The 115,343-nt window shown below is 32.5% G+C and carries 92 protein-coding genes (2 of these 92 running past the window's edge); 55 read left to right on the top strand and 37 right to left on the bottom strand.

Going from position 1 to position 115,343, the window contains the following annotated elements:
• Nucleotides 1–321, top strand: the final stretch of a protein-coding gene (locus ACP15M_RS07840) for a carboxypeptidase-like regulatory domain-containing protein (protein WP_425076637.1). 2,316 nt of this gene lie to the left of the window's left edge; only the last 321 of its 2,637 coding nucleotides appear in the window; the start codon falls outside the window, past its left edge; its stop codon occupies nucleotides 319–321.
• Here ACP15M_RS07840 and ACP15M_RS07835 read toward each other — a convergent pair.
• Nucleotides 318–2,558 (bottom strand): patatin-like phospholipase family protein, encoded by a 2,241-nt coding sequence (locus tag ACP15M_RS07835; protein WP_425076636.1) that lies wholly within the window; start codon nucleotides 2,556–2,558, stop codon nucleotides 318–320. The two genes, ACP15M_RS07840 and ACP15M_RS07835, sit on opposite strands and share 4 nt — an antisense overlap.
• Entirely contained in the window at nucleotides 2,555–4,348 is a 1,794-nt protein-coding gene (uvrC, locus tag ACP15M_RS07830) for an excinuclease ABC subunit UvrC (RefSeq protein ID WP_425076635.1), read from the bottom strand. The genes ACP15M_RS07835 and uvrC overlap by 4 nt, the downstream gene beginning before the upstream one ends.
• An 85-nt stretch (nucleotides 4,349–4,433) precedes the next feature.
• Between uvrC and rimK the strand changes: the two genes are divergently transcribed.
• Genes rimK through ACP15M_RS07815 form a run of 3 tightly spaced genes read left to right on the top strand, consistent with a single transcriptional unit; the run spans nucleotide 4,434 to nucleotide 6,837 of the window.
• Nucleotides 4,434–5,309 carry a 30S ribosomal protein S6--L-glutamate ligase gene (gene rimK, locus ACP15M_RS07825; RefSeq protein ID WP_425076634.1) on the top strand — a complete coding sequence of 292 codons (876 nt, stop codon included), beginning with the start codon at nucleotides 4,434–4,436 and terminating at the stop codon, nucleotides 5,307–5,309.
• Nucleotides 5,310–6,281: a succinylglutamate desuccinylase/aspartoacylase family protein gene (locus ACP15M_RS07820; RefSeq protein WP_425076633.1), complete on the top strand. Its 972-nt coding sequence runs from the start codon at nucleotides 5,310–5,312 to the stop codon at nucleotides 6,279–6,281.
• Complete coding sequence (locus tag ACP15M_RS07815) at nucleotides 6,274–6,837, top strand: 5-formyltetrahydrofolate cyclo-ligase (protein ID WP_425076632.1); 564 nt, start codon at nucleotides 6,274–6,276, stop codon at nucleotides 6,835–6,837. Before ACP15M_RS07820 ends, ACP15M_RS07815 begins: the two co-directional genes overlap by 8 nt.
• Here ACP15M_RS07815 and ACP15M_RS07810 read toward each other — a convergent pair.
• The 12 genes from ACP15M_RS07810 to panC all read right to left on the bottom strand — a co-directional run bounded on the left by ACP15M_RS07810 (nucleotide 6,834) and on the right by panC (nucleotide 22,846).
• On the bottom strand, nucleotides 6,834–7,487 hold the full coding sequence (locus ACP15M_RS07810; RefSeq protein WP_425076631.1) for a lipoprotein signal peptidase: 654 nt from the start codon (nucleotides 7,485–7,487) through the stop codon (nucleotides 6,834–6,836). The two genes, ACP15M_RS07815 and ACP15M_RS07810, sit on opposite strands and share 4 nt — an antisense overlap.
• A gap of 218 nt (nucleotides 7,488–7,705) precedes the next feature.
• The gene (locus tag ACP15M_RS07805) at nucleotides 7,706–8,086 is read right to left on the bottom strand and encodes a TraR/DksA family transcriptional regulator (protein ID WP_425076630.1); all 381 of its coding nucleotides are present in this window, start codon (nucleotides 8,084–8,086) and stop codon (nucleotides 7,706–7,708) included.
• A 3-nt stretch (nucleotides 8,087–8,089) separates the two neighbouring features.
• Entirely contained in the window at nucleotides 8,090–11,494 is a 3,405-nt protein-coding gene (ileS, locus tag ACP15M_RS07800; protein WP_425076629.1) for an isoleucine--tRNA ligase, read from the bottom strand.
• Between the two features lie 390 nt (nucleotides 11,495–11,884).
• The gene (locus ACP15M_RS07795) at nucleotides 11,885–12,463 is read right to left on the bottom strand and encodes a Crp/Fnr family transcriptional regulator (protein ID WP_425076628.1); all 579 of its coding nucleotides are present in this window, start codon (nucleotides 12,461–12,463) and stop codon (nucleotides 11,885–11,887) included.
• A 178-nt stretch (nucleotides 12,464–12,641) separates the two neighbouring features.
• On the bottom strand, nucleotides 12,642–16,484 hold the full coding sequence (locus ACP15M_RS07790; protein WP_425076627.1) for a LamG-like jellyroll fold domain-containing protein: 3,843 nt from the start codon (nucleotides 16,482–16,484) through the stop codon (nucleotides 12,642–12,644).
• A gap of 189 nt (nucleotides 16,485–16,673) precedes the next feature.
• Entirely contained in the window at nucleotides 16,674–18,032 is a 1,359-nt protein-coding gene (radA, locus tag ACP15M_RS07785) for a DNA repair protein RadA (RefSeq protein WP_425076626.1), read from the bottom strand.
• A gap of 60 nt (nucleotides 18,033–18,092) precedes the next feature.
• Entirely contained in the window at nucleotides 18,093–18,245 is a 153-nt protein-coding gene (locus ACP15M_RS07780) for a hypothetical protein (RefSeq protein WP_425076625.1), read from the bottom strand.
• Nucleotides 18,232–19,413 (bottom strand): alpha/beta hydrolase, encoded by a 1,182-nt coding sequence (locus tag ACP15M_RS07775; RefSeq protein ID WP_425076624.1) that lies wholly within the window; start codon nucleotides 19,411–19,413, stop codon nucleotides 18,232–18,234. The genes ACP15M_RS07780 and ACP15M_RS07775 overlap by 14 nt, the downstream gene beginning before the upstream one ends.
• Nucleotides 19,414–19,499: 86 nt before the next feature.
• Nucleotides 19,500–20,663, bottom strand: coding sequence for an alpha/beta hydrolase (locus ACP15M_RS07770; RefSeq protein WP_425076623.1), 1,164 nt, complete (start codon nucleotides 20,661–20,663; stop codon nucleotides 19,500–19,502).
• A gap of 9 nt (nucleotides 20,664–20,672) precedes the next feature.
• Complete coding sequence (locus ACP15M_RS07765; RefSeq protein WP_425076622.1) at nucleotides 20,673–21,626, bottom strand: lysylphosphatidylglycerol synthase transmembrane domain-containing protein; 954 nt, start codon at nucleotides 21,624–21,626, stop codon at nucleotides 20,673–20,675.
• 4 nt (nucleotides 21,627–21,630) lie between these two features.
• Nucleotides 21,631–21,981 (bottom strand): aspartate 1-decarboxylase, encoded by a 351-nt coding sequence (panD, locus tag ACP15M_RS07760; protein WP_008270229.1) that lies wholly within the window; start codon nucleotides 21,979–21,981, stop codon nucleotides 21,631–21,633.
• A 13-nt stretch (nucleotides 21,982–21,994) separates the two neighbouring features.
• A complete protein-coding gene (panC, locus tag ACP15M_RS07755; RefSeq protein ID WP_425076621.1) occupies nucleotides 21,995–22,846 on the bottom strand; it encodes a pantoate--beta-alanine ligase in 852 nt (283 codons plus the stop codon).
• Between the two features lie 109 nt (nucleotides 22,847–22,955).
• Here panC and ACP15M_RS07750 point away from each other — a divergent pair, with 109 nt between their 5' ends.
• The 7 genes from ACP15M_RS07750 to ACP15M_RS07720 all read left to right on the top strand — a co-directional run bounded on the left by ACP15M_RS07750 (nucleotide 22,956) and on the right by ACP15M_RS07720 (nucleotide 33,998).
• On the top strand, nucleotides 22,956–23,765 hold the full coding sequence (locus tag ACP15M_RS07750; protein ID WP_425076620.1) for a glycogen/starch synthase: 810 nt from the start codon (nucleotides 22,956–22,958) through the stop codon (nucleotides 23,763–23,765).
• Nucleotides 23,766–23,777: 12 nt separating this feature from the next.
• Nucleotides 23,778–25,406: a DUF4270 domain-containing protein gene (locus ACP15M_RS07745; RefSeq protein ID WP_425076619.1), complete on the top strand. Its 1,629-nt coding sequence runs from the start codon at nucleotides 23,778–23,780 to the stop codon at nucleotides 25,404–25,406.
• Nucleotides 25,407–25,414: 8 nt separating this feature from the next.
• The gene (gene glmS, locus ACP15M_RS07740; protein ID WP_425076618.1) at nucleotides 25,415–27,262 is read left to right on the top strand and encodes a glutamine--fructose-6-phosphate transaminase (isomerizing); all 1,848 of its coding nucleotides are present in this window, start codon (nucleotides 25,415–25,417) and stop codon (nucleotides 27,260–27,262) included.
• A 164-nt stretch (nucleotides 27,263–27,426) separates the two neighbouring features.
• Nucleotides 27,427–30,282 carry a TonB-dependent receptor domain-containing protein gene (locus ACP15M_RS07735; protein ID WP_425076617.1) on the top strand — a complete coding sequence of 952 codons (2,856 nt, stop codon included), beginning with the start codon at nucleotides 27,427–27,429 and terminating at the stop codon, nucleotides 30,280–30,282.
• A 23-nt stretch (nucleotides 30,283–30,305) separates the two neighbouring features.
• Complete coding sequence (locus tag ACP15M_RS07730; RefSeq protein ID WP_425076616.1) at nucleotides 30,306–31,982, top strand: G-D-S-L family lipolytic protein; 1,677 nt, start codon at nucleotides 30,306–30,308, stop codon at nucleotides 31,980–31,982.
• Between the two features lie 190 nt (nucleotides 31,983–32,172).
• Entirely contained in the window at nucleotides 32,173–33,681 is a 1,509-nt protein-coding gene (atpD, locus tag ACP15M_RS07725; RefSeq protein ID WP_425076615.1) for a F0F1 ATP synthase subunit beta, read from the top strand.
• Between the two features lie 41 nt (nucleotides 33,682–33,722).
• Nucleotides 33,723–33,998 (top strand): F0F1 ATP synthase subunit epsilon, encoded by a 276-nt coding sequence (locus ACP15M_RS07720; RefSeq protein ID WP_425076614.1) that lies wholly within the window; start codon nucleotides 33,723–33,725, stop codon nucleotides 33,996–33,998.
• Nucleotides 33,999–34,086: 88 nt separating this feature from the next.
• Here ACP15M_RS07720 and ACP15M_RS07715 read toward each other — a convergent pair whose 3' ends face one another.
• The 3 genes from ACP15M_RS07715 to ACP15M_RS07705 are packed head-to-tail and all read right to left on the bottom strand — an operon-like array spanning nucleotide 34,087 to nucleotide 35,304.
• Nucleotides 34,087–34,296 (bottom strand): helix-turn-helix domain-containing protein, encoded by a 210-nt coding sequence (locus ACP15M_RS07715; protein ID WP_425076613.1) that lies wholly within the window; start codon nucleotides 34,294–34,296, stop codon nucleotides 34,087–34,089.
• 4 nt (nucleotides 34,297–34,300) lie between these two features.
• Nucleotides 34,301–34,780, bottom strand: coding sequence for a DUF2975 domain-containing protein (locus ACP15M_RS07710; RefSeq protein ID WP_425076612.1), 480 nt, complete (start codon nucleotides 34,778–34,780; stop codon nucleotides 34,301–34,303).
• A 2-nt stretch (nucleotides 34,781–34,782) separates the two neighbouring features.
• Nucleotides 34,783–35,304 carry a DUF2975 domain-containing protein gene (locus ACP15M_RS07705; RefSeq protein ID WP_425076611.1) on the bottom strand — a complete coding sequence of 174 codons (522 nt, stop codon included), beginning with the start codon at nucleotides 35,302–35,304 and terminating at the stop codon, nucleotides 34,783–34,785.
• Nucleotides 35,305–35,436: 132 nt separating this feature from the next.
• On the opposite strand from ACP15M_RS07705, the gene ACP15M_RS07700 reads away from it, so the two are divergent.
• From ACP15M_RS07700 to ACP15M_RS07660, 9 genes are all read left to right on the top strand, one after another.
• On the top strand, nucleotides 35,437–36,585 hold the full coding sequence (locus tag ACP15M_RS07700; RefSeq protein WP_425076610.1) for an aminotransferase class I/II-fold pyridoxal phosphate-dependent enzyme: 1,149 nt from the start codon (nucleotides 35,437–35,439) through the stop codon (nucleotides 36,583–36,585).
• A 63-nt stretch (nucleotides 36,586–36,648) separates the two neighbouring features.
• Nucleotides 36,649–37,257 carry a dethiobiotin synthase gene (gene bioD, locus ACP15M_RS07695; protein WP_425076609.1) on the top strand — a complete coding sequence of 203 codons (609 nt, stop codon included), beginning with the start codon at nucleotides 36,649–36,651 and terminating at the stop codon, nucleotides 37,255–37,257.
• A complete protein-coding gene (bioA, locus tag ACP15M_RS07690) occupies nucleotides 37,254–38,519 on the top strand; it encodes an adenosylmethionine--8-amino-7-oxononanoate transaminase (protein WP_425076608.1) in 1,266 nt (421 codons plus the stop codon). The genes bioD and bioA overlap by 4 nt, the downstream gene beginning before the upstream one ends.
• Nucleotides 38,520–38,666: 147 nt before the next feature.
• Nucleotides 38,667–39,455, top strand: coding sequence for a hypothetical protein (locus ACP15M_RS07685; RefSeq protein WP_425076607.1), 789 nt, complete (start codon nucleotides 38,667–38,669; stop codon nucleotides 39,453–39,455).
• A 4-nt stretch (nucleotides 39,456–39,459) separates the two neighbouring features.
• Nucleotides 39,460–42,237, top strand: coding sequence for a hypothetical protein (locus tag ACP15M_RS07680; protein ID WP_425076606.1), 2,778 nt, complete (start codon nucleotides 39,460–39,462; stop codon nucleotides 42,235–42,237).
• A gap of 80 nt (nucleotides 42,238–42,317) precedes the next feature.
• The gene (locus tag ACP15M_RS07675) at nucleotides 42,318–43,466 is read left to right on the top strand and encodes a beta-ketoacyl synthase N-terminal-like domain-containing protein (RefSeq protein ID WP_425076605.1); all 1,149 of its coding nucleotides are present in this window, start codon (nucleotides 42,318–42,320) and stop codon (nucleotides 43,464–43,466) included.
• Nucleotides 43,467–43,539: 73 nt separating this feature from the next.
• Nucleotides 43,540–44,634 carry a biotin synthase BioB gene (bioB, locus tag ACP15M_RS07670; protein WP_425076604.1) on the top strand — a complete coding sequence of 365 codons (1,095 nt, stop codon included), beginning with the start codon at nucleotides 43,540–43,542 and terminating at the stop codon, nucleotides 44,632–44,634.
• 112 nt (nucleotides 44,635–44,746) lie between these two features.
• Nucleotides 44,747–45,610: a cupin-like domain-containing protein gene (locus ACP15M_RS07665; RefSeq protein ID WP_425076603.1), complete on the top strand. Its 864-nt coding sequence runs from the start codon at nucleotides 44,747–44,749 to the stop codon at nucleotides 45,608–45,610.
• Nucleotides 45,611–45,671: 61 nt separating this feature from the next.
• Nucleotides 45,672–46,163 (top strand): DUF6646 family protein, encoded by a 492-nt coding sequence (locus ACP15M_RS07660; RefSeq protein ID WP_425076602.1) that lies wholly within the window; start codon nucleotides 45,672–45,674, stop codon nucleotides 46,161–46,163.
• Between the two features lie 47 nt (nucleotides 46,164–46,210).
• Here the strand turns inward: ACP15M_RS07660 and ACP15M_RS07655 are convergent, their stop codons facing one another.
• Nucleotides 46,211–46,684: a regulatory protein RecX gene (locus ACP15M_RS07655; RefSeq protein ID WP_425076601.1), complete on the bottom strand. Its 474-nt coding sequence runs from the start codon at nucleotides 46,682–46,684 to the stop codon at nucleotides 46,211–46,213.
• Nucleotides 46,685–46,799: 115 nt separating this feature from the next.
• Between ACP15M_RS07655 and ACP15M_RS07650 the strand changes: the two genes are divergently transcribed.
• Nucleotides 46,800–51,452 carry a lamin tail domain-containing protein gene (locus ACP15M_RS07650; RefSeq protein ID WP_425076600.1) on the top strand — a complete coding sequence of 1,551 codons (4,653 nt, stop codon included), beginning with the start codon at nucleotides 46,800–46,802 and terminating at the stop codon, nucleotides 51,450–51,452.
• 60 nt (nucleotides 51,453–51,512) lie between these two features.
• On the opposite strand, the gene ACP15M_RS07645 is transcribed toward ACP15M_RS07650, so the two are convergent.
• From ACP15M_RS07645 to ACP15M_RS07635, 3 genes are read right to left on the bottom strand one after another with little or no spacing between them, the layout of a single operon-like run.
• Nucleotides 51,513–53,927, bottom strand: a complete 2,415-nt coding sequence (locus ACP15M_RS07645) for a TonB-dependent receptor (RefSeq protein ID WP_425076599.1) — start codon at nucleotides 53,925–53,927, stop codon at nucleotides 51,513–51,515.
• Between the two features lie 18 nt (nucleotides 53,928–53,945).
• Nucleotides 53,946–54,665: a DNA repair protein RecO gene (recO, locus tag ACP15M_RS07640; protein ID WP_425076598.1), complete on the bottom strand. Its 720-nt coding sequence runs from the start codon at nucleotides 54,663–54,665 to the stop codon at nucleotides 53,946–53,948.
• Between the two features lie 18 nt (nucleotides 54,666–54,683).
• Nucleotides 54,684–57,080 carry a two-component regulator propeller domain-containing protein gene (locus tag ACP15M_RS07635; RefSeq protein ID WP_425076597.1) on the bottom strand — a complete coding sequence of 799 codons (2,397 nt, stop codon included), beginning with the start codon at nucleotides 57,078–57,080 and terminating at the stop codon, nucleotides 54,684–54,686.
• A 186-nt stretch (nucleotides 57,081–57,266) separates the two neighbouring features.
• Here ACP15M_RS07635 and ACP15M_RS07630 point away from each other — a divergent pair, with 186 nt between their 5' ends.
• The gene (locus ACP15M_RS07630) at nucleotides 57,267–58,586 is read left to right on the top strand and encodes an MBOAT family O-acyltransferase (RefSeq protein ID WP_425076596.1); all 1,320 of its coding nucleotides are present in this window, start codon (nucleotides 57,267–57,269) and stop codon (nucleotides 58,584–58,586) included.
• Entirely contained in the window at nucleotides 58,583–59,647 is a 1,065-nt protein-coding gene (locus ACP15M_RS07625; RefSeq protein WP_425076595.1) for an alginate O-acetyltransferase AlgX-related protein, read from the top strand. The genes ACP15M_RS07630 and ACP15M_RS07625 overlap by 4 nt, the downstream gene beginning before the upstream one ends.
• A 35-nt stretch (nucleotides 59,648–59,682) precedes the next feature.
• Here the strand turns inward: ACP15M_RS07625 and gdhA are convergent, their stop codons facing one another.
• Nucleotides 59,683–61,026 carry an NADP-specific glutamate dehydrogenase gene (gene gdhA / locus ACP15M_RS07620; RefSeq protein WP_425076594.1) on the bottom strand — a complete coding sequence of 448 codons (1,344 nt, stop codon included), beginning with the start codon at nucleotides 61,024–61,026 and terminating at the stop codon, nucleotides 59,683–59,685.
• Nucleotides 61,027–61,240: 214 nt separating this feature from the next.
• Here gdhA and ACP15M_RS07615 point away from each other — a divergent pair, with 214 nt between their 5' ends.
• Nucleotides 61,241–62,056, top strand: coding sequence for a THC0290_0291 family protein (locus tag ACP15M_RS07615; protein WP_425076593.1), 816 nt, complete (start codon nucleotides 61,241–61,243; stop codon nucleotides 62,054–62,056).
• A 59-nt stretch (nucleotides 62,057–62,115) separates the two neighbouring features.
• Here ACP15M_RS07615 and ACP15M_RS07610 read toward each other — a convergent pair whose 3' ends face one another.
• Nucleotides 62,116–63,258: a cystathionine gamma-synthase gene (locus tag ACP15M_RS07610; protein ID WP_425076592.1), complete on the bottom strand. Its 1,143-nt coding sequence runs from the start codon at nucleotides 63,256–63,258 to the stop codon at nucleotides 62,116–62,118.
• Between the two features lie 150 nt (nucleotides 63,259–63,408).
• Here ACP15M_RS07610 and ACP15M_RS07605 point away from each other — a divergent pair, with 150 nt between their 5' ends.
• Entirely contained in the window at nucleotides 63,409–64,092 is a 684-nt protein-coding gene (locus ACP15M_RS07605) for a DUF3298 domain-containing protein (protein WP_425076591.1), read from the top strand.
• Here the strand turns inward: ACP15M_RS07605 and ACP15M_RS07600 are convergent.
• Entirely contained in the window at nucleotides 64,089–65,336 is a 1,248-nt protein-coding gene (locus ACP15M_RS07600) for a cation:proton antiporter (RefSeq protein ID WP_425076590.1), read from the bottom strand. The genes ACP15M_RS07605 and ACP15M_RS07600 overlap by 4 nt on opposite strands.
• 93 nt (nucleotides 65,337–65,429) lie before the next feature.
• Here ACP15M_RS07600 and ACP15M_RS07595 point away from each other — a divergent pair, with 93 nt between their 5' ends.
• Nucleotides 65,430–65,789 (top strand): arsenate reductase family protein, encoded by a 360-nt coding sequence (locus ACP15M_RS07595; protein ID WP_425076589.1) that lies wholly within the window; start codon nucleotides 65,430–65,432, stop codon nucleotides 65,787–65,789.
• Nucleotides 65,782–66,675, top strand: coding sequence for a DMT family transporter (locus tag ACP15M_RS07590; RefSeq protein WP_425076588.1), 894 nt, complete (start codon nucleotides 65,782–65,784; stop codon nucleotides 66,673–66,675). The genes ACP15M_RS07595 and ACP15M_RS07590 overlap by 8 nt, the downstream gene beginning before the upstream one ends.
• Here ACP15M_RS07590 and ACP15M_RS07585 read toward each other — a convergent pair.
• Nucleotides 66,667–67,143: an acyl-CoA thioesterase gene (locus ACP15M_RS07585; RefSeq protein WP_425076587.1), complete on the bottom strand. Its 477-nt coding sequence runs from the start codon at nucleotides 67,141–67,143 to the stop codon at nucleotides 66,667–66,669. The two genes, ACP15M_RS07590 and ACP15M_RS07585, sit on opposite strands and share 9 nt — an antisense overlap.
• Nucleotides 67,144–67,244: 101 nt before the next feature.
• Here ACP15M_RS07585 and ACP15M_RS07580 point away from each other — a divergent pair, with 101 nt between their 5' ends.
• The 4 genes from ACP15M_RS07580 to ACP15M_RS07565 all read left to right on the top strand — a co-directional run bounded on the left by ACP15M_RS07580 (nucleotide 67,245) and on the right by ACP15M_RS07565 (nucleotide 71,264).
• Nucleotides 67,245–68,102 carry a YicC/YloC family endoribonuclease gene (locus ACP15M_RS07580; RefSeq protein ID WP_425076586.1) on the top strand — a complete coding sequence of 286 codons (858 nt, stop codon included), beginning with the start codon at nucleotides 67,245–67,247 and terminating at the stop codon, nucleotides 68,100–68,102.
• A gap of 103 nt (nucleotides 68,103–68,205) precedes the next feature.
• Nucleotides 68,206–68,796, top strand: a complete 591-nt coding sequence (gmk, locus tag ACP15M_RS07575) for a guanylate kinase (RefSeq protein ID WP_425076585.1) — start codon at nucleotides 68,206–68,208, stop codon at nucleotides 68,794–68,796.
• A 3-nt stretch (nucleotides 68,797–68,799) separates the two neighbouring features.
• A complete protein-coding gene (nadD, locus tag ACP15M_RS07570; RefSeq protein ID WP_425076584.1) occupies nucleotides 68,800–69,378 on the top strand; it encodes a nicotinate (nicotinamide) nucleotide adenylyltransferase in 579 nt (192 codons plus the stop codon).
• A 44-nt stretch (nucleotides 69,379–69,422) separates the two neighbouring features.
• A complete protein-coding gene (locus ACP15M_RS07565; RefSeq protein WP_425076583.1) occupies nucleotides 69,423–71,264 on the top strand; it encodes a cystathionine beta-synthase in 1,842 nt (613 codons plus the stop codon).
• Nucleotides 71,265–71,266: 2 nt separating this feature from the next.
• On the opposite strand, the gene ACP15M_RS07560 is transcribed toward ACP15M_RS07565, so the two are convergent.
• The 3 genes from ACP15M_RS07560 to ACP15M_RS07550 form a co-directional block, all read right to left on the bottom strand.
• Complete coding sequence (locus ACP15M_RS07560) at nucleotides 71,267–71,626, bottom strand: YraN family protein (protein ID WP_425076582.1); 360 nt, start codon at nucleotides 71,624–71,626, stop codon at nucleotides 71,267–71,269.
• Nucleotides 71,627–71,638: 12 nt separating this feature from the next.
• Nucleotides 71,639–72,478 carry a winged helix-turn-helix domain-containing protein gene (locus ACP15M_RS07555; protein ID WP_425076581.1) on the bottom strand — a complete coding sequence of 280 codons (840 nt, stop codon included), beginning with the start codon at nucleotides 72,476–72,478 and terminating at the stop codon, nucleotides 71,639–71,641.
• A gap of 126 nt (nucleotides 72,479–72,604) precedes the next feature.
• Nucleotides 72,605–73,615 (bottom strand): S66 peptidase family protein, encoded by a 1,011-nt coding sequence (locus ACP15M_RS07550; protein WP_425076580.1) that lies wholly within the window; start codon nucleotides 73,613–73,615, stop codon nucleotides 72,605–72,607.
• A 205-nt stretch (nucleotides 73,616–73,820) separates the two neighbouring features.
• Here ACP15M_RS07550 and metG point away from each other — a divergent pair, with 205 nt between their 5' ends.
• The 8 genes from metG to ACP15M_RS07510 all read left to right on the top strand — a co-directional run bounded on the left by metG (nucleotide 73,821) and on the right by ACP15M_RS07510 (nucleotide 80,488).
• Nucleotides 73,821–75,929: a methionine--tRNA ligase gene (gene metG, locus ACP15M_RS07545; protein WP_425076579.1), complete on the top strand. Its 2,109-nt coding sequence runs from the start codon at nucleotides 73,821–73,823 to the stop codon at nucleotides 75,927–75,929.
• A 1-nt stretch (nucleotide 75,930) separates the two neighbouring features.
• Nucleotides 75,931–76,833, top strand: a complete 903-nt coding sequence (locus tag ACP15M_RS07540; RefSeq protein ID WP_425076578.1) for a histone deacetylase family protein — start codon at nucleotides 75,931–75,933, stop codon at nucleotides 76,831–76,833.
• A 78-nt stretch (nucleotides 76,834–76,911) separates the two neighbouring features.
• Entirely contained in the window at nucleotides 76,912–77,436 is a 525-nt protein-coding gene (locus tag ACP15M_RS07535; RefSeq protein WP_425076577.1) for a ferritin, read from the top strand.
• Between the two features lie 287 nt (nucleotides 77,437–77,723).
• On the top strand, nucleotides 77,724–78,566 hold the full coding sequence (locus ACP15M_RS07530) for a helix-turn-helix domain-containing protein (RefSeq protein WP_425076576.1): 843 nt from the start codon (nucleotides 77,724–77,726) through the stop codon (nucleotides 78,564–78,566).
• A gap of 91 nt (nucleotides 78,567–78,657) precedes the next feature.
• Nucleotides 78,658–78,816, top strand: coding sequence for a hypothetical protein (locus tag ACP15M_RS07525; protein WP_425076575.1), 159 nt, complete (start codon nucleotides 78,658–78,660; stop codon nucleotides 78,814–78,816).
• A gap of 144 nt (nucleotides 78,817–78,960) precedes the next feature.
• Nucleotides 78,961–79,509, top strand: coding sequence for a carboxymuconolactone decarboxylase family protein (locus ACP15M_RS07520; protein ID WP_425076574.1), 549 nt, complete (start codon nucleotides 78,961–78,963; stop codon nucleotides 79,507–79,509).
• A 26-nt stretch (nucleotides 79,510–79,535) separates the two neighbouring features.
• Complete coding sequence (locus ACP15M_RS07515; protein ID WP_425076573.1) at nucleotides 79,536–79,925, top strand: cupredoxin domain-containing protein; 390 nt, start codon at nucleotides 79,536–79,538, stop codon at nucleotides 79,923–79,925.
• A 128-nt stretch (nucleotides 79,926–80,053) separates the two neighbouring features.
• Nucleotides 80,054–80,488 (top strand): hypothetical protein, encoded by a 435-nt coding sequence (locus tag ACP15M_RS07510; protein ID WP_425076572.1) that lies wholly within the window; start codon nucleotides 80,054–80,056, stop codon nucleotides 80,486–80,488.
• A 63-nt stretch (nucleotides 80,489–80,551) separates the two neighbouring features.
• On the opposite strand, the gene ACP15M_RS07505 is transcribed toward ACP15M_RS07510, so the two are convergent.
• Nucleotides 80,552–81,622, bottom strand: a complete 1,071-nt coding sequence (locus ACP15M_RS07505) for an endonuclease/exonuclease/phosphatase family protein (RefSeq protein ID WP_425076571.1) — start codon at nucleotides 81,620–81,622, stop codon at nucleotides 80,552–80,554.
• A gap of 136 nt (nucleotides 81,623–81,758) precedes the next feature.
• On the opposite strand from ACP15M_RS07505, the gene ACP15M_RS07500 reads away from it, so the two are divergent.
• The 3 genes from ACP15M_RS07500 to ACP15M_RS07490 all read left to right on the top strand — a co-directional run bounded on the left by ACP15M_RS07500 (nucleotide 81,759) and on the right by ACP15M_RS07490 (nucleotide 86,587).
• Entirely contained in the window at nucleotides 81,759–84,533 is a 2,775-nt protein-coding gene (locus ACP15M_RS07500; protein WP_425076570.1) for a carboxypeptidase regulatory-like domain-containing protein, read from the top strand.
• A 31-nt stretch (nucleotides 84,534–84,564) separates the two neighbouring features.
• Nucleotides 84,565–85,989, top strand: a complete 1,425-nt coding sequence (locus ACP15M_RS07495) for a DUF5689 domain-containing protein (RefSeq protein ID WP_425076569.1) — start codon at nucleotides 84,565–84,567, stop codon at nucleotides 85,987–85,989.
• Nucleotides 85,990–86,209: 220 nt separating this feature from the next.
• Nucleotides 86,210–86,587, top strand: coding sequence for a hypothetical protein (locus ACP15M_RS07490; protein ID WP_425076568.1), 378 nt, complete (start codon nucleotides 86,210–86,212; stop codon nucleotides 86,585–86,587).
• A gap of 54 nt (nucleotides 86,588–86,641) precedes the next feature.
• On the opposite strand, the gene ACP15M_RS07485 is transcribed toward ACP15M_RS07490, so the two are convergent.
• The 5 genes from ACP15M_RS07485 to ACP15M_RS07465 all read right to left on the bottom strand — a co-directional run bounded on the left by ACP15M_RS07485 (nucleotide 86,642) and on the right by ACP15M_RS07465 (nucleotide 100,175).
• Nucleotides 86,642–91,213 carry a choice-of-anchor L domain-containing protein gene (locus ACP15M_RS07485; protein ID WP_425076567.1) on the bottom strand — a complete coding sequence of 1,524 codons (4,572 nt, stop codon included), beginning with the start codon at nucleotides 91,211–91,213 and terminating at the stop codon, nucleotides 86,642–86,644.
• A gap of 106 nt (nucleotides 91,214–91,319) precedes the next feature.
• The gene (locus ACP15M_RS07480) at nucleotides 91,320–93,233 is read right to left on the bottom strand and encodes an OmpA family protein (RefSeq protein WP_425076566.1); all 1,914 of its coding nucleotides are present in this window, start codon (nucleotides 93,231–93,233) and stop codon (nucleotides 91,320–91,322) included.
• A gap of 18 nt (nucleotides 93,234–93,251) precedes the next feature.
• Nucleotides 93,252–94,154 (bottom strand): PorP/SprF family type IX secretion system membrane protein, encoded by a 903-nt coding sequence (locus ACP15M_RS07475; RefSeq protein ID WP_425076565.1) that lies wholly within the window; start codon nucleotides 94,152–94,154, stop codon nucleotides 93,252–93,254.
• 94 nt (nucleotides 94,155–94,248) lie between these two features.
• A complete protein-coding gene (locus ACP15M_RS07470; protein ID WP_425076564.1) occupies nucleotides 94,249–99,006 on the bottom strand; it encodes a gliding motility-associated C-terminal domain-containing protein in 4,758 nt (1,585 codons plus the stop codon).
• A 206-nt stretch (nucleotides 99,007–99,212) separates the two neighbouring features.
• Nucleotides 99,213–100,175, bottom strand: a complete 963-nt coding sequence (locus tag ACP15M_RS07465) for an endonuclease (protein WP_425076563.1) — start codon at nucleotides 100,173–100,175, stop codon at nucleotides 99,213–99,215.
• Nucleotides 100,176–100,247: 72 nt separating this feature from the next.
• Between ACP15M_RS07465 and hflX the strand changes: the two genes are divergently transcribed.
• Nucleotides 100,248–101,456, top strand: coding sequence for a GTPase HflX (hflX, locus tag ACP15M_RS07460; protein WP_425076562.1), 1,209 nt, complete (start codon nucleotides 100,248–100,250; stop codon nucleotides 101,454–101,456).
• A 70-nt stretch (nucleotides 101,457–101,526) separates the two neighbouring features.
• Here the strand turns inward: hflX and ACP15M_RS07455 are convergent, their stop codons facing one another.
• Together ACP15M_RS07455 and ACP15M_RS07450 are read right to left on the bottom strand one after the other, a co-directional pair.
• A complete protein-coding gene (locus ACP15M_RS07455) occupies nucleotides 101,527–103,590 on the bottom strand; it encodes a M13 family metallopeptidase (RefSeq protein ID WP_425076561.1) in 2,064 nt (687 codons plus the stop codon).
• A gap of 102 nt (nucleotides 103,591–103,692) precedes the next feature.
• A complete protein-coding gene (locus ACP15M_RS07450; RefSeq protein WP_425076560.1) occupies nucleotides 103,693–104,217 on the bottom strand; it encodes a hypothetical protein in 525 nt (174 codons plus the stop codon).
• Nucleotides 104,218–104,452: 235 nt separating this feature from the next.
• On the opposite strand from ACP15M_RS07450, the gene ACP15M_RS07445 reads away from it, so the two are divergent.
• On the top strand, nucleotides 104,453–105,061 hold the full coding sequence (locus ACP15M_RS07445) for a hypothetical protein (RefSeq protein ID WP_425076559.1): 609 nt from the start codon (nucleotides 104,453–104,455) through the stop codon (nucleotides 105,059–105,061).
• A 35-nt stretch (nucleotides 105,062–105,096) separates the two neighbouring features.
• On the opposite strand, the gene ACP15M_RS07440 is transcribed toward ACP15M_RS07445, so the two are convergent.
• Nucleotides 105,097–106,347 (bottom strand): NAD(P)/FAD-dependent oxidoreductase, encoded by a 1,251-nt coding sequence (locus ACP15M_RS07440; RefSeq protein WP_425076885.1) that lies wholly within the window; start codon nucleotides 106,345–106,347, stop codon nucleotides 105,097–105,099.
• Between the two features lie 110 nt (nucleotides 106,348–106,457).
• Here ACP15M_RS07440 and ACP15M_RS07435 point away from each other — a divergent pair, with 110 nt between their 5' ends.
• The 11 genes in view from ACP15M_RS07435 to ACP15M_RS07385 are tightly spaced (at most 55 nt apart) and all read left to right on the top strand, a layout consistent with a single transcriptional unit that may run on beyond the window.
• Nucleotides 106,458–107,987, top strand: coding sequence for an HAL/PAL/TAL family ammonia-lyase (locus ACP15M_RS07435; RefSeq protein ID WP_425076558.1), 1,530 nt, complete (start codon nucleotides 106,458–106,460; stop codon nucleotides 107,985–107,987).
• A gap of 11 nt (nucleotides 107,988–107,998) precedes the next feature.
• On the top strand, nucleotides 107,999–109,126 hold the full coding sequence (locus tag ACP15M_RS07430) for a WG repeat-containing protein (RefSeq protein ID WP_425076557.1): 1,128 nt from the start codon (nucleotides 107,999–108,001) through the stop codon (nucleotides 109,124–109,126).
• A gap of 23 nt (nucleotides 109,127–109,149) precedes the next feature.
• Nucleotides 109,150–109,881 carry a 3-oxoacyl-ACP reductase FabG gene (gene fabG, locus ACP15M_RS07425; protein ID WP_425076556.1) on the top strand — a complete coding sequence of 244 codons (732 nt, stop codon included), beginning with the start codon at nucleotides 109,150–109,152 and terminating at the stop codon, nucleotides 109,879–109,881.
• Between the two features lie 16 nt (nucleotides 109,882–109,897).
• A complete protein-coding gene (locus tag ACP15M_RS07420) occupies nucleotides 109,898–111,130 on the top strand; it encodes a beta-ketoacyl-[acyl-carrier-protein] synthase family protein (protein ID WP_425076555.1) in 1,233 nt (410 codons plus the stop codon).
• The gene (locus ACP15M_RS07415) at nucleotides 111,123–111,368 is read left to right on the top strand and encodes an acyl carrier protein (RefSeq protein WP_425076554.1); all 246 of its coding nucleotides are present in this window, start codon (nucleotides 111,123–111,125) and stop codon (nucleotides 111,366–111,368) included. Before ACP15M_RS07420 ends, ACP15M_RS07415 begins: the two co-directional genes overlap by 8 nt.
• A 15-nt stretch (nucleotides 111,369–111,383) precedes the next feature.
• Complete coding sequence (locus tag ACP15M_RS07410; protein ID WP_425076553.1) at nucleotides 111,384–112,268, top strand: lipid A biosynthesis acyltransferase; 885 nt, start codon at nucleotides 111,384–111,386, stop codon at nucleotides 112,266–112,268.
• Nucleotides 112,269–112,323: 55 nt separating this feature from the next.
• Nucleotides 112,324–113,247 (top strand): dialkylrecorsinol condensing enzyme DarA, encoded by a 924-nt coding sequence (locus tag ACP15M_RS07405; protein ID WP_425076552.1) that lies wholly within the window; start codon nucleotides 112,324–112,326, stop codon nucleotides 113,245–113,247.
• Between the two features lie 9 nt (nucleotides 113,248–113,256).
• Nucleotides 113,257–114,390 (top strand): beta-ketoacyl-ACP synthase III, encoded by a 1,134-nt coding sequence (locus tag ACP15M_RS07400; RefSeq protein WP_425076551.1) that lies wholly within the window; start codon nucleotides 113,257–113,259, stop codon nucleotides 114,388–114,390.
• Entirely contained in the window at nucleotides 114,391–114,822 is a 432-nt protein-coding gene (locus tag ACP15M_RS07395) for a hypothetical protein (RefSeq protein ID WP_425076550.1), read from the top strand. It abuts the gene before it with no gap.
• Nucleotides 114,822–115,286, top strand: coding sequence for an ABC transporter permease (locus tag ACP15M_RS07390; RefSeq protein ID WP_425076549.1), 465 nt, complete (start codon nucleotides 114,822–114,824; stop codon nucleotides 115,284–115,286). Before ACP15M_RS07395 ends, ACP15M_RS07390 begins: the two co-directional genes overlap by 1 nt.
• Nucleotides 115,283–115,343, top strand: the start of a protein-coding gene (locus ACP15M_RS07385) for a hypothetical protein (protein ID WP_425076548.1). It continues 347 nt past the right edge of the window; 61 of the gene's 408 nt are visible here — the first part of the coding sequence; the start codon lies at nucleotides 115,283–115,285; its stop codon lies beyond the right edge, outside the window. The genes ACP15M_RS07390 and ACP15M_RS07385 overlap by 4 nt, the downstream gene beginning before the upstream one ends.

Genomic DNA, 115,343 nt, shown 5'->3' with positions numbered 1-115,343 from the left:
GAAACTGGTAATCAATCTAACAATCTAACCTCTATTCATAATCAATTAAAAACAATCTATAAACTTAATAAACATCTACACTCTAATACCATTATAAGTTTTATCTCTCCTGATGTTACAAATCCTGTTAACTATACATTTTTAGATACTGAATTAGTTTACAAATCAATAGATAAAAATTATCAAATCTCTTTAACAGGAAAAAATTTAACAAATAATAAAAAATTCGAAACCCTTTTTGTGAATGACTATTCTAGGTCAGTAGCGTCGTACAATTTAATTGAACGCTATGTTTTATTAGGAGCTTCCTTTTCATTTTAAAACCAAAACCCAATATTAAAAAACCAAATACTCTTGCGCTGTTCAGGCGAATACGTGAACTTGGCTTGAACAGGTCCTAAAAAAGTATCAATCCCATAACCAATAGCATAACCTCTATAATCTGGAAGCGTAAACCATTCTCCTGTTTCAAAAATAGCATTATCTATATTTGCCCAATTACCCTCTAGAGTTAAGTGGTGCTTTTTAAAAATCTCGTAATCTGCAGCAGCTGTAGCTTTTACAAAGCTGTTACCAGAAAGTGATAAATAATCATAACCATAAAATGGGATAAAATTATTTATAAAATCGTTTCCATAACCTCCTAGTGCAAAATCTAAAGTAGACGTTGTATTTTCACCAATTTTAAATCCACCACTCGTTTTAATATTGAAGGCCAATTTATCTGAAACACTAAATGCATAACCTAAATCTGCTTTAGCAATTGAAAAGGGCTCGAAATCATTTTGAAATCTAGAAGCAACTAAAAACCAATGAAGATCTCCATTAAAAAACAAGCCTCGTTTTGGGAAATACATGTTATCATAAGTATCTAATTTTAGAGACCCGAAAACGCTACCATAATCAGTGTTTTCAAACAAGAACTCATCAGTTTGAGAATTTAGCGTAATGGTTTCCGATTTAATTTTAAGTCGTTTATGCTCTACACCTAAACTTATCGCAAAATCTTTTCTAAACAAGGTTTGTAGATAAATTTGATTGGTATGATCTTGAAAATCGACATCAATTTTATTAAGTCCAGAGCCTAAATTACTAAAATCACTAATGAGTAGTTCAGAATTAATATTCTTATGAAATTGATTGTACCTCGATTTAATTCCAATACTCCAATAAAATCCTTTATCAATAAAATATTCAAAATTATATCTTACATTATCGCCTAAAATGATGTCTAAGGACGCTACATCATTATCAAAAAATAATCGCTTTTTAGTTAAATTAACCAATGCTGCACTTTTATATAAATCATCATAATGCAAGCCTAATTTTAAGAACGTTGTAACCTCATTTTCAATAACTGTTGCATACAAATCATAACCTTCTTTGTCTTTAGATTTCTTGAATTGATATTTAAATGTGTCAAAATTATTAGTAGCTATTATATTATTTACACCTCTACTAAAGTCTTCATAACTTATTTTAGTGTCATCTTTAAACTTCAATTTTCCAAGAAAATACGATCGCGTATATCTCTTATTCCCATCAATTGTAATTAAATTAATTTTAATACTATCTGTTGAAACCTTATCTACAATTGGTCTTATAGCATTGGCAGTTTTATATTTTGGTAACTTCTTTAATTTTTCAATTTTATCTAAGGCAGCAAGTTTGCCATTTTCAATGATTTTTTTACTTTCACTAAAAGAAACAACTGTAAAATCTTTAATATCTGGATTAATATAAATATCTGTAATTTTAGATTTCAACTTCATATCATTGATTGTTCTAAAATTATTTATCTGAAGCAATACATCTGGAGCCGATTTTAAATCATTTCTATCTTTTAAACCATCCTGAACATCTACACCAATAATGATATCCATTCCTTTAGCTTTTAGTTTGTTTATTGGATAATTATTTACTACTCCTCCATCAATTAATACCTGATCATCAATAACTACAGGTTGAAACAACGAAGGAAAAGCACCACTTGCTGTAACCGCTTGAGCTAAATTTCCAGAATCTAAAACTACAGCCTCTCCATTTTCGACATTAGTTGCAATACAAAAAAACGGAATTGGCAATTGATCAAAACGCGTTATTTCACTAACATGCAACGTGAGTTTAGACAGCAAATTATATACGTTTTGACCTCTTGAAAGTGCTGAAGGCAATTGTATCTTAAATTTATCGAAAGGAAGATTTACAGCATATTTTTCAGTATTAACACGTTCATAAAATGTTTTAGAAGATCGCGGTAAATCATCACTAATGACCTTATCATAATCTACAGATTTAAAAACAGAATCTAATTGCTGTCCCGAATATCCAGACGCATATAAGGCTCCAACAATTGCTCCCATACTTGTACCAGCAATATAATCTACTTTAATCCCGAGGCTATCAATTACTTTTAGAGTTCCTATATGTGCAAATCCTTTTGCACCTCCTCCACTTAATACTAGTCCAATTTTTGGAGCACTAGTCTCTTGAACATCTTGCGCTATGGAAAACGTTGACAAACACAATGTTAGTATAATAATGAGGAGCTTCTTCATTTTGAATTATAATAGGCTTTTATTTTTCTTGCTTTTGAAAGTCCAACCACTTGTTCTAATGCTTTTTCATCTGCTTCTGCAATTCGCTTAACAGATTTAAAATGTTTCATTAAAGCGACAATGGTTTGTTCTCCAATTCCAGGTATGGTTTCTAATTCGGTTGTTAATGCGTTTTTACTTCTTCTGTTTCGGTGATGTTCTATGCCAAAGCGATGCGCTTCATTTCGCAATTGTTGAATGATTTTTAACGTTTCGCTTTTCTTGTCTAAATATAAAGGAATTGGGTCGTCTGGATAAAATAATTCTTCCAAACGTTTTGCAATTCCGATGATTGCAATTTTTCCTCTCAAATCTAATGCGTCTAAGCTCTTTAAGGCTGAAGACAACTGCCCTTTTCCTCCATCAATAATAATTAATTGTGGTAAGGGTTTATTTTCGTCTAATAAACGTTTATATCGTCTATAAACAACTTCTTCCATTGAAGCAAAATCGTCTGGACCTTCAACAGTTTTAATGTTAAAATGTCTGTAATCTCTTTTGCTAGGTTTTCCATCTTTAAACACCACACAAGCTGCTACTGGATTTGTGCCTTGAATGTTTGAATTATCAAAACACTCTATATGTCGAGGTTCTTCAGACAATCTTAAATCGACTTTCATTTGTGCCATAATTCGATTGGCATGACGATCTGGATCGACAATTTTCACTTGTTTAAAGCGTTCCATTCGGTAATATTTAGCATTCCGAAGCGATAGTTCTAAAATGCGTTTCTTATCTCCTAGTTTGGGAATGGTCACTTTTAAATCTTTCCCTAAATCTACTTTAAATGGCACATAAATTTCTGAAGAATTAGAATTAAAACGTTGTCTTATTTCGGTAATAGCTAACTCTAATAACTGCTTATCGGTTTCATCTAACTTTTTCTTGATTTCTAAGGTGTGTGACCTGATAATACTTCCGTAAGACAATTGTAAAAAATTGATATAACCATAACTTTCATCGCTAAGTATTGAAAACACATCTACGTTACTAATTTTAGGGTTTACAATAGTTGATTTTGCTTGATAGTTTTCTAAAATCTCTATTTTTTCTTTAATGCGTTGCGCTTCTTCAAACTGCATATCTTGCGCCAATTGCTTCATCTGAGTTTTAAACTGCGACAACGAATCTTTAAAATTCCCTTTAATAATCGCTCTAATTGCTTTGATATCCTGATTGTACTCCGTTTCAGATTGCAAATCTTCGCAAGGTCCTTTACAATTTCCTAAATGATATTCTAGGCAAACTTTATATTTTTGGGCTTCAATTTTTTCTTCTGAAAGATTATAGTTGCATGTTCTTAAATTATACAAGCCTTTGATTAAATCGAGTAAGGTATGAACCGTTTTCATACTCGTGTATGGTCCAAAATATTCTGAACCATCTTTAAATACACGTCGTGTTGAAAATACTCTTGGGAAGCGTTCTTTTTTAATACAAATCCAAGGATACGATTTATCATCTTTAAGCATCACATTGTATCGAGGCTGATACTTTTTAATGAGATTGTTCTCTAATAACAAGGCATCTTTTTCGGTCTCAACAACAATATGCTTAACACTTTCTATTTTTTTTACTAGAACTCGTGTCTTACCATTATCGTGGGTTTTGGTAAAATAAGAACTGACACGCTTTTTTAAATTCTTGGCTTTTCCTACATAAATTAATGTTCCTTCAGCATCATAATATTGATACACACCTGGTTCTTGAGGCAAGGTTTTTAATTGTAATTGTAATGTAGGTTTTTCCATTAATTCAAAGTTAACTGAAAAGCAAAGACTTCAAAAAAAAATCATAAGCTATTTTAGTATATTGCAATACCATAAATCATTTCGAATGAATATTGTCATTTTATCGAGAAATCCTCATTTGTATTCTACACAACGTTTAGTGAAAGAAGGTGAAGCTAGAGGTCATGATATGGAAGTTATAGATCCTTTAAAATGTGATATTATTATTGAAAAAGAAAAGCCAACCATTTATTATAAAGACAGGTATCTTGATTATGTAGACGCTATCATTCCTAGAATTGGCGCTTCGGTAACTTTTTATGGTTGCGCAGTGGTTAGACAATTTGAAATGATGGGTGTTTTTACCATAGTAACTTCAGATGCTATACAACGTTCACGAGATAAATTGCGAAGTTTGCAACGCTTAAGCAAAGCTGGAATAGGCATGCCTAAAACCGTATTTACTAATTATTCACGCGATGTTGAAGAAGTGATAGAGCATGTTGGCGGAACTCCTGTAATTATTAAACTCTTAGAAGGTACGCAAGGTTTGGGTGTGGTTTTGGCTGAAACAAAAAATGCTGCTGAATCTGTTTTGGAAGCTTTTAACGGACTCCAAGCTCGTGTAATTGTGCAAGAATATATTAAAGAGGCTAATGGTGCAGATATTAGAGCTTTGGTAGTTGACGGACAAGTAGTTGGTGCAATGAAACGACAAGGTAAAGAAGGTGAATTTAGATCTAACCTTCATCGTGGTGGAAATGCCAATGTTATTAAACTTAATAACGACGAATTAAAAGTAGCAATGCGTGCTTCTAAAGCCTTGAAATTACCTGTTTGTGGTGTAGATATGCTGCAATCTGATCGAGGACCTTTGCTTTTAGAAGTGAATTCAACACCAGGATTAGAAGGTATTGAAGGTGCAACAGGACGTAATATTGCTAGAGCCATTATTACATTTATTGAACGCAATAGAACATAAATGAGTGACAAAGACGTATTAGAAATTTTAGGAGAAGAAGTCGCTTTAGGAGAAAGTGCAACTGTAAGTTTTAATGTAGCTAAGTTACATACACAAAACAAAATTGATGTTCCTGTGATTATAGAACGTTCAAAAAAACCTGGTCCAACTGTTTTAATGACTGCTGGAATTCATGGTGATGAAGTTAATGGCGTAGAAATCGTAAGGCAAATCATAGCCAAAGGGATTAACAAACCTAAAAAAGGAACCATTATTTGTGTACCTGTAATTAATGTATTTGGGTTTATTCATATGGATCGTGAGTTTCCAGATGGTCGTGATTTAAATCGTGTGTTTCCAGGAATAAAAGGTGGCTCTTTAGCAAGTCGTGTGGCTTTTAAATTAGTCACAGAAATCTTACCTCATGCCGATTTGGTTATGGATTTCCATACTGGAGGAGCAGATCGTTTTAATGCTGCTCAAATTAGAATTATTAAAGGCGAAAAAAACTTAAAAGAACTGGCTCAAATATTTGGAGCGCCTTTTGTTTTGTATTCTAAAAATCTTAATAAATCGTTTAGAAATATCTGCTATAAATTAGGCATTCCTGTATTACTTTTTGAAGGCGGAAAGTCATTTCATATCAACAATACAATTACCAATACTGGTGTTAATGGAGCAAAACGTGTGCTTCATCATTTAGGAATGCTCAATAGTAAGTTTAAAGTATCTACTCCCAAAAAATCTTGTGTGTTTATTTCTGGAAGCAAATGGATTAGAGCCAAATACTCTGGAATGTTTAATGCTTCGGTAAAAATTAACACTCATGTATCTAAAGGTGATGTTATTGGACACATCACAGATCCTTACGGAAGTTTCAATCACTTTGTGAAAGCTCCAAATGATGGCTATATTTTTAATATTAATGAATCTCCAATCATTTATCAAGGTGATGCTATTTTTCATATTTCAACAGCATTGAATAATGACTAAATCTGAACTGCGTAAAACATACAAACAACTTCGAAAAACCCTTTCAGAAGAACAACTTGAAGATTTAAGTCTTCAAATTTCAAATACCTTATTACAACTTCCTATTTGGGATAAGGAATTCTATCATATCTTTCTATCCATTACAGAGCATAAGGAAGTTAATACAGAGTACATCTTGAATATTTTATCTGGTAAAGACAAACATATTGTTGTGTCTAAAAGTGATTTTTTAACTTCTCAAATGTCTCATTATTTACTTACAGACAGTACAACTCTTAAAAAAAATGAATGGAATATTCCTGAACCTATAAGTGGTATTCCAATTGAAACCAAACAAATTGAAGTTGTGTTTGTTCCCTTGTTGGCATTCGACCAAACTGGACATCGTGTTGGTTATGGTAAAGGATTTTATGATAAGTTTTTAGCCGATTGTAAGTCTGAAACTATTAAAATAGGATTATCTTTTTTTGAAGCCGAAAAGCAGATTGACGATACTTTTGAAAGCGATATTAAGCTTGATTATTGTGTAACTCCTGAAAAGATATACACGTTTTAATCTATAATTTCTTCTTGAGCTTTTGAAACCTCATCATTTCTAAATGCGCGCTTATTAAAGAAAATCAAGATTCCAATTCCTGTACTAATTGCCATATCTGCAATATTAAATACAGGTTCAAAAAACGTAAAATATTGTCCGCCATAAAACGGAATCCAATCTGGTAATACACCACTCCACATTGGAAAATGAAGCATATCTACAACGTGACCATGAAAAATTGCATCATAACCACCTTTTGTTGGCAAAAAAGTAGCTACTTGTCCAGCACTAGAATCGAAAAACACACCATAAAATACTGAATCAATAATGTTTCCTAAAGCTCCAGCTAAAATAAGAGACACTGCAACAATTAACATTTTAGACTGTTTTGCCTTAATAGATTGATTTAACCAATAGCCAATCCCAATTACTGCTAATATTCTAAAAATTGTAAGGCAAACTTTTGCAGTTCTATCTGAAATGAACGTTATAAAATCACTGATTTTCGTTCCCCAAGCCATCCCTTCGTTTTCAACAAAAAGAATTTGAAACCATGAAAACACTTCTATACTTTCATTTAAAGCAAAATGTGTTTTAATGTAAACCTTAGAAAGTTGGTCTATAATTAAAATGATAACGATAAGTAGTGTCGCTTTTTTTAATGACATGCTTAGGGTTTACAATTGGTATGAATAAGTTGTTATATTTGAATAGTTAAAAATCTCAAAAAAGAAAAGCTGTCTAAAAAGAGGTATTTCGATTGAAAGTAAAAAATCTCTAAGCATTTTAATGGTGATACTAAATTAATTGAGATTTTTCGACTTCGCTCAAAATGACAAACACATCACTTTTTAGACAGCCTTTATATTTTTAAGTAGCTTTAAAATTATTGCATGTTTTTAGCTTCAATACTTAAGGTTGCATGTGGTACTAACTTTAAACGTTCTTTATTGATAAGTTTTCCTGTAACACGACACACACCATAGGTTTTGTTTTCAATTCTGATAATGGCATTTTTTAGATCACGAATAAACTTTTCTTGACGAATTGCTAATTGCGAATTTGCTTCTTTACTCATTGTTGCGCTACCTTCTTCAAAAGCTTTAAATGTAGGAGACGTATCATCTGTACCATTATTATGGTCGTTCATGTACGCACTTTTTATGAGTTCTAAATCGTGCTCCGCTTTTTCGATTTTATCTAACAGTAATGTTTTAAATTCTGCAAGGTCATTATCTGAATATCTAACTTTATTATCTGCTGCCATATTTTAAATTTTTTGAATAAACAATTTTGTATTTACATCATCAAAAGCAATTTCTATACCATCATTAACTTGGTCTAAAATTTCCAACTCATCGGTAAGTGTTTCGGTTTTAATATACTCTAAATTTTTGTTTATTGCGTTAATAATTTGTTCGTCTTTTTGAAATTGCACTGCAATTCTATCGGTCAATTCAAAACCAGAATCTTTACGAAGATTTTGAATTCTATTCACTAATTCTCTAGCAATACCTTCTTTTTGTAATGCTTCAGTTATCGTTACATCTAAAGCGACTGTTAGAGCACCTGAACTTGCTACAAGCCATCCTTCAATATCTTTAGAAGTAATCTCAACATCTGATTGTTCTAAAGTAATATTTTTTCCATTAATTTCAACATCTAAACTACCATTTTGCTCAATTTTTTTTATGTCTTCTGCTGAAAAATTATTAACAGCCTGAGCTACAGCTTTCATATCTGCTCCAAAACGTGGTCCTAAAACTTTAAAATTTGGTTTTATTTGTTTCACTAAAATATCTGAAGCATCTTCTAAAACCTCAACAGACTTCACATTTACTTCAGATTTTATCAAACTTTCAACTGCTAAAATCTCTTCTTTTTGCTCTTGCGAAGCAATAGGAATCATGATTTTTTGTAGTGGCTGACGCACTTTAATCTTCTCCTTTGCTCTTAACGATAAAACTAGTGAAGAAATTGTCTGCGCATTTTCCATTTTTCGCTCAAGTGATTTATCTACAAAAGACACATCATACTTTGGAAATTCTGCCAAATGTACGCTTTCAAAATTCTCCTTTTGAGTTACCGAATTTAAATCCATATATAAACGATCCATAAAGAAAGGAGCTATTGGAGCACCTAACTTAGCAATGGTTTCCATACAGGTATACAATGTTTGATAAGCCGAAATTTTATCTGCTTGATAATCGCCTTTCCAGAAACGTCTTCTGCTTAAACGCACGTACCAATTACTTAAATAATCTTGCGTAAAATCTGAAATTGCTCGTGCCGCTTTTGTTGGTTCGTATTCGGCATAGTATTCGTCAACTTTCTGAATTAAAGTATGTAATTCAGATAAAATCCAACGATCTATTTCTGGTCTTTCAGCTAAAGGGATATCAGCCTCTTGATAAGTAAATCCATCCAAATTAGTGTATAAAGTAAAAAACGAATAGGTATTGTAAAGTGTTCCGAAGAATTTGCGCTTGACTTCTTCAATACCATCCAAATCAAACTTTAAGTTATCCCAAGGATTGGCATTCATAATCATGTACCAACGCGTGGCATCTGCGCCATAGGTTGACAAGGTTTCAAAAGGATCGGTTGCGTTACCTAAACGCTTCGACATTTTTTGTCCGTTCTTATCTAAAACCAATCCGTTAGATACGACGTTTTTATAAGCCACAGAATCGAATACCATAGTTCCAATAGCATGCAGTGTGTAAAACCAACCACGAGTTTGGTCGACACCTTCAGCAATAAAATCGGCTGGATATGATTTACCTTCATCAATAAGATCTTTATTTTCAAAAGGATAATGCCATTGTGCATAAGGCATAGAACCAGAATCAAACCACACATCAATTAAATCGGCTTCACGCTTCATTGGTTTTCCACTTTCAGAAACTAAAACAATTTCATCGACAATATTTTTGTGTAAATCGATTTTAGCATAATTCTCATCAGACATATTTCCGACTTCAAAACTTTGGAAAATATCAGCTTCGAGAACCTCAGCCTTCACGGCTTTTTGCATTTCACTTTTAAGTTCTTCAACAGAACCTATACAAATCGCTTCTTTGCCATCTTCAGTTCTCCAAATTGGCAACGGAATTCCCCAATAACGAGAACGCGATAAGTTCCAATCGTTTGCATTAGCCAACCAATTGCCAAAACGACCTTCTCCTGTGGATTTTGGTTTCCAATTGATGGTTGTATTGAGTTCGTGCATTCTATCTTTTACATCTGTCACTTTAATAAACCAAGAATCTAACGGATAGTATAGAATTGGTTTATCTGTACGCCAACAATTAGGATAGCTATGCTTATATTTTTCAACCTTAAAGGCTTTATTTTCTTCTTTTAATTTAATGGCAAGTTCAACATCTACAGAACGCTCTGGCACTTCACCATCATTATAATATTCATTCTTTACATACTTACCTGCAAACTCTTGCATTTCTGGTCTAAAGCGACCTTGCAAATCTACAAGTGGCACTAAATTATCATTTTCATCTTTTACCAACATTGGTGGTACTTCTGGTGTAGCTTGTTTTGCTACTAAAGCATCATCTGCTCCAAAAGTTGGTGCTGTATGAACGATTCCTGTACCATCTTCAGTAGTGACAAAATCTCCAGAAATGACTCTAAAGGCATTTTCAGGATTGTCATTAGGTAAAGCATATGGTAATAATTGCTCGTAAGTAATTCCGACTAAATCAGCACCTTTAAATTCTTTTACTACGTGATATGGAATTTTCTTATCTCCAGAATTATACGCTAACAATTCTGACTTATCTTCAACTAAATTATACTTTCCTGAGAATTGATAATTAACCAATTTCTTAGCTAAAATCACATTCATTGGCTTGAATGTATATTGATTATAGGTTTCTACTAACACATAATCAATCTTTGGTCCAACCGTTAAAGCCGTATTGCTAGGAAGCGTCCAAGGTGTTGTCGTCCAAGCTAAGAAATGAATATCACCTTCATCTTGTAAAAAATCTGGAAGCGAATCTTGATTTGCTTTAAATTGAGCAACCACAGTTGTATCTGTCACATCTTGATACGTTCCTGGTTGATTGAGCTCATGTGAACTTAGTCCAGTTCCTGCTTTAGGAGAATATGGCTGAATGGTATAACCTTTGTATAATAAGTCTTTATTATAAATCTGTTTTAATAACCACCAAACGCTTTCCATATATTTTGGTTCGTAAGTAATGTATGGATCATCCATATTTACCCAATAACCCATTTTTTGAGTCAAGTCGTTCCAAACATCAGTATAACGCATAACAGCTTTGCGACATGCTGCGTTATAATCTTCAACAGAGATTGTTTTACCAATATCTTCTTTGGTGATCCCAAGTTCTTTTTCAACTCCAAGTTCAATGGGTAAACCATGTGTATCCCAACCTGCTTTTCGTTTTACCTGAAACCCTTTCATGGTTTTATATCGAGGAAAAATATCTTTAATAGCACGAGCTAACACATGATGTACACCAGGCAAACCATTAGCCGAAGGAGGTCCTTCAAAAAACACAAAAGGTTCATTACCTTCTCTGGTAGAAATACTTTTTTCGAAAATATTATTAGCTTCCCAATAGTTAAGTATCTCCTCAGCTACTTTTGGCAAGTCAAGTCCTTTATATTCAGGAAATTTCACGCTCATAATATGATGATTCTTGTCAAGTCGCGAAATTAAGGAATTTTAGTAAAATTATATGTGTGTTGAGTACAAAAAAGAGATTGTTGCAATTATACTGCTATTTGTTATAATTAATGTGTTATTAATTACCAAACATGACAACTACAAATACGATTAGCAATACAATTAACGATACGAGTCTTTTTAAATTTTTCATTTTGATAAACAAACAGTTACTAAAAACTTAGACATAAAAATCTAAATGAAGTCACTTTAGCTTTAGAGTCTGTTAAAAACACAAAAAAGCAAACGTGATGTTTGCTTTTTAAAGTCTGCTATTTAATATTGGGATTAAAGGTTGATTAGTTTTCTAACAAACCTAAAAAAAAACTCTTCTGAAGCCAATAACATATGTTAATTGAGTTTTAAATCTTTTCTAATTCTACTTAATTGCACAGGTGTAATGTTTAAATACGATGCAATTTGATATTGAGCAATTTGCTCATCTATGTTTGGAATTTTACTTTTTAAAAGTTGGTAACGTTCAGTAGCGTTTAAAGAAATTGATTCGAATTGTTTTTTTTCATAAATTAAGAATAGGTATTCTAAAATTCTATTGTACAAATTACTTATTTCAATTACTGTTTTGGTAAGGTTGAAAAATTCTTTAAAATCTACTTCATATACTTTGCAATCTGTAAGCGCTTCGTAAGTTAAAAGCGAAGGTTTTTTTGTTAAAATAGAACTTAAAGGTCCTACAAAACTAATTGGAGAATAAATATTTTTAGTGTACTCTTTGCCTTTCTCAGACACTCGTACTGAGCGCATTAATCCAGAAGTTAAAAAGTACAGCTTATTACTTGTTCCTCCTTGTTTAATTGTATGATCTCCTGATTTTATTATCTTTTTGGTTGATATATTACTGAGAATTTTAAAGGTGTCTTGAGACACATCAAATTTAGATTTTAGAAAATCAAAGTTTGGATTTTCCATAATTAAAGGTTGGTTAAAGGTTTTGGTTGCTCTAAGATTACTATTTAAAAAATTGATAACAAATATTCCCTATGAAGATGTGAATAAAATAGATGATGTGTAAAGCTTATAAACAGAGCTAAAAAACAAAAGGCTATCTCAAAAAATGAAACAGCCTTTGGTTTGAAATTTTTTTGACTTAATTGATAATTATCTTTTTTGTTTCAACTCTAGATTTCGTTTTCAAGTGTACCACATAAGTACCACTACTCAGGTTTGAAATTTTAAATCCATTATCTAGATCTTGAGTATTAACATTTACAAACTCCTTGACCGATTGTCCCAGAATGTTAAATATAATGATTTGGTTTGCTTCTGATTGAAGTCCTTTAACAAATAGTCTATTTGAATTATTATTAAAATACATACTCGTGTTTTGGAAATCGTTTATTTGATCTGAAAGTGTAGCATCTTCAGCTTGAAACACAATTTCGAATCTGTTTTGAAAACGTCCTTCTTGCGAAGAAAATTCGTATGCCTCTCCATTTTTTAAATCGAAATAATTTCCCGTAAAATTATCTTTTAAAAACACTGATTGATCCTCGTCAAAATTTTCAAAATCAGTGGCTTTAATACGATAACTATAATTGCCTGAAGCATTTAAAATTAATGGAACAGATGTATAATCTGAAATAGAACTATAGGATTGAATAAGCATTAGCTCGTCTTCTAATACAAGGTTTAAATCGTCTTCGCTTTCATTTGTGTTTTTGGCTTCGTAACCGTAATCAAATTCGTCGGAAGTAAAATTACTAAACCCTAATAATAACTCTCGTCGTGCATCTGGACCATTTACAGATTGAAACTCTAAGCGTATTTTTTGCATTAGGTTTTCAGTATCAGCAAACGTGTTGGTATTTTCAGCTTCAGCTGTTCTAAAAAAGACCGAACCTGAATTATATGTTCCATTAGCATCAGCTTCTTTTATAAATAATCGCTGGCTATTTTTAAACGTCACTATTCCATTTGATACAATTTCAGCAAAAAACCCTTGTCCGACAGGCAGATATCGTGTTGGTATTTTGGTACCTTCTTCGCCTCCACTACTTCCACCATTAACACCTATAAATTGAGATGCTCTTACTGCTCCTAATTTAGTTACTGTAGCATAACCTCCATTATAATCATTAAGGTAATGTGATGTACCACTCCATTGTTGCCAAAGTTGAATTGAACCATCTATCACACCAACGTTATCGTCAATAAAAGCATGAAGATCAATAGCAGAAGGATACGGATTTCCTAACAAGTAACTTGTTCTGCTTACTGCAGGTACAGAACCATTGCCTCCTGTATCTGATACATTAATTGTTATTGTTCCGTTATTTGGTTTTCCTTCAAACAAATATTGCTGTTCTGTTTCAGATATCCCAGTTCCTTTTTGCGTGTATCCAACACCTGGTTTTAAATTTGTGTTTTGATCAATTGCTGTGTAATCTAGGTATGTAACACCATTTTTATACGTGTATAACCACTGTGTACTCACGCTTCCAACTTGATCGTAAGCATTAGTAAATGTCACATTACTTCCGTCGTCTTCTTTAAGCAAACTCAATGCAAAATCAGAATTGTTTGTATTGTTAGTGGTCGCATTATTATCGTTTAAAGATATTGCACCAACAACACCAATAGGTGATGACCAATAGTTATACCAATATTTGTTAGCACAACCTTCTTGTCGCCTTAAAACTTTACCTTGAGCAGACGTTACCAAATCACTGTATTTACTTTGAATAAGTTGTGAATCGTCACTAAGATCTAAGGTTCCGTTGAGTTCTAAATACCATTTATTTTCAACTTTATGATCTCCATATATAGTGAATGTTTTTCCATTATTAATAAATAACCCTAAATTGGTATGTGAGTTTGAAGATGAAATATTATGCTTAATATCAACAATACTCCAATCTTTATTATTTAGAGCATTTTCAATATCCCAAATATTGCCATGCAGCCAAGTACTCTCTGTAGACCAATCACCATTATTACTTGTTTCAAAAGGCATTGGAGCGGTTTGAGATTGCACTGCATTTATACCAGAAATTGCAAGGTGTCTTGAGTATTGTGAATTATCATTTAAAGCGTTTGCTCTTATATTAGACATCGTGTAATATGCTAAGAGGTTTGACCAAGATACGGTTTCTGAGGTTGAATGATGAATAATGTCTTTAGCAATCAATGTTCCTCTTATTTTTCCTGAATGATTTGAAATTTCTTGATAAATCATTTGCTGAATTTGTTCAGATGAAAGGGCTTCATCAAAAACTCGTAATTCATCTATTTCTCCTTTAAAATACTCTTTATCTGAAATTCTACTTGAACGTCTTCCGATTTGAAAATCACCTAAACTAGCAGAAGAAGCCTCAATAATTGTTCCTATTGTTCCACTAATACTTCCAACGAGACCACCATCAACATAAAATCTAGTAAAACCAGTTAATGAAGAAAAAGTTCCAGCAACATGATGCCATTCATTACGATTAATACTTGGACCTAAAACCGAATATAGAGCACCATTATCTGTTCTTATTGAAAAGCCTAAGGTATTACCATTTTCAATGTATAGCCTACAACCTAAGTCTTCACCTACTATTGTCATTGTTCCTGAAGCAGAATTATCTATTTTTATCCAAGTCATCATGGTAACTTGATCTAATCCATCAATAAATCCTTCACCTGTAACGTAATCGTCAATACCATCCAAATCAAGTGCTGCTACTTGTGGTGGATTTGTATCGAATAAATCTCTATAATCTACATTACCATCGGTTAACAAATCACCATCAGCATCTGGTAAGATTGAAGGATTGGTAATATCTTCATTAACATCTAGAGTCGCATCATTTACTCCATTGGTTTCAAAAGCATCATCTAATCCATCAATATCTGTATCATTTCCTGAAAGCACATTAGCTAATCCATTCTCAAAAATATCTAAGGTTCCGTCATTGTCTGAGTCTTCATCGAGATAATCTGGAACACCATCTCCATCGGTATCAATAGGCGTAAATCCTGAACCATAATTACTTGAAAATCCCGAAGCATTAACACTTCCTGAAGGCTGAAGATAACCAGTAGTAGATTGCGCTTCTATATTATCTGGAATACCATCATTATCACTATCTATATCTAAATAATTAGCAATACCATCACCATCAGAATCTGCTAAAACAACTTGAGGATTTACAAAATTCGTAACACATGAAAATTCAATACTATAACGTCTAATTTGGTTACTAAAATTAGTTCTAGATAATATTCCTAGACGGAATGTATAACTTGACAAATCGAAATATCGAGCAGAAATATTATTATTCGGAAAAATATTAGATGTTCCAGTATAATTTGTGCCTCCTGAAGTCGCTACTAAAAAATTTTCTTCTTCAGTAATAGTTACGTTTGTAGGACTATCAATAACATAACTTACAGGTGTTTGAACTTTATCTTTTTCAAACAACTTTGAATTTCCATCAATATCATTTAAATTGATGAATACTTCTGGTACAACTACAGGTGTTGTAGTTCCTGATTGTACAAACTGAATTTCAAACTCTACAAAAGCTTCTTGATTAGCAAGCATATTAGAAAACTGTAGGTTTGGTTTAAGATAGGTTGAATTTGTATAATCATCATCTAAATCTTGAACTGTAGCTCCTACAATATCAACAATGGTTATTAAAGCATCAGTACCTGTTCCTATATTTGTAAATCTAAACACTTCACCTTCTAAAATGGTTGAACTGTTTCCATCTCCAGACACTTCTAATGGAGAAGCATTAAAATCAAAATTGACTTCACCTCCACATTCTGGTCCATTTGGAATAGCGCTTCCTTGTTCTTCAATATCTGAAATACCATCATTATCATCGTCTAAATCAACATGATCTAAAATACCGTCGCCATCTGCATCTTGAGCAACAGACAATTGTGATACTGAAAAAAGTATTAAAAAAAGGACTTTATATAGAAGACTTAACTTCATAACGCAATAGGTCAAACATTAATTTCGATAGATTTTGGTGGCTAGTATTTTCAATACAAAAGATTATGCTTATTCACACATAACCTGCACAATATTAAGACCTTCTACACTTATGATATAGTTTATTTGACAAAGTGTTTAATAAATCGGGTAAAGTTCAAATATCAGAGTTAAGCTAAATAAAACTGCTTAAACGAGGAGAGTAACTAAGTCTTCAATTTTAGAAATCAATTGAATTTTGATAGCTGTCTTTTTTAATGAAATTTTATTGTACTTCGACACAAATATGGTAGAAAACCCTAATTTTTCGGCTTCTAAAATACGTTGTTCAATACGTTGTACAGGACGAATTTCTCCAGACAAACCAACTTCGGCAGCAAAGCAAAAATCACTTGCTAAAGATTCGTCTTCATTTGAAGATAATATGGCTGCAACGACTGCCAAATCTATTGCAGGATCATCAACCGTTATTCCTCCAGTAATATTTAAAAACACATCTTTAGCACCAAGTCTAAATCCTGCACGTTTTTCTAAAACAGCCAATAACATATTTAGTCGCTTGGCATTAAATCCTGTTGCACTACGCTGTGGTGTTCCATAAACTGCTGTACTCACCAAAGCTTGTACCTCAATCATTAGTGGTCGCATACCTTCAAGTGTTGCAGCAATAGCATGACCTGAAAGCTCTTCATCTTTTTGAGAAATTAAGATTTCTGAAGGATTAGACACTTCTCTTAATCCTGAGCCTTGCATTTCGTAAATTCCCAGTTCGTTGGTTGAACCAAATCGATTTTTATTAGCTCGAAGAATTCTAAACACATGGTTGCGATCACCTTCAAATTGCAAAACAGTATCAACCATATGCTCTAAAATTTTCGGACCAGCAATATGTCCATCCTTAGTAATGTGTCCAATTAAAACAACAGGAGTTGCTGTTTCTTTTGCAAATTTAATAAGCTCAGTTGTGCATTCTTTTATTTGCGAAATACTTCCTGCAGAAGACTCTATATAATCGCTATGTAGCGTTTGAATAGAATCAATCACTACAATATCTGGTTCTAATTCCTGAATCTGTTTAAATATATTTTGTGTCTTAGTTTCTGTAAGAATGTAACAATGATTTGAAGCAGGATTGATACGTTCAGCACGCATTTTAATTTGTTTCTGACTTTCTTCGCCTGAAACATATAAGGTTTTGTATGATAGTTTTAAAGATATTTGAAGCAACAAAGTACTTTTCCCAATACCTGGTTCTCCTCCCAAAAGCGTTAATGAGCCAGGAACTAAACCTCCTCCAAGCACACGATTAAATTCTTGATCAGAGGTGTCTAATCTAGCTTCTTTAGAAGCGTCAATTTCATTAATTTTTAAAGGTTTAGATACACGTTTTAATGTTGAAGATGGTGCTTTCCAACCGCTTTTTTCTGGCTTTTGAATAACTTCTTCTGTAATGGTATTCCATGCTTTACAAGCTGTGCATTGTCCTTGCCACTTAGAATATTGAGTCCCGCAATTTTGACAGAAAAAAGTTGTTTTTAATTTAGCCATAGGTGTTTTCTGAAAGGTCTAAAATCTTTAAGTTAAAACTCCTGCTAAATTACTATTTTTTTAGTTGATATCTTTAAACCAAGCCATGATAGAAACAAGTTTTATGGCTGAAAGTTTTAAAGCTGTATTGTTAGATAAAAAAGATTTCGACTTTAAATACAACCACTCAAAAAAGTAATCGGTAGAATATATACTGAATTTAGTTTTCTTCATCGTCGTCTTCGTTTTCATTATCGTCAACAGCTAAGGCTTCTAAATCTTTTAATTTCGATTTGATATACTCTTTGTCTATCATTAGAGTTTCGTCTAAAGTAAGCGCTGTTTCATAAAACTTTGTCGCCTTTTTATTTTTACCTGATTTTTCGGCATGCAATGCTAAATAATAAGTGCCTAGTGAAGATTCTGGATCTTGCTTGTTGGCTAATTTCCCTATGTTCTTTAAAGATTCTAAGTCTTCACGTTCTTCTGCAATTGCAACAATTTTTGCAAATTCTTCTTCGGTTATAGGTTTTGTTATTCCGAAGTATTCTTCAATACGTTTATATCTATCTATAATATACTTATCTAGAGTGCCTTCATAAGTAAGTACCTTTTCGTTAATCTCTTTTTCATCTAATGGTTTGTAAATTTCAAAGATCTTATCTAGTGCTTTAGATAGAGCTCCAGTAACTAATGTGTAATGTGTATCGCCTTTTAGTTCATCATAATAAAATGTAAACTTTTGAGTATCTAATGTTTTAAATGCATTGCTTGTTTCACGAATATTACGCTTTAAACTAGGAACATCTTTATCACTAGTTGCTACATAGTAAAAGACATCATTTTTTAAATGACCTAAACGGGTCTCTAAATTAGCAGACATTGTGCCTTTGTAATCTGGACTAATATTAATGTAAGCTTGAAAAATAGGTTCGTCTGTAAACAAATAGGAGTTCATAAAGTTTGCCATCATGTTGTGACCAACTGCAACTCTAAACGGACTCGTATTATAATTGTTGTCGACATAAGGTAACAATTCATGCTGTACAAAATCGTAAAATCGCTTACCAGATTCAAAAGGCATGCCTGTTAATTCATCAAAATAACCATCGTAGAATCGTTCTTTACCTTGAACTATACCAACAATTATTGATTCTGGCATTTCTTTAAAATAAGTTTGAAAATGTACTTGACCCAAAACAGGTTCAAATAAATAATCACCATCAAATACAATAATAACTGGATGCTTTATTATAGATTCTGGATCGTAATTTTTAGGCAATTTGATTTTTATATCTCTTGTGGTATTGAGATATCGTGATTGCAATTCTTTGCTAATTGTTTGAGAAAACAGTGAGGTGCAACACAAAAGCACATATGAAATAAGTAGGTATCGTTTCATCGTTTAGAAGGGATTTGGGAAGTAAATATAGAAGTTTAAACGATAAATCGCATATTTATTCGACGAAATGCATTATTTTTTAAGAATTACTCTTTTAGCTCATAGATTTTATCGAGCAACATATCTTTAGTAATAAAATCTGATTCTTCAAGCGAAAGTGCTGATTGATATGTAACTAGAGCTTTTTTCAAATTTCCATCTTCTTCGTAATACATGCCAAGGTAATATGAGCCAATCATTGAATCTGGATATTCTTTTCTGGCTAGTTTTGACAACTCTTTTAAAGAATCTAGATCCTCTTTTTTCTTTGAAGCAGAAGCAATTGCTCTTAAGTCATTTTCGATGACTTTCTTTTTAAAACCATAAAACAACTCAATATCTTCATACTTTCGCATCAAATATTCAAAAGGGCTTCCTTCGTATTCTAATATTTTTTCTTTGTATTCCTTTTTGGTAATTGGTTTATAAAATGAAAATATTTGGCTCAATGCCTTCGGAATACCTAATCCTACTAAAGAATAGTGGTTGGCATCTTCAAACTCGTCAAAGCGATAGTGAAAAAACTCATTCTCTACTCCTTTTAATGAATTATCTAAGGCAAGAATATCTGTTTTTAAACGTTTCACATCATCATCTGCTGTAGCTAAATAATAAAATGTGTTAGAATTTATTAACGGAACTCGCTCTGTCATAAATGTTGTCATCTCTGGAGCTAATTCTGGGCTCAATAAAATATAAGCTCTAAAAAGTGGTTTATCTTTAAATAAGTAGTAATTGATAAAATTAGCACTCATATCATGACCAATGGCAATTCTAAAATCAGACACCATATAATTACCTTCTATATAAGGAATGAGCTCCATCCCTAAAAACTCGAAAAATCTTGCACCTTCATCATGAGGAAGTCCAGTTTCTTCAGCATAAAAGAAATCGCTATCTCTAGTATCGCTTTGATTAACACCTACAACAATACAATTTGGAATGTCTTCCCAGTACGATTGATAATCGGTATTACCAACAACAGGTTCAAACAGATAATCACCATCTAATACAATCACTAAAGGATATAAAGTTTCCTCTTCGGCATCATAATTTCTTGGTAACTGTATTTTGATTTCTCTTGATTCACCAAGTTTTGAAGACTCAAAAGGTTCGTAAATAACTTGAGCAGTTAGAGGTATTGAAAAAAGAAAAACTAATGCGAATAACGTAAAGTGCTTCATCATGGCTAAGGTATTATTACTATGCAAGGTAAAAAATTATTCGGTTCTATTATAGATTGGTAAATAAAATAGAGATAATCCACCAAGAACAATAATCATAAAAGTTTGTGATGACCACATGATCCAACCAAAAGCAATACTAGGTTCTTTTGCTATTGCAAATATTGAAAATGCAGCATACACAGCAACAGGATAAGAACCAATACCTCCATTTGTAGCTGCAATGCTAAAGCTAGCAGAAATAAATCCAATTAAAATAGCAGCAAAAGGAATGTTTGATGTTTCTTCAATAGAGAACGAAGTAACGTAAAACATTAACACATACATTGCCCAAATAAACAAAGTATGACCTATAAATGCCCATTTATGTTTCATTTTAAAGATCGTCATAACTCCTTCTACTAAACCATTTACAAAAGTTCTAATTTTGGTTGCTATCTTTGACTGACTTCGTTTAATAAACACAAAAAATAAAGCGACAAGAATGAGTAATACAACGATACCAAAAATGATTTTTTGGGGTTGAAATCGTTCAGTAAAAAATTGATAAATAAAATCAAATTCCAAAAAAAGTGTAATTGCAATAATTCCTAACATCATCAACATATCAGCAATACGTTCGGCAACAATGGTTCCAAAACCTTTTTCAAAAGGCACTCCTTCATAATTGGTTAAAATAGTTGCGCGTGTAATTTCTCCAGCACGAGGAATGGTATAATTAACCAAATAGGTTGCAAAAACAGCCATAATACTATTAGGCAATCGCAAGGTATAACCTAAAGGTTCAATCATAAATTTCCAACGATATGCTCTAGAAAGATGACTTAACAAACCAAAAAACAAGCCTAAACTAATGTAAAAATAATCTGCATTTTTAAAGTAAGTAAGCAACTCATCAATAGAAATTTTAGAGAGTGAATACCATACCAACAACACTCCTAATAATAAAGGGAGTACTATTTTTAGGACCTTTGCAGTGTGTTTTTTCAAAAGTTTATTTTAAAAGATTAGTCGCTTCATCAGGAAACACTAATGAAGGCTTAAACACTTTAGCGTCTTCAATATCCATAAACGCATAAGTGATTAAAATAAGCGTATCTCCAACAGCTACTTTTCGAGCTGCAGCGCCATTAAGCGTGATTTCTCCACTATTTCGAGGACCAGGAATACAATAGGTTTCTAAGCGTTCACCATTATCGTTATTTACGATTTGAACTTTTTCACCTTGAATAATATTAGCCGCTTCCATTAAATCTTCATCAATAGTAATACTACCAATATAATTAAGGTCTGCTCCAGTAACTTTTACTCGGTGAATTTTAGATTTTACAACTTGAATTTGCATGAGGCAAAGATAATTAATTTAATGCGATATTATCTATAAGTCTAATATCATCTGCATATACAGCTATAAATGCTCTGTATGTTTTTTTGTTAGATTTTCGTTTTACAGTTTTAAGCGTATCTACATCGGCAATAATGAAATATTCTAGTTCTAATAATTCATGTTTAGCAAATTGATGTTTTACCCACTCAGTAACCTTATTAGCACTTTTTGTGCCAAACTGTTCTTTGGCAGCTTTTAAGGTTGCATAGATAAAAGGAGCTGCCATTCTGTAATTTGGTTTTAATCTCATATTTCGCGAGCTCATTGCTAAACCATCTTTAGCTCGATAAATTTTACAACCAATTACTTTAACAGGTATATGATATTTTTCAACCAACTTTTTAATAATCATTAATTGTTGAAAATCCTTTTCTCCAAAATACGCACGATCTGGTCTTACAATTTCAAAAAAGCGCTTAACAATAGTTCCTACACCATCAAAGTGACCATCTCTAAAACGACCTTCCATCTCGTGCTCTAATCCATCATATGAAAATGAAGTTGATGAAACATTGTCACCATAAATATCGTCAACTGAAGGTGCATAAACCACAATTTTTTCTTTAGAAATATCCTTTAATAATGCTACATCTTTATCTAAAGTTCTAGGATACTTCTCCAAGTCATCTTGGTTGTCAAACTGTGTTGGATTTACAAAAACACTAACGACTACAACATCATTATCTTTTAAACCTTTGACAATCAAAGACGCATGTCCTTGATGTAATGCTCCCATTGTTGGAACAAAGCCAATTGTTTTTTTTTCAGACTTTAAACCATCGACAAATTGAATTAAGTCTGTTTTGTTTTTAAAAATATGCATACACTAACAAAAGTTTAACAGCGTGCAAACTTAATATTTTACTAGCAATCTGCATAAATTTTTGTAATTTTGCATGTTTTTTATTTTTAATTCCAAAAACGGCAGATTTATGAAAGATAAGCGAATATTGTATGTGTCATCTGAAGTGGTTCCATATTTACCAGAAACAGAAATTTCTTCAATGTCTTTTGAAGCACCTAAAATGGTAAATAAGCAAGGTGGACAAATACGAATATTTATGCCGCGTTATGGTAATATTAATGAACGAAGACATCAACTACATGAGGTTATTAGATTATCAGGAATTAATCTTGTAATCAACGATTTAGACATGCCTCTAATCATTAAAGTGGCTTCAATTCCTAAAGAAAGAATTCAAGTGTATTTTATTGACAATGAAGAATACTTCAAACGAAAAGCAACACTTACAGATGAAGATGGAAAACTTTTTCCAGACAATGACGAACGTGCAATATTTTTTGCAAAAGGCGTAATTGAAACGGTAAAAAAACTAAATTGGTCACCAGATATTATTCACGTTAACGGTTGGTTAGCTTCGCTTTTACCACTATATCTTAAAGAGTTCTATAAAGACGAACCTCTATTTACTGAAAGTAAAATTGTGACCTCTATATACAATCAAAGCTTTGAAGGAACGTTAGATAAAAACATGGTTAACAAAGTTAAATTTGATAATATCGATGATGCTAGTATTAAATTGTTAGATACTCCAAGCTATAATAATCTAATGAAAATTGCTATTGATCATTCTGACGCTTTAATAAAAGGCTCTAGTGATTTACCAAAAGAACTAGATGCGCATTTAGATGCTTGTGAAAAGCCTGTTTTAGAATATTTTCCTATTGAAGAATTTGCAGAGCCTTACACAGAGTTTTACAATACCAAAGTACTAACTTAGTAAAAAGTATACATGAAAAATAAAACAATTGCCCTAAGAAACTCTGTTGTTCTTGTTCTTCTAACAAGTTTATTTATAGCTTGTGACAAAGACTTTGCAACTATAGAATCTGATATTATAAATAATAATACCGCAACAAGTTTTGATGTCCTATCAAGAGACTTTGATGTCATTGCTTACACAAAACCTTTAGAGCCCGTTCAAACCAACTCTTTACCTATTAACTCATTAGGTGTATACAACGATGCTGTTTATGGACAAACAATTGCTAATGTTGTTACTCAGTTATCGCCTTTAATTTCAGATCCAGATTTTGGAACAGATGCAGTTTTAGATTCTGTGGTAATAACCATCCCTTACTTTAGTACACTTACTAATTTTGACTCTGATAATAATCCTGTTTATAAGTTAGATTCTGTTTTTGGAAACGCTCCCATGAAACTTTCAATTTATGAAAGTAATTATTTCTTAAGAGATTTTGATCCTAACTCTAGCATTAATGACCCTCAAATTTATTATTCAAATCAAAACACAGGAACAGGAGTAATTCCTGACACTCAATTAGAAGGTACACTTCTATATTCTGACGATAATTTTGAACCTGAAGACGATATCATTGAACTAGAAAACGAAGATGGGGAAGTTACACAAAGATTAGCTCCTGCTTTGCGAATAGCATTTAATGCCGATGAGACCGAAGACCAAGCAGAAATTGCCTATTGGCAAGATAAAATTATTGCTAAATCTGGGCAACCTGAATTAAGCAACACCAACAACTTTAAAGATTATTTTAGAGGTTTGTATTTTAAGGTAGAACCCATTGCTGGTGAAGGCACAATGTCTCTTTTAAATTTTGGAAGTTCAAATGCAAACATTACACTTTATTATACCAATAACACAGATTCAGATCCTACTCAGTCAACTTTTATAATAAATTTTACTGAAAACCGAGTTAACTTTTTATTTAATGACTTTAATATACCTGATGGAGACGACAGTTTTGGTGACGAAAAATTATATCTTAAAGGAGGAAAAGGTTCTGTAGCTGCTGTTCAATTGTTCGATGGTGAAAATATTGATGAAGATGACACGATTAATAGTTTTGAATCTTTCAAAAATGAATTTGTTGAGGTTGATGAAAACGGAAAGTTTATTAAAAGCAAAAAACTAATTAACGAAGCCAACCTCGTTTTTTATGTTGACCAAAATAGTGTTTCTGATATTGTAGAGCCTGAACGAATTTATCTCTACGACATGAACAACAACATTCCTCTTATTGATTATTTGTTTGATTCTGCCAATACTGTTTCACCTGTAGATTCAAGAACCAGTCATTCAGGAAGATTACAACGTGATGAAAACGGGAAAGGTTTAAAGTATAAAATTAGAATTACTGAACATATTAATAATCTTTTACTGAAAGATTCGACTAATGTAAATCTTGGTCTAGCTGTTTCTGGTAATATTAATTTAGAAAACAACGCCCAACAATTTGATGTATTAAACTCTGCTAACGCTACCAATAAAGTTCCTATGAGTTCAATAATTACTCCTAGAGGAACAGTTCTTTATGGAAATAATACTTCGGATGAAGAAAAAAAATTATATTTGGAAATCTTTTTTACCGAACCAAATAATTAGAAATTACTATGTGTGGAATTGTTGGATACATTGGTCATCGTGAAGCTTACCCAGTTATTATTAAAGGCCTTAAACGATTAGAATACAGAGGCTATGACAGTGCTGGAATTGCTTTATTTGATGGAAAAGACATAAAATTATCTAAAACTAAAGGTAAAGTTGCCGACCTTCAAGGAAAGCTTGAAACTGAGATTTCAACAAATGGTAGTCTAGGTATTGGTCATACACGTTGGGCAACACATGGTGTACCAAATGACATAAACTCTCATCCACATTATTCTAATTCTGGAGAACTTGTCATCATTCATAATGGAATTATTGAAAATTATGAATCCTTAAAAAAGGAATTAATAAAACGAGGATATACGTTCAAATCTGATACTGATACCGAAGTTTTAGTCAATCTCATTGAGGATGTCAAAAAAAACGAAAACATAAAATTAGGAAAAGCCGTTCAAATTGCCTTAAATCAAGTTGTTGGAGCTTACGCAATTGCGGTTTTTGACAAAAACAAACCTAATGAAATAGTTGTCGCAAGACTTGGAAGCCCTTTAGCCATTGGTATTGGAGAAGATGAATTTTTTATTGCCAGTGACGCCTCTCCTTTTATCGAATACACTAAAAATGCGATTTATCTTGAAGACGAAGAAATGGCAGTTGTTAGAAGAAAAAAGGGTATAAAAATTAGAAAGATAAAAGACGATTCTCTTGTAGATCCTTATGTACAAGAACTTCAGCTTAATCTAGAACAAATTGAAAAAGGTGGTTACGACCACTTTATGCTTAAAGAAATTTATGAGCAACCAAGCGCTATTCTAGACACCTTTAGAGGCAGAATGCTTCCAAACGAAGGCATTATAAAAATGGCAGGTATTGAAGACAACATGAAAACCTTCTTAAATGCCAATAGAATTATTGTCGTTGCCTGTGGCACATCTTGGCATGCTGGTTTAGTTTCAGAATATATTTTTGAAGATTTAGCTAGAATACCTGTAGAAGTTGAATACGCTTCAGAGTTTAGATATAGAAACCCTGTTATCACAGATAAAGATGTTGTAATTGCCATTTCTCAATCTGGAGAAACGGCAGACACTTTAGCTGCAATAAAACTAGCAAAATCTAGAGGTGCATTTGTTTTTGGAGTTTGTAATGTTGTTGGATCGTCTATCGCTAGAGAAACAGATGCAGGAGCTTATACGCATGCTGGCCCAGAAATTGGTGTTGCTTCAACTAAAGCTTTTACCACTCAAATAACTGTACTAACACTAATTGCACTACGTTTAGCGAGAGCAAAAGGAACGATTTCTAGTTCTGAGTTTAGACAACACATGATTGAATTAGAATTAATTCCTGAAAAAGTAAAAAAATCATTAGAGTCTGATGCCTACGTAAAAACAATATCCGAAATTTATAAAGACGCTAATAACTTCTTATATCTAGGTAGAGGTTACAACTTCCCAGTTGCCTTAGAAGGTGCTTTAAAACTAAAAGAGATATCATATATTCATGCCGAAGGTTATCCTGCTGCCGAAATGAAACATGGTCCAATTGCCTTAATTGATGAAAACATGCCAATTGTTGTTATTGCAACAAAAAAAGGACATTACGAAAAAGTTGTAAGTAATATTCAAGAAATAAAATCTCGTAAAGGTAAAATTATTGGTATCGTAACTGAAGGCGATAAACAAGTAAGAGAACTAGCAGATCATGTTATTGAAGTTCCTGAAACTATAGAATCTCTAACACCTCTTTTAACAACTATACCATTACAGCTGTTATCATACCATATTGCCTTAATGCTAGGCAAAAATGTTGATCAGCCTAGAAATCTAGCAAAAGCTGTAACTGTTGAATAAATCATAGTAAGATTTAAATCTTAACCAAAAAATTTAGTTTTTAGCAAAAAACCACTCTTGTTTTTGTTAAAAACTATTATGCGTGCATACTTTTTTAAGAATTATTCACTACATTATGATATAATTATTTATATTGCTATACTAAATTTAACTAATTCCCTAAAATGAAGACACTTTTCAAAACTATGATGCTGTTTTGTTGCGCCTTTTCTTTTGCACAAACTACAGTAAAAGGTAAAATCACCGACAATAATGGTCAACCCTTACCAGGAGCTAACATTATTGTTACTGGAACAACCACAGGTACGATTTCAGATTATGATGGTAACTATACCTTAACCATCGAACAAGATCCTCCATTTACAATTCAAATTAGTAGTGTTGGATTTGAAACTGTTAATCAAGAAGTTACAACAAACCCTCAAATTATTAACATAACTCTTAATGAAGGTACAGAATTAGATGAAATTGTTATTTCAGCATCTAGAACTCCAGAACGAATATTTGAATCTCCAGTTACGGTTGAACGATTTGGACTCAAAGAAATCAAGAATACCGCATCAGCAGATTTTTACGGTGGCTTAGAAAACCTCAAAGGTGTCGATATCAACACCAATAGTTTAACTTTTAAATCTATTAACACTAGAGGATTCGCTGCTTTTGGAAATAACAGGTTTGTACAACTTGTTGATGGTATGGACAACTCAGCACCTGCACTTAACTTCCCTTTAGGAAACTTGTTAGGTATGACCGAAACAGACGTTCAAAGCGTAGAAATTTTACCAGGAGCTTCTTCAGCACTTTATGGAGCAAATGCTTTTAATGGTATTTTATTTATGCGTAGCAAAAGCCCATTTGACCACCAAGGTATTAGTGGTTATATAAAACAAGGAATAACATCTCAAGAAGCTGCTGGTGATAATGACTATACTGATTTAGGTATAAGGATGGCTCATAAGTTTAGTGAGAAATTTGCCGCTAAAGTCAACTTTGGATATTTAAAAGGTACAGATTGGTTCGCTACAAATTATGATGATAAAGACAGATTAGGAGGAACTCGAGAATCGAATACAAACTATGATGGTGTCAATGTTTATGGTGATAATGTTACTCAGAATATTAAATCAATAGCTCCTGCTAGTGTGCAAGGACTAATACCAGACGTTAATGTAAGTAGAACTGGATATAGAGAAGAAGATTTAACCGATTATGATGCAGAAAGCATAAAAGCAGATTGGGGTTTATACTATCGTCCTTGGGAAAATGATTTTGAAATACAATATGTTGGTAAGGTAGGTACAGGTTCTACAGTATACCAAGGTGCGCAACGTTATAGAATAGATAATTTCTTTTTACAACAACATAAATTAGAAATTAAAAATGATAATTTCTTTGTAAGAGGTTATATAACAGCAGATAAAGCTGGAGACACCTATATTATGGATGTTGCTGGACCAAATCTATTACAAAAATGGAAATCTCATCGAGATTGGTTTGGAGACTATATTAATACTTTCGTTGGTGCTACTCTTACTGGTGCTACTGAAGCAGAAGCTCATAATATTGCTAGACAAGTTGCAGAAGAAATAATAGATCCTAATGGTGATGATGGCATTGAACGATTTGAACCAGGTACTCCAGAATTCCAAAGAGCTTTTGACGAGGTTACAAGTGACACCAGTTTTTTAACTGGATCTGCAATTAGAGATAACTCACAAATTTATCATGGTGATGCTAATTATAATTTTGGAGATAAAATAGAGTTTGCCGAAATACAGCTTGGTGGTTCTTACAGAACCTATAGATTAAATTCTTTTGGAACTATTTATGCCGATGAAAATGGTCCTATTACGTATTCTGAATTAGGTTTATATACACAATTACAAAAATCATTAGAATTAAACGAAAGTTTAGAATTAAAACTAACTGGTTCTATCCGTTATGATAAATCAGAATTATTTGATGCTTTTTTATCACCTAGAATTTCAGCTGCCATAACAGTAAACGAAAACCATAACTTTAGAGCATCGTTTCAATCTGGATTTAGAAATCCAGACACTCAATCCTTATATATTGGTTTAGAGACTGCCTTAGGAACACTCGTTGGTGGTGCATCTGACATTGGTGAACGCTATTCAAGAGATTATAGCGTTAGTCAATTTGCACAAGACAATTTTGGACAACCAGCAGTTAAAACTCAAGATGCTTCTGCAGCTTATACTAATTCATTATTTGCATCTATTGCAAGTGACCTATCAAATCATAATCCTACTTCTAATGGGAGTGAATTTATAGGCAATTCTAATTATGTTAAACCTGAACAAGTCAGTTCATTCGAAGTAGGTTATAGAGGAAAAATTAAAAAATTCATTATTGATGCCTCAGCTTACTATAGCTCTTATAAAGATTTCTTAGCTAATGAATCTGTAATAGCTCCTCTTTATGGTAATGTTTCAAATTTCGATTTAACAGGCTATGACCCAAATAACTTAGCATCTATAGCAGGTTTGAATCAAGATACACAGCAAATTTTATCAGCATTAAATCAAGGAGATGTTAATGTTTACCAAACCTATACTAACTCTGAGGAAAAAGTAAATTCTTACGGAGCAGCAGTACAGGTTTCTACTAAAGTTTTAGGTGACTTTGATTTAAGTGCTAACTACACCTATGCAAAAATGGATTTCGACATAAAGAGCAATCCTGATTTCAGAACTAATTTCAATACTCCTGAGCATAAAGTTAAAGCATCATTTGGAAATACTGAACTTTTCAAAAATTTTGGATTTAACCTTGCTTGGAGATGGAGTGATAATTATTATTGGGAATCCTCATTTGGTGATGGAGAAATCCCTGCTTTTCACGTAGTTGATGCACAAATCAATTATAGAATCCCAAGTTTGAAGTCATCAATAAAAGTTGGAGGAACGAACTTGTTACAAGATGAATACTTTACCGCTTTCGGTACAGGTTATATTGGTTCTCAATACTATATCTCTTGGACTATCAATAATTTATAATAATGGAAAAGAAATTATTTAAAATGAAAACATTAAAATATATAGCGCTATCAATGCTTACATTTGGTATGGTAGCTTGCGAAAATGAACTCGTAGAAGATTTTAGAGACCTTAATGCCAACGATGATGTTGTTTTAGAAGAATTAACTGTTGGTGATTTAGATTTTTCAAATTATGTAGCCATTGGCGCATCATTTACTGCAGGAGTTACTGATGGCGGTTTGTTTATTGCTACTCAAGAAAACTCGTTCCCTAATTTATTGGCCAAACAATTTGAAAAAGTAGGTGGCGGAAGCTTTACACAACCGTTAATGAATGATAATTTCGGAGGACTTATTCTCGGTGGCAATCCAGTAATTAGCCCTATAACAGGAGATAGACTTTTTACAGAAAGACTCGTTTTTGGTGGAGCTGGTCCAGTACCATTACAAGCTGTAAATCCATCTGCAATGTCAACTACTGACTTTGCTTTAAATAATCCTACAGGTCCTTTTAACAATCTAGGAATACCTGGTGCAAAAAGTTTTCATTTAATAGCTTCAGGTTATGGTAATATTTCAAATTTTCCAGCAGCAGCCAATCCATATGCTATTAGAGTAACAGGAAATAATCAAAATGCTTCAATTTTAGAATTAGCAATGGCTCAAAACCCAACATTTTTCACTTTATCTGAAGTAGGTGGAAATGACGTTTTAGGTTATGCTACTTCTGGTGGAGAAAGTGATATAGATGCTCCTAATTATGATCCAATTACAGACTCTGCTACTTTTGATTTTGCTTTTAATAACTTAATTACTGCTTTAACTTCAAATGGAGCTAAAGGTGTGGTAACTACTGTACCTGATATTACTAGCTTATCTCATTTTACAACTGTACCTTATAACCCTATTACTCCTGATGCTTTAGGAGATCAAATATCTTTGTTAAATCAAGTCTATGGAGCTATAAATCAAATATATATTGGCGCTGGAGAACCAGAAAGAGCAATTGTTTTTTCATCAACAGAAGCTAGTCCAGTAGTAATAATTGATGAAGACGCAACTGATTTAACATTAGCAATCACTACGACTTTAGGTAGTAGTCCAACTTTTGTTCCATTTGTACAGTCTTTAGGTTTACCTGCTGCTGCTGCACCACTAGTAGCTCAATTATTAGGACAACAATATGGTAAAGCAAGATCTGCTACAGAAAATGATTTATTTGTGTTACCAAGCAGTTCTATTATTGGCGAAGTAAATGCTGAGCATGTTGTAAGTTTAATTACAGAAAGTGGAGGTCTTTTACCTCAAACCCTTGCAGGAACATTTGCTGTTGAAGGTATAACATTACCATTAGAGGATAAATGGGTGTTAACTCCAGAAGAACAACAAGAAATAGCAAATGCAACTGCAGCTTACAATACAACAATTATAGATGTGGCAGATGCTAATCCTAATGTTGCTGTAGCTGATTTAAGAGCTGTTTTAGAACAAGCAGCTATATCTGGTTATACTTATGATGAATTTGTAATGAATACCGATTTAGTTTTTGGCGGACTCGTGAGTTTAGATGGTATTCACCTAACCTCAAGAGGTTATGGATTAATGGCGCGTGAATTCTTAGCTGCAATTGATGCTGCTTTTGGTTCTAATTTTATAGCATCAGGCTCAACTCCTGTTGCTGCTGATTTGCCTACAAACTATTCTGCTACGCTTCAATAAGATAACATAAAAATTAGTTTAAAAACACCTTCTTTTTGAAGGTGTTTTTTTATGATGAAAAAAGAAAAAAAATACATTAATTTTTAAATTAAAGCTATATCTTTGCAGCGCGAAAAAGGAATGCTTTTATTACATAAAGTAAATCTCATTTTTTCACTATTGAAATATCTAAACATTAAACACATAAGTAATGTCAAAAGTTACAGGTAAAGTTGCACAAATAGTTGGTCCAGTTATCGATGTAGAATTCGGAGCTGGTACTGAACTTCCAAAAATTTATGATTCGTTAGAAATTAACAACCAAGATGGTTCTAAATTAGTATTAGAAGTACAATCTCACATTGGTGAAGATACTGTACGTACTATTGCAATGGATTCTTCTGATGGTTTAAGTAGAGGAACTGAAGTTGTTGCAACTGGTGCTCCTATACAAATGCCAATTGGTGAAGATGTTTACGGACGCCTTTTTAATGTAATTGGAGACGCTATTGATGGTATTGGTGATTTACCTAAAGCTGGTGATAACGGTCTTCCAATTCACAGACAAGCTCCTAAATTTGAAGATTTATCTACTTCTACTGAAGTTTTATTTACTGGTATTAAAGTAATCGATTTGATTGAACCTTATGCTAAAGGTGGTAAAATTGGTTTATTTGGTGGTGCTGGTGTTGGTAAAACAGTACTGATTCAGGAGTTAATTAACAATATCGCAAAAGGTCATGGTGGTCTTTCAGTATTTGCTGGTGTTGGAGAACGTACTCGTGAAGGAAACGATTTACTTCGTGAAATGTTAGAGTCTGGTATTATTAAATATGGTGATGACTTTATGCACTCTATGGAAGAAGGCGGATGGGATTTATCTAAAGTTGATAAAACGGCTATGAAAGATTCTAAAGCAACTTTCGTATTCGGACAAATGAATGAACCTCCTGGAGCTCGTGCTCGTGTGGCACTTTCAGGATTAACTATAGCAGAATACTTCCGTGATGGAGCTGGTGACGGACAAGGAAAAGATGTACTTTTCTTCGTTGATAATATCTTCCGTTTTACACAAGCTGGTTCTGAGGTATCTGCATTATTAGGTCGTATGCCTTCTGCGGTAGGTTACCAACCAACATTAGCAACCGAAATGGGAGCAATGCAAGAACGTATTACGTCAACTAAAAGAGGTTCTATTACATCTGTTCAAGCGGTATATGTACCTGCAGATGATTTAACCGATCCTGCTCCTGCAACAACCTTTGCTCACTTAGATGCTACAACAGTATTATCTCGTAAAATCGCTGAGCTTGGTATTTATCCTGCGGTAGATCCGTTAGATTCTACGTCACGTATTTTAACTGCTGATATTTTAGGTGCTGAGCACTATGATTGTGCACAACGTGTAAAAGAGTTATTACAACGTTACAAAGAATTACAAGATATTATTGCCATCTTAGGTATGGAAGAATTATCTGAAGAAGATAAAATGGCTGTAGGTAGAGCAAGACGTGTGCAACGTTTCTTATCTCAACCATTCCATGTTGCTGAGCAATTTACTGGTATTCCTGGAGTATTAGTTGATATTAAAGAAACTATCAAAGGGTTTAATATGATTATGGATGGTGAATTAGATCACTTACCAGAAGCAGCATTCAACCTTAAGGGAACGATCGAAGAAGCTATTGAAGCTGGAGAAAAAATGCTTACTGAAGCGTAAACAGCTTAAAGCTTAAAGCTTAAAGCATAAAGCAATAAACTATGTATTTAGAAATTGTATCACCTGAAGCTACATTATTTAGTGGAGAAGTAACAAGTGTTGCTGTTCCTGGTTTGATGGGCGAGTTTGAAGTGCTCAACAATCACGCTCCTATTGTATCGATTTTAAAAGAAGGTAATGTTAAAATTAATGGTAACATCACTTTAGAAGAAGATGTTGAAGCTAAATTTAACAAAACTGACAAAGGTTTCTGGTTGCCTATTAATTCTGGTACTATTGAAATGAAAGACAATAAAGTTATTGTACTTGCTGATTAAGTAGACTTTATATTTAAATAATAAAAAACGCCAAACAATTTATCTGTTTGGCGTTTTTTGTTTTCTATCTTACAATCTAATCAATCAACTATTCGTCTTTTAAATACTCTAGTATATCTGCAGGTTGACAATCTAACGCCTTGCAAATAGCTTCCAACGTTGAAAACCTAATGGCTTTAGCTTTTCCTGTTTTTAATATCGAAAGGTTTGCGGTTGTAATACCAACAATTTCAGCCAATTCATTGCTCTTCATTTTTCGTTTGGCCAACATCACATCAAGATTAACTACTATAGACATAATTTTATATTGTTAACTCGTTTTCTTGTCTTAATAAACTTCCATTTTGTAAAATATCTGCTACGATATACAAACTAAATCCAATAACCATCAATAAAAAATCTCGTCCTATCTCTGCTAGTAATGTAATTTCTTGAGAACTGTAAAATAACGTCATACTAAAAATTAGACTTAAAAACCCTGAAAGTAAAAGTAACTTCCCAGCAGTTTTAAATTTGATTGAACTTTTAAAATTAAATATGTCTTCTTTAATAATGACACTTAAACCATTTTTTATAAACAATAAACCTATAAATGTTATAATTGAAAATATTAAATCAACAAATTGTGTATAATATCCGAAAATAAAATTCTTATAAAAATCACTATCAGATGGTTGGAGAAAATCTGTAAAAAAAGTAATATAAACGTTCCCAATAAAATGTACAATGTATATTATAATCAGAAGAATTATAAAGACATTTAAAAATTTAATTTTTTTCATAATTATATAGTTAATTCATTTTCAGACTGAATTTCGGTAGCACGTTTAAATAAAGTAGCAATAACAAAAACAACACCTGCCATAAATATATAAGCCGAAGTCTCTATGCCTATTTGAGTAAAAAACACTTTAAACCTCAACCATGTTACATATGAATTTGCAAAAATTCCAATCAAACCTATACTCAATGCTATGTAACTAATTTTAAAGATTAAATTCACTATTACAGAATTAAAGGGCTTATCAAAATTGATAATTTTAAAAATTGAAATAAGCAGATAAAAAACATAAGCTTTTAAACTGGCAATTATAACAAGTAACATTACTAAAAGTGTATAATGAGTTGTACTAAACTCAAATAAACTTGAAAGATCGATTCCTAGATATAGATTTTCAGTGACATTCTTATTTCCAAAAAGACTTAAGATGGACACAAAAAATATTGATCCTGCTTTAATACAATACCCAATAAATACAATCCATGAAACCACATTCATTGTATAAAAAATTCGTTTTGCTTTCATATTTTTATCGTTTAACAATAACAAATATACAATAATTATCGAAAAACAATAATTACTTATCAAATATTAATAATATATTAAAGATTACATATCTCGTTTTGAATACTTATATAGTGTTCCTATCTTTGATTAATGCTACCAAAAAACCTTCAAAATAAACTAGATAAACGCGTACAAGAAAATGCCTTCCGACAGTTAGGAACCTTAAATCATTTGATAGATTTTTCTTCTAATGATTATTTAGGATTTTCTAAATCTGAAGCCATTTTTAAAGAAACACATTTATACGTAACAGAGCATAAACTACTAGAAAACGGATCGACTGGCTCTCGTTTACTTACTGGTAATCATAAACTTTATAACGTTGTAGAACAGCAAATAAGTACTTTTCACAATTCGGAAACTGCATTAATATTTAATTCTGGTTATAATGCCAACTTAGGCTTTTTCTCTTCTGTACCGCAACGCAATGATATTATTGTGTTTGATGAGCTTTGTCATGCATCAATTAGAGATGGAATCAAAATGAGCAATGCTAAAGCCTACAAGTTTAATCATAATGATTTAGAGGATTTAGAATGTCACCTCGAGCGCAGTCGAGAGGTCTTAGCAAAAGAATCTAACATATACATCGTTACAGAATCTGTATTCTCTATGGATGGCGATTTTCCTAATTTAGAAGAACTATCACGATTAACTAAAACATACAATGCACATCTTATTGTTGACGAAGCACATGCTATTGGTGTTTTTGGTAACTGCGGAAAAGGATTAATTTCTAAACTTAATTTAGAAGCTTCAGTTTTTGCAAGAATTATAACCTTCGGCAAAGCCTTGGGAACTCATGGTGCAGCTATTTTATGTCATCAAGATCTAAAAGAATATCTAGTTAATTTCTCAAGACCATTTATCTATACAACTGCACTTCCGCCTCACAATTTAGCAACTATTCAATCTGCATACAATGCACTTAATACTCAAGAATTTCAACTAAAAAAACTTCGTCACAACATTACATTTTTTAAAACCGAAATAGCGCGACTCAAACTTCAACATCATTTTATTGAAAGTAATTCGGCTATACATTGCTGTGTGGTTTCAGGAAACAAGAAAGCCAAACACATTGCTCAAGAGCTTCAACATAACGGATTTGATGTAAAAGCCATTCTGTCTCCAACGGTTCCTAAAGGAAAAGAGCGTTTGCGTTTCTGTATCCATTCATTTAATACTGAAAAAGAAATCTCGGAAGTCTTACACTTACTCACTACCTTTGCTCTATAAATTGAAGCGTAAAAAATAACACGTTTTCAATGTGACAACTTTTAAAGACAATAATCATTTTAAATGAACACATATTTCATTACAGGAATAGGAACTGATGTAGGAAAAACTATAGCTTCAGCTATAATCACCGAAGCTCTTGAAGCCGATTACTGGAAACCAATTCAAGCAGGCGATTTACAACATTGTGATACTAAAAAAGTACAGCAATTAATTTCAAATAAAGTTTCAAAATTTCACAGCAACAGCTTTGCATTACAAACACCAATGAGTCCTCATGCTGCTGCAGATATTGATGGTATTTCTATTGAACCCAAGCACATAAAACCTCCCAAAACAAAAAATCATTTAGTGATTGAAGGTGCTGGTGGATTATTGGTTCCCATAAATCACAAACACACTATTTTAGACCTTATCAAACCAACTTATAAAATTATTGTGGTTTCCCGACATTATTTAGGCAGTATAAATCATACACTATTAACCTTAAATCTGTTGCAAGAGAAAGGATTTGACACCTCAGTAATTTTTAGTGGCAATGAACACAAAACCACTGAGGATATCATAAAACAAATGACTAAGGTTAAAACCATTGGCAGAATTGAAGAAGAACCTTATTTTGATAAAAATGTGGTGAAAGACTATGCTGAAAAATTTAAAAGCTACCTATGAAATTAAACGAACGTGACAAACAACACATTTGGCATCCACTTACGCAGCATAAATTACATCCTGAAACCATTGCTATTACCAAAGCTAAAGGTTGTCTTCTAACCGACGAAGATGGTAATGAATATATCGATGCTATTGCCTCTTGGTATACCTGTATGTATGGACATTGCAATTCATACATCACCAAAAAAGTTTCTGAGCAAATGCAAAAACTAGATCAAGTTGTGTTTAGTGGTTTTACTCATGAACCTGCTGTAAAACTCTCTGAAACTTTAATAAAGATACTTCCTAACAATCAAGAAAAACTCTTTTTTAGTGATAATGGCTCCACATCTGTAGAGATTGGAATTAAAATGGCACTACAATACCATTTTAATCGTGGCGAAAAACGCAACACGTTAATAGCATTCGAAAATGGTTTTCATGGTGATACGTTTGGAGCTATGAGTGTTTCCGGACTTTCAGTTTATAATGGTCCTTTTAAAGATTTTTCTTTAAACGTTATCCGAATACCAACTCCTAATGGTGATAATCATGATGCTATCTTAAATGGGTTAAAAACCTTAACATCAAAACATAATATTGCAGGTTTTGTTTACGAACCTTTGGTTCAAGGTGCTGCTGCTATGAAAATGCATGATGCTAATGGTTTAAATTCCATTTTAGATTTCTGTAAAACCAATAACATCATCACTATTGCTGATGAAGTGATGACTGGCTTTGGTAAAACAGGACGTTATTTTGCTTCAGATTATATAGAGACAAAGCCAGATATCATTTGTCTAAGTAAAGCGCTTACTGGAGGTTTACTACCAATGGCAATTACAAGTTGCACACAAGAAATTTACGATGCGTTTTACAGTGACGATATGAGTAAAGGCTTATTTCATGGTCACACCTACTCTGCAAATCCTTTGGCTTGCACAGCAGCTTTAGCTAGCATAGAGTTATTAACATCTAATGATATTCAAAACAACATAAAACGTATTATTGCTTCGCATCAGCAGTTTGCAACTCATATACAGCAACATCAAAAAGTAGCATCAGTGCGTCAAACGGGAATTATTTTCGCTTTAGATTTAAACATTAAAATGGAGCGTTATGGCAACTTACGCGATAAACTCTTTCGATTTTTTATGAACAATGGCGTGTTTTTAAGACCATTAGGCAATACCATTTATATTCAAGCACCTTATGTGATTTCAGAAGTACAGCTCCAAAAAATATATCAAGTGATTGAGGCTGCTTTAGAGCAATTATAAAATTGATTTACAGTAAATTACGCTTATATCTTATTTTTTTGTATATTTATTGTACTCCCTATTAAAAGTTAATACAATTTTGTTGACAGCATTCCGTATTAACGGCATGCACATATAGATTTTTTACTAACTCTAAACCAACCAATTATGAGTAAGAAATACTGCTGTGCTACATTTATATTATTCTTATTTGTCGCATTTTACACATCATGTCAAAAAGACAATTATGAAGAACCTGAACTAATCCCAAAAACTTACTCTTTTAGTATTCCAAACAAGATTAGTTTTAACTTTTCTCAGTTATCTCAAAACCGACAATCTTTAAGTCCCTACAATAACACACTTACTTTAAAGAACATAAGTGAAATTGATTTTTCTGGAGAATATGCAGTATTTGCATTTAAAGATATGAATCAGAATTTCAATAATATTTCTTTTGTAAAACATGGTAGTTTTAATGAAATTTTGATAAATACTTTTTCTGATTCAATTTATTTAGAAGCTTCTAATAACTTATTTGCAGAAAACAATCTCATTGCAGCTATTTTAAATTTTGGAAGTACAGAATCAAATCATACTTTAAATGGTTATTACAGTGGTGAACTTAACATCTTCTCACCTGCTCTCGATGATAACTCTCAACATATATTTTTAAGTAGTATTACTTGCATCGGTATTATAGATTATCAAGGTAAGTTTTATTTTTTCATACAAAATATAGATGAACAAAGCATAGTAAGTTTAAAAGGTAATTTTAATTCAGAAAATCTTATCTCTGGGTCTATACTAAATATAAATCAAAGCGTTTTCTCTCAACTAACCAATATCGCTGAAGAACCATTTCAACTAAACGAAAACAACTTTATAGGGAGTGTATTATTTACTGATAATACTGAAACACGTCTTCTAAAATTTAATCTAACCAAGCAAAACTAAGGTCATGAAATTAAAATTATCAATTATTTTTTTATTCGCTGTGTTTGGTTTACAAGCACAAAAACAAATACAGCCCTATAACTTTTCTGTTTCAAAAGATGGTGTCACTGAAACCATATTTATATATGCTACTGCAAAGGCTTCAAACCATGTTACTTTCAAATTAAAAAATGCTAAAAATGAAATGATTACAAATGATAAAGGAGAAATTCAATTTGAAGTTTTTCCTTTTTCTGAAGTTTCATTTAGAAAAAATTTAGTTGAAGCTATCTTAAGCATTGATGAGAACTCAGGTTTTAATTTAACTCAAAACTTATTAAAACCTATTAATGAAAAAATTGATGAGAACCAAAAGGAACAACTAACAAAAAGAAAAATTGCTGTTCAAGATATCAGAAATATTTATCAATTTTTTAATGCATTAATCTCTACTGCTTTTGAATATGACACAGAACCTGTAGCAGGTTTACTAAAATATAAACTAAATGAAATTTCCATCACTAAAAAAACAATAGAAGGTTTTGATACTGAGGTTTATTTTAAAAAACAAGCCAAATTTCTTAGAGATGAAATTTTAAAATTAGATAAAACAGAAAAAAAATACAAAGGCTTAGCTCCTGACGCATTTATGGATCATGTTCTTGCAAATGATAATTTTAATAAATATTTCACGGATTTTAATCAAAATACTAGAAACAATGAAAAAAGACATGATGCTAGAGTAGTTTTCAAACACCATGCTACTGAAAAATTAAAAGAAATTTACAACAATTATAAAATTGAAAAGTTATTTGATGAAAATTTATTTTTTGAATACTACAATCTAAAAGAAGAATTTGTCAAACAACGCAATGAATTAAACAAAATCAAAGAAGAAATTAATATAGAAAAAAATAACATAAAAAAATTAGAAACCTCTTTAAAAGAAAAAGAAAATGCATTAAAAAACGCATCAAATATAAATGATAAGATTAAAAAAAATCATGAATCAAAACAGAAAATCGTCGCTTTGATTAAAGAAAATGACATTAAAATTAAAAAAAATCAAACACAGCTTGATAAATACAAGATACTTGAACAAAACCCAATTAATCAAGACAAAGAAAATACAGACGAGGAGCAAAAACAAGATGAAAATGGTAAATTATTAGCAAACTATATCAATATATTGGAAGAAATCATCAAAAATTTAAATAATGAGAATACATCTCTTAATTCACAACTAGAGAAAATAAAAAATGTTAAAGAAAATGAACCTCAAGGTATTGTTAATCTTATAAATGAATTAGAGACTTCAAAAAACAAACTGAAATTAGAAATAAAATCTTCAAAGTCCAAAATTGAACTTCTCAACCCACAAATTAAAGATAAAAGCAGAAAGATAACTATTATACAAAATACTATTGATGAATTAATTTCTCAACATAGAAACACAATAATAAACTTACCACTTTGGAAGTTTAATGCCTCAGATATAGAAATAGATATAAATGATGGCTTTATAGAACATATTACTGTCGTAGGAAACATTAGTACTCCTAAATTAGATGTAACTATTATTAGAAAACATTTATTAACTTCAAAAAATGACATTAATAACAAACAACAACAAAATTCTAAAGATATTTTAAATAAGCTAACAAATGGTTATTTAAGTCTTGAAGAAATGTTTAATGCTTTTTATGAAGAAGAGTCAGTAAAAATAATTCAAAATGGTTTCGCTGAAAAAGAGTTGAAATTTGAAAATGAGTATCCAATTGGGTTTAGCTCAAAAACTGACTATGCAGATCTTTCTAGCTACTATCTATATTCTTTAAATGGCTATGAGAAAACTTTTTCTATGCGTTTAAGTGATGTATTAAGTTTATATGTGCAAAGACATCAAAATGATCGTTTAGATTTTAGCCCAAAAGATCAAGTTGTAAGTTTGCCTCTTCATGACATAAATAAAAATTTCGAAATTGAATTAAAAAAAGAAACTTCATCTAAAATTTTAAGCGCAAAGGTATTCACAGATTTTAATGGATTTCAAGAAGAAGCCGAAAACGGATTGCTTCAAGTTGAAATTGACAAACAAGTCCCTATTTGGACAAAACGCCACAATCTTGGTCTTGGAAGGAGTTCCAATTTCGGTTTTATTAATTATGCTAATTTCAATTTTTCTTGGCAAAAAATTAACGAAGATGATAGAGTTTTACAAGTTAAGAAAGATACTAAATTTATAAATAATGAAATAGTAACTGATAATTTTGTGACTTATTTAGATTTAATCAAACACGAAAACATTTCTGTTGGTGTAGACCTAAATATTGCATCGTTTGATTTTCCATTGGTAAAAACACGCTTAGAACTTAATATTGGTGCACATTATGGACGTGTAATGGTAGTTGACGATGTAGTTTCAACATCGGAAACTGATACTTCAACAACTCCAACTAGAGAATTCGAGAAGACTTTAAATATTATTAGAGTATATCCAGATATTATGTTTTGGATAAGACCAGACGAGCGCTTTGGTGGTTATTTAAGATTTAGACCTTTCAAAACTATTGCGCCTAATAATGATAAGTTTTTTGTCACAGACTCTAAAAAAGGCTTTGTTGAACAACGCTCACTAGATAAACATTGGCTTCATAGGTATGAGTTCTCAGGTTTTTTTAGACCATCAGCTGATAGTGATAATAAATTTTTCTTTAGATATCGATATACAAATACATCAACTTGGGAAACTAATGGTTATAGTGAGGTACAAGTCGGTTACTTACTTTATTTAAAGTTTTGAAAAAAAGCTAAATTTAAAAACCAGCTTTTTTTATCTTTTTTCAACAATAGTCTATTTTTGTGCAAAATAATATTCAATTGTTGAAGCAACCCATTTCCATAACAGCCATGTCATCCATTTCGCCTTTAGGAAAAACACCTGAAGACATTTGGAACAATTATAAAAACGAACACCACTTTTTTTCTAAAAACGATAATAACTGGGTTGCTAAAATAGCTTCAGAAGCTAAAATAGAAATTGAAAACCTAAGACAATCTAATCCTAAATACAAAGCACTAGACGATTCGGTTATATTTGCAATATACACTTCTAGGCAAGCCATTAAAAATGCTAATTGGAACGCTTCAGATAATTTCGGAATTAATATTGGTTCTTCAAGAGGTGCAACAAAGTTGTTTGAAGACTATCACAAACACTTTATTCAAAATAACAAAACCGAAATTCTAACATCTCCAACTACAACACTTGGTAATATCTCCTCTTGGGTAGCACATGACTTACAAACCAAAGGTCCAGAAATTTCACATTCAATAACCTGTTCAACAGCATTACATGCCATGTTAAATGGAATCGCTTGGATTAATTCTGGGATGTGTCACAAATTTCTAGTTGGTGGTAGCGAAGCACCTTTAACAGCGTTTACAATTGCACAAATGCAAGCCTTGAAAATTTATTGTCATTCAGAGCGTAGCAAAGAACCTCATCCTTGCCAAGCCCTAAACCTCAATAAAACTCAAAACACAATGATTCTGGGTGAAGGAGCTGCTATGGTTTGCTTAGAATCTGGAAAACAAAACAATGCTATTGCAAAAATAATTGGTTATGGTTATGCTACCGAAACTTTAGAACACAATGCCTCTTTATCTACAAATGCGCTTTGTTTTCAACGTTCGATGTCAATGGCTCTTGGTAATTTAAATCCAAAAGATGTAGATGTTATTATTACGCATACACCTGGAACGATTAAAGGTGATCAAGCTGAAATAAATGCTATTCATACTGTTTTTGAAAAAGACATTCCAGCACTCACTAACAACAAATGGAAAATTGGTCATAGCCTTGGTGCTTCAGGCATACTAAGCATTGAAATGGCTATATTAATGTTACAGCATCAAGAATTGATTCCTGTACCATATTTAGATACAAAACACCTTAAAAAAATAGATAATATTTTGGTAAATGCCGTTGGATTTGGAGGAAATGCAGTGAGCATACTACTATCAAAATAAAATTGTTAAAAAACAATTCATAATTACAATCTAGTTGTTGTAATTTATATATTTAAAACTTTATTTTTGACCCATGAGCGAAACAAGACACAATTGGACCAAAGAAGAAATTCTAGAGATATATAACAAACCTTTAATGGAACTGCTTTATGATGCTGCAACAATTCATCGCAAGCATCACGATCCAAATACAGTTCAAGTATCTACCTTACTATCAATAAAAACTGGTGGTTGCCCAGAAGACTGTGGCTATTGTCCTCAAGCAGCGAGATACCATACTGATATTGAAGGTAATGACCTCATGTCTGTTCAACAAGTTAAAGCTCAGGCTTTAAGAGCTAAATCTTCAGGAAGTTCTCGTGTTTGTATGGGAGCAGCTTGGCGAAATGTAAAAGATGGTGAAGAGTTTGATCAAGTTTTAGAAATGGTTCGTACCATTAACAAACTAGATATGGAAGTCTGCTGTACTTTAGGTATGATTACCGAAAATCAAGCACAACGCTTAGCCGAAGCTGGTTTGTATGCTTATAACCACAACTTAGATTCTTCCGAAGAGTACTATAAAGAGGTTATTTCTACTCGTGGTTATGAAGACCGTTTACAAACCATAGATAATGTTAGAAAAACAAACGTAACTGTTTGTTCTGGTGGTATTATTGGTATGGGTGAACATGAGGAAGACAGAGCTGGAATGCTTGTAGCTTTATCAACTTTAAATCCGCAACCAGAATCTGTTCCTATTAATGCTTTAGTAGCAGTTGAAGGCACACCTTTAGAAGATCAAAAACCTGTTTCAATTTGGGATATGGTACGCATGGTAGCAACTACAAGAATTGTCATGCCAGAAACTCAAGTACGATTGAGTGCTGGTCGAACCGAAATGACAAAAGAAGGTCAAGCGATGTGTTTCTTTGCTGGAGCAAACTCAATTTTTGCTGGTGACAAACTTTTAACTACTCCTAATCCTGATGTAAATGAAGATATGGAGCTTTTTAAGTTATTAGGTTTAAATCCACAAAAACCTTTCATAAAAAAAATGCAACCAGAATCGGTTGAAGCTAAAGATTCTAAATTTCAACCTTTAGGAGAAAAACCAAGATGGTCAAGACCAGAACATACTATTCAACGAAACGAAGAGGCTAAGCAAAAAGCTAAAATCTTAAAGTAATTATTTTCTTTATTGGGTATTTGGTAAATCTTTCAGAAATGTAAGACTGCATATAAATACAATTTATTTCGTTTGCTAACGTTTTTTTAACTTTGAGTATTTCTGTTTACTAATGTCAACACTAAATCTTCAAGACATTCCTCGTGTAAAACATATCACCAAAGAGGAATTTATATCAACCTATTTAAAACCACAAAAACCTGTGGTTATCGAGCATTGTATTGAAGATTGGCCTGCCTATAACAAGTGGAGTTTAGAATATATAAAAACTATTGCTGGCGACAAAACAGTTCCTTTATACGATGATAGACCTGTAGATTACAAAGATGGGTTTAATGATCCTCATGCCGAAATGAAAATGAGTGATTATATAAATTTGCTTAAAACAAAGCCAACTAAATACCGAATTTTTCTGTGGAATATCTTAAAAGAAATTCCACAGTTACAACATGATTTTAGGTATCCAGATTTTGGTTTAAAGTTAATGAAGCGCTTGCCTATGCTGTTTTTTGGCGGTAGAGACTCACATACCTTTATGCATTATGATATAGACTTAGCCAACATCTTTCATTTTCATTTTGAAGGTAAAAAACAATGCATCTTATTTGATCAAAAACAAAACAATTACCTATATAAAATTCCATATTCTTTAATCACTAGAGAAGATATTGATTTTTCAAACCCAGATTTAAAGCAATGGCCAGCACTAAAAAAAGCAAAAGGATGGCAATGCCAATTAAATCATGGTGAAGCACTATACATACCTGAAGGCTATTGGCATTACATGAAATATTTATCTCCTGGGTTTTCAATGAGTTTAAGAGCTATAGCGAGAAATCCAATACATTTAGGAAAAGCAATTTACAATGTCCTTATATTACGTCATCTTGATAATGTAATGAGGCTAATAAGAGGTCAGAGGTGGATTAACTGGAAAAATAAGCAAGCAATTATACGTACCAATAAGAGTTTATAACAAAGCTTTTAAGTATTAAAAACTTATATATATTTGCAATCTTAAATTTTAGACAAAAAACATGAAAAAAATATTTTTTATTATCGCATTAACGTCTGTTTCTTTGATAAATGCACAAGTATTTAAAGGTAAAGGAGATCAAAAATTTCAAGTTGCATCAAACTTTCAAGATGAGGCAACTGGTCTTAATGTGAGTTATGATTATGGCTTAGGAGAAAACATCTCTGTTGGTGTGTCTTCTACTTATGCATTAGGTATTGACAGTAGGTTAGATGCCGATTTTGGTGATCGTTTTGACTTAGAAGCAAGATTTAATGCTAACATAGGAAATGTGATTAACATTAATGATAATTTAGATGTGTATCCTGGTTTAAACCTTAGTTTAAAAAACTTTGGTGGTCATGTTGGAGCACGATACTTCTTTTCTGATGGGTTTGGAGTTTTTACTGAAGCTAACTTTCCTTTAGCAAAATACAGCAATGATAAATCTAAAGTAAGTTACTATATTCACAACCAATTCACATTAAATATTGGAGCAACTTTTAGTTTATAAGTTGTTATCGCATCATAAAAAAGCACCTTTAAATTAAAGGTGCTTTTTTATGGAATTAGTTCTCGTATTTTATCATAAACTAATTGACTTTCCCAACCTCTGTAAAAGAGATAATCAGCTAGTTTTTTTCTTCTTTTTTGAGAATTGCTCTCACTAATAGCTTCCAGCTTTTTTTTAGCCAATTCATTAAATGTATTCAAATAATCTTCGGCGTCAATTTCTTTTAAAGCTAATGCAATAATCGTTTTGTTAATATCTTTTCGCTTTAATTCTAACTGCAACCTCTGTTTTCCCCATTTTTTTATTCTGAATTTTCCGCGTACAAAAGCTTTGGCATAACGCTCTTCATTTAAAAAATTATGTTGAAGCAAATGCACAATAATAAGGTCACGAGCTTCAGGAATCATTCTCATTTCATATAATTTTTGAGATACCTCTTTATGGCAACGCTCTTGATAAGCACAATAACGTTCTAATCGGTTTTTTGCCTCATCAACTGTATAGGTTTTCTTTGAAATCACAAGACAAAAATATAACATTTTGTTAATAAAAGTAACACCTTAAACCGCTCATTTATAACTATTTTTGCATAAATTTGTAAGCTTGCTTTTATGGCAATTAATTTTGATTTTCCCTATGAATAAAAATTATGCTTTAATCATAATCACTTTTTTGTGTGGTATATTCTTTTCTTATGGTCAAGGTTCTGAATCTTTTTCTAATTTCAATGCCTCTACCGCAACATATGTTAATGGCTCATACACTGGTGATAATGGTATAACTTGGGTTTATGATGGTTCTAGAAGAGTTGATGCAAATTACAATATTACTGGAAGATCTCTTGGTTTTGGATCTACTTCTGCAGGAACTAGAAATGTAACTGCTACAAGCGACGCTAATGGTGTTGGTGATCTCACCTATAGTGTTAGGTCTTATTTTACTGGTGGCAATGCCTCAAATAGAAGCATAGAGGTATATGTAAATGGTAGCCTATATGATTCTTATACTCTTGCGGCAATGGCTACGGTTTATACGAGAACGGTTACTGTAAATGAAATAGGTGCAGTTTCTATTGAATTTAGATCTGTAGGTTCTAGACAACTAGTTTTAGATGATGTTTCTTGGACGGCAGGTCCATCTCCAACTGCAACACAAGTAGAATTTGTTTCAACCTCTTCAACACTTGATGAAGACGGTCTTTTTATAGATGTATGCGTGTCTATAGTAAACCCTGATCCAATTGCTACTACTGTTGATCTCACATTAGATCCATCTAGTACTGCAATTAATGGAACCGATTATGATGATGGTGCAGGTACACCCATGGCTATTTCTTTTCCACAAACATTAACTTTTCCATCAAATAATGGGGCTAATCAATGCATCACTGTTTTTATCTCTAATGATGACCTTATCTATGAAGGAGATGAAACTGTTATCTTAAATTTATCCAATCCAACAGGTGGAAACGCAAGTATCTTAGGAGGAAACACGCAACACATTCTTACAATTGCAGATGATGAAACTCCTGTAATAGCAGATGTCATTATTACTGAAATTATGTATAACTCTCCAGGTACAGATGATGAATGGATTGAAATTTGTAACACCACAGCAATTGATCAGATTTTAAACGATTACTCTATTGAAGTTAATGGAACAAATGAATTTACTTTCCCCTCAACTGGTTCTATAATTGCCGCTGGAGATTGTATCACGATTGCGTTAGGAGATAGTGGTGATGCCACGTTTAATCCTGGTTGTCCTTTTACTCCAGATTATTCTAATGGAAGCGGAACGAATACTCTTTCTAACAGTCCTCCTTTACCTGGTTGGGATATTGAATTAATTGCTTCAGACAATTCAACTACAGTTGATATTGTAAATTATAATGACGATTTAGGTCCAGCTGGTGATGGTGGAGGTAGTTCTATTCATGTTACCGATGATTCTCTTGACAACTCAGATTCAGATACAAATTGGCAACATGTTATCGATGGAGGTAGTCCTGGAATTAATAGTTTGATTTCACAATGTTCATCTTTAGAACCAGATATTAATGTTGAAGGCGATATTAACACATTCCCTAATATTCCTGATGGAGATACGACTCCAAGTAATTTTGATGAAACTATATTTGATGATTCTAATCTTATTGTTGGAGCTCCAATGAATACTGAAACCAACTCTTTTAGAATACAGAATATTGGAACAGCAAATTTAATAGTAACAAATGTTGAAATTATTGGTACTCATGCTGGAAACTTTTCAATAACACTACCGTCAAGCCTACCTATTACAATTGAAGACATTAGCACATCGACCAATATAGAAGTTTTTGATATTACATTTACACCTACGTTTGCAGGAAACCATAATGCTACAGTTAGAATTACAAGTAATGATCCAGATGCTGAAAACATATACACTTATGATATTCTTGGTATTGGTATTTGTAATACAGCAACCAATACAGTAACTCCACTAAGTGGTCCAGACAATACAGTAGTTACTATTTCTGGTAGTGACTTAGATGGTTCTACATTTGTTGAGTTTGCTGGCTCACCAATAACACACACACCTATTTCGGCCACAGAAATTGAAATTACAATTCCAGACAACTCTATCTCTGGTGCTATAGTTGTGACTAATAACATAGGATGCCAAACTACAGATAACTTTACTGTAATTGACAATGTTATTAGTTCATGTCAAGGAACCTCAGGTTTATCTCCTAGCGATTTATTCATATCTGAAGTTACTGATGCACCTTCTGGTTCTCATACATACATAGAAATTTTTAATGGAACTGGAGCTCCTGTTAATCTAGCTGATTATGAAATTAGAATTCACAATAACGGTTCCAATAATGCTGGTGGCGACATAGCCGATTTAGATGCTTCAGTAACAATGCCTCATAACTCAACCTATGTCATTGGCATTGGTGGCTCTGATGCAACAGATCCTGAAGGAGGATTTACCGCAGATGAATTCTTTTCAATAAGTGGTATAAACAACAATGACAACATTAGACTTTACACTGATGATGGCTCAACGGAAACCTGGATTGATGTTTGGGGCGACCTTACTGGAACAGTATTTACTGCTGCCTCTAGTGGCTATACTTATAGACGAAAAAACATAGGCATTACTGTGCCAAGAACCGATGGTTGGAATGGACCTCAACCAGCCGATGATATGATAAATGATTGGGATCCCTATACACCTATTAATTATGGTGATATTGGCAACTATGATTTTTCTACTGGAACACCTCCAATAATTACTGACGAGCCTGACGCTATGCCTTCTTCATGTGATACAAGTGCTACTTTTACAGTTGTTGCAAACGAAGGATTTTCAGGAGGTTTACCTTTAGCTTACCAATGGTTTGTTTCTGTTCCAGGTATTGATGGTTGGTCTCCATTATCTAATAATGCTACTTATAGTGGAGTTAATAATGCTACACTTAACATTTCAAATACTGTTGGTCTTTATAACTATCAATATTATTGTCAAGTTAGAGAAAACCTAAATACTTGTTTTACTGCAAGTCAAGCTGTGAGAGTTACTACACGTGCTACAATTTGGGAGTCTCCTGGCACTTGGAGTAATGGTGCTCCTGATATTAATACAATTACAACTATAGATTTTAATTACGATACTGCAACTCAAGGTAGTTTTAGTTCTTGTAGTCTCTCTATTAATACTGGTAACACTTTAAATATTAGAAATGGGTATTATGTTGAAATAGATACCGATTTAACTATAGATGGAACTTTAGATATTGAAACTGAAGGATCTTTGGTAATGATTGACAATTCTGGTACAGTGATTAATAATGGTACAACAAATGTTCATAAAACCACTACAGATATGGAGACCTATGATTATACGTATTGGTCTTCTCCTATAGATTACTCAAGTTCAGGAACTACTGCTCAAACGGTTTTAAATGGATTTCGTCCAGGTAGAATTTTTAGTTTCAATACATCACAATTTTCAGATGTACAAGACTCTAATGGAAGTCCTGGTGCAGATGGATTTGATGATAATCAAGATGCGTGGACTCATAATTATTCGGTTATGAACCAAGGTATTGGTTATGCTGCAATGACCAATGGTACAGGTGTGCATCAACGCTCTATAACGTTTAGCGGCTTATTGAACAATGGTATTATTTCTGTTGGCGTAGCCTTAAGCGCAAATGGTGCCGATACCAATGACGACTGGAATCTTTTAGGTAATCCTTATCCTTCAGCAATTTTTGTAGATGACTTTATAGCTCATAATACGAATTTAAGTGGTACTGTGTATTTATGGACTCACGAAGACGACATTTCCATTTCTAATCCTGGACCTGATGCTTACAATTTTAATTCTAACGATTATGCTATGTATAATAGCGTTGGAGGTATTGGAACAGCTTCTACTGGTACAGTAACAAGTAATGTTCCTACTGGTTATATTGCTTCTGGACAAGGCTTTTTTATTGATGCCATTTCTGCTGGCACTATCGAGTTTACCAACAATATGCGTGACATCACCTATAACAATAATGACTTTTTTAGAAATTCGCAGTCAAATTCACTGGCTAATGAAAAAGATAGAATGTGGCTTAATTTGACCAATAGCGATGGTGCATTTAGTCAAATATTAGTTGGTTATATGGATGATGGAACTTTAGGAAAAGATAGACTTTATGATGGCATTCGTTTTGAAGGATCTAATTATATAGATTTTTATTCTAAAGACGAAACCGTCCACAATAAATATGGTATTCAAGGACGACCTCCTTTTACCATAGAAGATCGAATTCCTTTAGGTTATGACTCTAGCATTTTAGGAGAATTAACTATATCGTTATATAGAACTGAAGGAATTTTAAATACTGTAACTGTATACCTTAAAGACAATCTGTTGAACACCATACATGATTTAACAACTTCTAATTATACATTTACAACAGAAGATGGGAGTTTTAACAATCGTTTTGAAATTGTGTATCAAACAGAAGCTTTATCTATTAATGATGACGAAATTGATTCTAACCAGTTATCTATTGTAGAATTACAAAATGGAACTGTGAAATTTTCAGTTGACAAACAGAATTTAACAATCGACACGATTGAAATTATTGACCTTTTAGGACGAACATTATACAAGCTTAAAGGACATCATTCAACTGAAACATTTGAATTACATAATTTAAGCCAATCAGCTTATATTGCAAAGGTTGGTTTATCTAACGGACAAACGATTATTAAACGAGCCGTAAAACAAAACTAATATCAGTTTAATTCTAAACTAAAGAAAAGGCCTCAAGTATTTATATGAGGTCTTTTTTTATTACAAACTATATTTTAAAGACGCTATAAAGTTTCTACCAGGTGAAGCAATTCCAGAAGAATACGTTAAATACCTTTGGTCTGTTATGTTTTCTAAAGCTGCAGTAATTGACACAGCATCAGTTAATTGATATTGTGTTCTCAAATTTAAAGTATACCATGAAGGTGAATACGGATTACCATTAGCATCTAGTGCATAGATATAATCTTTAGATTGTTCTGAAGGTGCTAATTGATCAAAAGATAATTCGTTATTATATTCAGCAAAAGCATCTATTTCTAACTTATCAAAATTCAAGACAAGATGCGTATTCCCAAAATTAGGAGCAACATGTCTTATAGGAAGCTCTACTCCACTATCTTCTTGAGTACCACCAATGACATTGTATTGAGAATTAAATCTAACATTTTTAGAAATATTAAATCGTATTCCAGCTTCAAACCCATAAATACGTTCTTTAGATGCATTTTGAATGGCTTGAACATTGCTTAACTCTCCATCATATTCGATTTGAGAATCTCCATTGATTTTATAGTCACCACGTATTAAAGCATTATCTAAAAAGGTGTAATATGTAGTCAAATCAACAATACAGACATCACTAAAATTAAGCTTAAGCCCTAATTCTACACCATAAGCATACTCTGCTTCTAGGTTTTCATTTGGCACCACAACTGAACCTGGTTCAGAATCAAAAACCTTACCAATATCATCAATGTTTGGCGCTCTAAATGCTGTTGATGCATTTAACTTCCATTGAATCATTTTGCTTGGAATCCAACTAATTCCAGCTGTACCTGTTAAGGCTCCAGTATCAATTTTTGTATTATCAAAAGGAAGATTTAAAAATGCGTTGTTCTCTGTAAAATCAGCATGAGCAATCACATAATTATATCGCAAACCCGATTGAAAAACAAATTTAGGATTAGGTTTATACTTAAAACTAGCATAAGCAGCCATAGATTGCCAATCGGAATTATTAGGATATCTTGAAACTGCTAATGTAGATTCATCTGTAACAATGTTCTCAGTAAACCCTTTTGACTTCACTTTGTTATAAACATATTCTAAACCATAAAACAGCTCACTGTTTTTACCCAATTGCTTTTCAAAATCTACATTTAAAGAATAGGCGTTTACAGCTTCTTCTCGAACGCTTCTTAAATCTGATTGGAAATTACGATCAAATCTGCTTTCTTGAAAATTTTGGTAAGCTAATGTCGCTTGAATTTTATCATACAAATTAGAACTACTACTTAGTTTTGTGACTTGAAAATTACCCATAAACCAGCGTTGAGGCCCATAATCCCATTCAGCAGAACGCAACTCATCTCCTCTATATCTAATTAATCTATCATATCTTGGATATGATGATGTACTTGTATAATACAATCCTAAATCAAAACTTAAGTTCTCTTTGGGTTCATATTTAACTTTCTGTAAAAAATTTACTTGGTCATAACCTGTTGGTACTTGTAGTCTAGGATTACTATTGCTCACAATTACATCTTCTCCATCAATTCGCTCTACATATTCTGGCCTTAAATAATCGTTAGGACCATGTTTTCCCATTCTTAGATTGTCAAAATCGGTGTAACTAATACTACTTAAAAAAGCCCATTTTTTTAATCCGAAATTAAAATCTAAATGTCCTGTTTTTTCTTTGTTAGCAGTTGCATATCGCGTAACTGCATTAGCATTAAAATACAATGAATCTTTATATGATAGTTGTGGCTTTTGAGTATAAAAACTCATGACGCCTCCAATGGCATCACTACCATAAACAACTGAGCCTGCTCCTAAGGTAATTTCAGTATTTTGAATTGTAAATGGATCTATTGAAATTACATTTTGAAGATTTCCGCTTCTAAATATGGCATTATTCATTCTAACACCATCAACAGTAATTAAAAGTCTATTGGTAGAAAACCCTCTAATCATTGGACTTCCACCTCCAAGCTGACTTTTTTGAATATAGACATTTCCAGTAGCTTCTAATAAATCTGCACTAGTTTGAGGATTAGCAAATTGAATCTCTGCCGAACTAACATTGACTATTGTTTGAGGAATATCTCGTTTGCTTTGCTCAAATTTTGATGCCGAAACCACAACCTGATCTAAACCTTCAACATTAGGTTTTAAAAAAACCACATTTTTGTTATTGATTATCTCGTGCTTTTTTGTGGAATATTTTACATAAAGTATACTTTGAAAGTAAATGGTTTCATTAACATCAAATTGGTCTAGAGAAGCTTTACCATCAATATCTGTAATAACAGATTTATCTTTTTTTAAATTATAAATAGCAACTCCAGCTACTGGTATTTGAGTCTCTTGGTCAAGAACTTTAATATCTTGAGCCTTGACATTAAAAACAAAACATAAACAAATAACTATTGCCTTAATTAACTTCATAAAAAGTAAAAAATATATCTAATTGAATACTTGGTTAAATACTTGTAGAGATTGTGGTTTTTTAAAACTGCCCAAATGTAATTCAAAATATAACAATAACATGGTTAAAAATGATTGTCTTTGTTTTGAGCTAATCTTTATGTTTTTTAAGGCATCAAAATTTGTGCCTAACAATTGTTTTAGCAAGACTAAATTTTCGCCAGAAACTGAATATAAATTCGTTTTTTGAGTTTCGAACAATCCATTAGAAAGGTTAAAATATGGAGCAGAAATAGTAGAATCATCAGGATAAAATCCGAGATATTGCGTAATATTTAGTAAAAATAGTAGATGAAAATTTGAAAATTGGTCTTGAAGGTCTAACCATTTCAAAGTGGTTTCTAAATACTCATAAAGTTGAAGATTTTGTTCTTCTTCCTTTAAAACTGTAGATAAGATTTCAGCCAAAAACATCACAATTGAACTCTTATACACGTTAGAATGAAGACTTCTATATATATAATCTGTTTTTACTTCTTTAATATACTGAAGCGTTCTATTAGCTTTAAAATTTTCTTCAATTTGAAGTTGAGACAATAACTGAAAGTATACGGCTTTAGACTTTCCATTTTTTTGTTTTAATGCTCCAGGTATAACGTACGAAATCAATCCTTTTTGTTTCGTAAAACAAGTGACTATTAAGTCATTATCACGATACCTTACTTTAGAAATAACAATAGCTTTATTTTTATTGAGCATCGTTGATATATAAAGATTTTATCTTACAATAAGAAGCTTTAAAACTTTGGTTTCTTCAGGAGAATCTAAATCTGAAATAAAAATAAGATATACTCCTGTAGCCACAACATTGTTTGCTAAGTTTTTCCCATTCCAAATTGCAGTTCCTCCATCTATTGCAAAATTATAATTGGCTTTAGATGATCTTTGATTTACTTTAGATTGTGCTTCAGCAACTAAATTACCTTCAATATCAGTTATTTTAATATTTACATTCTCTGTTAAATTAGATATCTTAACTCCATTATTAATATCATTTAAATTATTAGATCCAAGAATATTATATTCTGGTCTAACAGGATTAGGATATACAAACGCATCGTCTAAAGTTTCTTCTGGTTTAGTTCCGCCAGACAAAAAGGAAAGCAATCCGCTAGATGTAGCAATATAAACTCGACCTGTAGCATCATCTATAGATACTTCGTTAATATTATTAGTTGGCAATGGAGAGTTGTCTTTAGTAAAATGAAAAATCGTTTCTTGTCCATCTGGTGAAAAGTAAAACAATCCTGAATCTGCAGTACCAACCCACTTGTTATTTGAACCATCTACAGCAATGGTCGTGACGAGTTGATTAAAAAGCAATTCTTTTGGTATTCCTTCCTCTAAAATTACAATATTATTGACTTCATGATCCGTAAAAAAGTTAGCTGGATTAAATAAAATTCTTAGTCCTTTTTCGGTTCCAATCCAAAGTTGACCGTTATTATCTATAGTTAAAGCCTTAACAAAAGGAGACGGAAAATTATCTGCTTCACCTGAAGCAAAATCTATTTGTTCTCCTCCATTTTCATTAAACCCAATAAGTCCGAAAGAAAATGTACCCGTAAATTTAGTGTTTTGATTATCAATAACTAAGGAAGAAAACCCTAAATTAGAATCTACTGGAGGCACAGGTATTATTGATGTAAAATCATAAGACGTCCATTGTCCATTTTCAAACTTGTTTAACGGCTCTACAGTACGGCAATTCATAGCCCAAAGCGCGCCATTTTGATCAAACTCTACTACTGTTGTTAAAATAGAGTTGCCTGAATAAGGAGTTATAGAACTATTATCTTGATTGTAAAGTGTAGTGGGTACATCGTTATTAAACTCTATTATTCCTGACCAATAAGAGCTTATAAACACCTGGTTTGGATTAAATGGGTTGACAGCGATATCAGACAAAAAGAATGGGTCATTAATAACAGATGCAATATCATCGAAATTGACGTTATTCCATTCATCGTCTTTAAAATGACTAACTCCAACTCTTTTTATTCCTCCACTAAAATTAAACGTTCTTGAATAGCCGCCAAAAACAGCCCAAATTTCATTTTCAGGTGTTTCAATTGAAAACACGTTATTACTTAATGGTCCATCTGGATGAACTTCTTCGAAGTTAAGAATATTATTATCTATTATTTTCAATACACCACGTCCTGGCTTCCCTTCATTTATTATTCCTTCTGTAGCAATAAAAACTTGATCTTGATTGTTAATCGTTCCTGCTGTAAAATTTACACCAAGTTCATCTGTGTTAACGATTGAAGAGACTAAATTAAACTCGTTATCGAAAACATAGTATTCATCCTTAGTTGTAACAACTAAATTTGAGCCTACTTTTCGATAATCTACTGGTACTAATGGAAACGTAAACAGTGAATTAAATGGTGCATTTAACACATCATAAACTTGCCTATTAAAACCAACAGCATAAATGTGATCTTCGATAGCATTAACTCCAACAAAATTACCTCCTCTAACAGTTTCCCATTGACTAAAATCGATTAAATTAGAATTTGATAAATCGGCTCTTTTTATACCATTTAAATCTCTACATGCAGCATAAATAAAATTTTCATAAACTGTAGTTTGTGTAACTCTTATTTGTGTACCTCCCGAACCAATAAAATAAGAATCTCCAAACTCTAATCGTTCTAAGTCATAAACCGATATTCCATAATCGGTAGAAATATAAAGCAACCCATTATGCTCATTAAAACTGTTAATGTTTTTCTTGTCTGGTGGAATGGTTACTTTATTCAAAATATCGATAACAGTAAGCACCTCATTATCATCAAATACGATATCTATAAGCCCAGTTGTATAACCAACAACCAATAGTTCGTTTGCTTCGCTGTAATGTATTCTAGAAATAACTCCGCCAGACAGTCCTTCAATTGTGCTAATTATTTCAATTTCGTTTGTATGATAATCGTATGTGAAAACTGCATTCTCTGAAGCTGCATACAATACATCCTCAGTTGAAGAAATATCAACTATATTTAAATAAGAAAAATGTCCTTTCCATAAATTGGAAAAGTCTTGTCCAAATATTGGCTTAGTAATTATTAAAAAAATAACAACGATTAATAGCCTGATATGGTTCATTAAAAAAGTGTTTTGTTATGACTTTACTATCAACCAAAAATAACATATTTTATTGTATATTCGGTTTTTGATTTAAATTAAGACATGTTATTTAGTAGCCCTATTTTTCTATTCTTATTTTTACCCATAACCCTATTATTATACTACATCATTCCAGAGAAATTTAAAAACATTTTTCTATTAATAATGAGTGTTTTGTTTTATGGTTGGGGTGAGTATGAGCTTGTCCTTTTAATATTATTATCTTCTATCGTAGATTTCTCTTGCGGACTAATAATTAAATATGGAAAAAGAAGACTTGGATTAGCACTTTCTGTTATTTTTAACTTAAGCATTTTAATCTATTTTAAATATGCTGATTTTGCATATACCAATTTTATAACATTAATGAGTCATTTTAATGTAAGTATTGAAAATGCCTCAAGGTTTTCTAGTGTCGTATTACCACTAGGAATTAGCTTCTACACATTTCAAACCATGTCATATACTATTGATGTTTATAGAGGTCAAGTAAAAGCGAGTACAAATTTCATCAATTTTGCTACTTACGTAACTTTATTTCCGCAGCTAGTGGCTGGCCCAATTGTAAGATATAAAGAAATTGAATCTGAGCTTAAAAATCGAAAATTAAGTGTCTCAAAATTTAGTGATGGTATACAACGCTTTATTATTGGACTAGCTAAAAAAATGATTATTGCCAATAACTGTGGTGTTCTAGCTGATGGCATTTTCAATATGCCGAATTCAGACATGTCAGCAGGTTTAGCTTGGCTAGGTATAATTGCCTATAGTTTTCAGATATATTTTGATTTTTCAGGATACTCAGATATGGCTATAGGAATAGGAAGAATGTTAGGTTTTAGTTTCCCTGAAAACTTTAACTTCCCTTACATTTCAAAATCTATTCGTGAATTTTGGAGAAGGTGGCATATAACTTTATCCACATGGTTTAGAGATTACCTTTATATTTCTCTTGGAGGCAATAAAAAAGGAGAGCTACAGACATATTTCAACTTATTTATAGTATTTGTTATAACTGGTTTATGGCATGGCGCAAATTGGACATTCATTATTTGGGGATTAATTCATGGACTATTCATCATTATTGAACGTTTAGGCTTTGACAAAGTATTGCTAAAATTACCAAAGTTTGTCAGTCATTTTTATTTGCTATTTATCGTATCTATATCTTGGGTTTTCTTTAGGAGTGACACTTTTTCAGAAGCCATGCTTTATTTAAAGAATATGTTTAGTTTTAGTATTCCAACTAACTTTGAATTTTTGCGTTTCTATTGTTCAAAAGAAACACTTATTGTGCTTCTTCTTGCTATTATTTTTTCTACACCAATTCATCAATATATAAAACCTTTTGCTCGTAACTTATTTAAAAATAAACACTCACTTTATACTACCTCAAAATATATTGGCATTTTAGTTTTGTTTATTATCTGTTGCATATACATCTCAATAGATTCATATAACCCATTTATTTATTTTAGATTTTGAATAATAGTAACAACATAAAGCTTTGGTTTGGGATTCTCTTTATGGTAATCTTAATTATTCCGAATGCGATGATGTTATCTGAAGACATTGATCAAAAATTTCCAGAATTAAGTTTTGAAACACCTGAAGCTTCTATTGAAAGCTTTGAAGATTACTACAGTAATAATTTTGGAACAAAACCTAAACTGGTAGACGCTTATCTCAATTTAAAATTGAATTATTTAGGTGATTCACCTTTACCCAACAAAGTACTTTTAGGCAAAGATGGTTGGTACTTTTTAGGTAATAACAGTCGAGATTTATTTGATGATAGCTCAGGAAATCACTCATTTTCAATTTCTGAATTAGAAGAGATAAAAAACGCCGTAGCATTCTTTCGAGACACTTTAAAATCCAAAGGAATTGAGTTTCACATTGTAGTTCCACCTAATAAGCATAGAGTCTATTCTGAAAAATTACCATATAACCTCAAACAAAAACCAACTCGATTACAAGAACTAAATACTTACTTAAAACAAAAAATCAATTTTGAAATTTTAGATTTAAGAGACACTTTGATTAATAATAAAGATAAAGAAATTCTATATTATAAAACCAATACTCATTGGAATGATTTGGGTGCTTATATTGCATATAGAAAAACCTTAAATAGCTTTAAGTTAAATATTCCTATAGACAGTCTCTCTAATTATAATTACGAACTGCAACCCATTGATAGAAGCGATATTACCGAAATGATTAATTTAGAATTTAAAGAAAAGGCAATGTTTTTGAAAAGAAAATCTGAAAGTAATATCGAAACAGTTTTTAGAAAACGTTTCAAACTGCATTTCAAAAATCCAAAAGGAGATAAAAAAATGATTCTGTATCACGATTCATTTGCATACCATTGGATTAAACATTTTAATGAAAGTTTTGCAGAAACTGTTTATTTGAGAGGTTACAAAATGAATTTAAAATATATTCTAAATCAAAAACCCGATGTAATAGTTATTGAAGTTGTTGAAAGAAATTTGGGACATATTCTATTACAATTAAAAGAAAGGTCTTCAAATTTTTGAAGACCTTTTTATAATAAACTATTGGTTTAAATTTTTTAAACCACTCCTTGATCTAACATAGCATCTGCAACTTTAACAAAACCTGCAACATTTGCTCCTTTTACATAATCAATATAACCATCTGCTCTTGTACCATAAGTCACACAAGATTGATGAATGTCATTCATTATCGTTTGTAGTTTTTGATCAACTTCCTCTCTGGTCCAATTTAAACGCAATGAATTTTGACTCATTTCTAACCCTGAAGTTGCAACACCTCCAGCATTTGATGCTTTTCCTGGAGAAAATAGCACTTTAGCGTTTTGGAAAGCTTCAATAGCTTCAGGAGTTGTAGGCATGTTTGCTCCTTCAGCTACAGCCACTACTCCATTATTGATTAAAGCACTAGCTTCATCTTCATTTAATTCATTTTGTGTTGCACATGGTAAAGCAATCTCACATTTTACAGACCATGGTCTTTCACCTGCGTGATATGTTGCAGAACTATAAGTGTCAACATATTCGCTTATTCTTCCTCGTTTCACATTTTTAAGATTCATAATAAAAGCTAATTTATCAGCATCTATTCCATCTGCATCATGAATATAACCTCCAGAATCAGACATTGTAACAACTTTTCCTCCTAGTTGGGTTGCTTTCTGACAAGCAAACTGAGCTACATTACCAGATCCAGAAATGGCAATGGTTTTACCACTAATGGTGTCATTTTTTGTTTGAAGCATATTTTTAGCAAAATACACACAACCGTAACCAGTAGCTTCAGGACGAATTAAAGAACCTCCATAAGACATTCCTTTTCCAGTTAACACACCTGTAAATTCATTTTGCAATCTTTTGTATTGACCAAACATGTATCCAATTTCTCTTCCGCCTACACCAATATCTCCAGCAGGAACATCTGTATTTGGGCCAATATGTCTGAATAACTCTGTCATAAATGATTGGCAAAAACGCATGACTTCATTATCACTTTTTCCTTTAGGGTTAAAGTCTGAACCTCCTTTTCCTCCTCCCATTGGAAGTGTTGTTAGAGAGTTTTTAAACACTTGTTCAAAACCTAAAAACTTAAGAATACTCAAATTAACCGAAGGATGAAAACGCAATCCACCTTTATAAGGCCCAATAGCTGAGTTAAATTCAACTCTAAATCCTCTGTTAACTTGTGTATTACCTTGATCATCAACCCAAGGAACTCTAAAAATAATCGTGCGCTCTGGCTCAACCATACGCTCTAATAGCATTTTTCCCTGATATTTAGGATTCTCTTCAATAAAAGGAATTACTGTTTCTGCAACTTCATGCACTGCTTGTAAAAATTCGGTTTCATGACCGTTTTTTTCTGTTACAAGATTTAAAAAAGCTTCTATTTTATCTTTCATCTATTAAAATATTAATAATCTACGTTGATTTTTAAAACACAAAGATACATTATCTTTAAAATTTACCCATATCTTTTTTGATATTCCCAATACTTATCTGCTATTAATATTTATAATATAATCTAAAAACAGCAAGTGATATTACTTTTGTTTGGTAGTTAGACCAGTTTTTATATATTTGTTAACTAAATACGCCCTTGGTAATTTGAACCCTATGACGTTTAATTTTAAACAATTAACATTTGTATTCGTTTTTATAATGGGTATGAATGGAGTATATGCTCAACTCGGCTTCTCACACGAAATAGGTGTAATTGCTGGACCAGTAGCGTTTCAATCTGATTTCGGTGTACGTAATGATTTTGAGACGAACTCTGGTAATACAGGCATTGGTATTGGTATTGTTCATTACATAAATTTTGCTTACAGAGCAGATTGTAACTGTTACTCTACAGACACTTTTTTTAACGATCACTTTAAACTTAGAAATGAGATTTCTTGGAATAGAACCAAATTAAACCACTTTGGAGAATGGGTAGATCGTGCATCTACCAATATAGAGTATGAAAAATTACGACAGCATTCTGGTGTGGCAAACAATTTTGATATTGGTACTCAAATAGAATTTTTTCCTAAAAGCATTCGTTCGTTTCAGGCATTTAGCTACTCATTTGCACCATTTATTAGTTTAGGTGTGCATTTTACTTCGTACAATCCTGAAGTTGAAACTTCTTTTGGTGATAAAAATATTGACAACGCTGACAATTTTTTCGGTGGCTGGAAAAATGCCGCTAATCCTAATGTTAATGAAGATCCTTTTTTGTTTGATGAAAGTGGCACCACATGGTCTATTGTTGGAAGTATTGGTACACGTTATAAGTTAACTGTACTTTCAGATTTAATGGTTGATCTTAGATGGCAATATTACTTTAGCAATCAAGTTGATGGTTTAGATCATAATTTAGATTCAAACAAAGCCAATGACTGGTTAGTATGGTTAAACTTTGGATACATCTATTACTTAGATTAAAAAATAAAAAATCAATAAAAAAGGTCAAGTTTTACTTGACCTTTTTTATTGATTATTGGTTAGTTTCCTATAGCTTGTGCTAAATCTGCAATTAAATCGTCTTTATCTTCTATACCAACACTTAATCTAATTAAAGAATCTACAACACCTATTTTTTCTCTTTCTTCCTTTGGTATGCTAGCATGCGTCATACTAGCTGGATGACCAACTAAAGACTCTACTCCTCCTAAAGATTCAGCTAGAGTAAATAGCTTTAAGCTTTCAACAATTTTAATAGCGTTTTCATAGTTATTTCCTTTGGTGGTAAACGATATCATCCCTCCAAAATCATTCATCTGCTCTTTGGCTATATTGTGATTTGGATGACTTTCAAAACCAGGCCAATACACCTTTTCAATTTTTGGGTGATTTGCTAAAAATGCTGCAACTGCTTTTCCATTTTCACAATGACGTTGCATTCTAACGTGTAAAGTTTTAATTCCTCGTAAGGCTAAAAAACTATCTTGAGGTCCGCAAACTGCTCCACTTGCATTTTGAATATAATACAAACGATTAGCCAATTCTTTATCTTTAACAATTAATGCTCCCATAACTAAATCACTGTGACCTCCAAGGTATTTTGTAGCAGAATGCATCACAATATCTGCTCCTAAATCTAAGGGTTGTTGTAAATAAGGTGTCGCAAACGTGTTATCTACAGCAAATAACACTTTATGTTGTTGAGCTATTTTAGCAGTAGCTTTAATGTCTATAATATTCATCATTGGATTGGTTGGTGTTTCTACCCAAATCAGCTTCGTTTTTTTAGTGATATAAGTCTCTATTTGAGATGCGTTATTCATTCCAACAAAATGAAAAACAATTCCAAACTTCTTAAATATACTTGTAAACAACCTATAAGTTCCTCCATATAAATCATTAGTAGAAATAACTTCATCTCCAGGTTGCAATAACTTTATCACAGCATCGATAGCTGCTAAACCAGAACCAAATGCCAATCCGAAATTTCCATTTTCAATACTTGCCAAAGCATTCTCTAAGGCATTTCTCGTTGGATTATGCGTTCTTGAATACTCATATCCTTTGTGCTTACCAGGAGTCGATTGCGCATATGTTGACGTTTGATAAATTGGTGGCATCACGCTTCCGTAAGCAGGATCATGTTGTTGACCTCCATGTATGGTTTTGGTGTTAAATTTCATAAACTCTATTTTCTGAAATGGTTTTAATCTATTACAATAAGCAACAAATTAAAACTTTAATTCGTTGTATTCAAATGTATATAATACCTTTATTGAATGTTTAACACATTGCACAAGATTTTGAAAAAAACATTTATTTTAATAATTACTTTGAGCCTAGTTTTCTCTTGTAGTGAAGAGATAAAAATTGAATTTAAAGAAGATCATTTTGAAGCGTCTAAAGATGCAGAAATCTCTATAAATTATCCTAAAGCCGAAGGAGACAATGCAGTTTCTGAACTTATTAATACCACGATTCAAAATTATATCGTAAATCAAATGAACTTAGGCGAAGACTCCTTAACCAACCTTTCAATTGGTGATGCGATAAAGCGTTTTAATGCTGATTTTGTAAGTTTTAAAACCGATTTCCCAGAGAGTTCTCAAAAATGGGAAGCCTTTATTGATGGTGAAATTACGTATCGCTCTACTGAGATTATTTGTATAGCAATAAATTCATATTTAGACACAGGTGGAGCACATGGAAATACGAATATTACATTCTTCAATTTTAATCCGCAAACTGGTAAATTATATTCTAAGACTGAATTGTTTAATACTATAGATGCTCTTTCAGAAATAATCGCCAAGCAATTAAAAGAAGAGCTTAAATCTGATGTTTCAATGGAAGCTATTTTCTTCGGAAAAGATTTTCAGCTTCCAGAAAGTTTAGGTTTTAGTGATGAAGGCCTGATTGTATTATACAACCCTTATGAAATTGCATCCTATTCGCAAGGTATTATTGAATTTACAATTCCTTATGAAGACATTAGTTCTTATTTAAATAAGCACTAATCTGCTTTTTTGGCTAAACGCTTTATTATGGGTTCAACCGTTAACCCTTGACCAATTATAGAAACAACGACAATAATATAAGTAATAACAAGAAATAATTCTCGATGCATCTCTCGAGTAAGACTTAATGCTAATGCGATAGAAATACCACCTCGTAATCCTCCCCAAGTCATAATTAAATTGGTATTAGGAACAAACTCAAGTTTCTTAGCATAGAATTTAATTGGAAGCCATAACGATAAATATCTACAAAGTAAAACTATTGGCACAGCAATTAAGCCAGCCATAATATAGTTAAATTCAAAGGTTAATACTAACATTTCCATACCAATCATAACAAACAGGATGGTATTTAAAAGCACATCTATCAACTCCCAAAACTTATCGACATAAGCTTCGGTGATTTCAGACATTGATGTGTTTCTAATGGTATCATGACCAACAATAAGTCCAGCAGTTACCATAGCTAAAGGCGCAGACATGTGTAGTTTATGAGCTAAAAGACTTCCTCCCATTACAGTTGCAATGGTAATAATAACTTCAACTTCATAATTATCAATAGACTTCAATAGCTTATAAGTAAGATATCCTAAAATGAGTCCGAGTATAATTCCACCTAAAACCTCAACACCAAACAATTGTAATATTTCAGTAACATCAACAGCTTTATTGGGAGCTTTAGCGATAGAGAATATGGTTAAAAACACAACAACTCCAACGCCATCATTAAACAAAGACTCTCCAACAATTTTAGCCTCTAGTTTTTTTGGTGCGTTTGCCTTTTTTAAAATTCCGAGTACTGCAATTGGATCGGTTGGAGATATTAATGCTCCAAACAATAAGCAGTAAATAAAATCAATATGAAAGTCAAACAGACCAAACATATAATACATAAAAATTCCAACCAAAAATGTAGACACTAACACACCAAGTGTTGCAAAAACAAGCACAGGAGCGCGTTGAATTTTTAACTGATTAAAATTGGTGTGCAAAGCACCTGCAAACAGTAAAAAACTCAGCATGATATCTAGTAGTACTGTTTTAAAATCAATTTGAGAAATCAATTCTTTTTCACGAAGTAATAAGGTGTCATCAAATTGACCTATAGCTACAATTACTATAGTAAACACAATAGTTATCAGCATTAACCCAATCGTTATTGGAAGCTTTAAAAACCTGACATTTATATAACCAAAAAGTGCAGATATAACCATTAAAATTGATGCAATAGCATAATAATCCATGTGCCTGTAAATTTTCGTTAAAAGTAACTAATTTTCTTTTTAAATCTAGTTACTTTGCAGCAACAAAATTACTGTCTTTAAAGCTTTATAATCATGAAAAAAGTATACCATCTTAAAACATGTAATACCTGTGAAAGAATAATAAAAACATTAAACCTACCTAATGATTTTAGTTTTCAGGAGATAAAAACCGAAGCCATTACAGTAAAACAAATTGAGCATCTTAAAAATTTAGCTGGTAGTTATGAAGCATTGTTTAGTCGACGAGCAAAGCTTTATAAAGACATGGGACTTAAAGACATGAATTTAAGTGAAGCCGATTACAAACATTATATTTTAAATCATTACACCTTTTTAAAACGTCCTGTTATTGTTGTAAAAGACAACATTTTTATTGGTAATAGTGCTAAAACCGTAGAATCCGCTAAGGCTTTTATCCATTCTCATGAATAGTAGAAAATTTGCATTACTTGCAGTATTTTTGGTTCAGCTTTTATATGGACTAAACTATACGTATGCCAAAACTGTAATCAATGAAGGCTTTATTCAATCATTTGCTTTTGTACTTTTAAGAGTTGTTGGAGCTACACTATTGTTTTGGTTGTTTGGTTTCTTCTTTAAAAAAGAAAAAATCGAAAAAAAGGACTTTATAACTATATTTTTTGCCGCACTTTTTGGAGTTGGCATAAATATGCTTCTGTTTTTAAAAGGCTTAGAATTAACTACACCAATTCATGCTTCAGTAATTATGACCATTACTCCTGTAATTATATTGGTTTTATCTATTTTCTTTCTTGATGAAAAACTAACAAAGTTAAAGGTTATGGGTATCATTTTCGCCTTTTCTGGAGGTGTTTTACTTACTGCCTTAGGGAAATCAACTAGAGTTGGTGACAATGTAGCCTTAGGAAATTTATGCATATTTATAAATGCAATTTCTTACAGTATATATGTTATTATTATCAAAAAGCTAACGGCTAAATACCATCCGTTTACGTTTATAAAATGGTTATTTTTATTTGGTATTTTGTTTACATTACCTTTTGGATATCAAGAAACTTTAGAAATACAATGGCATACCTTTACGCCTTATATATGGTTTTCAGTATTGTTTGTAATTATTGGTGCAACTTTTGGAACCTACCTCTTAAATCCATTAGCACTTAATTCTTTAAAAGCATCTACAGTAGGAACCTTTATTTATTTACAACCTGTTATAGCTGGTGTATTTGCAATTATAATGGGAGTTGATGCTGTAAGTCCAATTAAATTAGGAGCAATGGTTCTCATTTTTTCAGGTGTTTATTTGGTGACTAAAAAACCAAAAGCTTCAGCTTAAATCCTTAGGAGCTTTTCCTGCAGACCTCATTTCGTCCTTAGTAAGTTGCCTAAAATCATCTGTCTTTGGAAGATCCATCAATTTATGTTGTAGTTCTGTAGGTAAAGCTGTCAGTTTTCTTTGCTTAAGATCAATCCATGATCCTGTAATATCACAAGTTGCAAGATGTTTCCCTTGCTTGTTATAAAAATTGTGCTCAAATTTAAAAAACTTACCATTTTCGCTCAATCCAGAAACAGCTAAACTAACATCAATCGTATCACCAAGAAAGGATTCTTTGAAGTAATACACCTGTTCAGAAAATACTACAGGTCCAATTCCGTTATCCAATAACTTTTTAATTGGTAAGCCATTTTCTTTTAAAAATTCAACACGAGTATGACTCATAAAGTTAACATAAGCTGAATTTGCCAGATGACCATTAGCATCAACATCGCTCCAACGTATTTCAAATTCCTTTTTATACATCTTTTAAAATTTTAAAAACGCAAAGTTAAAGCTTTAAACATAGGAGATGAATTAAAACATGATGATTTTGCTTACCTTTGTTCAACTTTTTTAAATCGCATATGATACAATCAATGACTGGTTACGGAAAATCTGTAATACAACTTCCAACCAAAAAAATATCTATTGAAATCAAATCTTTAAATAGTAAAAATTTAGATCTCAATGCCAGAATGCCATCACTTTATCGTGAAAAAGAATTAAGTATTAGAAAACTAATCGCTTCTAAATTGGTAAGAGGAAAAGTTGATTTTTCACTGTTTATGGAAATTACAGGTGAAGAAACCTCAACACAAATTAATAAAACAGTAGTCAATCAATACATCAAACAATTAAAAGATGTTGTTGATGGTGACGATACCGAATTATTAAAAATGGCCATCAGACTTCCAGATGCTGTAACAACCGAACGTGATGAAATTGATGAAGGTGAATGGAAACAAATTGCTGAAGTTATTGATGACAGTATTTCAAAAATTCAACAATATAGAATTGATGAAGGTAAAAGTCTTGAAACCGACTTTATAGCTCGAGTGGAGAACATTTCTAATTTATTAGAAGACGTTATTAAAATGGATCCAGAGCGTATTGAAGGTGTTCGCGAACGATTAAATAGAGGTATTGCCGAAATTAAAGAAAAAGTTGACGAAAACCGATTTGAACAAGAACTGGTATATTATATCGAAAAATTTGATATTACTGAAGAAAAAGTACGTTTAAAAAATCACTTAGAGTACTTTTTAAAAGCGCTAAAATCTAACGATTCTAACGGAAAAAAATTAGGATTTATCGCTCAAGAAATGGGACGAGAAATCAATACCATTGGTTCAAAATCTAATTATGCACCAATGCAAAAACTGGTCGTTCAAATGAAAGATGAGCTTGAAAAAATTAAGGAACAATTATTGAATGTGCTTTAATAAATTAACAAACACAATTGTCATTATAAGCAAAGTGAAAAACCTCATAAAAAACGTTTCAACTGCGTTCAACGTGACAATATAAAACACCCAAACATACTCTGTGTCAGAAATAAAAAACATAAAAAAAGGCAAACTAATTGTATTTTCAGCACCTTCAGGTTCTGGAAAAACAACTATAGTAAGGCATTTATTAAAACAAGAAGAACTCAATTTAGAGTTTTCAATTTCGGCAACGTCTAGAGAAAAACGCGGACAAGAAATTGATGGTAAAGACTACTACTTTCTTGATTTAAAAGCGTTTAAAAACAAAATTAAAAACGACGAGTTTTTAGAATGGGAAGAAGTGTATCGCGATAATTTTTATGGCACTTTAAAAACCGAAATCGAACGCATTTGGGCTAAAGGTAAACATGTTATTTTTGATATAGACGTATCTGGAGGTTTACGTATTAAGAAAAAATTTCCTGAAGAAACCTTAGCCATTTTTGTTAAACCACCAGATTTAAACGAACTTATTATTCGACTAAAAGAACGTGGTGAAGAAAGCCCAGAAAAAATTAGCATGCGAGTTGCTAAAGCTCCTGCAGAATTAGCAACTGCACCTTTGTTTGATGAAATTGTTCTCAATAAAGATTTAGAGGTAGCATTAGAAAATGCTTATAAATTAGTATCAGATTTTATAAACGATTAGCTCATGAAAATAGGTTTGTATTTCGGAACATTTAATCCTATTCATGTTGGACATTTAACTATAGCTAACCATTTAGCAGAATACAGTAACTTAGACAAAATCTGGTTTGTGGTAACACCTCATAGTCCGTTTAAAAAGAAAAGTTCGCTTTTAGATAATCGTCAGCGTTACCAAATGGTCTATCAAGCCACAAAAGATTATTTAAAATTAGAGCCTAGCGATATTGAATTTAATTTACCTCAACCTAACTACACCATTAACACATTAACTTACCTTCAAGAAAAATATCCTAAGGACGAGTTTGCACTAATTATGGGAGAAGACAATCTAAAAAGTTTTCATAAATGGAAAAACTATGAACTCATTTTAGACAATCACGACATTTATGTGTATCCTAGAATTTCTGAAGGAAAAATCGACACTCAGTTTAACGAGCATCCTAAAATTCATAACATTTCAGCTCCTATCATGCAATTGTCTTCAACATTTATAAGAAAATCTATCAAAGACGGAAAAAATGTTAGACCAATGCTACCTGAACACGTTTGGGAATATCTAGATGAAATGAATTTTTATAAATAACGACAAAAGTCACTCAATACCCAAAGCACACCAAGTAACTAATTATGAAAGACAATCGTATTATAAGTTATATAAAAAATGTATTAGAGCATTCACCAAGTAATTGGCTAAATCTAACAACTCACAGACTTGACATTTACAACGAAGCATTAGCTAAAACAGAATTTTTAGAGCAGTTTGAAACCTTATTTAATCAAAATAATTATGAAACTGCTGCGCTTAACCAATTGCCTACAGCTTACGATTATATTCGATTAGGTCATCCGTTATCTTGTGTGTTAGAATGGGCAATTGCTCGTTGCCATAACTTAAACGCAGAACAAGTTATTAGTTTTTCGTCAAACACGATTCCTGTACTAGCAATTCTAAGACAGAATTTATTAGCTAATAAAAACACGCTTATTTTATATAAAGACAGTTTACCTGAAGCCTTTAATATGGAAGTTTTAAAAGCTGTTTATGGCTATACTTTTGAATTAAAAAAAGTAGATGCTTTAGATGAAGTTTCAAAGTTTGATGGAAGCACTATTTTTATTTCGGAAGACAATACGTTTTCATTTGAAGAACTTCATCCTAATATCGACTTTTTTGTAAGTTTTTACGATGCCTTAGGAAGTGTATTGCTAATAAATGGCGCTCAAAACAATGCTTATGTTTCAGACATTCAACATGTAAGACGACGAGAAACCATTGCAATGACGCCAATTAACTGTCTTGAAACTTTAAAAATTCTTACCGAAACACCTTCAGTTAAACCACAATATAACAGTAATAATAACTCTGTGGTTTTAGAGACTATTAAGTCTATTACAGGAACAACAACAAAACCTTTAGTTGGATCAAGCGGACTTTCCATTCAGTATGCCATTATGATGGGATTAGTACAACATGCGCAAGAGCATCATAAAGGAAAAGCTATTAAATTTGTGGTGCCTCCTAATTGTTATGGAGGTACAAACGACCAAGCGAGACGCATAGCTGCTTGTTTTAACAATGTAGAGGTTATGGATTTACCTGTTGATGGTGATCATGATATGGTACAAAGTATTGAAATGGTTTTAAACAACATAGCCAAAGAAGATGCTGTTCCTTTTATTATTGCCGAAATCCCAACAAATCCAAGAGTTGAAGTTCCAGATCTTTTACAATTAAAAGCAACGCTTGAAAAAGTTCGCCATACTTCTACTGGCAATATTGCTATCGATCCTGTTTTTATTTTAGATCAAACCTTTTGTCCGAATGTTCATTTTTTAGGCGATGGCAAAGTACTTTCAACGGTTCGAACTATTTCTTATGCTAGTGGATCAAAATTTCCAAGTGGTGGACAATGCACTGCTGGTTATTGTGTAGGTAATACTAAAGCTGAAACCTTAATGAAATACATTGAAACACATTTGATGCTTTGTGATAATGAAGCAACGCCTCATCAAATGGAAATTTTAGCCAAGCAATTACCTTCAATGAATCAACGAATTATTGATGCTTATAAAAATACTCGAGAATTTGTAAACTTCATTCAAGACACTTTACCAGAAGCAAAAATCAATTTTGTTTCCGAAGCCTTAGCAAAACAAGGTTTTATGCCTTCAGTATTTTCATTAGACCTTCCAACTAAAGGCGCAACTGCTGAAGACAAAGAAACTTATAAAAGAGCCTTAAATCATAAATTGATTCATTTAATGATTACCGAAATTCCTAACGAAAGTAAATACTGTGTGAGTTATGGTCAGCTTAAAGGATGCTATTGGACAATTCCTGCAACATCAACACAAGGAACCACTAAAGAAGGTGATAAAGATTATATTGCTCGTGTAGCCTTATCGCCAAATATGGATCTTGAACGTCACAAAAATGTGTTCTTAGAGTTTGTTAAAAGTATAGCTTAACCTTAAAAATGATAATAGGCATTTTCTAAATGCTCAATATCAAATTGATGCTGATTTTTTACAATAGCAACAATATCAAAACGTACCTCAACATCGAGTTGATTTGATGTCACATAATGATCTACTGCTTTTACAATACGTTGAATTTGTTTCGGTTTTAAAAAATCTTGCGGATTACCAAATGCATTAGTAGAACGTGTTTTTACTTCAACAACAGCAAGCACATTTTCTTTTTTGGCTATAATATCAACTTCGGCTTTTTGAAACATAAAGTTGCGTTCAAGAATTTCATAACCTTGTTTTAGCAAAAATTCTACTGCTAAATCTTCGCCTTGTTTTCCTAAATTGTTATGATTTGCCATACGATGAATTAATTATTGTTTTGACACCTCTAACTTATAACCAACACCATGAACGTTGCTGATTTTTATGGAAGCATCTTCCTTCAGTTTTTTCCTCAATTTAGAAATATAAGTATCTAAACTTCTACCAACAAAAACGCCATGATCTTCCCAAACGCGTTTAGACAATTCATCTCTTTTAACGACTTCATTTAAGTTGTCACATAAAATTTCTAAAAGTTCACATTCCTTTTTTGAAAGACTAATTTCTTTTTCAACATATAACAATTTACTCTGATCTTTATCAAACTTATAATTCCCAATTTTATAACATAAAGAATCATTTTGTGACTTTAATTTTTTCTTCTTTTGCCTATTTAAAACTCCAAAAACTACAATTACTGGTAATATCAACCAGAGAAAAATCATTGAAGAATGCTTGTCGTCGTTTTGAAAGCCTATTTGAATCGTATAACATTTTGAAGGTAAATCACGTCCACCACATGGAATAATGCTTTCCTCCTCTGTATTCTTCATTTTATAACTATAAGCAACTTCATTATCAATACACTGAAACACCTCAACATAATACGCATTGGGTAAATTCGCTTTCGCGATACTTTTTTCTACAAAATTAACTAGGCTGTCTGGTTGTATAGAAAGCTGTTGCTGAAAGGATAATTCGTACGTTTTAGAATCAATTTTTTTAATAGGTAACACTAAAGACGTTGAATCTTGATTAGATAGCAATAACTTATTACCAATATCTCGAAGTGCTATTTTGGTGATCTCTATTTGCGAATCCTCCTGATGGCAAGAGGATAAATTTAGAATCGAAAATACAATAAGAACGATATAAATGTGTCTTTTCATAAGCTCTACAAATAAATGATAAATATGAGAAACATGTAGTCAATTCACATTTATTTTGCACTTTTTTGACATTTAAAACTGAATGGTTTGAAGTACTATTTGTGGTTTAAAAATTATTACAATCTACTATTTAAAAATAACTGACGACGAATCTTTCTCAACCTTCAATTCAACTACTTTACCTAATACCATAGCACGATTGTCTTGTTCGTGACCTGCTGGCATATTAAAGGCTATCGGAAAATCGTAGTCTGCTAAAGCATCTAAAACCAATTGTTCTACAGACGTTCCCCAAAGTGTGGTGTTTTTTCTAAGTTTACTCATATCACCAACAATCACACCTTTACAGTTATCAAAATAACCAGCTCGTTTTAAACTCTGAAGCATTCTATCAATATGGTATTTGTATTCGCCAATCTCTTCAATAAACAAGATTTTTCCAGACATGTCCAAACTTGTTTTTGAACCTAACATGGTATGCAACATCGTTAAATTACCTCCTACTAGTTGCCCAGAAGCAACTCCTACTCTGTTATAATTTGAACCTTCTAAAGTATAGTTTACAGGATTGCCAAAAATGGTCGATTTAAACGTTTCAAGAGTTGCCTTTATATCATTCAAATCTTTAGTTAAACTCACACACATCAAGGCATGAATCGATTGATAACCTTCGTTATGAATTTGATTGTGTAAAGCAGTAATATCACTATAACCAATAATCCATTTCGGATGTTTTTTAAATGCTGTATAATCTAATTTATCGAGTATTCTAACAGTTCCATAACCTCCTCTTGCGCACCAAATCGCACTAACTTTTGGGTCATCTAAAGCCTTTTGAAAATCTTCACAACGCTCATCATCTGTTCCTGCAAAATGATCGGCTTTACTAAAAACATATTTTCCAACAATAGCATGTAAACCCCAACTTTCTAACAGTGCAACAGCCTGTTCTACTTCATCATTTCGATTTTTTAATATTCCTGAAGGTGCAACTATTGCTACTGTATCTCCAATTTTTAAATAAGGTGGTTGTATCAAAGCGGTTTGATTTTGCTGAATTAATTCCTCTTGAGCACTAAGATTTCCGAAGTAAAAAAACACACAACTCAAGAACAAAAAACAATGAATTTTCGACATAATGTAAAAGTACATTTTTTTTCCAAATCGCTCTTAAAATATGTACTTTTGTGGCTTTATTTTAAATACTTAATGATTTAAGTAAATTGTCTCCTCGAGCATTATCAAGAATGAAAATATAGTTTCATTTACAGATAGAAGCGCAGCTTGCGAGAGGTAAAAAACAGGTCTCGACTGCGCTCGACCTGACATTTAGTTTATAAAAATGAATACTCCAAAAAGATATACAATTACTGCTGCTTTACCATATACTAATGGTCCAATTCATATTGGTCACTTAGCTGGTGTTTATGTTCCTGCAGATATTTATGCGCGTTTTAAACGATTAACAGGAAATGATGTCGCGTTTATTTGTGGTAGTGATGAGCATGGTGTTCCTATTACAATTAAAGCTAAAAAAGAAGGTGTAACACCTCAAGATATTGTAGATAAATACCATGCAATTATAAAACAATCGTTTGAAGATTTCGGAATTACATTTGATAACTACTCACGTACTTCTGCTAAAATTCATCATGAAACTGCTTCAGAGTTTTTTAAAACTTTGTATGATAAACATGAGTTTGTCGAAGAAGTCACGCAACAGTTATACGACGAGGAAGCCAATCAGTTTTTAGCCGACAGATTCGTGACTGGAACTTGTCCGAAATGTGGACATGAAGATGCTTATGGTGATCAATGTGAAAACTGTGGCTCGAGCTTAAATGCTACTGATTTGATTAATCCTAAATCGGCTATTACAGGAAATGTACCAACTTTAAAAGAAACCAAACATTGGTTTTTACCACTCAACAAACATGAAGAATTTCTTAGAGAATGGATTTTAAAAGGTCATAAAAAAGATTGGAAACCTAATGTTTACGGACAAGTAAAATCGTGGATTGATGATGGTTTACGTCCAAGAGCTGTAACCAGAGATTTAGATTGGGGAATTCCTGTTCCTGTTCCAGGAGGCGAAGGCAAAGTATTGTATGTTTGGTTTGATGCGCCTATTGGATACATTTCGGCGACCAAAGAATGGGCTCAACAAACAGGAAAAGATTGGGAACCTTATTGGAAAGACAAAGACACCAAACTTCTACACTTTATTGGTAAAGATAATATTGTATTTCACTGCATTATTTTTCCGTCGATGCTAAAAGCTGAAGGCTCATACATTTTACCAGATAATGTGCCAGCTAACGAATTTTTAAATTTAGAAGGCAATAAATTGTCGACCTCTAAAAATTGGGCTGTATGGTTGCCAGATTATTTAAAAGACTTTCCAAATCAGCAAGATGTGTTGCGTTATGCCTTAACTGCTAACGCTCCAGAAAGTAAAGACAATGATTTTACTTGGAAAGATTTTCAGGCCAGAAACAATAATGAGTTGGTTGCTATCTTCGGAAACTTTATCAATCGTGTTGTAGTTTTAACGAATAAATATTATGATGGCATCGTTCCAGAACCTTCAGTGTTTTCTGAAGTTGATGAAACCACTTTAGCTGCAGTAAAAGCGTATCCAGCTGTTATTGAAAGTTCTATAGAGCGTTATCGTTTTAGAGAAGCCTCTCAAGAATTGATGAATTTAGCACGACTAGGAAACAAATACTTAGCCGATGAAGAACCTTGGAAATTAATCAAAACCGATGAAGCTCGTACAAAAACGATTATGTTTGTTGCGCTTCAAATAGCAAGCGCTTTAGCCACTTTAAGTGAACCGTTTTTACCGTTTACTTCTGAAAAGCTTAAACAGATTCTTCGCTTAGCTCAGAATGACAATAAGGTCAGTTCGAGTGATTCGACAAAGGAGAATTGTATAGAGAACTTATGGACAGAAATTTCATCTAAAGACGTTTTATTGCCATCTGGCCATACCATACAACAAGGAAAACCAGAACTGTTATTTACTAAAATAGAAGACCAAACCATTCAAGAGCAACTCGATAAATTAGAGGCTAGCAAAAAAGCCAACGAAGCTGCCAATAAAGAAGTTGAACCACAAAAGGACACCATCACTTTTGAAGATTTTACAAAACTCGACATTCGTGTTGGTACTATTTTAGAAGCCGAAAAAATGCCAAAAGCAAAAAAACTTTTGGTTTTAAAAGTAGATACAGGAATCGATACCAGAACCATAGTTTCTGGAATTGCTGAAAGTTTTACACCTGAGGAAGTAATTGGAAAACAAGTGACTGTATTGGTAAATCTAGCTCCTAGAGCTTTACGAGGTGTAGAAAGTGAAGGCATGATTTTAATGACCGAAACACCTGAAGGAAAACTAGTATTTGTAAATCCGGATAATGCTGTAAAAAGTGGTTTGCCAATAAGCTAACATGCTCAAAATAGCACACCATCCCATTTACAAACACCCACTACCCGAAGGTCATCGTTTCCCGATGTTAAAGTACGAGTTGCTTCCTGAACAGTTACTTTATGAAGGCACTTGTTCTGAAGCTAATTTTTTCAAACCTAAAATCCCAGAGTGTGAACACATTCTTCGGGTGCATACCCAAGCGTATTATCAAGATTTAAAACAATTAACGCTAGACAAACGCGCTGCTCGAAAAATAGGCTTTCCTTTAAGTAAAGCATTAATAAAACGCGAAATTATTATTGCAGATGGCACTATTAAAGCAAGTGAATTTGCATTAAACCATGGTGTTGCTATGAATATTGCTGGAGGCACTCACCATGCTTATACTAATAGAGGAGAAGCCTTTTGCTTATTAAATGATCAAGCCATTGGCGCACGATACCTTCAAAAACTAGGTTTAGCAAAAAGCATTTTAATAGTTGATTTAGATGTACATCAAGGTAATGGAACTGCTGAAATTTTTCATGACGACGACTCTGTTTTTACCTTTTCTATGCATGGTAAAGCAAATTATCCGTTTAAAAAAGAAACAAGCGATTTAGACATTGCTTTAGAGACAAACACAAAAGATGAGGAGTACTTAATCATTCTAAAGAAAACACTTCCAAAATTAATTCAGCAACAACAACCAGATTTTATTTATTATCTCTGTGGTGTAGATATCATAGCCTCAGACAAACTTGGCAAACTTGCTTTATCTATTGAAGGTTGTAAAGCACGCGACCGTTTTGTTTTAGAAACCTGTAAGTTAAATCGTATTCCTGTCATGTGTAGTATGGGAGGAGGTTATAGTCCAGAAATTAAAACTATTGTTGAAGCGCATGCTAATACCTTCAGGCTTGCACAAGAATTATTCTTTTAAAAGAGAATAATTCCAAATAACGAACAGGCATTTCATTTGTGTTGATATCTGCCTATCTTTGTAAAAAACAAGACCGTTATGTTATCAAAAACCATAGAAAACGCATTAAATAAACAAATTCGCATCGAAGCAGAATCTTCACAAGTCTATTTGGCTATGGCTGTTTGGGCTGAAGTAAAAGGTTTGGAAGGCATTTCAAATTTTATGTACGACCAATCAGACGAAGAACGTGAACACATGCTTAAATTAATCAAGTTTGTTAACGAACGTGGTGGACACGCTCATGTTTCAGAATTAAAAGCGCCAAATGTAACTTTTAGTTCTTTTAAAGACATGTTTGAAGACCTTCTTAAACACGAAATTTTTGTTTCTGAAAGCATTAATGAACTCGTTCATATTTCATTAGAAAACAGAGATTATGCAACCCATAATTTCTTACAATGGTATGTCTCTGAACAAATTGAAGAAGAAGCAACAGCCAGAACTATTCTTGATAAAATTAATATGATTGGTGACGACAAAGGTGGATTGTACTTATTTGATAGAGATATTCAACAATTAAGCGTTGTAAGTTCTAATGCCATTGATCCAACTGCTGGATAAATGTTAAATATTTATTTAGATTAAATTTAAATAGTTACTTTTGCGTCATTGTTTAGTTCAATGGGCAAAAAAAAGAAAGACAAAAAACTTAAAAAAGAGCGCATTAAAGTGCTTCAATCGTCTGGCTTTGATACCTTAGGCAAGGTAAAATCTAAATGCTGTAAAAAGTATAAAAAGTCGGAATTTAAGCGTTGTAAAAAATGTCCTTGCTTCGACTTAATTAAAAAAGTAGCCTAACTTCTCACTTCATATTGTAATGTTTTATTCGCTAAGTAGACTTAGTGAACATGACACATCATTTTAAAGAGTTTTCAACTAACGCAATTTTCACTATTGGAAATGAAGCCGATCTTGAATCCTTCAAATCTCCTAAGCAAACCGAATTATACACCTTTATTTGGGCTCAAAACGAAGCTATTGATGTTGTAATAGATAGTATTCCGTTGACTATAAAACCACATAGCATTTTAGCCTTAACACCAATTCAATATTTACAATATATAGATGGACAAAATGCAATTGTGTATCAGTTTAACAGAGAGTTTTATTGCATTAAAGATCATGATGAAGAAGTGAGTTGTGTTGGAATTTTGTTCTTCGGAAACATTAACATTCCAATTATACATTTAGATAAAACAGAGCAGCATAAATTTCAAATACTTCACGAAGTTTTTATTGAAGAGTTAGAGACCAAAGATAATATTCAAGCAGAAATGTTAAGAATGCTAATGGCAAGATTTATCATTAAAAGTACACGTTTGCTTAAAGCTAAAGAAGGTATTGCTGAAACTGCTAAAAGCTCTAAAGTTGACTTACTACGTTCGTTTAATTTTTTAGTAGAGCATCATTTTAAAACGGAACATAGTGTTGGTTTTTATGCTGAAAAGTTATTTAAGTCACCAAAAACACTTTCTAATAACTTTGCCAAACTCAACCGAAGTCCCTTACAAATCATTCACGAACGTATTGTACTAGAATCTAAGCGACTGTTAATGTACACCAACAAAACTTCAAAAGAGATTGCCTACGAGGTTGGTTTTGAAGACGCTTCACATTTAAGTCGTTTGTTTAAAAAGTATACTTCGCTTTCGCCTTCAGACTTTAAAAAACAACACAAAGCTTCCGTTTAGGAAAAATTGACAAGTCTTAGGGTAAATTCTTCATTCTTTCACCACAACTCTATCCGCATCTTTGCATTGTAATAATTAAAACAATTATAAGATGAAAACACGAAACAACTCTATTTTCAATCTCATTGAAATATTTAGAAAAAGTCCTAAACGAATTATAAACACTTTGCAAGTTAAAGAAGCACATTGTGAGCACAAACACATTCACGATTACTATTGTGATGCTGAAAGACCTCATATAAGCACATAATAATTGTAAAGGGAAAAATTGACATGTTGAAAGGAAAATCATTCATTTTAAAACCTTTAGTCATGTTGCAACTTTGTACTCACAAAACACATCAAAATAAATAATAACATTCTGAAAGATTTCAGAACTAAAAATTGAAAAATTATGAACACATTTAATGTACCAACAAGAGAAAACGTAAGCACTAACAACCAAGCGATTTTTGACAACTTAAATAAGGCTTTGGGCTTTGTACCAAACTTATTTGCAACTTATGCACATAGCGATACAGCACTTGAAAACTACTTAACATTTTCAAATGCTAAAACTTCATTATCTGCAAAAGAAAAAGAAGTGGTCAACTTAGCTGTAAGTCAAGTAAATGATTGTATCTATTGCTTATCTGCTCACACAGCAATTGGAAAAATGAACGGATTTACAGATGCTCAAATTTTGGAGTTAAGAGCTGGATTTTCTTCGGTAAATTCAAAATTAGATGCCTTAGCAAAATTGGCTAAAAACATTACAGAAAACAGAGGAAAAACAGATGATACTGTTTTAGAAAACTTCTTTAACCAAGGTTACACAAAAGGAAATTTGATTGATGTTATTTCATTAGTTGGAGACAAAACCATTTCAAATTATATACACAGTACAACAAAAGTACCTGTAGATTTTCCGGTAGCACAAGCGCTTGAACTAGAATCTATTTAATCATAAACCATATAAAATTAAGAATCATGAAAAAAATCATTTCAACACTGGTAATCATCTTAGCATTTACACTTGGAACAAATGCACAAGACAAAATGATGAAACATTCTAAAGCAACTGTAGTGTCTTTAGAACAAACTAAAGGAGAATTTACTCAAAAAGAAGTCACTTTAAAAGAAGGCGCTTATATTTTTGAAATTAAAAACAACAATGTTGGGCATCAAGTAGGTTTTGTTTTAGTGCCAAAAGGAAAGGATGCTTCAAAACCCGAAAACCATATCAAGACTGCTTACGTTACAAAAGCAGTAGATAATAATACAACTGAAAGTTCAAATGTAACACATTTAGAAAAAGGAGAATACGTGTATTTTTGTCCGATGAATCCAACACCACAATATACTTTAACAGTAAAGTAAATTGCTATTAGATTATAGATATAAAAAGAGTGTCATTTATGATGCTCTTTTTTTCTAAATGCTAAATATCTTAATGCATCTCTATATAATTACTACATTTGCAGTGTTAACTATTTAAATTACATCTTATGTATAGTACGCTTCAAATGATTCATTCTTATTGGGCTTATTTAGTTTTAGCTATGATTATTATTGCTAGCTTAAATGCATTGACTAAGTTTTTTGGAAAAAAAGAATTTCATGCTATTGATTTTAGAATTTCCCTTTTTACACTTATTGTAACACACATTCAAATCCTAATTGGTTTAGTTTTATATTTTATATCTCCATTGGGATTAAAAAATATTTCAAATAACGGAATGGGTGGTTTGGATTCTTTTGGAAGGCTGTTAGCCGTAGAACATCCTTTCATAGGAATTTTAGCTGTTACTTTAATAACTATAGGTTATTCAAAACACAAAAAGAAACTAACTTCAACTCCAAAGTTTAAAGTTTTAGCCATATTTTATACCTTAGGTCTTATACTCGTTCTAACAAGAATACCTTGGTCTAACTGGTTTTAATGATTAATAAAAAAAGCGCAAATTACAATTTGCGCTTTTTTTTATTATAATTTGACATTATACTTATTGATTTTCAGCTTCTTTAACAAGATACACGTATACAGGAAAGTGATCACTAAATCCGTTTGTAAATCCTCCATTAGAAAAACTTCTCAAAGGATAACCTTTATAACGTCCATGCTTACTAATTAAATAATTACGGTTATAAATTTCTGCTTTATAAAACCTATACGACGAGTAATCTTTTTCTAATAAAGGCTTCGAAAACATAATTTGATCAAACAAACTCCAGGCATCTCTATAAGCAGTTGTTCCTAAACCATCTTTTCTAAACATGTTCTCATAAGGATTATAAATTCCTTTTAAACCAACCTCTTTTCTATCACTTTTAGCTCCAATTACTTTCTTTACGCTATCGTTTGTTGGGTCATCATTTAAATCTCCCATAATAAAAATCTTAGCATAAGGATCAATAGATTGCAATGAATCGCTTAAACGTTTACTCACTTTTGCAGCAGCCACACGTTTTGGTCTACTTCTAGCTTCGCCTCCACTTCTTGATGGCCAGTGATTTACTATGACATGAATAAGGTCTCCATCTAATTCTCCTGAAACCAATAATTGATCTCTAGTTTGTTTTCGTTTTCTAGTTCTATCATCAAATATTTTCACTTCATGCGAACTATGACTTATTGGTCTGAATAATTTCTTTTGGTATAATAATGCAACATCAATTCCTCTAGCATCGGGAGATTCGTAATGAATAATTCCATAGTCTCTACCAACTAACAAAGAGTCGTTTACAACATCTACCAAAACTTGCCTATTCTCTACTTCACAAACACCAATAACTGCTGGAGAATTTCCTGTAACATCTAATCCTATATCTGCAATAACTCTTGCCATATTGCGTACTTTCTTTAGATATACTTCTTCTCTATTAGCCTTCATTTCCATAATTGGACTTCTTTCATCAAATTTGGTTGTATCATTAACTGCATCAAACAAATTTTCTAAATTATAGAATGCAACAGTATGAACTTTAAAGGTTTTTTTCTTCTTTTCTTCTTGAGAAAATCCAATTAGTGTCACAAAGAAGCATAAAAATGCTATTGGAAAATGTTTTAATTTCATGGTTTAAATATTATGTTATTGTTATATCTAATCAAATCTTGCGCCAAAAGTATATATTTATTATAAATAATGTAAATTTGCACGCCTTAAATAACTATTATTTAATGCAAGCAACTATTAACTTTTAAAATTAAACATGAAAAAAAGTATTATTATTTTTTTACTTGGGATTTTTTCTTTTAGCTCAGCCTTTGCTCAACAGACCCTTATTAAAGGTAGTGTAAAAGATGCTGTAACTAACGAGCCCATACCAAATGTTACAATTACAATTGAAGAAACACAACAAACCACAACTACAGATGGCTTTGGTGAATTTACTTTTTCTTCTAATGTACCATTAGGAGAACAGGTCTTGAAAATATCTAAAGATGGATATGTCACTAAAAGATATCCAATTGTAGTAAACGAAGGTCAAACTGTAAATATTACAGACATGACCTTAGACATTGATGTCTCTGATTCTGTAGATTTATTTACAATTACATTATCAGACGACGAGCTTAATGATGACGCAAGTGCTTCAGATAATATTTCTGGATTACTGCAATCGTCTCAAGACATTTTTCAACGAACTGCAGCATTTGAATTTAGTTCATCCTTTTTTAGAGTAAGAGGTTTAGATTCAGACAATGGTTCGGTTTTAATTAACGGAATTGAAATGAATAAAATGTTTAATGGAAGACCTCAGTGGAGTAATTGGGGAGGACTTAATGACGTCATGCGTAACCAAGAGCTAACGACTGGCTTAACACCTTCGGCTTATAATTTTGGTGGTATTTTAGGAACATCTAACATTAATACACGTGCTTCAAAATACAGACAAGGAGGACGTATAACATATTCATCATCTAATCGTAGTTATACTAACCGTTTAATGGCTAGCTATTCTTCTGGGTTAGTAGAAGGTGGTTGGGCATACAGTTTTGCTATTGGTAGACGATGGGGAAATGAAGGATTTCAAGATGCTTCTTTATATGATGCTAATTCATTTTTTGCTTCTGTTGAGAAGAAAATTAATGACAAGCATAGCTTAAACTTCACTTCTATTTATGCGCCAAACAGAAGAGGTAAATCTTCTCCTAATACTCAAGAAGTTTATGACCTAAAAGGTATAAAGTATAACGAATATTGGGGTTGGCTTGATGGAGAAAAACGTAACTCTCGTATTAAAGAAGTTAAGGAACCTATATTAATGTTAAACCATTATTGGGATATTTCAGACAAAACTTCATTAAACACAAATATAGGTTATCAATTTGGTTCTTTAGGAAACAGTCGTTTAGATTATTCTGGTGGAGCAAACCCAAGTCCAGCTTACTACCAAAATTTACCGAGTTACTTTTTAGCTGATACAGATGGTCCTGATAATGCTGGAGCATATGAAGCTGAACAAAACTTTATTAACGATGGACAAATTGATTGGAATCGAATTATAGATGCTAATGTTACTAATAATATTAGTGGTTTACCAGCAGCTTATGTACTTTATGAAGATAGAAGTGATGATAAACAACTCACTGTAAATTCAATTTTAAGTGCTGAGATTAATGAAAATATTTTATTAAACGCATCTGTTAATTACAAACGATTAAAATCAGAAAATTTTGGTGAAGTTATAGATGTATTAGGATCTAATTCTGGTGTCCTTAACGTAGATTCTTTTGACGGTTTTCAATACGACAATCAAAACCCTAATCGTATCGTTGGTGAAGGTGATAAATTTAGATACAATTATAATTTATTTGCTAATGTAATTTCTGGATATGCACAAGGACAATTTAAGTATAATAAAGTAGATTTTTTCTTATCTGCTAGTGTTACAAATACAACATACCAAAGAGAAGGATTATGGGAGCATAGTAATTATCTTGGAGAAGAATCATTAGGTAAAGGAAAAGAATTAACTTTTACTGGATTTGGTGGTAAAGGTGGATTTACATATAAAATAACAGGTAAACATTTATTAGATGTTAATGCTGGTTATATTACAAGAGCTCCTTCCTTACGTAACACATATTCGAATGCCAGAGAAAATGCAAATATTGTTAGAGATATTTCTGAAGAAAAAGTAAGCTCGTTTGATATAAGCTATATTTTTAGATCTCCTATTGTAAAAGCAAAAGTTACTGGATTTTACTCTAAAATTGAAGATGCTAATGAAATATCCTTTTATTATGTAGATGGATTAGTTGGGTTTGAAGATGGAGAAGGAAACTTATCAACTGATGGATCTGCATTTGTACAGGAAGTATTACAAGGTATTGATAAAAAACACATTGGAGTTGAATTAGGTATTGAAGCACAAGTTACACCAACTATTAAATTAAAAGGTGCAGCATCTGTAGGACAGTATACTTACGACAATAACCCTAATCTATATTTAACATCGTCTAGTTTTAGTGATGAAGGTCTTGATTTTGGTCAATCTAACCTTAAAGATTATAAAATTGCTGGTGGTCCTCAACGTGCAGCTTCTATTGGTTTTGAATATCGTGATCCAGATTACTGGTGGTTTGGTGCAACAGCAAACTTTTTCTCTAACGCTTATGTAGATGTAAGTCCATTAACTCGAACAGAAAACTTTTATCTAGACCTTGATGGTTTACCATTTAATGATTATAATGAAGACATCGCTACAGAATTATTAAAGCAAGAAAAGTTTGATGATTATATGGTAGTTAACCTTATTGGAGGAAAGTCTTGGAAAATAGACCAATATTACATTGGCTTTTTTGCTAGTGTTGGAAACCTACTAGACAAGCAATATAAAACAGGAGGTTTTGAACAAGGTAGAAATGCAAATTATAGAGAACTAAGAGATGATGTCTCTAACCCAAAACGAGTGTTCGGACCAAAATATTGGTATGGACGTGGTACAAATTACTTTGTAAATGTGTATTTTAGATTCTAGAAAAAGAAAAATAATAAATAACAAAACAATTATGAAAACGATTAAATTTTTAAAATTAACACTAATCTTAATAGCTTCTATTGCTATTACGTCTTGTGTACAAGATGATGATTATTCAGTTCCTAACGATTTAGGAGAAGCAGAGAATAATGGTTTAGCACAAATCATGGCTGGGCTAAATTCAGGTGATTTAATAGAAATTTCAATTGCAGATTTGAAAGCACTTTACCAAACTTATGAAGATGGGCAAAGTGGTTTTGATTATGACCATTTTATTCAAATTCCTGATAATTTAGTTGTAAAGGGCTATGTTAGTTCTTCTGATGCAACAGGAAATTTTTATAAAGAGTTCTACATGCAAGATGCTCCTGAAAACCCAACAGCAGCTATAGGTGTAATTATAAATCAAGTAGATTCTTATAACCAATTTAATATTGGACGAGAAGTATACATTAGACTTGCAGGTAATTATGTGGGTTACAATTCTAATGAAGTAATTTCTATTGGTGGTGGTACTGATGATGATGAAGTAGGACAATTTACTGCTAACCAAATTTCTTCTAATATCTTTAGATCAACAACTACAGAAACTATAGTGCCTTTAGAAGTTAATTTGTCTGCAATTAGTGAAACTCATGTTGGAATGTTTGTCACTGTTAATAACGTTCAGTTTCCAACAAACTTAGCTGGTAGCACATACGGAGATCCTAATGAAGATTTTGATACGCAAAGAACTCTTCAAGCTTGTGAAGGATTTGGATATTCTAACTTCTTATTAGAAAGTAGTTCTTTCTCTAATTTTTACAACACTCCATTACCTACAGACAATGGTGGTAGTATTTCTGCTGTTGTTTTAAAATCTTATGGAGGAGACAACTTGGTTTTCTTACTTAACGATTTAAACGATGTACAGTTTAACAGTGCACGTTGTACTCCATTAAATATAGATGATTTTAATGTTGTTTTTGATGAAACATTTTCTGGAGGTCAAGGAAGTTGGGAGGTTACAAATACAGTAGGCACAGATGACTGGTATGCTGCTAGTTTTAGTGGTGAATCTTATATGAGAGCTTCAGCTTTTGACAATGGTTCAATTGTTGATATGGTTAGCTGGTTAATTTCTCCTTCAATAAATTTTGATGCGCAGGACGACGAACAACTATTATTGCAAATTGCTGATGCTTTTAGTAACGGACAGCCTTTAAAAGCATATTACTCTAATGATTATACAACTGGTAGTAACCCAGATGATGCAACATGGACAGAGATAGGAAGTTCTCAAATTGAAGCCTTAGGTGTTAATACTGGCTTTTTTGATAATAATTACGAAACAACTGGACTTATTGATCTTTCAATGGTGACAGGTAATGCTGTTTTAGCTTTTGTTTACGATAGTAATAGTGGTACAGTTTCTACAACTATTGATTTAAGTGATGTGAAAATATTAGCACAATAAAAGCTTTTATATAAAACAAAAAGGCTGTCCATGAGACAGCCTTTTTGTTATAATCATATTTGAAGAACTTTCAAAAATAGTTATCAAGCAACAATCTTATACCTAAAATTATACAGATAAAAGCTTGTCTTGTGTAAATCATTATATTTAAAACTAAAAAAAAATTAGTTTTTTTACAGTTACCAATATTTATAAGAACTTTTTTTATCATTTATACAAGATGACAACCTTCGATATATTTTTCTTTAGCATTTTTAGCCATTATAAGACTCGTTTTAAACAAAAAGCAAATACTATAGCTGTGTTTTATATTTCTGTGCTACAAATAGCTTTACTGTTTCTTTTAGGAAGTTTTTTTGCTGTGTTTTTGAGTCAAATGAATGTTGCTACTATGTCTTCAAGTAAAGCTTGGACATTATTTATAATAGCATCTGTAATTATTTATTTTAAAAACTGGATACAGTATAGCGGAAAAAAGCGCAAGGTCTTAAATGCAAAAACAAATAAAAGTAAATCTAAGTTATACTCCATTTGGCTACTTTGGTTGTTGCCAATTGCATGCATAGGGCTTTCCATTATAATATTAAAAGCATTATAATAAAAACGCCATCAACATAAGTTGATGGCGTTTTTAATTTTATTAATTTTTAGTTTAATTTTCTCTTTGAATATAAATCCAAGCTGATCTAGTCTTACCATTTTGGTATTCCATAGTATAGAAATACGTACCTACTGGTAACTCATCTCCATCATCGGTTTGTCCATGCCATTCATTAGTATAGTTCTTTTTTGAATATACTAACGTTCCGTTTCTATTAAAGATTTCTAATTTAGTAACACCATAGCTACTTAAATCAAAGGTTTCATTTAAACCATCATTGTTTGGAGAAATCCCTTGAGGAATCACACATGTTTCTAACTCAACTACTGTAATAGTTTCATCATTAGAGCAACCTGTATCGTTAAAAACAACTTCTATTGTATAATCACCAGCTTCAAGAACTGGAAGTGATAATCCGTTTTCACCAGTAATTAAACCATTATCTAAATACCAATTAATACTTACTTCTGCTTCAATATAGTTTTCAGGTGTTGCCGTTATAATAACTGGAACAGTTGCATTAGGACATACTTCATATTCAATAGTATCTGTAAATGATGTTAAAGGCTCTATGTCTATTTCCAATTCAAAACTATTGGTCACATAACAATCTGGATTAGTTATTGTTTCAACTCTAACAAATACTGTCTCTCCAGAACTATCATATGGACTCACTAAAGCTCCTATTCCAGCATCAGCATCAACTTGAGTTGCATAATATGTAATATTAAATTGAGAAGCGTCTTGACCATTTAACACAGCACTATCGTGATCTGAAAGGAAAAACGTGGCAATACCATCGTCGTCATTATCACATCCAGTCATAGTAATACTTTCAGCTGTATGTGTTGGACTCGAAATAGATAATTCAAAACTAGTTGTTTCAAAACATCCTGTAGAATTATCCTCAATTCTAACAAAAACAGTTTGAGGGTTTGATGTATTCGTATAAGGAGATACCAAATCTGTACTACCAGTATTAGCATCACCTAGAGATTCATGATATGTTACAGTAAAATCAGCAGGATTTTGAGATCCTAAAACAACACTATCATTGTCATTAAGATTAAATTGTGCTTGATTTGTTGTAGAACATGCTGATAAAGGATCTGGTGTATTAGCGATTACTGGATTTGGTAAAAATTCAATTAATATTTCATCATCAATAATACACGATGGAGAAAAAATAATTTGAACAGTATATAAGCCTTCTTCTGTTACACTAAGTGTAGAAGCTGTTTCTCCAGGAATTACAAAGCCATCCTTATACCATACGTGATTAACGCTAGGCGCAGATGTATCTAAAATAATAGGTTGGTCTTCACAAACGGCATTACCTCCTGCTATTGTAATATCTCCTCCTAAATCTACTTCTCCAATGTCAAAACTACCAGCTTTTAAAAACACACCCGAATCATATGCGCTATCCCTTGCATCTGCAATAACCAATTTAATATGATACGTTTCTCCAATATTAACAGGAGAATAGGCTGTAAACACAGCTGTTCTTCCATCAAAAGAAATTGGAGGCAGATTATCTGGTATATACTCTCCAAAGTACTGTTCATTTACCGCTGGACAAGAGCCATTATCTGGATGAATATTAGTCACAAAAATAGGATCTGTTGTTCCTGGTACTACAGCTAAATTCGTAGTTGTACCACTCGAATCGGTTAGTAAAAATGCGAACGCATCAGAGTATTGACATTCAAATCCACCCATATCATACTCTTCAGAAGCCATGATAAAATCAAAACTCAATTCATCATCTAATGGTACAAAATCAAACTCCACAATAGTAGCATTATTAGAATCTTCTCCTGTTATACCTGCCAAAAATGGGTCTCCTGGCCATGTAGGAGAACCATCAGACACAAAATTAATATTTGGTCCAGCAGCTTGACTAGCATCACCTGTTGTTAATAATAAACCTTCGTCAAATGGGAAACCTCCATCCGGATTAGAGAAATATCCAATTCCATTTTCTTCACCAAAATTGGTTCCAGTCGAGAAGGTTATATTTGAAATTTGCGCACAAGGACTATCAATTAATACATCAAGAACCAATTCTTCTACTGTATATGTTGTTTGGTCAACCATTACATTACCAGCACCTGGTCTTATACAAAGGTCAAATGTATAATCTTCGGCATCGCCTCCAGCAGAAAATACTCTTACATAATAAGTGTTTCCAACGGTTAAAGCAGGTGTCACACTTGCATCAGCATCAGAACAGTATAGTTCTACAGGAGCTCCACAAGTACCTTCGTAAACTGCATGATCTATATTTTGGAAGAAACCTCCTCCATTAATATTTATTAGCGAAATAATTTGAATCTCATTTAATGCCGTAAACTCAAACCATACATCGTCATCTGGATTTCCAGCGCAACTTCCGTTAGGCACTCCAGAAGGTGTGGCTTCTAGTAAAGTACCTGAAGTGATTAAAGTACAACTATCATCTGTATTAACTTGAGCTACAGTGGCATCACAAGGGTTGTCGTTATCTGGTGGACAAGCCAATAATTGAAATGCTGGACTGTTGATAACGCAATTTCCATCTTGATCATTGCTAGTTGTAATAATCACATCTACTCCAAAACCAAATGGCCCTAATTGATAAGTTCCTGCTGCAGTAACCGCTTCTGTTGAAGCATCAATATTGTTTGATATTGTTAATGAAGTCGCATCACCTAAATCTATAATATTTACATCAATCAAAAATTGCGAACCATTAGCACAATCATCAACAATTTGATATGTAGCTGTAGGATTTATACAGGTGGCACAAGCTACAGTGACATCAAATGGTGTATAACCATTATCTTCACAACTTACAGATCCATCTGAGTTAATATACCATGATATCGTATCTCCTGATGATTGAAATGTAATTCCAGTTGGGTCTGGTACATTTTGATTCAATAACTCTGTTCCATCTGAATCTATAATCACTAACTCATCACAACAGCCTTCCATCTGTCCTGCATTAATTGTAAAGTTTAAGGGACTACCATCTGAACTAGTATATGTAAATGTCGCTTGTGATGGATCATCATCTATATTATTGTAATAACAAAAAACAGTATTCACTGGTCCATCACTACAATCTACAACATAATCTAAACATACATTTTGTGTTAAAACTCCACTTGATATTTCACAATTTGAATCATCGTTATTTAACAATGTAATGATTACAGGAGTTGTATTAGCATAAGGGCCAAAAGTTACAATGCCTGTAGCACTAACTGTTTGTGGTGCAGTTCCTTGATCATCTGAAACAGTTAGAGATGTCGCTGAACCTAAATTAGTGATATCTACATCTAGAAAAAATTCTGGTCCGACTACACAATTTGAAACCACATTAAATGTAGCTTCAGGGTCAACACAAGTATTTTCTGTTATTGTTAATGTATAAGCAACTGATTGAGGTGCAGCCCAAGTTGATATCATAATATAATAGGTTTGTCCTCCTGTTACCGCAAAATTGTCAATTAATAAATCATCTTGAGAAAACCCATTTGTTGCTCCAGTTTCACACTGAACACCAATATTGGCACAATCAGTATAAACAAAAACGCCAGCATAATTATCAGAAAGATTTGATAATTCAATATCAATAGAGGTATCTGCTGTTGGCGTATAAGCATAAACAACGTCATCACCATTGAGATAACCAAAATCTGAACTACAATCTGTTCCTGCTGTTCCATCATAATCATCTGTATAATTTGATGTGTCATCTGAAGTTACATAAGGTAATGGTGTCGTTACTGGTATGGCAGACTCACAGAGTTCTCCAGGACCACCAATTCTATAACTAAAAGGACCAGCCCAAATACTTGTTCCATCTGGACCACAATCTGCTCTTATATAAAATTCATAGTCAGTTCCTTCTGTTAAACCTGTAATTGTATAAGGAATAGTTGTTACATTAATTCCAGTATCTGTATCTGTTGGTACTGGACCACCAGCAACTTGATGAAAAACTTCCCAAGCTGTTTCAGTTCCTCCAGGAGTCCAACTTAAATCAGCAGAAGAAGACGTTAAATTAAAGGCGTCTAAATCTGATGGAAAATTACAGGTAGAATTATAAACATGAACATTATCTATTAACCAATACCATGCCCAAACATTTCCATCATTATATGTAAAACGAACTTGCATAGCAGCATTAGAATAAGGAGTAATATCAATATGTTGTTGGTCTGGAGCGTTAAAAGCTCCTGCGTCTGCTGTTTGATTTAAAACTTCAATCCAGTTAGTCCCATCAAAGACTTCTACTACAGTAAAATCTGCTCCAATATTATCATAATGTTGATCAAAGTCTAAAAAAAGTGCCGTAGCTCCTGTGGTATCAAATACTGGTGATGTTAATGTTTCTATTAGTTCTGTTCCGTTACCATTTGCATCACTGTCAACAAAAGCACAGTTAGTACCATTTAAACTTCCTGCTCCTCCTTGCATTCCAGAAACCCATGAATCTCCAGTAGCTCCTCCTGCATCATCAATTGTCCATGTAGCTGGTATTTCTGTGTCAAAATCTTCTTGAAGATATGTCTGCGCATTTAAACTTAATGATAATACAAAAAGTATGCATATGGATGTAATTTTTTTCATTTGATTTAATTGAGTTAGTTAATCATTTCCTTTCCTAGAAAACATAAAAAGCCCTGTAATAAAACAGAGCTTTTATAATTGGTTAGTTTGTCATTGAAATATTTAATTATTTTGTTTGTGGTCCTCCACTCACAATAATAAATTCTGATCTTCTATTCATTTGATGGTCTTCTTCAGAGCAATTAGAACCACAATCTACTTTTGGTTCACTTTCTCCTTTACCAGCTCCAGATATTCTAGATTTATCTATGCCTTTAGAAATCACATATTGCACTGTGGTTTTAGCTCTTCTATCAGATAATCTTGCATTATATGATGCAGAACCTCTACTATCAGTATGAGACATAGCATTGATAACCATTTCAGGATATTTGTTCATAACCTGAACTAGTTTATCTAATTCAAAAGCAGCTTGAGATGTGATATTAGATTTATCAAACTCAAAGAAAATCGGGTTTAAAACAATCTCTTCTGGTTTAATAATTTCTTCAATAGGATCAAGCATGATGTTAACTAAGACTTCTTCATCTGTAGTAGCATTTACTTTAAATTTCTGGCTTACATAACCATCCATAACAATCTCTAATTCGGCATCTTTTTCGGTTTCAATAATAAAATCTACAGTTCCGTCAGAATTGGTTACTTTAGATAAAACCTTATTTCCTTGGTCATCATATAAGGTAACACTTGCTGCATTAACAGGGTTTCCGGTTTTAGAATCTACTACTTTTCCAGCAACTAATACATCAAATAAAGGTTGTATTTTCTTAATGCTGTAAACATCATCTCCACCTAAACCACCATCTCTATTAGATGACACATAACCTTCTTCTGATTCTTCATCAATAGTAAAAGCAAAATCATCTGCACTACTATTAATTGGAATACCAATATTACGAACTGGTCCCATTTTTCCATCAACAATTTTAGAAACAAATACGTCTAAGTTTCCTAAACCTAAATGCCCATTTGAAGAAAAATAAAGTATGTTTTTACTACTTACGAATGGAAATTTTTCTACTCCAGAAGTATTTACTTTTTGTCCTAAATTCTCAGGTTCTCCTAATGAACCATCATCGTTAATAGCAGCTCTATAAATATCTGCTTGACCAAATCCTCCAGGCATGTCTGAAGAGAAATAAAGTGTTTTTCCATCAGGACTTACCGAAGGTTGCGCTATTGAATATTCTTTGCTATTTATTGGAAAACCTTCAACATTACTCCAAGTACTTCCAGATTTAGTAGCCTTAAATAATTGTAATCTACTATATCTTACTTTAGTAATAGAATCTTTTTCATATATCTTTTCAAAGTAACTCTCTCTAGAAAAATACATGGTTTTGCCATCAGGAGAAAAAGACACTACACCTTCATGGTATTTTGTATTAACATCTTCTTCAACTAATGTTGCTGCTTGATAAGTTCCATCTTCATTTTTTGTTAACTCATAAACGTCAAGAAACGGTTCTTCGTTCCATCCATAAGTTTTACGATTTGTATTTCTAGCAGACGCGATATATAATTTACCATCTTTAAAAGTTCCTCCAAAATCGGCAAACTTCGTATTAAACCCAAGACTTTGAATATTGAACTTCTTCCCTTTGTCAAGGATTTTTGGTAAATAATCAGGATCTTCTTTAAAAGCTATTGCTCTATCATCACTAGGTCTCATTTTAGCAAACCTTGCCATTTGCGTATTAGATTCTTCGTATTTACCATTAGCTTTAAGCATTTGCGAATACTTAAATATCATTTCTGGTTCATCAGAAGTTTCGAGAGCTTTGGCATACCAAGTTTCGGCTTCTTGCGTATTAAATACATTATAGTACGATTCGGCTAACTGTCCATAAACGTATGCATCGCCTTTACCGTTATCAATTAATTTTTTATAGGCTTCAGCAGCATCAACAAATTCAAATCTTGCGAAATGCTTATCTGCCTTTTTTGTGTTTTTATTTTGAGCTATTAAGCTAAAACTACTTAATGCTACTATTGTAAAAAGTGTTACTATTTTTTTCATAATCTTTAGCTTAGCTGGTTAGAAATATCTTGGTGAACGTGAAACATTTTTCGGGAAGTTCAAATCAAATAATAACATGAACTCGTGAGATGCAGGAGCATACTTTTTAATATCTGATGTTACAGAGTCGTATGCATATCCTATTCTTATTGTTGGAGTTACAGCAAAATTCACTAAACCAGAAAAAGAATCATCTAATCTGTAAGAACCACCTATTTCAAATTTCTCAAAAAACAACGCATTTAAATTCACATCGAACGATGTAGGCGCATCAAATGCAGATTTAACCAAGAATGAAGGCTTCAACTTAGTGTTAGTTGATAATTGAAACACATAACCTCCAGTTAAAAAGTAATGTCTATCTTCCGAACCTAATTCATAACCATCAGCATCTAAATGTACTGAGTTTAAAATGTTAGGTACAGAAAATGATAAATAATAATTATCAGTATAATAAAATACTCCAGCTCCAATATTAGGAGTTGTTGAGTTTATATCTTGAAACAGAGGATCATCTTCATCTATTAAATCTATACCAGTTAGTCCTATATCGTGGAATGTTGCACCAGCTTTAACACCAAATGCTAAACGATGTGCTCCTCCTAATTTTAAAGTATAAGAAAAATCTGCATAAGCATTCGTTTCTTTTACTGGTCCAATTTGGTCTGAAATGACAGATAAACCTATTCCTACTTTTTCACCAACCGGAAGGTGACCAAAGAAAGTTCCTGTTTCTGGTGCTCCATCAATGCCTGTCCATTGTGTACGATATAATAACCCAAATGAAAGATTTTCTCTAGATCCTGCATAAGCTGGATTAATCACATTCATGTTGTACATGTACTGTGTGTATTGTGGATCTTGCTGTCCATACATTTGTGTTGCAATGAGAAATACAACAATAATATAAAGTTTTTTCATCTGATAATTTTTAGTTGTTTTTAGTTGTTGGATATAATTTGTACAGTATTTGCATTTTAACAAATACTGTACATCATAATATTAATTTATTGATTTAGTTTTCTCTTTGAATGTAAATCCATGCAGCTCTCTCCTTACCGTTTTCATATTCCATTGTGTAGAAGTATGTTCCTACAGGTAATTCGTCACCATCATTGGTTTGTCCATGCCATTCGTTTTTATAATTTTTCTTAGAATACACTAAGACACCATTTCTATTAAAAATTTCTAGTTTACTAACATTATAACTACTTAAATCAAACACTTCATTTAAACCATCATTGTTTGGTGAGATTCCTTGAGGAATTACACAGGTAGGTAATTCTATAACGGTTTGATCTACTGACCAAATACAACCCGTTAGATTATTTTCAACTTCAATTGTATAAGTTCCAGCATCTATAACTGGCAGTGTTAAACTGTTTTCTCCAGCGATTAAACCATTATCTAAATACCAGTTAATAGTTACATCTGCTTCAGCGTAATTATTTGCAATGGCAGTTATCATAATTGGAGCTGAGGCATTAGGACACACTTCATAACTGAAATCTGTATCTGGAGCAAAACTTGTATCTGGTAATGGGTTTACTACAAGTTCAACAGTACCTGTTGAATAACAATCAAAAGCAACATTACTTTCAATTCTTACATAAATAGTGTCAGAAGCACTACTGTGTAAATTAGAGGTATCAATAGCAGCTGTATTATTATCTGCATCATCTTGTGTTAAGTGGTAACTTACATTGTAATTAGCTGGATCTTGAGCACCAAGAACGTTTGCATCTTGAGATGCTAAATCAAATAAGATTATACCATCAAAATCATCATCACATTCAGCATATGTAACACTATTTACCGTTGGTGTAGGTCCTGAAATAATCAAATCAAATGTTGACAACACAAAACAACCTGGAGCATTGGCATCTTCTACTCTTACATGTATTGTTTGAGGATTTGATGTATTAGAATAATCTACAAGAGGTAATGGATTCATATTTAGCCCAGCATCACTTACAGATGCATGGTATGTTACATTAAAATCTGCTGGATCTTGAGCACCAAGTATTGTACTTGTTTGATCTCCTAAATCAAAATCTTCTACTTCATCAGCTGAAGCATCGTCACAAGTAATCATATCATTTACTGGGTTTGCAACTGCTTGTGCTCCAAGAGTTACATTTACAACAATAGAATATGAAAACCCTTCACATACATCACCATTAACCTCTACAAAATAACCTCCAGACTCTGTGACCGTTAAGGTAGAACTTGTAGCACCTACAATAGGAATACTATCTTGATCATACCATTGGTACGAATCAGCATATGGAGAACTCGCCTCTAATTCAATAGAACTCACACCACATAATGCTGGTATTTCACCAAATCCTGGAGTCATTGGATCCTCTGTAATTGCGACACCTCCATATAGGATTTCAACATCACAAACTATTTCACAATTAGTACCATCTGGTGGACCTGAATCTTGTGTAAAGGTATAAACACCTGCATCTTGAGAATAATTTGTTATTAAGATAATATATACATCTCCAGCTTGAACGCCATTTAATTCAATAGTTTCTATACTAACGAAAGAGAAACTACAGTCGGCTACATTTTCAGGTAATAAATCTGCACAAGCTACATCTTGTGCGTTAAATGGACCCCAAACTATAAAGTCGACATCATTACCTGTACCATCATTACCAGTCTGTTCTAAAGTAAATACATAATCTCCAGACTCATCAAAATAAATTGCATTCCAAATAGGATCTGGCTGAGAACCTAAACAATCATAATCTAAATATGGTGGCGCTATATCATCTCCTATAATACTCGGATATTCTAAATCACTAGCACAAATTGGTAATGCTTCAAGACAAAATGTTAAATCTGGAGTACTAATACATAAATCAAATGTACTTGTTTCATTATCACTTCCACCAGAAAATATTCTAATCCAATACGTATTACCAACTATTAAAGATGGAGTTAAACTCACGGTATCATCAGAACAATATACTTCGGTTAAACCATTACAATTTCCTTCGTAAAGTGCATGGTCAATATTAGTTGTACCACCTGCAATATTATCAATCGTAATTACATGGTTTTCACTTAAAGCTACAAACTCAAACCAAACATCATCATCTGGATCTCCAGCACAAGAGCCACTTGGAACTCCTGAAGGTGTTGCTTGAAGAATTGTTCCAAAAGTAGTAGTAGTACATGTATCATCGGCATTAACTACAGCTGTAGTTGCAGAACAAGGGTCATTATTTTCTGGAGCAGTAAAGAATGGAATTGGTCCAGCCCATAAACTAAACGTACCACCTCCACAATTGGCTCTAACCCAAACCTCATATTCTGTAGTTCCTGTTAATCCTGTTTCAGTTATAGATGTTGTTGTCACTGGTGTACCTGAACCCGTTGGTTCTCCTGTACCTAAAGGAACAACCACATACTCCCAATCAGTTTCACCACTATTAGCTGTCCAATCTATATCTGCTGTTGTTTGAGTCGCATTAGAAACAATAATACTGCTAGGTGCAATACAAAACGATCCACAAGTCTCCACTCTAACATAATCAATAGACATATCACCTTCAAAATCGTTTATTCCTGTATGGCTAAATTCTATATATATAACCTGACCTAAGTAAGCATCTAAATTGATTCCTATAGGCACCCAAGGATCTGAACCAGAAGTTTGTAAATCTCCTGCCCAAGCAAACTCCGTTGTAAATGGTCCAGTTGGCGAATTAGAGATTCCTACATTTAATGTTCCCATACCTGCTCCATAAGCATGCATGTAGAAAGATAATTCAGCACCATCAACCGCTGTTGTTAAATCTATGGCTGGCGTCACAGCTGAAGCTGTATCAGTAGCTCCACCTGAAGCTTCATAATTCATATAACTTGCTCCACTAAAAGCAACATCGGCACCAGTATCTCCAGATCCAGAGTCATTAGGGATCTCCCAAGTACCATCACCTCCATTAATATCTCCTGTCCAACCATCTACTCCATCAAATTCTGCTGTAAAAATAAACGAAGAACTTCCTGATGTACATGTTACTCCAACTGGAGGAGGAGGAGGCGTATTAAGCGTTGTAAACGTTAAAGGTCCTGTCCAGCTACTTAAACCTTGAGCACCACAATCGGCAAGCACCCAAACTTCATATTGTGTTGTTGCAGTAAGTCCTGTTGCTGTGTATGGGTTATTTGTTGTTGCTACTCCTGATCCTGTTGGCACACCAGTACCTGCTGGCTGCACCACAACTTCCCAAGAGGTTTCAGAACCTCCAGGTGTCCAACTTATATCTGCTGTAACATCTGAAAACGTATCTAAAGTTAAGTTAGAAGGCTCTTGACATGTTGGAGGTGTTCTTACTCTAAATTTACCAACATGAAAATCATAATCTTCAGCATCATTAACAGTTCCATCTGAAGCCCAAATTGCAAATTGCACATTAGTTCCAGTTACTCCAGATAAATCTTCTATATATTCTGTACCTCCAACAGCTGGCTCATTAGCAGCATTCCAAGTTGTTAAAGTCGTCCAAGTTGCACCACCATCAATACTTTGTAATAATCTTACTTCATCATCAGATCCCATAGAGTCATCTTCATCACCATTAAGCCAGTTTGTTACTGCTACATTAACTTCTAATTGGTAGCCACCAGCTGATAAATCAAAAAATGGCGATAATAACCATTCTCTATCAGTGTTTCCAAATAGGTTGATAGCATTACTATCACCAAACGCATAGTTTGTCCCATCACGCCAATCTGATGTACCAGAACCACTAGGTCCATCAGCTATTTCACCATCATTAGATTCATCCCAACAAGCGTCAGGAACATTAACTGACATATCTGCATTGTATTCTGGAACAAAAACCGAACACGCTGTTTGGAACGTAACTGGTCCAACCCAAGGGCTAAATTCGCCACTACAATCTGATCGAACATAAACCTCATAATCTGTAACTGCTGTTAAGCCTGTTGCAGTATAAGGATTATTTGTTGTAGGTGTTCCTGATCCTGTAGGAACGCCTGTTCCTGCTGGTTGCACTACAATTTCCCAGCTTGTCTCTCCTCCTCCTGCTGTCCAACTTATATCAGCAGTGGTTGCAAAAACACCAGCTGCTGTAACACCTGATGGTTCTGGACACGATACATCAAACACATTAATTGAGTCAAACCCAATACCTTCATCTTGCACACTACCATCTGAACCAAATGCAAATCTTAGCAACACATTACTTTCTCCTGCTAATCCAACTAAGGCATGACGAGCTACAACCCAGCCACCTGAACCGTTGGCAGCATCACGACCAGTCCAACCTTCTTGTTGTCCTCCTGGATCACCTCCAATTGTATCATCTGTAAACCAATTGTTTGGATCACCAAAAGCACCAACATTTTGCCAAGAAGTTCCGGCGTCTATTGATGATTGCAATACCATTCCGTCCCAACTAAACTCAGAATTCCACCATATGCTAAACTCGATTGAAGGTGCAGCCAAACTTGAAAAATCAAAAACAGGACTAACTACAGCTCCACTTTCATTTGTTGCATAGTCACCTGTTAAACTTGTTACCCAAGCATTAGTACCTGAATCAGCACTATTAATAACTGCATTTGCTGGAGTACCAAGCTCCCAAGAAACATTTGCAGGATCATCAACAGTCCATCCACCATCTCCAGATTCAAAATCTTCAAAATATGGATATGTAGTAATTTGAGCATTTGCATTCCATGCTAGCAAAACAAGGAATAATGCTAATAGAGAAGTAATCTTTTTCATTTTTTAAACTATTAATTATTTTTTAGCTTTCTGATTATAAACACTTTAACCTCATATATTCATAAAGTAAGACTAAATAAATAAGGTTAAACATTATATGAATAGAACCAAATAAGTAACCGAAGATAAAAAAAATGGTTATTAAGAAAGCCTTAACATTGTTATAATAGACGAAGTGTCATTTTTATCGATAAAAAGATTAACCGCTAATTCATCATGCTTAAACGTATAAAAACTGGAAAGTGATCGCTAAATCCGCCTTTGTATTTTTTTCCAATATAGGTTCGAAATGGTTGTCCTTTATACTTACCATGATATTGTGTTAAAAATTTCTCGTCAAAGATATCTGCTTTTTCAAATTTTAGACTTGAATCGTTAGTTTCAAAAAAATTGGTTGAGAATAATATTTGATCGAATACATTCCACTTGAAATTATGATTTTGAGTTCCTCTAGAATAAGACACTAAGATTTTCATTGGGTTAAATAGCCCGGATTTTTCAGAAAGCATTTTTACACTTTCATTATTTGGATTGTCATTAAAATCTCCCATTACAACAATCTTAGAATTTACCTCTTTAGCTCTTATCATTTCAATAATTTCTATCACTTTATGAGAAGCTGCTAATCTATTTACAGAAGACTCCTTAACACCATCGCGACGCGAAGGCCAATGATTAACAATACAATGAATTAACTCTCCATTAAGTTTTCCAGAGACTAATAATATATCTCTAGTAAAATCTTGAATACCATTTTCTTTTTCTAAGTACACCGAAAAAGGTTTAGAGTACTCTAATTCAAATTCATCTTTATTGTAAATCAAACCTACATCAATCCCTCTTTCATCTTTTGAATCATAATGCACAATATCGTAGTTGTGATCCTTCAAATCTTCCGTTCTAATTAAATCCTGAAGCACCTTTTTATTTTCAGCTTCAGCTATTCCTATTAATGTTGGAGGTTTTTGAAGATCATCAAAACCAATCTTTGAGATAGCTTCTGCTAGTTTATACAACTTCCGTTCATAACGCTTTTTAGTCCATCGTTTTACCGAATGCGGCAAAAAATCGTTATCATGAGTTAACTTATTATCTTCAAAATCAAAAAGGTTTTCTACATTATAAAATGCTATTGTAAAATGCACTTCTGTTGTACTTTGTTTTTCCATCAAGACAAATTTAAATTTTATAAAGACAATACACATACTTTGATTTACGTAACTTTGCTATTATTTTGATTTATGATAGAAAAAAAGGACATACAACTTGAAAAAACGGTTCTCATTGGAGTTATTACTAAAGAACAGAATGAAGATCGTTCTAAAGAATATTTAGATGAATTAGAATTTTTAACCTATACTGCTGGAGGTGAAGTTTTAAAACGTTTTACTCAAAAAATGGATATGCCAAATCCAAAAACCTTTATTGGTTCTGGAAAAATGGAAGACGTACAAACCTACATTAAAGACAATCACGTTGGCACAGCCATTTTTGATGATGAATTATCTGCTGCTCAAGAACGAAATATTAGCAAAATATTAGGCTGCAAAGTCTTAGACCGAACCAATTTAATACTAGATATTTTTGCTCAACGTGCTACGACAAGCTACGCGAGAACACAAGTTGAATTGGCACAATGCGAATATTTACTGCCTCGATTAAAAGGTATGTGGACTCACCTTGAACGACAAAAAGGTGGTATTGGAATGCGTGGTCCTGGTGAAACTGAAATTGAAACTGATAGACGTATTGTTAGAGACAAGATTGCGTTGTTAAAAGCCAAAATAAAAACCATCGACAAACAAATGGCTGTGCAACGAGGTAATCGAGGTAAAATGGTAAGGGTTGCTCTTGTTGGTTACACGAATGTAGGAAAGTCTACTTTAATGAATGTGATTAGTAAAAGTGATGTATTTGCCGAAAATAAATTATTTGCAACTTTAGACACCACTGTTCGCAAAGTTGTGATTCAAAACTTGCCATTTTTATTAACTGATACTGTTGGATTTATTAGAAAATTACCTACACAGTTGGTAGAATCGTTTAAAAGCACATTAGACGAAGTAAGAGAAGCCGATTTATTATTGCATGTTGTTGACATATCGCATCCAAATTTTGAAGAACATATTGAATCCGTAAATAAAATTTTAGGTGAAATTGATAGCGCAGACAAACCTACTATAATGGTGTTTAATAAGATCGATGCTTATGAAGCCGAACCTTTGGATGAAGATGATTTAGTAACTGAAAAAACTTCTGCCCATTATACTTTAGAAGAATGGAAGAATACATGGATGAATAGAGTTGGGGAAAATGCATTATTCATTTCGGCTTTAAATAAAGAAAACTTGAAAGAATTTAAAAAACGTGTTTATGACGAAGTAAGAGAGATTCATGTGACTCGTTTTCCATACAATCATTTTTTGTATCCTGACTATGAAGAAAATTAAACTTCGGGTTTACAAAATAAAAAAGGCTATCTAATTAGATAGCCTTTTTTATTTTAGTATTAAAACTAATTTACCAAATTCTTACACGATCTTCAGGAGCTAACCACATCGCATCACCTTCTTTAATATCAAATGCTTCATAAAATGCATCAATATTTTTTAGAGGTTGTGTTGCTCTAACCATACCAGGAGAGTGCGTATCTGTTTTTATAAGTCTTCTTAAAGCGTCTTCTCTAGTTAATGTTCTCCATACTGTAGCCCAAGACATAAAGAAACGTTGTTCAGCAGTAAAACCATCAATATCTTCAGGTCGTCCTTGTTCTTCAAATAATAGTTGTAAACCATCATAAGCTCCAAGCACACCACCTAAATCTCCAATGTTTTCACCAAGAGTATATGGTCCATTTACATAAACACTATCTAATACTTCTATAGCACTATATTGTTCTGCTAATTGGTTTCCTCGTTTTGTAAACTCTTCAAGGTCTTTTTCAGTCCACCAATTTCTCAAGTTTCCATCGGCATCAAAACGCGAACCTGAATCGTCAAACGCGTGAGAAATTTCGTGACCAATAACAGCTCCTATTCCTCCATAATTCACAGCATCATCAGCAGTATAATTGTAAAAAGGTGGTTGTAAAATTGCAGCTGGAAAAACAATTTCATTATTAATTGGATTGAAATACGCATTTACCATTTGAGGTGGCATTCCCCATTCTTTTTTATCAATTGGCTCATTAATATCAGATAAATTATCTTCAAAAGCATACTGACTAACAGCTAACATATTTTCGGCATAGCTATTCCCTTCTTTTACCATTAGCTTTGAATAATCTCTCCACTCATCAGGATATGCAATCTTTACTGTAAACTTGTCTAACTTTTCAATTGCCTTGGTTTTTGTTTCGTCGGTCATCCAATCTAGTTTTTGAATTCTATTTTGAAACGCAGTAATCACATTAGCAATCATTTTTTCTGCTTTTGCTTTTGCTTCAGGCGGAAATTTAGCTTCAACATAAAGCTGACCAATAGCTTCACCTACAGATCCTGTTACTGTACCCAAAGCACGCTCTTCTGCAGTACGTTGCTTTTTAGCACCACTCAATTCTTTTGCATAAAACTCCCAATTTGCTTTTTCAATATCAGTAGATAGCCATCCTGCTGCAGAATTAATAGTACTCCAATCCATTAAAGTTTTAATATCTTCAATAGATGTGTTTTTTAAGAAGTCACTTAAAGCAGTCATGTATTTAGGTTGTGCTACAAGAATAGTATCTAGCTTTTTTTCAATTCCCAAATCTGAAATCATTTTATTCCAATCTATTGCTGGACACATCTCTTGAATTTGAGATATTGATCTTGGGTTGTTATAATTTCTAGCATCTCTAGCCGAAACTTTATCTAATCTAGGCTCCACCAATTGTGTTTCCATTTCGATAATTTTTACAGCAGCAGCATTAGCATCTTCTTCACTATACTCAATAAACTGAAGCATTCTTGAGACATGAGCTTTGTACTTTTCTCTAATCTCTTTTGACTTTTCATCTTGATCTAGATAGTACTCACGTTGCAATCCAGTTCCTCCAGGACCAATCCAAGCGGTGTTCATACTACTATCGTTTAAATCTGGACCAGCACCAAGACTAGCAAAAGGAGCAGAAAGACCAATCACAGTAGCATATGCTGTTTGCATTTCTTCAAGATTAGTAATTTCATCAATATTTTTAAGTATTGGTTTTAAAGGCTCAATTCCTGCCTCGTTACGAGCAACCGAATCTAACTCAGATTCAAAAATCAATAATGCTTTCTTTTGATCTGTTCCTTCTTCGTATTTACCCAGTTCTTTAGATGTTTTAATAATTTCTAAAACATCATCTCTAGTTGATTTACGCAATACTCCAAATCCGCCCCAACGCGTTTCTTCTTCAGGAATTTTAGTTGTTTTTTGCCAATTTCCATTTACATAATTATAGAAATCATCTTTTGGACTAACAGTTCTGTCCATGTTTTCGAGATTGATACCTGGTATTTTTTCAACCATGGCTGTTTCTTCTTTTGGCTCTTCTTTACATCCTAAAAATGCGAATACAGCCAAAATAGAAACCATCAAAATACTTTTGATATTAGTTTTCATAATGTGTGAAGTTTTAATTTGATTAAAATTAGTTATTAATTAGAAGCTTGAACTTAGGTTTTGTTACATATTAACAAAACATTAAGAAAACAACTCTGGTGTTTATTCTGGCTTCAAAATGTTATTTGCCTCAAATTCGAGTTTTTTATTAATCTGAAGATTAAGATTTGAAAATGCTATAAACACTTCCTTTATTCCTTCAAGTTGATTTTTTTTAGAAATATTATCAAGCAACAACAAACTATTGAGTTTTAGCATTTTTGTTTCTAAAGCTGTTATTCTAGAGTTAACCTCATTCGTATTTATGGTTTTAGGTATTTCTGCTTTAAAATCGTTTATAAACGTAGTAATTAAAGTGATTTCACTTTTAAAAAAAGACAAATCAGCAGATTTCAAGTAACCCATTTGCGTATTAAGTTCTTGATATTTTTGCCAATCTATTACTGCATTAGAAGCATCGCTACTTAATAAAAAGTCTGAATATTTTAAGTGTTCTATTTCTTGTTTTGAAATTTCCTTTGATGAGTTTTTATTTGCAGGTGTTTCGACATCTTGATTTGAAGTCTCCGTTTTACAGCTAACTATTACAATACAAAAAAGGCTAATAAATAAGTGTTTATAGCACATAAATTAAAAATCATTTAAGCTGTAAATATACTCAATGCGTTAACAAATTAAAATCGACCATATTAGATTTAACAAAATTTTGGTCGAATGTGGTTTGCTACTTTTTAATTAACTCTTCATACCACTATGCTTTTACATTTAAATAATGGGTTTAAATCTAAAAAAAAGGTGACATTTTTATATCTTGGCATACTATTAGTATTTTGCTATTAAAATTTAAAAACATCAAAACACAATGAAAAAACAACTATCTATTATTCTTGTTCTATTATGTACTACCTTAACATTTGCTCAAAAAGCTAAAGTACAAGAAGGCGATTGGAAAAACTTAAAAGGTATTACAACATTTAATCTTGAATTTGATTATTCTAATTTGGAAATTCCAAAATATGATAACGAAGAGGAATTTTTAAAAGATAAAATGCAAAAGCGTGAAGAGAAGAAAAAAGGAGATGGAGAGCGCTTTAAAAAATCTTGGTTTGCAGATAGAGAAGCTAGATACGAACCAAAATTTATTGAGTCTTTTAATAAACGTTGGGATAATAATGAAGTACAAGTAGGTAAAGATTTAACAGATGCAGAGTACACTATAAAAATACATACTACATTTATGTATGCTGGTTATAATGTTGGTGTAATGAGACAAAACTCTAAAATTGATGCTGTATTTACTGTATATAAAAATGATGCACCAGATAAGGTTATTTTTAAAGTAAAGTATATAAAAGCTGAAGGTAAAGGCGCTATGGGTAATGATTATAATTCTGGTTATAGAATTTCTGAAGCTTATGCAAAACTTGCTAAAACTTTTGCTGCGCATTTAAGAAAGAAAACAAAAAAATAATATCAAGATTATATATTACAAACAAAAAGCGAACTCTATGAGTTCGCTTTTTGTTGTACTTCCATTTTTATTAAATAGGCTAGATTTTTTACCAACTTATCGTGTTTTTTTACAAAAGGATTAGTTTCATCCCAAACATAACCAGCAAGAACAGCACAAATTTGTCGTTTAATTTCTGGGTTTTCTGGTCTATGAAAAAATAGGGTTTGTAAATTTCCAGTATACCATTCCTTCACATAAGACGCAAACACGTTTACACCTTTCATAATATAACCTGTATATTCTTCTTCCCAATCTACCACTTCTCCATTTAACTCTTTAGTAATTAGTTTTGAGGCCATTAAAGCAGATTCTGTAGCAAAAGTTACACCAGAAGAAAATACTGGATCTAAAAATTCTGCACTATTTCCCGTTAATGCATATCCTTTTCCGTAGAGTTGCTTTACAGATTTAGAATAATTTTTTATACAAATTGGTGGAAACTTAAAATCTAAGCCTTTAAAGCGTTCGTAATAGTATGACGAATGCTTCAACATGGCTTTTAATCTTTCAGAAGTGTCTCCTTTAAAAGATTCGATAAATTCAGTTTTTCCAACAAAACCAATACTTGTATCTCCATTAGAAAAGGGAATGACCCAAAACCAAGTGTCTGTGTCTAACACATCAAAAGTAATGAGTGTGCCTTCAACTCCTTCAGGTCGTTTAACATCTTTTACATGTGCAAAAATCGAAGAATGTTCTGGTATGTTAGACGCTTTATCTAAACCTAACAATCTAGGCAACACTCTGCCATAACCACTAGAATCTATAATGTGTTTTGCATGAACTTTATACAACGCTCCATTATCGTCTTTAATACTTGTTACTGAAGTTCCATCGTCGTCAAAAACAACATCTACAACCTCTTGACCAAAAGACAAGTCAACTCCTCTACGTATCAATTCGGTAGCTAAAACATTATCAAAATCTGCTCTAGTAACTTGCCAAGTCCAATCCCAACCTTTAGTATGTTTCTTGCTAAAATCGAAATTACAAACAATGTCTCCACTTAAAAATCGAGCACCATATTTTTTTTCAAACCCGAAATCTTTTAGAACATCTAATAGACCTACCTCTTCAAAATGATCCATACATCTTGGCAACAAACTTTCACCAATTACAAACCTTGGAAATGTGTTTTTTTCAACCACTTTAATCTTTTTTCCTTGATTATGAAGGTGTGATGCAGCAACACAACCAGATGGTCCTGCTCCAATTATTAAAACATCAACATGTATATCATTCATATTCGGTGTAGTATTAATCATTAATTATGTTAAATTTGCATATCAAAATAACTATTTTACTCTTAGTTATTAAAATTTTACAGTAAATATTTTCAGAATAAAACATATAGATGCTTACATTTAACGGAAAACTTGGAATAGAAGATTTTTATAAAATAATCATTGAAAACAATACTATTCAAATTGACGATTCAGTCACTAAAACAGTTGAAAAAAGTTTTCAATTTTTAAAAGAATTTTCAGAAAACAAAGTCATCTATGGTGTAAATACTGGATTTGGACCAATGGCTCAGTACAAAATTAAAGATTCTGAGCGTATCCAATTACAATATAATTTAATACGAAGTCACTCTTCTGGTACGGGAAATCCAATTCCACCAATGTATGTTAAGGCTGCCATGCTTGCAAGGCTTAATACATTGTCTTTAGGACATTCTGGAGTACACCAATCTGTCATTGAATTAATGACACAACTTATTAATAAAGATATTACACCATTAATTTATGAACATGGAGGCGTTGGAGCTAGTGGTGATTTAGTTCAATTAGCTCATTTAGCTTTAGTTTTAATTGGTGAAGGCGAAGTATTTTATAAAGGTGAATGGCTACCAACCAAAGACGTATTTGAAGCAGAAAACCTAAAGCCTATTTCGGTTGAACTTCGTGAAGGTCTTGCTCTTATGAATGGAACGTCTGTAATGACTGGTATTGGCATTGTTAACACCATGTATACTAGACGTTTGTTAGATTGGATGATTTCTTGCTCTGCAGCTATAAATGAAATAGTAAAAGCTTATGATGACCATCTTTCTCAAGAATTAAACCAATCTAAAAAACACATTGGACAAAGAGAGATTGCTAAAAAAATGCGTGAGCATTTAACTGACAGCAAGCTTACAAGAAAAAGAGAACATCATTTATACGAAAACAATACTGAAGATATTGCTGTTTTTGAAGATAAGGTTCAAGAATACTATTCGCTACGATGTGTACCACAAATACTTGGTCCTGTTTTAGATACTTTAAATAATGTAGAACGAATTTTAATTGAAGAAGTCAATTCTGCAAATGACAATCCGATAGTAGATGTAGAAAAAGAACACGTATATCATGGAGGCAACTTTCATGGCGACTATGTCTCTCTAGAAATGGATAAACTCAAGATTGTAGTTACCAAAATGAGTATGTTAGCAGAAAGGCAACTCAATTACTTACTAAATACACGTTTAAACGATATCCTTCCTCCATTTGTAAATCTTGGTAAATTAGGCTTAAACTTTGGCATGCAAGGTGTTCAATTTACTGCAACCTCAACAACTGCCGAAAATCAAACTTTATCCAACCCAATGTATGTGCATAGTATTCCTAATAACAACGATAATCAAGATATTGTAAGTATGGGAACTAATGCCGCTTTAATAACTAAAAAAGTCATTGAAAATGCGTTTGAAGTTGTCGCCATTGAACTCATCACAGTTGTTCAAGCCATAGAATATTTAAAAGCCCAAGATCAAGTTTCGTCAAAAACTCAAAAATTATATCAAGAGATAAGAAAATTAGTTCCTATATTTACTGAAGACGTTGTTATGTACCCTTATGTTAACCTTGTTAAAGAATATATCATTAATAATAAAGCATAAAACAATACATTATGAAAACTAAAATACTATTAATCGTAATGCTTTTTTTAAGCATTGCTAGCCATGCTCAAAAATTAGCTCTTGCAAACGAAGACGGAAAGTTTGGTTACATCAACAAAACAGGTGATTGGCAAATACAACCTAAGTTTAAAGTTGCTAAAAACTTTTCTGAGGATTTAGCTGAAGCAATGAACGACAAAAAAAAATGGGGATTTATTAACCGAAAAGGAGACTGGGTTATTGAACCACAATTCGATAAAACTAAAGCTTTTAATTCTGGAATTGCCGTTGTCTTAAAAGACAAACAATGGTTTTACATTAATCCTGAAGGAAAAAAAGTTTTAGATAATGTTTCTACAGATAAGTTTTATGACTTTAATGAAGGGTTCGCTCAAATTAGACAAGGTGACTATGTTGGTTTTATTGATGTCTCTGGTACTGTCGTTGTTAAACCTAAATTTGATAAAGCTTTTGATTTTATAAATGGTTATGCAAAAGTAAAAGAAGGTGAAAAATGGGGATTAATCGATAAAACTGGGAACTATTTAGTTGAAACCAAATACGATGGTGTAAGTCATGTATACCATGGAAACATCGTAGCAAAACTTGGTGAAATTCATGGCTTAATTATTAATGGTGAATTTAAAGAAGTTAGTGGAGCTCAAAAAGTTTGGGATTTTTCTGTAAATCCAGACATTACCTATGCCAAGAAAAATGATAAAATGGGTTTCATTAATAAAAAAGGAGAGTGGATTATTGAACCTACTTACGATAAAGTAAGAGCTTTTGTAAATGGATTAGCTCCAGTTTCAAAAAATAAAAAATGGGGTTATATTGATACTACAGGTAAAATTGTAATTGACTTACAATACAGAGATGCTGAAATTTTTAGTAACGATGGATTGGCTCCTATAAAAAAAGACAAATATTGGGGTTTTATTAACACTTCTGGAAAGCAAGTAATTGAAGACAAATATAATATAACCGTTGGAGGTTTTGCAATCTTTAAAAAGAATGCTGAAAAAGGTTTTGTAGATGGTCTTGCTCGTGTAAAAAACAAAAAACTTTGGTGTTACATTAATACCAAAGGCGAAGTCTTAAAAAACAAAACTTTTAAAAATCTAGAATTGTTTAAATAATTCTAAATTTAAACTTATTATAAATGAAATGTGCCTTAATAACTGGAGGATCTAGAGGAATTGGCAAAGCTATTTGCATACAACTAGCCAAAGATACCGATTATCATATTTTAATAAATTACAACAGTAATGAAGCTGCTGCTAAAGACACGCTTAAAGCTGTTGAAGCTGAAGGCAATACAGGAGAGGTTATAGCCTTTAATGTAAGTGACTCTGAACAAGTAAAAGCAAAGCTAGATGCTTGGCAAGACCAAAACCCAGAAGCAATAATTGAAGTCATCATTAATAATGCTGGAATAACAAAAGACGGATTATTTATGTGGATGCCAAAAGAAGATTGGCAAAATGTAATTAACACGTCTTTAAATGGTTTCTTTAATGTGACTAATCATCTTATTCAAAAAATGCTTCGAAATCGCTTTGGTCGTATTATTAATATTGCCTCTGTATCTGGTGTAAAAGGAACTGCTGGGCAAACTAATTATTCGGCAGCTAAAGGAGCAATTGTAGCCGCTACTAAAGCTTTAGCTCAAGAAGTTGCCAAACGAAATATTACTGTAAATGCTGTCGCTCCAGGTTTTATAAAATCTGACATGACAGCAGACTTAGATGAAAAAGAGCTTAAAAGATTAATTCCGGCTAATCGTTTTGGCGAAGCACAAGAAGTCGCAGATTTAGTGTCCTTTTTAGTCTCTAAAAAATCTTCTTATATTACTGGTGAAGTTGTTAATATTAATGGAGGAATTTACTCATAAAAGCGGTAAATAGTATATGAAGCGAGTCGTAATTACTGGAATGGGAATATACTCTTGTATAGGAAAAAACTTAGAAGAAACTAAAACATCCTTATACAATGGTACTTCAGGAATTATTTATGATCCAGAGCGTAAAGATTTTGGATATCGATCACCATTAACAGGAATGGTAGAAGTCCCTAATCTAAAAAAAGAATTATCTAGAAGAGAACGTATTAGCTTAGGTGACGAAGGTGCTTATGCTTATGTAGCTACTATCGAAGCACTTAAAAACGCAAAACTAAGCGAATCTTATATGAGTCAAAATGAAGTAGGTATTATATACGGAAACGATAGTACTTCAAAAGCAGTTGTAGATTCTGTAAATAAGATTCAAGAAAAAAAAGACACCACACTCGTAGGTTCAGGAGCTATTTTTAAAGCTATGAACTCTACGGTTACAATGAACCTTTCAACGTTGTTTAAACTTACTGGAATTAATTTTACTGTAAGTGCTGCATGTGCAAGTGGTTCTCATGCTATTGGAATGGCATACCAACTCATTAAAAGTGGCTTACAAGATTGCATCATTTGTGGTGGTGCTCAAGAAATAAACAAATACGCCATGGGAAGTTTTGATGGTTTAGGTGTATTTGCAATGAATTTAGAATCTCCTGAAAAATCTTCAAAACCTTTCGATAAAAATAGAGACGGTTTAGTACCAAGTGGTGGAGCCGCAACTTTAGTTGTAGAAAGTTACGAATCTGCCATAAAACGTGGTGCTCCAATTATAGCCGAAATTATTGGTTACGGATTTTCTTCAAATGGTGAACATATATCAACTCCTAATGTAGATGGACCTTCTAAAGCAATGCAAAAAGCAATTCTTCAAGCAAATCTTAAACCTTCTGAAATAGAATATGTAAATGCACATGCAACGTCAACTCCTGTAGGAGATGCTAATGAAGCTAAAGCAATATATAACGTGTTTGGTGAAAACGGTCCTTATGTTAGCTCAACAAAATCTATGACAGGACATGAATGTTGGATGGCTGGAGCTAGTGAAGTTGTTTATTCTTTAATCATGATGCAGCATAATTTTATAGCGCCTAACATTAATTTAGAAGAACCTGATGAGGATGCAAAAAAATTAAATTTAGTAAGTAAAACGCTAGATAAAAAATTTGATGTATTTTTGTCAAATTCTTTTGGATTTGGTGGAACCAATTCAGCATTAATAATTAAAAAAATACAGCATGGTAATGACTAAAGAAGTTATTATTGAAAAAATAAACAACTTTCTAATTGATGAGTTTGAAGTAGATGCAGATGATATTGCACCTCAAGCAAATTTAAAAGAAACTTTAGAATTAGATAGTTTAGATTTTGTAGATCTTGTTGTAGCTATAGAATCTAATTTTGGCGTAAAACTCGTTGGTGAAGATTTTGTAAATGTAATCTCTCTTCAAGATTTCTATGACCTTATTGAACATAAATTAGGTAAGTAATTTCGTTTAAATTTTATGGCAGCTGAATGGCAAGGTAAGTCCAGAGGAACCGTTTTTGGATACAAAATTTTTGTGTTTTGTATGAAAACCTTTGGAATTGGTCTTGCATACTTCATTCTATATTTTGTTGCACTTTACTTTTGTTTTTTTGCAATAACAAACTCTAAAGCTAGTTTTTATTATTTCAGAAAAAGACAAAAAAACTCAAAATTTAAAAGTTTAGTTAACGTTTACAGAAGCTATTATGTTTTTGGTCAAACTATTATAGATAAAGTTGCCATTTTAGCAGGTTTAAAAACCAAATTTACCTTTGAACATGATGGAGGACACTATATTACTGAAACCTTAAAACAAAAAAAAGGAGGTATTTTAATAAGTGCTCATGTTGGCAATTTTGAAATTGCTGATTATTTTTTTGGTGAATTAGAAGAAAGTGCATCTATAAGCATATTAACTACAGATTCTGAACACTCTTCAATTAAAGAATATCTAGAAAGCGTCACTACAAAACCAAAAATAAATCTCATCTTAATTCAAGAAGATCTATCTCACATATTCGAAATAAATGCGGCTTTAGCTAGAAATGAATTGGTTTGTATCACAGGAGACCGATATATTAAAGATTCTAAATATCTTGAAGAAAATTTATTAGGTGAAACTGCAAAATTTCCCGCTGGACCATTTATGTTAGCCTCTCGTTTAAAGGTTCCTGTACTATTTGTATATGTAATGAAAGAAACCAATACGCACTATCACCTTTACACAAGACAATCAAATGCTAAACATAGAGATGCTAAAACCTTATTAAAAGAATATACCGAAAGCGTCTCTTGGGTATTAGACAAATATCCTCTTCAATGGTTTAACTATTTTGATTTTTGGAAAAAGCAAGAAAAGTAAAAAAATAAGTGTATTTTAAACTACTTTTTAATTAGAAAACACTAAAATCATACTCGTGAAAAGCGTTTTAGTTATACATTATTCACAATCTGGTCAATTAACAGAAATTGTAAATAACATTGTTTCGCCTTTAGCAAAAGATAATATTCATGTAGATTATCATGATATTAAAATGGAAAATCCTTTTCCGTTTCCTTGGACAAAAGCTGACTTCTTCGGAATCTTTCCAGAAACATTTCAGCAAATTCCAGAAAAGGTAAAACCAATACCTTCAGAAATCTTAAACAAAAATTACGATTTAATTATTCTTGGGTATCAAATATGGTATTTAACGCCTTCAATACCTATCAATTCATTTTTAAACACTTCTGAAGCCAAACTACTACTGCAAAACAAACCTATTATTACAGTTATTGGTTGTAGAAACATGTGGATTATGGCTCAAGAAAAAATGAAGAAAAAGCTAAAAGAACTTCAAGCAAATCTTGTTGGAAATATTGTTTTAGCAGACAGACATTTAAATCATATTAGCGTCATTACCATTTCTAAATGGATGTTCTCAGGAAAAAAAGAACGCTTTCTTGGTATTTTTCCAAAACCAGGCGTTTCGCAAAAAGATATAGACGAAGCTGTTAAGTTTGGACCAATAATTTCTAAACATCTTAAAGCCAATAATTTTTCAACATTGCAAGAGGCACTTTTAAGTAAAGATGCTGTAAAAATTAAACCCTTTTTGGTTACCACAGACAAACGTGCAAATCTTATTTTTTCTAAATGGGCAAAATTAATTCGATCAAAAGGTGAGAAAAATAGTAAAAAGCGTGTGTTTTGGGTTAAATTTTTCAACAATTACCTATTATTTGCCATTTGGATAATTGCACCTATAGTTTTTATATTATTTTTGTTGACTTATGTGTTTTCTATACATAAAATAAAGAAAGATAAATTATATTACTCCTCAGTGAAGTATAAAGAGTAAAAGCTAAAAATGAAGGAAGTTTACATCAATAAAATTTCAAAGTATCTACCTAATCGTCCTATTACAAATGACGAAATGGAAGAAAAATTAGGGACAATAAATGGTAAAGCTTCAAAAGGAAGGCGTATTGTTTTGCGTAATAATCAAATTAAAACAAGATATTACGCCATTGATGACAACGGAAACATAACACATAATAATGCGCAACTCACTAAAGAAGCTGTAATGGGATTATGTGAAAATGGATTTAAAGCTGAAGATATCGAACTTTTATCCTGTGGCACATCAAGTCCAGATCAAATTTTACCTTCTCATGCTGCCATGGTTCATGGGTTCTTAAAAAATGGAAATATAGAAATCAATTCTCCTTCTGGTGCTTGTTGCTCTGGAATGAACGCATTAAAGTATGGTTATATGTCTGTAAAATCTGGACAAACCAATAATGCTGTTTGTACTGGTTCTGAACGTACATCTTCTTGGATGATGTCTGATACTTTTGAAGAAGAATTAAAACACCTTGAAACATTAGAAGACAATCCAATTCTTGCTTTTAATAAAGACTTTTTACGTTGGATGTTATCTGATGGAGCTGGTGCTTTTTTATTAGAAAACGAACCTAAAGGAAACCTTCCTCTTAAAATTGAATGGATGGAAGGCTACTCGTATGCCCATGAAATTGAAGCATGCATGTATGCTGGAAGCGACAAATTAGATAACGGATTTCTTAAACCTTGGAGTGAATTCCCTTCAGATCAATGGAGTAAAAAATCATTGTTCGCGATGAAGCAAGATGTTAAGCTACTTGGTGAAAACATACTAGTAAAAGGTGTTGATAGTTTAAAAATGGCTATTGAAAAACACAATATCAAACCAGAAGATATAAACTATTATTTACCACATATTTCATCGTATTACTTCAAAGAAAACCTATATCAAGAAATGGTTAACCAAGGAGTAGAAATTCCATGGGAAAACTGGTTCTTAAACTTAAGTAAAGTAGGTAATGTTGGAGCTGGTTCTATCTATATCATGTTAGAAGAATTAGTCAATTCTGGTCAACTTAAAAAAGGAGATAAAATATTACTTTCTGTTCCAGAAAGTGCTCGTTTTGCTTATGCTTATGCACTACTAACTGTTTGTTAAATGGCTACTCAAGAATTTCCTATTACAAATATTTCGCACTTAATTCCGCAAAAAACACCATTTGTAATGGTAGATACTTTGTTAGATTTTACACCAAATAAAGTAAAATCTAGCTTTACCATACAAGAGGATAATCTTTTGGTAAAAGATCATTATTTTTTAGAGTCTGGTCTTATTGAAAATATGGCACAAACCGTTGCACTACATACAGGTTATGATTTTTTTTTAAGAAATGAAGTCGCTCCAACAGGTTATATTGGTTCTATTAAAAAAGTAGAAGTATTCCAATTACCTAAACTACATGAAACCATTACAACCGAAGCTCATATTTTACATGAGTTTATGGGAGTTACTATGGTAGAGGTTAAAGCCTTTAACCAAAACCAAGAAGAAATAGCTTCGGCACAAATGAAAACTGTTATTGCGAACTAATGGATAAGTTTCAATCTTTAGATATCACTAAATTTTTACCTCATCGCGCACCTTTTTTAATGGTAGACAAGGTATTATCTATAGATGATGAACATGTCGCAACGTCTTTTAAAATACAAGAGGATTGCATTTTTATAGATGAAAAAAGCCAATTTAATGAAGTGGGTTTAATAGAAAATGCCGCACAAACCTGTTCTTCGATTGTTGGTAAAAGCTACTTTGAAGATGACGATTTAGAAGGTGAAGGTACCAAGCTTATTGGTTTTATAAGTGCCATAAAAAAAGTAACCATTCATGCTTGTCCTATAGTTGGAGACACCATCATCTCTAAAGCCAATTTAAAATCTAGATTTGATGCAGACCACTATAGTATTTGCACCTTAATTTGTACAATTTCATCTTCAAATCAAGAATTATTATCTTGTGAAATGAATTTATTTATTCAAGAAATACCGAAGACATGAAGAAGAGTGAAGTACCACAAGATAAAAGCAATTTAGAGTCTGCTAATTTTAAAGAAT

Origin of the sequence: Psychroserpens sp. S379A, from assembly GCF_049800755.1 — a bacterium.
Lineage (GTDB): Bacteria > Bacteroidota > Bacteroidia > Flavobacteriales > Flavobacteriaceae > Psychroserpens.
This window is presented reverse-complemented; position numbering and strand designations above follow the sequence as displayed.

Coding starts and splice junctions, on each gene's coding strand:
- ACP15M_RS07835 (WP_425076636.1), bottom strand. CDS start 2,558: ATGAAGAAGCTCCTCATTATTATACTAACATTGTGTTTGTCAACGTTT.
- uvrC (WP_425076635.1), bottom strand. CDS start 4,348: ATGGAAAAACCTACATTACAATTACAATTAAAAACCTTGCCTCAAGAA.
- rimK (WP_425076634.1), top strand. CDS start 4,434: ATGAATATTGTCATTTTATCGAGAAATCCTCATTTGTATTCTACACAA.
- ACP15M_RS07820 (WP_425076633.1), top strand. CDS start 5,310: ATGAGTGACAAAGACGTATTAGAAATTTTAGGAGAAGAAGTCGCTTTA.
- ACP15M_RS07815 (WP_425076632.1), top strand. CDS start 6,274: ATGACTAAATCTGAACTGCGTAAAACATACAAACAACTTCGAAAAACC.
- ACP15M_RS07810 (WP_425076631.1), bottom strand. CDS start 7,487: ATGTCATTAAAAAAAGCGACACTACTTATCGTTATCATTTTAATTATA.
- ACP15M_RS07805 (WP_425076630.1), bottom strand. CDS start 8,086: ATGGCAGCAGATAATAAAGTTAGATATTCAGATAATGACCTTGCAGAA.
- ileS (WP_425076629.1), bottom strand. CDS start 11,494: ATGAGCGTGAAATTTCCTGAATATAAAGGACTTGACTTGCCAAAAGTA.
- ACP15M_RS07795 (WP_425076628.1), bottom strand. CDS start 12,463: ATGGAAAATCCAAACTTTGATTTTCTAAAATCTAAATTTGATGTGTCT.
- ACP15M_RS07790 (WP_425076627.1), bottom strand. CDS start 16,484: ATGAAGTTAAGTCTTCTATATAAAGTCCTTTTTTTAATACTTTTTTCA.
- radA (WP_425076626.1), bottom strand. CDS start 18,032: ATGGCTAAATTAAAAACAACTTTTTTCTGTCAAAATTGCGGGACTCAA.
- ACP15M_RS07780 (WP_425076625.1), bottom strand. CDS start 18,245: ATGAAGAAAACTAAATTCAGTATATATTCTACCGATTACTTTTTTGAG.
- ACP15M_RS07775 (WP_425076624.1), bottom strand. CDS start 19,413: ATGAAACGATACCTACTTATTTCATATGTGCTTTTGTGTTGCACCTCA.
- panD (WP_008270229.1), bottom strand. CDS start 21,981: ATGCAAATTCAAGTTGTAAAATCTAAAATTCACCGAGTAAAAGTTACT.
- panC (WP_425076621.1), bottom strand. CDS start 22,846: ATGCATATTTTTAAAAACAAAACAGACTTAATTCAATTTGTCGATGGT.
- ACP15M_RS07750 (WP_425076620.1), top strand. CDS start 22,956: ATGAAAGATAAGCGAATATTGTATGTGTCATCTGAAGTGGTTCCATAT.
- ACP15M_RS07745 (WP_425076619.1), top strand. CDS start 23,778: ATGAAAAATAAAACAATTGCCCTAAGAAACTCTGTTGTTCTTGTTCTT.
- glmS (WP_425076618.1), top strand. CDS start 25,415: ATGTGTGGAATTGTTGGATACATTGGTCATCGTGAAGCTTACCCAGTT.
- ACP15M_RS07735 (WP_425076617.1), top strand. CDS start 27,427: ATGAAGACACTTTTCAAAACTATGATGCTGTTTTGTTGCGCCTTTTCT.
- ACP15M_RS07730 (WP_425076616.1), top strand. CDS start 30,306: ATGAAAACATTAAAATATATAGCGCTATCAATGCTTACATTTGGTATG.
- atpD (WP_425076615.1), top strand. CDS start 32,173: ATGTCAAAAGTTACAGGTAAAGTTGCACAAATAGTTGGTCCAGTTATC.
- ACP15M_RS07720 (WP_425076614.1), top strand. CDS start 33,723: ATGTATTTAGAAATTGTATCACCTGAAGCTACATTATTTAGTGGAGAA.
- ACP15M_RS07715 (WP_425076613.1), bottom strand. CDS start 34,296: ATGTCTATAGTAGTTAATCTTGATGTGATGTTGGCCAAACGAAAAATG.
- ACP15M_RS07710 (WP_425076612.1), bottom strand. CDS start 34,780: ATGAAAAAAATTAAATTTTTAAATGTCTTTATAATTCTTCTGATTATA.
- ACP15M_RS07705 (WP_425076611.1), bottom strand. CDS start 35,304: ATGAAAGCAAAACGAATTTTTTATACAATGAATGTGGTTTCATGGATT.
- ACP15M_RS07700 (WP_425076610.1), top strand. CDS start 35,437: ATGCTACCAAAAAACCTTCAAAATAAACTAGATAAACGCGTACAAGAA.
- bioD (WP_425076609.1), top strand. CDS start 36,649: ATGAACACATATTTCATTACAGGAATAGGAACTGATGTAGGAAAAACT.
- bioA (WP_425076608.1), top strand. CDS start 37,254: ATGAAATTAAACGAACGTGACAAACAACACATTTGGCATCCACTTACG.
- ACP15M_RS07685 (WP_425076607.1), top strand. CDS start 38,667: ATGAGTAAGAAATACTGCTGTGCTACATTTATATTATTCTTATTTGTC.
- ACP15M_RS07680 (WP_425076606.1), top strand. CDS start 39,460: ATGAAATTAAAATTATCAATTATTTTTTTATTCGCTGTGTTTGGTTTA.
- bioB (WP_425076604.1), top strand. CDS start 43,540: ATGAGCGAAACAAGACACAATTGGACCAAAGAAGAAATTCTAGAGATA.
- ACP15M_RS07665 (WP_425076603.1), top strand. CDS start 44,747: ATGTCAACACTAAATCTTCAAGACATTCCTCGTGTAAAACATATCACC.
- ACP15M_RS07660 (WP_425076602.1), top strand. CDS start 45,672: ATGAAAAAAATATTTTTTATTATCGCATTAACGTCTGTTTCTTTGATA.
- ACP15M_RS07650 (WP_425076600.1), top strand. CDS start 46,800: ATGAATAAAAATTATGCTTTAATCATAATCACTTTTTTGTGTGGTATA.
- ACP15M_RS07645 (WP_425076599.1), bottom strand. CDS start 53,927: ATGAAGTTAATTAAGGCAATAGTTATTTGTTTATGTTTTGTTTTTAAT.
- recO (WP_425076598.1), bottom strand. CDS start 54,665: ATGCTCAATAAAAATAAAGCTATTGTTATTTCTAAAGTAAGGTATCGT.
- ACP15M_RS07635 (WP_425076597.1), bottom strand. CDS start 57,080: ATGAACCATATCAGGCTATTAATCGTTGTTATTTTTTTAATAATTACT.
- ACP15M_RS07630 (WP_425076596.1), top strand. CDS start 57,267: ATGAGTGTTTTGTTTTATGGTTGGGGTGAGTATGAGCTTGTCCTTTTA.
- gdhA (WP_425076594.1), bottom strand. CDS start 61,026: ATGAAAGATAAAATAGAAGCTTTTTTAAATCTTGTAACAGAAAAAAAC.
- ACP15M_RS07615 (WP_425076593.1), top strand. CDS start 61,241: ATGACGTTTAATTTTAAACAATTAACATTTGTATTCGTTTTTATAATG.
- ACP15M_RS07610 (WP_425076592.1), bottom strand. CDS start 63,258: ATGAAATTTAACACCAAAACCATACATGGAGGTCAACAACATGATCCT.
- ACP15M_RS07600 (WP_425076590.1), bottom strand. CDS start 65,336: ATGGATTATTATGCTATTGCATCAATTTTAATGGTTATATCTGCACTT.
- ACP15M_RS07595 (WP_425076589.1), top strand. CDS start 65,430: ATGAAAAAAGTATACCATCTTAAAACATGTAATACCTGTGAAAGAATA.
- ACP15M_RS07590 (WP_425076588.1), top strand. CDS start 65,782: ATGAATAGTAGAAAATTTGCATTACTTGCAGTATTTTTGGTTCAGCTT.
- ACP15M_RS07585 (WP_425076587.1), bottom strand. CDS start 67,143: ATGTATAAAAAGGAATTTGAAATACGTTGGAGCGATGTTGATGCTAAT.
- ACP15M_RS07580 (WP_425076586.1), top strand. CDS start 67,245: ATGATACAATCAATGACTGGTTACGGAAAATCTGTAATACAACTTCCA.
- nadD (WP_425076584.1), top strand. CDS start 68,800: ATGAAAATAGGTTTGTATTTCGGAACATTTAATCCTATTCATGTTGGA.
- ACP15M_RS07565 (WP_425076583.1), top strand. CDS start 69,423: ATGAAAGACAATCGTATTATAAGTTATATAAAAAATGTATTAGAGCAT.
- ACP15M_RS07560 (WP_425076582.1), bottom strand. CDS start 71,626: ATGGCAAATCATAACAATTTAGGAAAACAAGGCGAAGATTTAGCAGTA.
- ACP15M_RS07555 (WP_425076581.1), bottom strand. CDS start 72,478: ATGAAAAGACACATTTATATCGTTCTTATTGTATTTTCGATTCTAAAT.
- ACP15M_RS07550 (WP_425076580.1), bottom strand. CDS start 73,615: ATGTCGAAAATTCATTGTTTTTTGTTCTTGAGTTGTGTGTTTTTTTAC.
- metG (WP_425076579.1), top strand. CDS start 73,821: ATGAATACTCCAAAAAGATATACAATTACTGCTGCTTTACCATATACT.
- ACP15M_RS07540 (WP_425076578.1), top strand. CDS start 75,931: ATGCTCAAAATAGCACACCATCCCATTTACAAACACCCACTACCCGAA.
- ACP15M_RS07535 (WP_425076577.1), top strand. CDS start 76,912: ATGTTATCAAAAACCATAGAAAACGCATTAAATAAACAAATTCGCATC.
- ACP15M_RS07530 (WP_425076576.1), top strand. CDS start 77,724: ATGACACATCATTTTAAAGAGTTTTCAACTAACGCAATTTTCACTATT.
- ACP15M_RS07525 (WP_425076575.1), top strand. CDS start 78,658: ATGAAAACACGAAACAACTCTATTTTCAATCTCATTGAAATATTTAGA.
- ACP15M_RS07520 (WP_425076574.1), top strand. CDS start 78,961: ATGAACACATTTAATGTACCAACAAGAGAAAACGTAAGCACTAACAAC.
- ACP15M_RS07515 (WP_425076573.1), top strand. CDS start 79,536: ATGAAAAAAATCATTTCAACACTGGTAATCATCTTAGCATTTACACTT.
- ACP15M_RS07510 (WP_425076572.1), top strand. CDS start 80,054: ATGTATAGTACGCTTCAAATGATTCATTCTTATTGGGCTTATTTAGTT.
- ACP15M_RS07505 (WP_425076571.1), bottom strand. CDS start 81,622: ATGAAATTAAAACATTTTCCAATAGCATTTTTATGCTTCTTTGTGACA.
- ACP15M_RS07500 (WP_425076570.1), top strand. CDS start 81,759: ATGAAAAAAAGTATTATTATTTTTTTACTTGGGATTTTTTCTTTTAGC.
- ACP15M_RS07495 (WP_425076569.1), top strand. CDS start 84,565: ATGAAAACGATTAAATTTTTAAAATTAACACTAATCTTAATAGCTTCT.
- ACP15M_RS07490 (WP_425076568.1), top strand. CDS start 86,210: ATGACAACCTTCGATATATTTTTCTTTAGCATTTTTAGCCATTATAAG.
- ACP15M_RS07485 (WP_425076567.1), bottom strand. CDS start 91,213: ATGAAAAAAATTACATCCATATGCATACTTTTTGTATTATCATTAAGT.
- ACP15M_RS07480 (WP_425076566.1), bottom strand. CDS start 93,233: ATGAAAAAAATAGTAACACTTTTTACAATAGTAGCATTAAGTAGTTTT.
- ACP15M_RS07475 (WP_425076565.1), bottom strand. CDS start 94,154: ATGAAAAAACTTTATATTATTGTTGTATTTCTCATTGCAACACAAATG.
- ACP15M_RS07470 (WP_425076564.1), bottom strand. CDS start 99,006: ATGAAAAAGATTACTTCTCTATTAGCATTATTCCTTGTTTTGCTAGCA.
- ACP15M_RS07465 (WP_425076563.1), bottom strand. CDS start 100,175: ATGGAAAAACAAAGTACAACAGAAGTGCATTTTACAATAGCATTTTAT.
- hflX (WP_425076562.1), top strand. CDS start 100,248: ATGATAGAAAAAAAGGACATACAACTTGAAAAAACGGTTCTCATTGGA.
- ACP15M_RS07455 (WP_425076561.1), bottom strand. CDS start 103,590: ATGAAAACTAATATCAAAAGTATTTTGATGGTTTCTATTTTGGCTGTA.
- ACP15M_RS07450 (WP_425076560.1), bottom strand. CDS start 104,217: ATGTGCTATAAACACTTATTTATTAGCCTTTTTTGTATTGTAATAGTT.
- ACP15M_RS07445 (WP_425076559.1), top strand. CDS start 104,453: ATGAAAAAACAACTATCTATTATTCTTGTTCTATTATGTACTACCTTA.
- ACP15M_RS07440 (WP_425076885.1), bottom strand. CDS start 106,347: ATGAATGATATACATGTTGATGTTTTAATAATTGGAGCAGGACCATCT.
- ACP15M_RS07435 (WP_425076558.1), top strand. CDS start 106,458: ATGCTTACATTTAACGGAAAACTTGGAATAGAAGATTTTTATAAAATA.
- ACP15M_RS07430 (WP_425076557.1), top strand. CDS start 107,999: ATGAAAACTAAAATACTATTAATCGTAATGCTTTTTTTAAGCATTGCT.
- fabG (WP_425076556.1), top strand. CDS start 109,150: ATGAAATGTGCCTTAATAACTGGAGGATCTAGAGGAATTGGCAAAGCT.
- ACP15M_RS07420 (WP_425076555.1), top strand. CDS start 109,898: ATGAAGCGAGTCGTAATTACTGGAATGGGAATATACTCTTGTATAGGA.
- ACP15M_RS07415 (WP_425076554.1), top strand. CDS start 111,123: ATGACTAAAGAAGTTATTATTGAAAAAATAAACAACTTTCTAATTGAT.
- ACP15M_RS07410 (WP_425076553.1), top strand. CDS start 111,384: ATGGCAGCTGAATGGCAAGGTAAGTCCAGAGGAACCGTTTTTGGATAC.
- ACP15M_RS07400 (WP_425076551.1), top strand. CDS start 113,257: ATGAAGGAAGTTTACATCAATAAAATTTCAAAGTATCTACCTAATCGT.
- ACP15M_RS07395 (WP_425076550.1), top strand. CDS start 114,391: ATGGCTACTCAAGAATTTCCTATTACAAATATTTCGCACTTAATTCCG.
- ACP15M_RS07390 (WP_425076549.1), top strand. CDS start 114,822: ATGGATAAGTTTCAATCTTTAGATATCACTAAATTTTTACCTCATCGC.